Origin of the sequence: Streptomyces sp. NPDC028722 (assembly GCF_040637655.1) — a bacterium.
GTDB lineage: Bacteria > Actinomycetota > Actinomycetes > Streptomycetales > Streptomycetaceae > Streptomyces.
In genome coordinates this window covers 1-115,343 of sequence record NZ_JBEZWU010000008.1, presented here as the reverse complement: position 1 = coordinate 115,343, position 115,343 = coordinate 1, and the positions used below count along the sequence as shown (strand labels likewise).

Genomic DNA, 115,343 nt, shown 5'->3' with positions numbered 1-115,343 from the left:
CGAGCGCCGACAGCACCGCCGTCACGGCGAGAGCGGACACGAACGTGCGGAGGGAAGGTCGTTCGCCGGGATGCGTGGGCGCGGTCATCGGTCCGGTCTGGTCCTCGCGGCAGATGCGGGCAGTGGGGCTGGGAGTGTGCGGTCGAAAGGCGTACGGCTGGTGAGTGGTGACACCGGTGGTGAACTGGCGGTCACTATACGAGAATTCGTGATCGAAACAGAAAGGTTCCTTGTCCGTTCCAGGAACTGGACGGTCACAGACGTGTGTTCACCGTGAACTGCGATGCGTTCGGGGGTACACGGGCAGGGGTGGGTCGGCCGGGGGAGATCCGCACATCTATACGATGGCGCCTGAAACGGACGCAGGACGGACAAACGCCTCGCCCCGCCGGACCGCCGGGAGCGAGGTGAAAGGGGCGATGGAGATGACGGGGGAAGCGAAGGCGATGGGCTGCCGTGCCTCATGACCACTGAACCGCACGCCGGGCTGTCCCGCTCACCGCTCGTGCGGCTCGCCCGGTTCACCGGGCGCACCCTGCGGGGCGAGTGGCAGGCCATCGTCGTCGATCCCGTGCGGCAGTTCGTGCGGCGCGGACTGTCCGGGCTGCTGCTGGCGTTCGTCGCCGCGGTCGGAGTCGTCTTCTTCCACGACATCGCCCAGCATCCCACCGGAGCGGTGTGGGTGCGGCGGCTCGGCGGCGTCCAGGCCGACCTGCCGCTGTGGCTGTCCCTGCTGCGCACCCCCGTGTCGCTGTACGTCCCCGCCCTCGATCTGCCGGTGTGGGCGGGCATCACCCAGCTGTTCCTCGCCTTCGCCTGGGCCGAACTGACCCTCGGCCGGGCCCGTACCCTGGCGATCGCCTACGCCACCACCCTGGCCGGCACCCTCACCGCCCGCCTGATGATCGCGCTGGGCCCCGGCTGGTGGGGGTTCGGACTGCCGCCCGAGGCCGGGCATGTCCTCGACACCGGGCCCTCCGCGGCCGTCGTGGGCCTGTTCACCTATCTCGCGGTGATCCGGCGCGCGCCCGTGGTGTTCACGATGACCGGCGGCTCGATGGTGTGGGAGTCCGTCGCCGTGCCCAACCTGGCCGGCCGCGAGCACCTGATCGCGGTGGGCGGGGCGATCGTCCTCGGGCTCCTGCACGGCCGCGGCGAGCGGCTGCGCGCCGTCGTACGGTCGCTGGCCGCCCACGCGGCGAACCGCTCACCCGTCCCCCGGCCCCTGACGGCCCCTGCTCCCACCGGGCCCCTGACGGCCCCTGGTCTCACCCGGCCCCCGACGGCGCCCGCTCCCACCCTGATCCCCACACCCACACCCGCACCCGCGCCCGCACCCGCACCCGCCCCCAGCCCCGCTCCCGCGCCGATCCGCACCGTGCCGGCCGCCGCGTCCCCGCCCGTCCCCGCCGACCGCCCCGGAACGACCCGGTCGAAGGTCCCGGCGCCGTGCGTCGACCGCTAGGACCACCGGCTGCTGTACTGGTGACGTGGTGACATGGTGACCACCCCCGGCGGGGCCGGGCCGGCGCGCACGTGTGGCGCCGGCCACCCCGTCGATGTGATGGTTTTCGCACCGCGACCCGTGCGGACACCCCCTAGGGTGGCCGCGAGACACGGCAGGCGTGGCCGACACCAGGGTGTTCGTCGCCGGCAGGCAGCTGAAGGGAATCCAGGATGTTCCGCAAGGTGCTGGTCGCCAACCGTGGCGAGATCGCGATCCGCGCGTTCCGGGCGGGCTACGAACTGGGCGCGCGCACCGTCGCCGTCTTCCCGCACGAGGACCGCAACTCACTGCACCGGCTGAAGGCCGACGAGGCGTACGAGATCGGGGAGCCGGGGCATCCCGTACGGGCCTACCTCTCCGTGGAGGAGATCGTGGCCGCCGCGCGCCGGGCCGGTGCCGACGCCGTCTACCCCGGATACGGCTTCCTGTCCGAGAATCCCGAACTGGCCCGCGCCTGCGAGGAAGCGGGCATCACGTTCGTCGGCCCGGACGCGGCCACGCTGGAGCTGACCGGCAACAAGGCCCGCGCGGTCGCTGCCGCCCGCGCCGCCGGAGTGCCCGTGCTCGGCTCCTCCGCGCCCTCCAACGACGTGGACGAACTGGTGCGCGCCGCCGACGAGATCGGCTTCCCCGTCTTCGTCAAGGCGGTCGCGGGCGGCGGCGGGCGCGGCATGCGCCGCGTCGCGGAGCCGGCCCAGCTGCGCGAGTCCATCGAGGCCGCCTCCCGCGAGGCCGCCTCCGCGTTCGGCGACCCGACCGTCTTCCTGGAGAAGGCCGTCGTCGACCCGCGCCACATCGAGGTGCAGATCCTCGCCGACGGCGAGGGCAACGTCATCCACCTGTACGAGCGGGACTGCTCGGTGCAGCGCCGCCACCAGAAGGTCATCGAGCTGGCCCCCGCCCCCAACCTGGACCCGGACCTGCGCGACCGGATCTGCGCCGACGCCGTCCGCTTCGCCGGCGAGATCGGCTACCGCAACGCCGGCACCGTGGAGTTCCTCCTCGACCGCGACGGCAACCACGTCTTCATCGAGATGAACCCGCGCATCCAGGTCGAGCACACCGTGACCGAGGAGGTCACCGACGTCGACCTGGTCCAGGCCCAGCTCCGGATCGCCGCCGGCGAGACCCTGGCCGACCTCGGCCTCTCCCAGGACACCGTCACCCTGCGCGGCGCCGCCCTCCAGTGCCGTATCACCACCGAGGACCCCGCCAACGGCTTCCGCCCGGACACCGGCCGGATCAGCGCCTACCGTTCGCCGGGCGGCTCCGGCATCCGGCTCGACGGCGGCACCACCCACGCCGGCACGGAGATCAGCGCACACTTCGACTCGATGCTGGTCAAGCTCACCTGCCGGGGCCGGGACTTCCAGGCCGCGATCGGCCGGGCCCGGCGCGCGGTCGCCGAGTTCCGCATCCGGGGCGTGGCCACCAACATCCCCTTCCTCCAGGCCGTCCTGGACGACCCCGACTTCCGGGCGGGCCGGGTCACCACCTCCTTCATCGAGGAGCGCCCGCACCTCCTGACGTCCCGCTCCTCCGCGGACCGCGGCACCAAGCTGCTCACCTACCTCGCCGACGTCACCGTCAACAAGCCGCACGGCGCCCGCCCCGACGTGCTCGACCCGCTGACCAAGCTGCCGCCGCTGCCCGCGGGCGAGCCGCCCGCCGGATCGCGGCAGCGCCTGGTGGAACTCGGCCCCGAGGGCTTCGCCCGGCACCTGCGCCGGTCGCCGACGATCGGCGTCACCGACACCACCTTCCGCGACGCCCACCAGTCCCTGCTCGCCACCCGGGTGCGCACCAAGGACCTCCTCGCCGTCGCCCCGGTCGTCGCCCGCACCCTGCCCGAGCTGCTCTCCCTGGAGTGCTGGGGCGGCGCCACCTACGACGTCGCGCTGCGCTTCCTCGCCGAGGACCCCTGGGAGCGGCTGGCCGCCCTGCGCGAGGCCGTCCCCAACATCTGCCTCCAGATGCTGCTGCGCGGCCGGAACACCGTCGGCTACACCCCGTACCCGACCGAGGTCACCGACGCCTTTGTGCAGGAGGCCGCCGCCACCGGCATCGACATCTTCCGCATCTTCGACGCCCTCAACGACGTCGGCCAGATGCGGCCCGCCATCGACGCCGTGCGGGAGACGGGCACGGCTATCGCCGAGGTCGCGCTCTGCTACACCGCCGACCTCAACGACCCGGCCGAGCGGCTCTACACCCTCGACTACTACCTGCGCCTCGCCGAGCAGATCGTCGGCGCCGGCGCCCATGTCCTGGCGATCAAGGACATGGCCGGCCTGCTGCGCGCCCCGGCCGCCGCCAAGCTGGTCTCGGCGCTGCGCCGCGAGTTCGACCTGCCGGTGCACCTGCACACCCACGACACCGCCGGCGGCCAGCTCGCCACCTACCTCGCCGCGATCCAGGCGGGCGCCGACGCGGTGGACGGTGCGGTGGCCTCCATGGCGGGTACGACCTCGCAGCCGTCGCTGTCCGCGATCGTCGCCGCCACCGACCACTCCGAGCGGCCCACCGGCCTGGACCTCCAGGCCGTCGGCGACCTGGAACCGTACTGGGAGAGCGTCCGGAAGATCTACGCCCCGTTCGAGGCGGGCCTCGCCTCCCCGACCGGCCGCGTCTACCACCACGAGATCCCCGGCGGCCAGCTGTCCAACCTGCGCACCCAGGCCGTCGCCCTCGGTCTCGGCGACCGCTTCGAGGACATCGAAGCGATGTACGCCGCCGCCGACCGCATCCTCGGCCGGCTGGTCAAGGTCACCCCGTCCTCCAAGGTCGTCGGCGACCTGGCCCTGCACCTGGTCGGCGCCGGCGTCTCCCCGGACGCCTTCGAGGCGACTCCCGACCGGTTCGACATCCCCGACTCGGTGATCGGGTTCCTCCGCGGCGAGCTGGGCACCCCGCCCGGCGGCTGGCCGGAGCCGTTCCGCACCAAGGCGCTCCAGGGCCGGGCCGCGGCCAAGCCCGTCCCCGAGCTGTCCGCCGAGGACCGCGACGGGCTGGCCAAGGACCGCCGGGCCACCCTCAACCGGCTGCTGTTCCCCGGCCCGGCCCGGGAGTTCGACACGCACCGGCAGACCTTCGGGGACACCGGCGTGCTGGACAGCAAGGCGTTCTTCTACGGCCTGCGCCCGGGCAAGGAGTACGCCGTCGACCTGGAGCCCGGCGTCCGGCTGCTGATCGAGCTCCAGGCGATCGGCGAGGCCGACGAGCGCGGTCTGCGGACCGTGATGTCCACGCTCAACGGCCAGCTGCGGCCCATCCAGGTCCGTGACCGGGCCGCCGCCTCCGACCTTCCCGTGACGGAGAAGGCCGACCGCGGCGATCCCGGCCATGTCGCGGCGCCCTTCGCCGGAGTGGTGACCCTCGCGGTCACCGAGGGCGACGAGGTGGCGGCCGGTGCCACGATCGCCACCATCGAGGCGATGAAGATGGAGGCCACGATCACCGCCCCCAAGGCGGGCCGGGTGTCGCGTCTGGCCATCAACCGCATCCAGCAGGTCGAGGGCGGCGACCTCCTCGCCGAACTGACCTGACCTGACCCGACCCGGCCCGCCCCGGCGCCGCCCCGGCACCGGGGCGGGTGCCGTTCGCCGGTTACCGGTGGTCGACGAGGTGGCGCAGGCGGGCGAGGAGCAGATTGGGGTCGCGCCGGGTGACGTACGCGCCGCTGGGCACGTACACGGTCCGGCCGCGCACCGCGACGGCGGTCGGGTTGGACAGCCCGTCCTGTGCGGTGAGCGCGGTCGTCACGGTGCCGTCCGGGCCGACCAGGACGACCCTGCTGCCGTCGTTCAGCGCGGCCAGCGCGCTCCTGCCCTGCCCGGGGAAGGCGAAGTCGTCGATGCCGTCGAGTCCGGTGGCGGGTGTCTCGACCGGTCCGGCGGAGCCGTCCGGGCCGACGGGGAAGCGCAGCAGCGTGCCCCGGTCGGTGTTGGACACCCACACGGCGCCGCGGTGCACCTTGATGCCGTTGGCGCCGAAGCCCGAGGCCGGTGGCGCGGAGAGCGGGGTGAGTGCCGTGTCCGACGCCCAGTCCGTGGCCGTACCGCCGGTCTGCGGGACGCTCCAGACGGTGCCGTGCACCGAGTCGGCCGCGTACAGCGTGCCCCGGCGTTCGTCGAGGGCCAGCCCGTTGGGCAGCCCGTCGGCGGGCAGCGCCGCGATCCGCTGCGGCGCGCCACCGGTGGGGGAGAGGCGCCAGATGCCGGTGGCGCTGGTGCCGGTGGCGTAGTTGACGTACAGCGTGCCGTCGTGGGCCCGGGCGATGCCGGTGACGGCGGCGTCGTGCACGAGCGGCGTGGCCGGGTCCGCGACGGCGGGCAGGGTCGCGAGGATCCGGGTCTGCCCGTCGGGGGTGACGCGGGCGATCTGCCGGGCGAGGGCGAGGGTCAGGTCGGCTGAGCCGTCGGGCTCCAGGACGATGTTCTCGGGCGTCTGCCGGGCGGCCGGGTCGAAGTGGGCGACGACGCGCGCGGCGGTGACGACCGGGTCGGTGCCGGGAGCGGGCGCCGCGGCGACCAGGCCGAGCGCGAGCACGGCCGTGGCGGTACCGGCCAGGCGGGGGAGCGGGGGCATGTGACCTCTTTTCGGTCGGCGCGCGGGGCGCCGGCGTGCGGGGTCACACCACCATGAGGGGGCGCGGGCGGCCCGTGACAGGAGCCGGGGCCGGGACGTCGCCCACGCGGCCCACCGCCCGGTACCGGACGCGGCGCGCCCGGGTGACGGCCGGCCGGGTCAGTCCCAGAGGGGGTAGGTCACGACCCGCTGGAAGCCCTCCGGGAGGGCGCCGGTGTAAGTCAGGCTCATCCGGGTGTAGTGCTGGACGCCGGGGTTCTTCTTCCAGGGCTGGGGGCCGTCCAGCCGCACGAGCACCGGATAGCGGTGGAACGTGCCGGCCGCGCAGTACGGCTTGCAGTCGTTGAGCAGGTTCACGCCCGCCGCGGTCGCGGCCCGGCCGCTCCACCGGGTCCAGTGCAGTCCGGTGAGCCGGCTGTTGCCGTCGCCGCAGGCCAGGATGAAGTCGGCGGGGCGGACGGTGCGGTGCCACAGGCAGTCGACGAGGACCGGCCGCGGCTGCGCGGCCGGCCGGTGGACGGTGGACGGCGGACTCGCCGAGGCCGTCGTCATGGCCGCCGTCAGCAGGACGCCTGCCCCGAGGGTGACCGTCGTTCCCACCAGTGATCCGCGCATGGCCGCTCCCACCCGTCGTGCTGTGTCCGACCGCGTGCCCTCGACGCTACGACCGTCCCGCCGTTTGCACCAGTCCCGCAGGTGGGGGCGGGTGCCGGTGGTGTTCCGGCGCCCGCCCCCATGAACCGGACACATCAAGCGATGATGCGTCGCGTACGCCCGTCAGCCCGCGTCAGGCGCGACCGGCAGGTCAGGCACGTCAGGCCCTCAGCAGGCGCCCTCGTCCTGCCAGGGACCCCACTCCGAGGCGCCGGGCACCTCGTTCTGGGTCCACCACTTGGCCTTCCAATTGTGCTTGTTGTACGAGACCTCGTTGCCGGTCGTGTAGGTGGCCGTCGCGCTCCAGGTGGTCTTGCAGGAGGTCGGGGTGGGGGTGGGTGTCGGGGTGGGCGTGGGGGTCGGGGTGGTGCTCGGCGGTGTGGCGCCGGCGAACTTCACCGAGTACTTGGCGAAGTCCCAGGAATTCTGGGCCACGCTGGAGCAGGTCCCGGACGTACGGCCGCCGTTGTCGGCCGGGGAGCACTGCCGGTCGCGGTTCAGCGACCAGAACGTGAACCGGTCCATGTTGTGGCTGGTGGCGTAGTCCAGCACGGTCTGGAAGTCGGCCTGGCTGAAGTACTCGCCGGTGTCGCTGCGGCCGTTCATGCCCGAGAAGCCCTCGTGGGCGTAGGCGGTCGCCTGGTCCCAGCCGAAGGTGGACTGGAGAACGGAGTTGAAGTTGGTGAGCGCGCTGGTCTGGCTCGCCGCCCCGTTGAAGCCGCCGTCGAACGGCATGATGGAGAAGTTGTTCGGGGTGAAGCCCTGCGACTTGGCCTCCAGCAGCATCTGCTTGCCGAACCAGCCGGTGCCGTCCGCGGTGCCGGCGGTGGTCACGGAGACGTACAGCCCCGGGTTGTTCTGCTGGAGGATCTTGGCGGCGCCGATCTCGTTCTTGATCGCCGCGGTGTTCTCGTACTCCGGCTCCTCCAGGTCGAAGTCGATGGCGTGCAGGCCGTACTTGGTGATGACCTGCTGGTAGGCCGCCGCCGTGGAGGCCGCGTCCGCGCAGGCCTGGCCGAGCTTGGTGCCGCCGTAACCGCCGATGGAGACGGAGACGTCACCGCCCTTGGCGCGGATGGTGTTGATCACCGACTGTACGGCCGTGTCCGAGGAGACGGACGACGTGCCGCCCCAAGTGGGCGAGCAGCCGCCACCGTTGGGGGCGAGAATGAAGGCCAGCTGGAAGGCCTTCAGGCCGGTGGCGTCCATGATGGCGGCCGGGTCCGGCGGCTCGTTGTCCGTCGGCATCAGGTAGGGGGCGGCGGCGTACCAGCGGTTGCTGAGCGCGGTCGTCGCGCCCGAGGCGCTGCCGGCGACCAGTGCGGTGCTGCCGGCGGCGGCGAGCGTGACGGCTGCCGCCGCGCCCAGACATGCCCGAAGACGTCTCATGCGTGCCTCCAGAGGGTGGGGACCCGGGAACGGGGAGCCCCACCCTCTGGGAGTAGTCGCGGCCACGTCAATAAGTTGGACTAGACCAACTTGCTCTTTGGACTAGACCATACGTTCTCTTTACCTTCCGTCGACCAGTCGCACCGTGAACCCGCGGTCGAGCGGCAGCCTCGCCGTGATGACGGTCGTGACCCGACCGCCCGCGTCGTACGACCAGGCCTCGCGCGGCAGTTGACGCCCGTCGAGCAGAATCCGCGCGGGTGCCGTGTCGCCGTGCACGCTGAACCGGTACGACCGGGCGGCCACCTTGCCCGCGTAGTCACCCCTGCTCGCCCCGACCGTCACGGAGGTGCCCCGGGCGTCCCCGCGCACCGACACCCGCTGGGTGGCCGCGGAACCCTTGGCGAAGGCGCGGGTCACGCCGTCGTCCTCGTACAGCGTGTAGTGGCTGGTGCCGTGCGCGGCCGGGTAGAGGTCCCAGTCCAGCTCGTGCCGGTCGCGGGTCTGCCAGCTCGTCGTCCCCTTGGGCCACATGGGCACGATCGCGCCCTCGCGCACGAACAGCGGGAGGGTGTCCAGGGGGGCGTGGTAGCCGTCGAGCGTGGTCGGGCCCCGGTAGGTGCGGCCGGTCCAGTAGTCGGTCCAGGTGCCCTTCGGCAGGTAGATCCCGTCGCGGGTGTCGGAGTTCTCGTAGACCGGGGCGACGAGGAAGTCCGGGCCGGACAGGAACTCGTACGCCGCCTGCGCGCCGAGCGTGCCGGGGTCGTCCGGGTACTCAAGCCACAGCGGGCGTACCGGGCCCACACCCGTCCGCGCCGCCTGGGCGGACAGGGTGTACATGTACGGCAGCAGCCGCTCCTTCAGCTGGAGATAGGCGCGGTTGACGGAGGTGTACGGCTCACCGTCGCGCCAGGGCTGCTGGTCGGCGGGCTTGCCGGTGGTGATGTCGGTGGCCCAGCCGTCCATCGTCATGACGGCCGGCAGGAACGCCTTCCACTGGAGGTCGCGGGTGTACATGGTGGGGTCGTGGCGGTAGATGCTGCCCACGTCACCGGTGTTGTAGGCGATGCCGGACAGGGTCGCCCCGGCGTACGTCGGGATCTGCCAGCGGATGTAGTCCCAGGACAGCTTCTGGTCGCCGCTCCACAGCACCCCGCAGCGCTGGGCGCCCGCCCAGGACACCGGCAGCCACACGAAGCCGCGGGCGTCGCTGTTGTCCTCGATCCCCCGCTTGGCCGCGTCGCAGGCGTCCAGCGCGAACCGGTAGCCGTTGCCCACCCAGGCCACGTCCAGCTTGGCCACCCGCTGGCCGGCCCGGACCTGGTCGGCGAGTTTCCCGATGCCGTCCTGGGTCCACAGGCCGAGCTGGGCGTGGTGGTCCCGGAGGCCCTTCCCGGTCCGCTCCAGGTCCTCGTACCCGCAGCCGTACCCGTCGTTGACCAGCATCCAGCCGAGCGGCATCCCGTTCGCGGTGTAGCCGTCGGCGGTCTTCAGCGCGTCCAGGGTGTGCCGCTCACCCCGGTTGGCGTTGTGCAGGTAGCAGTCCGAGTCGCCCGGCTCCAGGCCGTACACCGGTGGCATGAAGGGCTTGCCCACCAGCGACGTGTACGCGCCGATGACCTGGCGGGCGTCGCCGAGGAAGTAGTAGGCGTCCAGGCGCCGTTCCTGGTGGCCCGTGGTGACCGGCGAGCCGAAGGTGTACACGCCCGGTGCGAAGGTGTTGCGGAAGACGCCGTAGCCCGCGCTGGAGAGGTAGAACGGCTGGGAGTTGTTGTAACCGCCCTCGTTCCAGTCGAAGCTGTTCGCCACGTGGATGGTCCGCCCGCGGTGCGAGAAACCGCCGTTCTGCTCGCCGCCGCCGAAGAACTGCTCCTCCGCGCCGCGGACCAGGCTCTGCCGCATCCCGCCGGTCGACCAGCGCAGCGGCTTGTCCTCCTGCCAGATCCGGGTGCGGTTGTCGGGCCGGTACAGCCCGAACCGCAACGGCTTCTTGTACACGCGCAGCACCGCCTGCGGGGACCGGATGCCGTAGTAGTCGCCCGCGTCGAAGGACGAGGTGTGCCGCTGCCGGGCCGGCTGCCCGCGCACGATGGCGGTGCCGGCCGGGTCGCTGAGCGAGCCCGACGGATCCGCCTGAAGGCGCAGCCGGCCACCCGTCAGGAAATCGGCGCGGGCCGTGAGCCGCCCGGCCCCGATGGTGTAGCGCCCCTCGCCGCCCGAGAAGGAGGTGAGGTCGCCGGCGTCCGCCGTGGCCGGCAGATAGGCGGTGCCCGTGAAGGAGTTGTCGTGGACGTCGTACGGCACCACCACGACGTGGTACGTCCCCGACGCCCGCGGGATCACCGTGGCCTCGGGGTCGGCGGTGCCCGCGCCGGACGCCACCTGCCTGCCGTGGTCGTCGTAGACGTACAGGTCGAAGTCGTCCGAGGGGTGGTCCCAGCCGACCGACAGCGGAACACCGCCCTCGGGGTTGTCGTCCCAGTAGCCGTCCGGCACCGAGACGGTCAGGTCGAAGCGGTCGCACACCTTGCTCTCGGGGTCGTCGGCGGCGCCGGGGCATTTCTCGGGCCCGGCGCCGGTGCCCTTGGCGTAGACCGGGCTCCGCCAGGTGACGCTGCTGTGGCCCGGGTCCAGCACCGCGCCGGACGCGGTGGCGGTGGCGTGGGCGGGGGCCGGAACGGCCAGCGCGGTCCCGGCCAGGACGGCCGCCAGTCCCAGCGGTATCCAGGCCGGCCACGGCACACGGTGTCGGAGTCTTCGCACGGCGGAACAGCTCCCCTCGCACCTTCGCGGACTGACTGTTCTTACGCGGTGTTGCTCGGAAACGCTCGGAACAAGCGCAGATCGAGCAACTTCACGCACGCAGCGTCGGTGTAGCTACAGGTTCATGTCAATACCGCGGTGCCGCGCCGCCCTCCGTGGCCCACCATCCGTCGCCCTGGGCACCCTTGACAGACCGCGGGCTTTTTCGTCAGGTTTGAGCCAGGTCCTACGGTGCGGGATCCCGGCCGGGGAACGGGCGATCTGACGTGGGGATCAACGACGTGGGGATCAACGACGTGGAGATCACCGTCCACAGACCCGGTGACCTGACGCCCGGCCTGCGCGGGGCCTGGCACCGGGCGATGGACGAGTCACCCGAGTACGCCAACCCGTTCCTGGCCCCCGAATTCGCCGCCGGGGTCGGCCGGTTCCGGCCCGGTGTACGCGTGGCGGTGCTGCGGGAGAGGGGGGAACCGGTCGGCTTCCTCCCGTACGAGCGGGGGCCGTTGGGCACCGGCCGGGCCGTCGGACTCGGACTGTCCGACTGCCAGGCCCTCGTGCACCGGCCCGGAGTCACCTGGAACGTGCGGCAACTGCTGCGGGCCTGCGGACTCAGCATCTTCGAGTTCGACCATCTCGTCCGGGAACAGACCCCGTTCGAGCCCCACGTCACCGGCACCTTCGCCTCACCGGTGATCGATGTGAAACCCGGCGACGGCACCTACGCGCAGTGGCTGCGCGGGGCGTACCCCGGGCTGGCCAGGACGACGCTGAAGAAGGAACGCCGGCTCGGCCGGGACGTCGGCGAGGTGCGGTTCGTCTTCGACGAACGCGACCCGGAGGCGCTGCGCACCCTCATGCGGTGGAAGTCCGCGCAGTACCGGAGAACCGGCCGCATGGACCGGTTCTCCCGGCCGTGGATCGTCGGCCTGGTGGACCACCTCTTCCGCGTCCGCGAGGAGCACTTCACGGGGGTGCTGTCCGTGCTGTACGCGGGCGGCCGGCCGGTCGCCGCCCACTTCGGACCCCGGTCGGGCACCGTACTGGCCGCCTGGTTCACCGCCTACGACCCCGGACTCCCCGCCTACTCGCCCGGGTTGATGATGCACCTGCGCACCGCCGAGGCCGCCGCCCGGCACGGGGTGAGCCTGGTGGACCTGGGGCGCGGCGACAAGGAGTACAAGAACTGGCTCAAGACCCGCGAACTCCGGGTCGGCGAGGGCTTCGCGGCCCGCCCCCACCCCGTCGCACTGGCCCGACGCCTGTGGCGACGCCCGGTACGCGGCCTGCGCAACACGGTGCTGGCCCACCCGGGCCTCCGCGAACCGGCCGACCGCCTGCTGAGAACGGCCGGCACGTTGCGCACGCACACGCGCCGACCCGCCACTACGGCCACCGGAACGGGCCCCGGGCCCGGCTGAGCGGGCCATGGGCCGGCCTGAGCCACGGGCCACGGGCCACGGTACGGGCACGCCTGCTCGCCACCGGGCCGGTCAGGGGGACCGGCGACGGCGGGGACCGGCCGTCGGCAACGTCGGCCGATCGGCCCGGACCTGCGGGTACGGCCCGGACTTGCCGGTACGGAAGGGTGCGGGCGGCGTCGCGAGGGCACAGCCGCGAGGCGCGGGGCGCGGCCACGCCGTCATGCGGCCGGATTCCCCCGCGCGGGTATGTCCCCCACCTGTCACGCGGAGGCGCCCGGCGCGCCGTCACGCGGACGGTGCGGCGATGCGCAGGGTCGTCGTCGGGGGTGGGGTCGTGGTGTCCGTGGCGCCGGTGATGTCCGTCCACCAGTCGGCGCCGTCCTCGGCATAGCGCAGCAGCACACCCTCGCGGATCGCCCAGGGGCAGACGACGGCCCGGGGCAGACCCATCAGCTTCAGCGCCGTGTGCCCGACGACCGCCCCGGCCAGGCTCTGCGCGGCGCGCGGCGCGGAGATGCCGGGCAGCTGGGCCCGCTCGGCGGTGGGCAGGGCGGCGAGCGTGCGCACCGCCTCGCGCAGGTCCCGGCAGGCCAGCTCACGCTCGACGAACGGGCCGTATCGCCCGGGCGCGGCCCCGCACAGCCGCGCCAGCTGCTGGAACGTACGGGAGGTGACGACAGCGGTGCGTGGCCCCTCCCAGCGGATCCGCGAGGCGACGTCCCGCAGCTCGTGGCGGATCCGGCGGCGCAGCTCCTTCAGCTCACCCGGCCCCGGCGGGTCCTGGACGCCCAGGTGCTCGCGGGTCAGCCGGCTCGCGCCGAGCGGCAGGGACGCGGCGAAGTCGGGCAGCCGTCCCCTGCCGAACGCCACCTCCAGCGAACCGCCGCCGATGTCGAGCAGCGCGAGCGGGCCCGCCTTCCAGCCGAGCCAGCGGCGGGCCGCCAGGAAGGTCAGCTCGGCCTCGGTCTCACCCGGCATCGTGCACATGCGGATGCCGGTACCGGAGGCCACCCGTTGCAGGACGTCCGCCCGGTTCGGAGCGTTGCGCACCACGGTGGTCGCGAAGGCCAGCGGGCCCGCGGCACGCCACGTGCGAGCCGTGGCGCCCGCCGCGGCCACCGCCTTCACCAGATGTTCCACGGCCTCGTCGGCAATGGTGCCGTCCGCGCCGGCGTGCTCGCACAGCCTCAGCTTCCACTTGACGGTGTGCACCGGCAGCGGAACACCGCCTTCCACGTCTGCGATCACCAATCGCACCGTGTTCGACCCCGCATCCACCACGCTCACCCGCATGGCCGGGGAGTACCCGTTCAAGCGCCGGTCATCCGTCCCCACGGGGGGCGTGCCGGTGCACAGGGACCGCGGCGCGTGCCTCGGGAACGCCGCACGCGGCCGTCCGACACGCACGACGAGCACGGCCCCGGCCCAGCGCGCACCCGGTCCGCGGCAGCACGCGCACGCACCCCACGACCGCCTCAATTCGGGCCCCGCGCAACCGACGCCCCGGTGCGGGCGGCCGTCCTCCTGGGCGACACGCCCGGTTCCGTCGTCCGCCGTGCCGGGCACGGCTCCGCCCGGCACCCCGGAGGCGGCCGCGCTATGAACACCCATGCGGCTCCCCGCGCGGCTGACGCCTGACCCACGCCGTGGTCGCGGACGGCGGAGGGGCCCCGCACGCGTGCCCGGTGATCGCGGCGCGGTAGTTGAAGGATGTGGCGTCCGAAGGCTTGTAACCCGCTTGACTCACCACTTAAATCAAAACATGAACTAAGCCGTGGGGTCAGCCGCTTGACCCCCGAGCCGTCTGGAGCCGCCGCATGAGACTGAGATCCCTGGGCATCGCCCTGTCCGCCATGGCAGCGCTGATCGCCCTTCCCGCCACGCACCCCTCGGCCGCCGCGGCCGAAACCCCCCTGTCCGAGGGGAGGACGGCCACCGCGTCGTCCGAGGAGAACAACGGCACCACCGCCGCGCTGGGCGTCGACGGCGACACCGGGACCCGCTGGTCCTCGGCCGCCGGGGACGACCAGTGGTTGCGGGTCGACCTGGGCGGCACCGCCACCGTCACCCGGGTGGTCCTGAACTGGGAGGCCGCCTACGGCAAGGACTACAAGGTCCAGATTTCCGGCGACGGGAGCAGCTGGACGGACCTGAAGTCCGTCACCGGCTCCGACGGCGGCGTCGACACGCTCGACGTGTCCGGGCAGGGCCGCTACGTGCGCATGCTCGGCGTCCACCGGGCCACCTCGTACGGCTACTCCCTCTGGGAGTTCCAGGTGTTCGGCAGCACGAGCGGCGGCGGGACCGGCTGCGGCACCGCCAACGCCGCCCAGGGCAGGACGGCCACCGCCTCCTCCACCGAGAACGCCGGCACGCCCGCCTCCGCCGCCTTCGACGGCAGCACCACCACCCGCTGGTCCAGCCAGGCGGCCGACCCGCAGTGGCTCCAGGTCGACCTCGGCTCCGTCCAGGACCTGTGCAAGGTCGACCTGAACTGGGAGGCCGCCTACGGCAAGGACTTCCAGATCCAGGCGTCCGCCGACGGGCAGAGCTGGAGCACCCTGAAGACCGTCACCGGCGCCACCGGCGGCACGGCCTCGTACGATGTCAGCGGCTCGGGCCGGTACGTCCGGATCCTCGGCACGGCGCGCGGCACCGGCTACGGCTACTCCCTGTGGGAGGTCGCCGTGCACACCGGCTCCACCGGCGTCCCGCCGGTCCAGGGCGGCGGCGACCTCGGCCCGAACGTCATCGTCGTCGACCCCTCCACCCCCAACCTCCAGCAGAAGTTCGACGACGTCTTCGCCAAGCAGGAGTCGGCCCAGTTCGGCACCGGCCGCTACCAGTTCCTGCTCAAGCCCGGCACGTACAACGGGATCAACGCCCAGATCGGCTTCTACACCTCGATCTCCGGGCTCGGGCTGAACCCCGACGACACCCAGATCAACGGTGACGTCACCGTGGACGCGGGCTGGTTCAACGGCAACGCCACCCAGAACTTCTGGCGATCGGCGGAGAACCTCGCCATCAAGCCGTCGAACGGCACCGACCGCTGGGCCGTCGCCCAGGCCGCGCCCTTCCGCCGCATCCACGTCCAGGGCGGCCTCAACCTCGCCCCGAACGGCTACGGCTGGGCCTCCGGCGGCTACATCGCGGACTCCAAGGTCGACGGTACGGTGGGCCCGTACTCCCAGCAGCAGTGGTACACCCGCGACAGCTCGGTCGGCGGCTGGAGCAACGGCGTGTGGAACATGACGTTCTCCGGCGTCCAGGGCGCCCCGGCCACCGACTTCGACAACGGCCCGTACACCACGCTGGACACCACCCCGGTCTCCCGGGAGAAGCCCTTCCTGTACCTCGACGGCTCCGCCTACAAGGTGTTCGTGCCGGCCAAGCGCACCGGTGCCCGGGGCGTCTCCTGGCCGGCCAACGCCGGTACGTCGCTCCCGCTCGACCAGTTCTACGTCGTCAAGCCGGGCGCCACGGCCGCCACCATCAACGCGGCCCTCGCCCAGGGCCTCAACCTGCTGTTCACACCCGGCGTCTACCACCTCGACCAGACCCTCGACGTCACCCGCCCCAACACGGTCGTCCTCGGACTCGGTCTCGCCACCCTGGTCCCGGACAACGGCGTCGACGCGATGCACGTCGCCGACGTCGACGGCGTCAGGCTCGCCGGATTCCTGATCGACGCCGGTGCGGTCAACTCCGACACGCTCCTGCGGATCGGCACGCCCGGCTCCACCGCCGACCACTCCGCCAACCCCACCACCATGCAGGACGTGTTCGTCCGCATCGGCGGTGCCGGACCCGGCCTCGCCACCAACTCGGTCGTGGTGAACAGCAACAACGTCATCATCGACCACACCTGGCTCTGGCGCGCCGACCACGGCAGCGGCGTCGGCTGGGACACCAACCGCGCCGACTACGGCCTGCGCGTGAACGGCAACGACGTCCTCGCCACCGGCCTGTTCGTCGAGCACTTCAACAAGTACGACGTCTACTGGTCCGGAGAACGCGGCCGGACCATCTTCTTCCAGAACGAGAAGGCGTACGACGCCCCGAACGCCGCCGCCGTCACCCACGACGGCATCACCGGCTACGCGGCCTACAAGGTCGCCGACACCGTCACCACCCACGAGGCCTGGGGGCTGGGCAGTTACTGCAACTACACGGCCGATCCGTCGATCGTCCAGGCCCACGGCTTCCAGGTGCCCACCACCTCCGGCATCCGGATGCACGACCTGCTGGTGATCTCCCTCGGCGGAAAGGGGCAGTACGCCCACGTCGTCAACAGCACCGGCGCACCCACCTCGGGGACCAGTACCGTCCCGTCCAAGGTGACGTCCTTCCCGTAGGCCGTCCCGCGTCCCGGGCGGAGGCCGCGCCCCGCCCGGGACGCCCGTCAGCCGTGGAACAGCGACTCGTGCGGATTCCGGCGGAACTCCTGCCGGTACAGGGAGGCGAAGCGGCCCGGGTGGTGAAAACCCCAGCGGGCCGCTATCGACGTGACCGTGGCCCCGGCGCCGGGGTCGGCGTCCAGCAGGTCCCGGTGGGCGTGCGCGAGCCGCACCCGGCGCAGATGGGCGAGCGGCGTCGTGTCCAGATGCCGGCGGAAGGCGTACTGGAGCGCGCGCACCGTCACATGGGCCGCGGCGGCGATGTCGGCGACCGTGACGGGCCGGTCGGCGTGGTCGTCGATGTAGGCGAGCGCGCGGCGCAGCATCGCCGGGTGCGCGTCGTGGCGATCGGCGGCGGTCGGCTCCTCCAGTGCCGTGCTGGGGAACGTGGCCAGGACGCTCGCCGCGAGGTGCTGGGCGGCCGTGGCGGCGATCAGCGGCTGGTCCGCGATCTGGGGGTCGGACAGCACATGGTCGCGCAGATGTGCGATCGTAGCGCTCAGGTGCCGGGCCGCCGCGGCCGAGCGCGGCCGGTGACCGGTCAGCCGTACCGGGGGAGAGCCGGCCGGGCCCGCGGCCACCTGGGCGAGCAGCTCCGGGTCCAGCATGGTGATGTTGTAGCGGGCGTTGCAGATCCGCCCCGTGTACGGCAGGTCCGGCGGCGCGAACAGCACCACGTCACCGGGTCCGAAGGCGTCCTCGACCCCCTGGAAGCCGTGGTCCCGCACGGTTCCCTCGTGCAGCACGCACAGGCAGATCCGGCCCAGCGGGGACACCGAGTAGCTCATCTCGAAGTCCAGCGCGAGTTCGTCGACGCTCACCGAGGACAGGGCGGCGCGGTGGATCCGGGCGTGGTGGGAACCGGGGGTACCGCTGGCGATGCGCATCCTGGCGTAGGCCCGACTGAGGAAATCCTCTGTCACGTCCAGGTCGTCGCTGTCGAAAGTGAGCGATTCCATTCCGCCCAGATGCCCCTGAATGCCCTCCCTATGTACCCACTGACCAGCTACTTTTCGTTTTCTGTACCGCGTCGCGCAAGGTTGTTCGCCTGGCGGCTGTTTGAGAGGGGGGCTGCTGCGCAGGGTGATCGCATGATCGGATGTGACGAGGAGACGAACCAGCTCGACGCGCTCCGGGAGGAGGTCGCCCAGCTGCGCCGGGCCCTCGTCTCGCACGCGCTGGTCGACCAGGCGATCGGCGTGGTCATCGCCCGCGCCGGTCTGCGCCCGCAACAGGGCTGGGACGTGCTGAAGCACGTGTCGCAGCACACCAACACCAAGATGCGGGAGGTGGCACGCTGCCTGGTGGAGTGGCCGTCCTCCGGCCGCCTGCCGGACGCGATCCGCCGGGCGCTGCCCGCCGCCGTGCGGCACGTCCGGGCCGCCGCCGAAGGGCCGGGCGAGGAACGCGGGGTACGCGGTCCCGCGCAGGCCTGAGCGGGCGTACGACGGTCAGGCGGCGGCCCGGCGCAGACCCTCCCACGCGCGCCCGCGCAGGTCCGCGTCCCGCAGCACGTCCACGGCCGTGCAGGCCAGCGCCTCCACCACCGCCGGCAGGACACGGCGGGCCCGCTCAGACGCCGCCGCCTCGGCGAACTCCGGTGTGTGGTCCGAGCCGTCGGCGCCCATGACCGCGACGAACGGATGGATGGCGGGCACCCGGCCGCTGACGTTGCCGATGTCGGAAGAGCCCAGGTAGACGCCGGGAGCGGGCGGGGTGAGGGTGATCCCGGCGCGGTCCAGATGTCCGGCGAACCGCTCGGACAGCACCGTGCTGTCCCGGAAGTGCTCGTACCGTACGCTCGCGCGTTCCACCGTGACGGTCGTGCCGGTCGCCAGCGCCACCCCCTCCGCGGCCGTGCGCAGTTGTGCCGCCAGGTCGTCCAGGGCGGCGGTGGTGAGCGCGCGCAGTCCGAAGCGCCCCTCGGCGAACTCGGGGACGATGTTCGTGGCCGTGCCACCGTGCGTGACGATGCCCTGGACGTGGGACCCCTCCGGCAGCCGCCGGCCGAGCGCCGAGACCACGTTGAACAGTTCGATCAGCGCCGCGAGCGCGTCGATCCCCTCCGTCGGGTTGCCCGTGGGATGCGCCGCCCGGCCCTGGAAGGCCACCAGGTACTGCTCCTGAGCGGTCAGCGGGGCCCGCGCCCAGTCGTACACCCCGGGGTGGAACATCAGGGCGGCGTCCACCTCGTCGAAGACCCCGGCCTCCACCTCCAGGGCCTTGCCGCCCCCGCCCTCCTCGGCCGGCGTGCCCACCGCGAGCACCGTGCCCCCGTCGCCGCCCAGCACCGCGTCCGTGACCAGGGCCGCCCCGAGGCCGGCCGCCGCGATCAGGTTGTGCCCGCAGGCGTGTCCCAGCCCGGGCAGGGCGTCGTACTCCAGGGGGAACGCCACCACCGGCCGGCTCCGGCCCGAGCGCGCGGTGAACGCGGTCGGCAGGCCCGCGGTCTCCCGTCGCACCTCGAACCCCGCGCGTTCCAGCTCGCCCGAGAGCAGCGCCGCCGCCCGGTGCTCGGCGAACGCGGTCTCCGGGTCCGCGTGCAGGGCCGACGCCACGGCCCACAGCGCGTCCGCGCGCCGCGCGACCTCCTCCTGGACCCGGTGGTACAGCGACACAAATCCTCCTCCGGCTCGGCGGGGTGTACTCCGTGCCGGAGCCGGGTTCCACCGAACGGCCGCCTGACACCGGGCCGGTGGGTTTGGGGCTTGGCGGCGGGTGCAACACGGTGGATGCGGCACCGACCAGCTCAGGAGGACAGCCATGGATCACTCGCGCGTACCCGTCCTGGAAGCTCTACAGGAGTTCCGGCGACGCGGAGACGTGGTGTTCGGGCCACCCGGGCACAGGCAGGGCCGTGGGGCCGACCCCCGCGTGGCCGAGATCCTCGGCATCGACGTCTTCCGCTCCGACGTGCTGACCCTCAACGGCCTGGACGACCGCCGCCAGTCCCAGGGCGTGCTGGAGCAGGCACAGGAACTGATGGCGGACGCGGTCGGCGCTGAACACGCCTTCTTCTCCACCTCCGGCAGCTCCCTGTCCATCAAGACCGCCATGCTGGCGGTCGCCGGACCCGGGGAGAAGCTGCTCCTGTCCCGCAACGCCCACAAGTCGGTCATCGCCGCGGTCATCATCAACGGGGTGGAGCCCATCTGGGTCCACCCCAAGTTCGACGCCGAACGGCACCTGGCCCACCCGCCGGAGGCCGACGACGTCCGCAACCGGCTGCGCGAGCACCCGGACGCCAAGGGCATGCTGCTCATCACCCCCACCGACTGGGGCACCTGCGCCGACATCCGCGCGGTGGCCGACGCCTGCCACGCGTCCGACGTGCCCCTCATCGTCGACGAGGCCTGGGGCGCCCATCTGCCCTTCCATCCGGACCTGCCCGTGTGGGGCATGGACGCGGACGCCGACCTGGTCGTCACCAGCGTCCACAAGATGGGCGGCGCCATCGAGCAGAGTTCGGTGTTCCACCTCCAGCACGACCGGATCTCGCCCACCGTGCTCAAGCAGCGCGAGGACCTGCTCGGCACCACCAGCGCCTCCAGCCTCGTCTACGCCACCCTCGACGGCTGGCGGCGGCAGATGGTCGAACAGGGACGCGAGCTGCTCGGCAACGCCCGCCACCGCGCCGAGCGCGTCCGCGCCGAGCTGCGCGAGATGCCCGGGCTGCGAGTGATGGGCGGGGAGATCATCGAGGAGGGGCTGGCGGCCGAGTACGACCCCCTGAAGATCGTCGTCGACGTACGGGAGCTGGGCATCAGCGGCATGCAGGGGGCCGAATGGCTGCGCGCCAATTGCCACGTCGACGTGGGCGGTTCGGACAGCTGCCGCATCAGCGCCTCCATCACCCACTCCGACGACGACGAGACCGAGAAGGTGCTCCTGGACGCCGTGAGCTCGCTGGTCGAGCACGCCGACTCCATCGAGCGGCAGCCCGCCGTGCACCTGCCCGCACCCCACGTCCTGGAACTGGAACAGGCGGTCCTGCCCCGCGACGCGTTCTTCGGCCCGGCCGAACAGGTGCCCGCCGAGCAGGCCGTGGGCCGGATCGCCGCCGAGATGATCAGCCCCTACCCGCCGGGCGTGCCGGTCGTGGCGCCGGGCGAGGTGATCACCTCGGACGTCCTCGACTACCTGCGCAGCGGAGTCGCCCACGGCTTCCTCATCTCCGACGCGGCGGACCCGACCCTGGAGACCGTGCGGGTCGCGGCACGCCCCTGACCCGCCGGCCCCCGGTCCCGTACCGGCCCGTCCCGGACTGCGGGAACCGCCCGCGGCGCCTAGGGTGGCGTACGCGGGCGGAGCGGTGCGCGCCCGTACGGGGCCAGGAAGCCCGCTCCGCCGGTGAACGCGTCATCGGCGGACAGGCGCATGGCCCCGCTGACGGTCCCCGGGTCCGGACCGGCGTCCGGCGGGCCCGCCGTCCCGGCAACTCGACAAGAGACGGCCCGACTTCACCCCCCGACCGGAGATCTTCGCGATCGCCGGTTTCGGACGCCCCGGCCCGGGGACCCCGGTCCCGGGCCGCCGCGACCGCTTCCCCTGACCTTTTTCCTGCCGGCACCTGCTGCCGGCCGCATCCCCGGCCCCGACCAGCGCGCACCGGACACCCACCCGCCCGACCGCGGCGGGCCCGTCCGTGACCAGTGAAGGAATTGGTGTTGATGAGCGAGACGAACCCCTTGAAGCGAGCGGCGGACAAGGTGGCCGACGCCCTCCAGAGCGGCCCCGCGGGCCCGGAGGACGGCATCCCCGGCAAGCCGGCTCCCGAGTCACCGTCGGTCGCCGAACCGACCGAACCCCGCGAGCCGCTGCCCCCCAAGCCCGATCAGGACGGCCCCGCCACCGTCTCGCCCACCGGGCAGCCCACCGGCGCCGACCAGGCGCGGACCGCCCAGAGCGGCAGCTACCTGACCAACGCCCAGGGCACCCGGCTGCCCGACACCGACCACTCGCTCAAGGCGGGCCCCCGCGGCCCGGTGCTCCTCCAGGACCACCACCTGCGCGAGAAGGTCATGCACTTCGACCACGAGCGCATCCCCGAGCGCGTGGTCCACGCCCGCGGCGCCGGCGCGCACGGCGTGTTCCGCAGCTACGGCACCGCGGCCAACGTGACCAAGGCGGCATTCCTCGCCGAGGACGTCGAGACCCCGGTGTTCGTCCGCTTCTCCACCGTGCTCGGCTCCCGGGGCTCGGCGGACACCGTCCGTGACACCCGCGGCTTCGCGACGAAGTTCTACACCAGCGAGGGCGTCTTCGACCTGGTCGGCAACAACATCCCGGTGTTCTTCATCCAGGACGCGATCAAGTTCCCGGACGTCATCCACGCCGGCAAGCCGCACCCCGACCGGGAGATCCCGCAGGCCCAGAGCGCCCACGACACCTTCTGGGACTTCGTCACCCTGCACACCGAGGCCACCCATCACACCCTGTGGAACATGTCCGACCGGGGCATCCCCCGCTCGTACCGCACGATGGAGGGCTTCGGCGTCCACACCTTCCGCCTGGTCAACGCCGCCGGCGAGACGACCCTGGTGAAGTTCCACTGGAAGCCGAAGCTGGGCGTGCACTCCCTGGTGTGGGAGGAGGCGCAGATCGCGAGCGGCGTCGACCCCGACTTCCACCGCCGCGACCTCTACGACGCCATCGAGGCGGGCGCCCACCCCGAGTGGGAGTTCGGCATCCAGACCTTCCCCGACACCCCCGACCAGACCTTCGAGGGCATCGACCTGCTCGACCCGACGAACATCGTGCCCGAGGAGCTCGCCCCCGTGCAGCCGATCGGGCTGCTCACGCTCAACCGCAACCCGACGAATTTCTTCGCCGAGACCGAACAGGTCGCCTTCCACGTCGGCCACCTCGTCCCCGGCATCGACGTCACCGACGACCCGCTGCTCGCCGGCCGCCTCTTCTCCTACCTCGACACCCAGATCACCCGCCTGGGCGGCCCCAACTTCCCGCAGCTCCCGATCAACCGGCCGCACGCCCCCGTCAACGACATGCTGCGCGACGGCTTCCACCAGACGGCCGTGCACCGGGGGGTCGCCCCCTACCGGCCCAACTCCCTCGACGGCGGCTGCCCCTTCACCGCGGGCGCGGACATGGGCGCGTACGTCGAGACGCCCGTACGGGTCCCGCAGGCGACCAAGGTCCGCGAGGCCCCCGAGTCCTTCAGCGACCACTTCAGCCAGCCCCGCCGATTCTGGCTCAGCATGAGCCCGGTCGAGCGCGAGCACATCATCGGCGCCTACACCTTCGAACTCGCCAAGTGTTACGAACAGGCCATCCGGGAAAGGGCGTTGCAGACCCTGGCGAACATCGACCCGGAGCTGTGCGCGGGCGTCGCCGCCGGCCTCGGGCTGCCCGCCCCCGAGCCCACCGTGCCCCTGGCCGATGTCGAGCCCAGCCCCGCCCTCTCCCAGGTGGGCCGGACCTGGCCCGCCGACGGCCGGATCATCGGCATCATCACCGGCCCCGACGGCGACCTCGACGGCGTCCGCGCCGTACGCCAGGAGGTGCTGGACGGCGGCATGGTCCCGCTGGTCGTCGCGCCGGCCGGCGGCATCCTCGGCGACGGCGACGACGCCGTGACCGTCCAGCGGACCTACGCCACGGCCCGCTCCGTCGAGTTCGACGCCCTCCTCGTGGCGGGCACGCCCGGAGTCGGCGCCGACGCCTACGGCGCCCGCGACGCCAAGGCGGGCCGGCCCACAGTCCAGCAGGCCACCCCCGACCCCCGGGTCGGACTGCTGCTGGCGGAGGCGTACCGGCACGGCAAGGCCATCGGCGCCACCAGCGGCGGGGAGAGCGCGCTGGAAGCGGTCGGCATCCCGCTCGACGCGCCCGGTGTCGTCACCGGCGACACCGCCGGCAACGTACTCCAGCAGCTCAACGGGCTGCTCGGCGCCCACCGGGTCTGGGAACGCTTCCCGTCCGCCGCCTGACCGGCCGCCGGCCCCTCGCGTGACCACGGCCCGGCCGCGGGTCACGCGAGGGGCCGCACGCGGCGACATCCCCGGCACCGCCGGACGCCGCGACGGTGCCGGTCACTCCTGCGTGCCGTCCTCAGTGGTGCGGCACAGCAACAGGCAGATGTCGTCGTCGTGCTCGGAGTCGTGCAGCATCGGCTTCAGCACCGAGTCGGCCGCCGCGTCCAGATCCTCCAGCTCCAGCGCGCCGAGCGCGCCCATCGCCCGGGCCAGCCGGTCGATGCCCGCGTCGATCCCCGCGGACCGCCGCTCCACCAGACCGTCCGTGTACAGCGCGAGGGTGGACCCCGTCGGCAGGTCGAGGGTGTACTCCTCGTACTCGTACGGCATCGGCACCCCGAGCATGATCCCGGGCCGGGCGTCCAGTACCCGCACCTCGCCCCCGGGACCGCGCGCGACCGCGGGAGGGTGCCCGGCCGCCGCCCACACCACCCCGGGCTCGCCCGGAGAGAACCGGGCGATCGCACACGTCGCGTACAGCTCCGGCTCCTGATGGCGCAGCATCCGGTGCAGCAGGGTCAGGATCCGCGCCGGGCCGTTGCCCTCGACGGCGTAGGCGCGCAGCGCGGTGCGCAGCTGGCCCATGATGACCGCCGCGCGCAGCCCGTGGCCCGTGACGTCGCCTATCACCGTCAGCACACTGCCGTCGGGCTGGGGGAACGCGTCGTACCAGTCACCGCCGATGTTCAGCCCGTGCGTCGCCGGCAGATAACGGGCGGCCAGCGCGAGCCCCGGGGTGTCGGGCAGCTCGGTGAGCTGGGCCCGCTGGAGGGCCTCGGCGACGTCCCGGTGCTGCTCGTAGGCATGGGCGTTGTCCAGGGCGATGCCCGCGCGCCGGGCCAGTTCCAGCAGCATCACGGTGGTGTCCGCGTCGAAGCGGTCGCCCGGCGCGGCCAGCGTCAGCACGCCCCGCACGGTGCGCGCGCCGAGCGGCAGGCACAGCAGCGGCCGGTCCGGGGACAGCGCCGAGGCCGGCAGGTCGTCCACGCCGGGCAGCCCCCCGGGATGGGTGCCCGCGTGCTGCGGACGGCCGGTACGGGCCGCGGTCACCGTGGCCGCCGCCCGCGCGCCCGGCGGAGCCCCCTCGTCGTCCACGAGCCAGATGTCGACGCGCCGGGCGTACTCCGGTACCAGCAGACCGGGCAGCCGGCGCAGGATGTCCTCGTGGTCCAGAGAGGCGTTCAGGACCGCGCTGGCATCGGCCAGGAAGGTCAGCAGCCGGCGGGCGTTCTCCGCCTCCGCGCGCGCCGCCCGCTCGGCCTCGAGGTGCTCACGCTGCGCCAGCGCCGCGGCCTCCAGCTCGGCGTGCAGTGCCAGGACACCCTGGTTGGTCTGGTGCAGTTCCTCCCGGTGGAACCGGACCAGCTCCTCCGTCTCGTCCAGGTGCGCCAGCAGGCCGGCGGCGGCCTCGTCGGCGTCCAGCAGCGCCTCGGCGAGCCCGGCGTCACCCGGCCCGGGCAGCGGCCCGGCCACGGGCGCGGGACAGGCGAGGGTGTGCTGCCAGGGCTCCGGCCCGTCGAGCACGACCCGCAGCACCCCGTCCGACCCGTCCGGCCCGACGGACTCGGCGGTCACCGTCAGCTCCGTACACCCCTCACCAAGACTGCGGCGCAGCCGGCTGCCGAGCGCGGCCAGGAAGCGCGCGCGGTCGGGCGAGGGCACGCCGACGTCCGCCGTGAGCCGCGCCAGCAGGGCGCGGACGCGGGCCGCGTCGGCGGCCGAGGCGATGGTCCAGGAGTCAGAGGCGGCTGTCATGAGGTCTGGTCCGGCGGTCGGGGGCCAGTACGGCCACACTGGTGTCGTCGCGTGCGGGACGGGCCGGGCTGCCCGCTTCACGCAGGATCGCCCCGGCCACCACCGACGGGTCGTGGGCGAGCAGCCCGGGATCCTCCGGCGGCGCCCAGCGGCTGGGCAGCCCGTCACTGTGCATCACGAGGAGACTGTCCCGGCGCCACGGCAGCCGGCGCACGGGGACCTGCGCCGGGAAGTACGCCCCGACGATCCCCGGATGAGCGACGTGCGACGTCCAGCCGTCCCCGGCACGCACCCGGGCGGAGACGTTCCCGACACCGGCGACGGACAGTTCCGCCCGGTCCGTGTCCACCTGCGCCACCGTCACCGCCGCGCCCCGGGTGCGCCGCAGCGCCACGTGCAGCCGGCGCAGGATCTCCGCCGGCGGAAGATGCGCGGCGCGGCGCAGTTCCGCCACCGCCGCCGTGGACGCGTGAGCGGCCTTCGGGCCGTGCCCGAGACCGTCGGCGAGCAGCAGGGTCACCAGGCCGCCGGAGCGCGCCCAGCCCCAGGCGTCACCGCACTGCTCCGCCTGGGCGAGCGCGGTCGTGATCCCGCCCGCCGGCAGCGGCGCCTCCGCGCTCCCGCGCGCACGGGGCTCGGGGTCGATCCGGGCCGTCGCCACCGTCCCACGGCCCGGCAGGCTGTACAGATGGAACGCGTTCGCGCTGCGCAGGCAGCTGCCCAGGCCCGCGCCGAGCGAATTGGCGGCGGTGGAGTAGCCGTCCCGCAGAGCCGTGTCGGCGTCCGCGAAGCCCGGCCCGTGATCGAGCGAGAACACCTGGACCGACGTGCCCGCGCCGGCCGGCGGCGCCACGAGGTTCACCACCATCCGGCCCCCGCCCGCGTGCCGGAGCAGATTGGTGGCCAGCTCGGTGGCGACCAGCTCCGCGGCGGCGGTGCGCGGCGCGGCGAGACCGGCCTCCGCGCACGCCTCCTGGGCCGCTGTCCGGGCGTCCCGGACCCGCGTGGAGTCGTGCACCGGGACCTCCCACACCCGGCTCATCCCAGCACCGGACGCGACCCGGGAACCTGGACCACCCAGGCGACGGCCGTGACGGTCGTGCCCCGGCCGGGTTCGGTGTCGACGTCGAACTCGTGCACCAGCCGCTTCGCTCCGCTCAGTCCGAGCCCCAGCCCGCCACCGGAGGTGTAGCCGTCGGTCATGGCCAGCTCCAGGTCGCGGATGCCGGGACCGCTGTCGATGAACCGCATCCGCAGCCCCCGGCTGCGGCCGTTGTCCAGCGGCGTGATCTCCACCCGCCCGCCCCCGCCGTGCACCAGCGTGTTACGGGCCAGCTCGCTCGCCGCCGTGACCAGCTTGGTCTGCTGCACCAGACCGAAACCGAGCTGCGCCGCGCACTGCCGCACCTCCTGCCGGACCCAGGCCAGATCCGCGTCCGAGCCGATGGGCAGACTCGTCGCGGGCGCCTGGCCGGACACCTGCATCAGCTCCCCCTCTGGGACAGCAGTTCCATGGCACGGTCGACATCCAGGGCGGTGACCAGCCCGGGCAGCGTCAGCCCCAGCTCGACCAGGGTGATCGCCACCGCGGGCCGCATGCCGGCGAGCACCGTACGGGCCGCCAGGAGCCGGGCCGTGGAGGCGATCTCGGCCAGCACCCGGCCGAGGAACGAGTCGACGATGTCCACGCCGGAGATGTCGAGCACCACGCCGGTCGCGCGGCTCGTGGCGATGCGGCTGGTGATGTCGTGCTGGAGCTGTTCGGCCATGCCGTCGTGCAGCTCGCCCTGGAGGGAGACGAGCAGGACGTCGCCCAGGGCCAGCACCGGGACCTGGGGGGAGTGACGGGGACTGGGCTGGTTCACCGGGCGCTCGCACCCGCGTCCGAACGGGACACCTCTATGCCCTGCCGGCCCAGCGCGTAGGCCAGCGCGTCGGCCAGCGAGGCCCGGGTGAGCACCGAACCCAGGTCGATGCCGAGCTGCACGATGGTCTGCGCGATCGCCGGGCGGATCCCGGAGACGATGCACTCGGCACCCATCAGGCGTGCCGCGGCGACCGTCTTCATCAGGTGCTGCGCGACGAGCGAGTCGACGGTCGGCACCCCGGTGATGTCGAGGATGGCGTACCGGGCGCGCTGGTCGACGATGGCCTCCAGCAGCGACTCCATCACCACCTGGCTGCGCGCGCTGTCCAGCGTCCCGATCAGCGGTACGGCGACCGTGCCCTCCCACAACTTGATGACCGGAGTGGCCACTTCGAGCAACTGCTGCCGCTGCCGCTCGATCAGCTCCGCGTTCGCGTCCAGCGCCGTCTCCATCACTACCAGGCGAAGCGTCCCCATCAGCAGGGTCAGCGCCAGCACACTCTCCTGGACGTGCGGGGTGGCGGGGTCGGTGAACTCCTCGCGCAGCAGCTCGACCGCGGGTGCGCGCAGCACGGCGACCTCGTCGGCGATCTGCGCCGGGGTCGATCCGGTACGCGTCCGGGTGTGGGTCATCCGGCCCAACTGGTCGCGCACCGACGCGTACCCGGGCGCCTCGATGTCCTCCAGCCGGCCGCTGACGGCCACCTCGGACAGCGCGTCCACCACGGCCTTGCACGCCTCGACCGCTTCGTCGCGGGAGACGGTGAAGACCGAGCGGAACAAGGGGGCGTCGGCCCAGCGCTGGGCGATCTGCTCCCTGCGCCGTTCCAGGAAGGCGCTCACCACCTGTGGCGCCGATTCGGCCACGTCCTGCTCCGGCACTCTCATCCTCTCCTCTCGCACAGCCAGGTGCCGACGCCGGTCGGCCGGCTCCCCGAGCCGATCATTGCCGACCGCCAACCGTAGCCCTCCGTGTCCGGCCTGGCCAAACCTCCGGGCGGCCACGGGGCCACGCCTCTCTTCGGCACCGGCAGCGGCGGTTCCGGGACGTCGTTCCGGCCGCCGCCACGCCGTCGCTCAGTGCGCCGGCGCTCGTTCCCCCTGCCCCGGGCCCGGCCGGGAAGCGGAGCGGTGACCGGGGCGTGCCCTGGCGCGCGACAGCGCCGGCCGGCGGTCGGCAGGGGCGGCTGCGGTCGGGCCGGCTGCCGGCCCCCGGCTCACCCCGGTGTGTTTCCCGCGCATGTCGACACGGCTCCTTCGGTGTGGTCGAGCGGTGCCGGCCCGTCGGTGTTGCCGCCGGGCCGGTGTCGGGAGCCGCATACCCCGAAACCCGCCGGACTCTCCTGGCTGTTGCCGACGTCACCCATGTGTGCGACCGGCTCCGGCCGACCGGGCGGGACCGGCACGGAGGAACGGGACAACTCGGCGGGCACCGCCCGGGCCGGTGCCCGCCGTCAGTCACGCGTCGGCGCCGCCGCCTCCCGGACAGGGCCGCGGCGACGCCGGCTGCGGTCCGGGTGCCGGGGCCGCCTCGGGCTGTCGTACGGGGGCCGCCTCCGACTGTCGTACGGGGGCGGCCTCCGGCTGTCGTAGGGGGGCCGCCTCCGGCTGTCGTACAGGGGCCGCTTCCGGTTGCGGCAGCGGCATCGTCCGCGGGCGCCGGGCCGGGCGGCGGCGCAGCAGCAGCCGTCTCGCCGGGCGCTCCACCCCCTCGTACAGCGCCCAGGACAGGGCGAGCGCCACGCTGAACGCGGCCGTCGTGACGGCCAGGCCGGTCAGGACGCCGAAGCGTGGCTTCGTACCCAGCACGCTCGTGGCGGCCCGCAGCACCAGCAGGTGGATCATGTAGAAGGCGAACGACAGCTCCCCGAGCCGCACCATCCGCCGGTGCCGCCACAGGGACGGCAGCCCGCGCAGGTCCGCGACGGCCGCCGCGGGGATCAGCAGGGCGAATCCGGCGATGGTGCACACGGTGGCGGAATAGCCGGGTGGGACCTGCGGGACGAGGAAGTAGCCGATCACCGCGAGGGCGAGCGACGCCTCCAGCCCCGGCCCGCGCCAGCGGTCGAGCAGCACCAGCCGCGCGGTGACCGCGCCGAGCACGAACTCGGGCAGCCGCGCGGCGGGGAAGGAGTAGACCGACCGGTCCCACCAGTGGTGCGCCTCGGCCCACGCCAGCACCAGGACCGCGGCCACCGACAGCCCGCCCAGCGCGGTCGAGCCGCGTGCGCCGAGCCGGCGCAGCAGCAGGATCAGCGCCGGGAAGGCGGCGTAGAAGAACGCCTCACAGGCCAGGGACCAGCTGACCGGGTTCAGGGTCTGCCACCACGGGCGCCACCAGGAATGCAGCAGCAGCGCGTTGGCGAGGGTCTGGTGCGCCGTCGGCCGTGCCTGGTGCGTCAGCGTGTATGCCATGACCAGCGCGACGGCGAGGGTGACCAGGTGCACCGGGTAGATACGGGCGATGCGCCGCCGCCAGAAGGCGAAGACGCGGTCGCCGGGCCGCGCCGACCAGGTCAGCACGAATCCGGACAGCAGGAAGAAGAACGACACTCCGGTGGCGCCGGCGTCGAACCCCCAGGACACCAGACGGCCACCGGTACCGCCGAAGTAGCCGAAGTTGTGCACGTGCAGTCCGAACACCAGCAGCGCCGCCATCCAGCGCAGTCCGGTGAGCGACGGCAGGGAGGGCTGGGCGGCCGGGGAGGAGAGCCGGGCGGCCGGGTCGTCGCTTCTGGCGGGCGGCGTCCGGGGCGTCCGGGTCGTCGCCGTGGTCATCACATCACCTGCCGCAGGGAATTCGCGTGGGGCATGAAGGGGACCTTTGCCCGTCCACCCCGGGCCCATCACGCCGTGTGCCGAACTTCACACGGCTGCCGAACGACAGACCACCGCGCGGGCCACGCCCGACGGGACCGGCTGCACCCACCCGAGTGGGACCACCCACGGCGACGCCGGCCGCCGCCTGCCGTGGGGCCGTCCGCCGTCCGCCGCGAAGCCGTCCGCCGTGGGGCCGGACGTTCGCCGTGGGTACGCGTCGCGGGGTCGGATGCCCGCCGTGGGGTCGGCCACTCACGGTGGTGTCGGATGCCGTCCGCCGCGGGGGCGGGCACCCGCCGCGCGGTCGGAGGCCCCCCGAGGGGGCGGGCACGCGCCGCGGGTTCGGAGGCCCACCATCGGGTCGGACGCCCGCCGTGGGGTCGGGCGGGGTTCACCTCGGTGACGGGAGCGCGCCCCGGTGCCGGGTGCCCCGGGCACCCTCTGGCCGTCCCCGTGTCAGCCGCCCGGTCGTTCCACCCGGGCGGCGGCCGTCCCGGACCGGCGCCGGGCCTCGCGGGCGGCCCGGTCGGCCTGCCGGGCCCGCTCCCGCGCCTCCTGTTCACCGGCCCGCGCCCGCCGCTGCTCCTCCTCGGCATGCCGCAGCCGCCCGCGCAGCTCACGGACCCGCTCCTCCGCCTCGGTCACCCGGACGCCGGCCTCCCGCGCCGCCCGCGCGGCGGCCCCGGCCTCATCCTCCCGTGCGCGCAGTTCCCGCTCGGCCTCGCGGGCCTGCTCGCGGGCCTCGGCGAGGCGCCGGCGGTGTTCCGCGTCGCGTGCGCGCTCCTTGTCCCGCGCACGGTTCTCGTCCTTGTCCCGGGCACGGGCCCTGCTCTTGTCCGGCGTACGGTCCTCGGACCGGGCGGGCTTCTGCGGGCCGGCCGCCGGGGGAGCGGGCCGGCGGCGGAGGAGGGCCTCGTCGGCCGCCGGGAAACCGGCCGTCGCACTGAGCGGCCTCACCAGCCGGCCCGCCGCCCAGTCACGCGCGGCCCCGGGGTCGGCCAGTACGGCGTGCAGCGTCTCCTCGACCGCCCGCTGGACGTCCTCACCGACGGGATGCCCGGCCTGCGCGGCCAGTTGCCGGGCCTGCCGGCCCAGCGCGCCGATCACCTCGTTCTGCCGAGGGGCCAGCCGGCGCAGCCGCGGCCCGTCCAGTTCCCGGTGCGCGCGGCGCAGCTCTTCACCGAGGCCGAGCAGCGACCGGACCTCCTCCGGCTGCCGGCGGACCAGCAGATTGCTGATCCAGGCGGCCCGGCTCGGCCGCCGCAGCGCACCGACCGCCTTGGCGAGGCCCTGGTCACCGGCCGTACGGGCGTCCCGGGCGCGGCGGTCGCGGGCGGCGACGAACTCCTCCGGGCGCAGCCCGTACAACTCGTCGGCGACGGCGTCCAGGTCCACCAGCGTCCTCCTGACGGCCGGCCCCTGCCGGTGTGCGTACGGCCGGGTCCGATTTTCTCACTCCGGGGGGCTCGTGCGCCTCGTGTAGTGGTTCGCGGGAGGGACGCGCAGCACGACTGCCGCGACCGCGAGCCCCGCCTTGCGGCACCGGACCACCACCCCTTACGGCCTCCCTTCGGCAGCCGACCGCCTCCCTTCGGCAGCCGACCGCCTCCCTTCGGCAGCCTTCCGTGGACCGTCGGCCGACGGCGCCGGTGCGGCCGGCCCGGCAGGGTGACCGTATGCAGAGGACCGAGGGGATCGAACGCGCGCAGTTCCTGGCCGTCATGGCGTCCGCGGGACTGGCCGCGGCGGCGCTGCCGGCGGGCCGGGCCCGGGCCGCGCAGGGCGGACTGCGGCACCGAGGGGTCGTCTACACCGTGGGGGAGGGGGAGACACCGGGAACGGCCTTCAGCACGGCCCGGATGCGGGAGGACATCCGGGTCATCCGTGACGAGCTGCACGCCGACACGGTCGACGTGACCGGTGACGGTGTCGAACGGCTCACGGCCACCGCCGTCGAGGCGGCCGAACGAGGGCTGCGGATCTGGCTCCAGCCGACCCTCGGCGACGCCCCGGAGCGGGACATCCTGGAACACCTCGCCGAGACCGGCCGGTTCGCCGAGCGGCTGCGCCGCCAGGGTGCCGCCGTGGACCTCAGCGTGGGCTGCGAGTTCTGGTTGTTCGTGCCCGGCATCGTCCCCGGCGACACCGTCCTGGACCGCATCCGTAACCTGCTGGACGGCACGCTGGACCCCGTCGAGATGCAACGCCGCCTGGACCGCTTCACGGCGAAGGCCGCCGCGGTCGGCCGCTCCGTCTTCGGCGGCCGGCTCAGCTACGCCGCCGCGCAGGAAGACCGGGTGGACTGGGGCCTGTTCGACATCGTGGGCATCGACTACTACTCGTACTTCCCTCATCGGGCGGACCACGTGAAGGAGTTGAGCCGCTATCTGCGGTGGGGAAAGCCGCTGGCCATCACCGAGTTCGGCACCTGTGCCTACGTCGGGGCGCCCCGGACCGCGGGCATGGGCTGGGACGTCGTCGACTACGACAAGGAACCCGAGGAGATCAAGGGCGACCTGGTACGCAGCGAGCGCACCCAGGCGGCCTGGCTCCTGCGACTCCTCGACGTCTTCTCCTCGATGGGCCTGTACGCGGCGATGGCCTTCGAGTTCGTGACTCCCGACGCCCCGCACCGTCCGGGCGACCCGCGCCACGACCTCGACATGGCGAGCTACGCCGTGACCAAGACCCTCAAGGACCGGCCGGACGACCCCGCTTCCGACTGGCACTGGGAACCGAAGGAGGCCTTCCACGCCCTGGCCCGCCGCTACCGGTCCGCGCGAACCACCTGCCGGCACACCCACTGAGCCCGCCCGGACCGGTCCGGACGGGTGCGGACGGGTGCGCGGATCCGCCCGTCCGCACCCGGGGCCCCGGGAGGGCCGCGCGAGTACGCGGGCTCCCCCCTTCGGAGGACCCTCCGGCAGACCGCGGGGCCGGCGCGGTGCGAACGGCCCCATGATGCGGGCATGCCCACCCCGCCCGCCACCCCGCGCCCCGCCGGGCGTGGCCAGGTGCGCGCACGGGGAGAGGCGGAAGCGGACGCGTATGGCCGGGAGGAAACGCTCCGGCGCCGGTACACGGCCAGAATTGCATCGTTCGTTTCCTTGAATCCCTCGTGTTTATGCCGGTAGGTTCAGCGCCATGACCGCCTCCCCGGCCCCGACCACCGCCGGACAACTCCGCGGTGCCGGCCTGCGTGTGACGGCGGCCCGCGTCGCGCTGCTCGAGACCGTCCGGGACGGTGATCACCTCGGCGTCGAGGCGATCGCCTCCGGAGTCCGCGAGCGCGTGGGCCACATCTCCCTGCAAGCCGTCTACGAGGCTCTCCACGCGCTGACCGCAGCGGGCCTGGTACGCCGGATCGAACCGGCCGGCCATCCGGCCCGTTTCGAGGGACGCGTGGGTGACAACCACCACCACATCGTGTGCCGGTCGTGCGGCGCCGTCGCCGACGTCGACTGCGCCGTCGGCGACGCGCCCTGCCTGACCGCCTCGGACGACCGGGGCTTCGCCATCGACGAGGCCGAGGTCGTGTACTGGGGCACCTGCCCCGACTGTTCCACTCGCCGTAGTTCCTGAGCACCACGTTCCGCACAGTTCGGAAGGATTGCCATGACCGAGAACCACGACGCGATCGTCACAGACGCGAAGGCGGACGGAGCGGGCGGCGGTTGCCCCGTCGCCCATGACCGTGCCCTGCACCCGACCCAGGGCGGAGGCAACCGTCAGTGGTGGCCGGAGCGGCTCAACCTGAAGATCCTTGCCAAGAACCCGGCCGTGGCGAACCCGCTCGGTGAGGACTTCGATTACGCCGAGGCCTTCCGGGGTCTGGACCTTCCGGCCGTGAAGCGGGACATCGAGGAGGTGCTCACCACCTCCCAGGACTGGTGGCCGGCCGACTTCGGCCACTACGGCCCCCTGATGGTCCGTATGGCGTGGCACAGTGCGGGCACCTACCGCATCAGCGACGGCCGCGGCGGTGCCGGCGCCGGCCAGCAGCGTTTCGCCCCGCTGAACAGCTGGCCCGACAACGTCAACCTGGACAAGGCCCGCCGCCTGCTGTGGCCGGTGAAGAAGAAGTACGGTCAGCGGATCTCGTGGGCCGACCTGCTGATCCTCACCGGCAACGTGGCCCTGGAGTCCATGGGCTTCGAGACCTTCGGCTTCGGCGGCGGCCGTGAGGACGTGTGGGAGCCGGAGGAGGACGTCTACTGGGGTCCCGAGACCACCTGGCTGGACGACAAGCGCTACACCGGCGACCGTGAGCTGGAGAACCCGCTCGGCGCCGTCCAGATGGGTCTCATCTACGTCAACCCCGAGGGCCCGAACGGCAATCCGGACCCGCTCGCCGCGGCCCGCGACATCCGTGAGACGTTCGCCCGGATGGCGATGAACGACGAGGAGACCGTCGCCCTGATCGCCGGTGGCCACACCTTCGGCAAGACCCACGGCGCCGGCCCCGCCGACCACGTCGGTCCCGACATCGAGGCCGCCGGTTTCGAGGAGCAGGGCCTGGGCTGGCGGAACAGCTACGGCACCGGCAAGGGCGCCGACACCATCACCTCCGGCCTGGAGGTCACCTGGACCGCCACGCCGACCCGGTGGAGCAACGGCTTCTTCGACAACCTCTTCGGCTACGAGTGGGAGCTGACCGAGTCCCCGGCCGGCGCCAAGCAGTGGCGCCCCAAGGACGGCGCGGGCGAGGGCACGGTCCCGGCCGCCCACGACCCGTCGAAGAAGATCGCCCCGGCGATGCTCACCACCGACCTCGCGCTGCGCTTCGACCCGGTCTACGAGCCCATCTCCCGCCGCTTCCACGAGAACCCGCAGGAGTTCGCGGACGCCTTCGCCCGCGCCTGGTACAAGCTCACCCACCGCGACATGGGCCCGAAGGCGCTGTACCTCGGCCCGGAGGTCCCGCAGGAGACCCTGCTGTGGCAGGACCCGCTGCCGGAGCGTGAGGGCGAGCTGATCGACGACGCGGACATCGAGACCCTGAAGACCAAGCTGCTCGACTCGGGCCTCAGCGTGTCCCAGCTGGTCACCACCGCGTGGGTGTCCGCGTCGACGTTCCGCGCCAGTGACAAGCGCGGTGGCGCCAACGGCGCCCGTATCCGGCTGGCCCCGCAGAGCGGCTGGGAGGTCAACGAGCCGGACCAGCTCGCCCAGGTGCTGCGCACCCTCGAGGGCGTCCAGCAGGAGTTCAACGCCTCCTCCGGCACCAGGAAGGTCTCCCTGGCCGACCTCATCGTCCTCGGCGGTGTCGCCGCCGTGGAGAAGGCCGCCAAGGAAGGCGGCTTCCAGGTGCGGGTGCCCTTCACCCCGGGCCGCGTGGACGCCACCGAGGAGCACACCGACACCGAGTCCTTCGAGGCGCTGGAGCCGACCGCGGACGGCTTCCGCAACTACCTCGGCAAGGGCAACCGCCTGCCGGCCGAGTTCCTGCTGCTCGACAAGGCGAACCTGCTGAACCTCAGCGCCCCCGAGCTGACCGTCCTCGTCGGCGGCCTGCGCGTCCTCGGCGCCAACCACCAGCAGTCGCAGCTCGGCGTCCTCACCCACACGCCCGGCGCCCTCACCAACGACTTCTTCGTCAACCTGCTCGACCTGGGGACGACGTGGAAGGCGACCTCCGAGGACCAGACCACGTTCGAGGGCCGTGACGCGAGCACGGGCGAGCTGAAGTGGGCCGGCAGCCGCGCCGACCTCGTCTTCGGCTCCAACTCCGAACTGCGTGCCCTCGCCGAGGTCTACGCGAGCGACGACGCGAAGGAGAAGTTCGTCAAGGACTTCGTCGCCGCCTGGGACAAGGTCATGAACGCGGACCGGTTCGACCTGGTCTAGCCCGCCGGCCTTCCGGCCCTTCGACCGGCGCGTCCGGGTCCGCCCCACGGGGCGGACCCGGACGTCTTTCCGCTGTCGGACCGCGGCTGTCGGGTCGCCGCTCTCGGGCCGCCGGGCCGCGGCTGTCGGGTCGCTGCTCTCGCGCCGCCGGGTCGCCGTCGCCGGGCCGCGGCTCTCGGGTCGCCGCTGTCGCGGCGCCATTCTCGCGCCGCCGCTGCCGGGCCGTCAGCGCCCGAGCGCCGCCGCGGCCGTCACCTCTGCCGGTCGGTGGGGGAGGGGCTGTCGGCGGGTGCGGGCGTCCTCTCGGTGGCGGCCCAGGCGGCGAGCAGCTGGATCTTGTCGTGATCGGAAGTGTGGGGCGGGGCGCTGTAGGCGGTGAGGGTCAGACCCGGCTGGGCGGGCAGTTCCATGGCGTCGAAGTCGAGGGTGATCTCGCCGACGGCGGGGTGGCGGAAGGACTTGCGGCCGGTGCGGTGCAGGCGGACATCGTGCTTGGCCCAGGCGGTGCGGAACGTGTCGCTGCGGGTGACCAGTTCGCCGATCAGGCCGGTCAGGCCGCTGTCGCCGGGGGCGCGGCCGGCTTCGGTGCGCAGCAGGGACACGGTGGTGTTCACGGCCTCCTCCCAGCGGGGGAAGAACTCGCGTCCGGCCGGGTCGAGGAACTGGAACCGGGCCATGTTGACCGGCTCCCGGGCCGCGCCGGCGTGGAGCGCGCTGTACAGGGCGCGGCCGAGGGGGTTGGTGGCGAGGACGTCCAGGCGGCCGTTGCGGATGAAGGCCGGGCAGTCGCTCATGGAGTTCAGGACGCGCAGCACGCTGTCGGACAGCGGCCCGCGCGGGCGCCGGGTGCGGCGGTGGGGGCGTTTGGCGGCGGCGCGGGCGAGGTCGTGGAGGTGGGCGCGTTCGGCGTCGTCGAGCTGGAGGGCGTCCGCGACGGAGTCGAGGACCTCCTCGGACGCGCCGGCCAGATGGCCGCGCTCCAGGCGTATGTAGTAGTCGATGCTGACGCCGGCGAGCAGGGCGACTTCCTCACGGCGCAGGCCGGGCACGCGCCGGTTGCCGCCGAAGGCGGGCAGCCCCGCCTGCTGCGGGGTGATCTTGGCCCGGCGGGAGGCCAGGAACGCGCGGATGTCACTCTCGGTACTCACGTTTCCCAGGCTAAGCCGGACGGCGCGCCCGTGGGGGGCCCTGTCGGTACCTGTAACGGCAGACCCTTCCCCACGCCTCCGGCCTGCGGTTTCGTCGATCCCGGTGTCGGCTGGGGCGGCCCGGGGGCCTGACGGTTCCCGCCTCCGGTCGGTGCCGGACGACCGGCCCGGCCACACAGTGGCGCAAAGGGCCGCCCGCCCTTCGATCGAGGAGTTGTTCATGCCGAAGCAGTCCGCACCCCGGGAACTCGCGACGATCGCACCCAAGCTGGTCGAGGTCACCGACGACGTGTTGTTCGGTGACGTCTGGGAGCGTCCCGGTCTCTCTCCGCGTGACCGCAGTCTGGTCACGGTGAGTGTGCTGGCCGCCCTCTACCGCGGCGAGCAGCTCGGCTACCACCTCGGCGTCGCGCTGGACAACGGGCTGCGCGTCGAGGAGCTGTCCGAGGCCATCACCCACCTGGCCTTCTACGCGGGCTGGCCCAACGCCATGACCGCCATCACCCGGCTCAAGAAGATCGCCGACGAGCGCGCCGCCACCTGAACCGTGCCCCCACCCCGTGATCGTGAAAGAAGACAAGGAAGACAAGGAAGACAAGGAAGACAAGGAAGACACCATGGAATTCGTCAAGCAGCAGGCCACGGTCAAGGCGCCGGTCGACCGGTTCACCGGCGACGTCTGGTTCGACGTCATCCACGCCGGCCAGGAGCCGTCCCGGATGCGCGTCAACCTGGTCCGCTTCTCCCCGGGCGCCCGCACGAACTGGCACTCCCATGTGCTGGGCCAGACCTTGCACGTGGTCTCCGGCGTCGCCTTGATCGGCACCCGCGACGGCACCGTCCTCACGGCCCACCCCGGCCAGACGGTCACCTGCCCCCCGAACGAGGAACACTGGCACGGCGCCACCCCCGACCGCTTCATGGAGCACATCGCCCTGTGGGAGAGGAAGGGTGACGGGGGCGAGGAAACCACCTGGCTGGAGCCGGTCACCGACGAGCGGTACTCGGCGGCCTCGGCCGGGCCCGGCAACCGATCGTAAGCCGTAGATTCACATTCCTGAATAAGGATCACGTACGCGACTCTTGACGCGCGCATCGACTCGTCCCTAGCGTCGGGAACTCCCAGAGGGAAAGCGCTTTCCGGCAGCCTCCACCATGACACGACCGGCCGTCGGCTTCACCCCTCCGGACACCCGCATCCGCACAGCCGAGCCAGAACCGCTAGGAGACAAGCCGATGCAACTCACCTCCGCCCTCGCGTGCGCCGGTCTGCTCGCCGGCACGCTCGTCGCGCTGTCCGGCACCACCGCCCAGGCCGCCATGACCCGTTACGAAGCCGAGAGTTCTCCCGCGGTGTGCACCGGCACCGTCGACTCCGACTGGGCCGGATTCTCCGGCAGCGGCTTCTGCAACGGGACCAACGCGTCGGGCGCGTACGCCCAGTTCACGGTGAACGCCGCCGACGCGGGCACCGCGACTCTCGGTGTCCGCTTCGCCAACGGAACGGCCGCCGCCCGGTCCGCGACCGTCGCGGTCAACGGGGCGGCGGTCACCACGGTGTCGTTCGAGACCACCGGGGCCTGGAACACCTGGGCGACCAAGACGCTCACGGTGCCGGTCAAGGCCGGTGTCAACACGATCCGCCTCAGCCCCACCGGCGCCGACGGTCTGCCCAACCTCGACCACCTCGACGCCGACGTGTCGGCGGCGGCGACCGGCACCGTGCTCTACGTGTCACCGAGCGGCAGCGACAGCGCGGCCGGCACGGAGTCGGCCCCGACCACGCTCACCTCCGCCCTCAGCCGCGTCACGCCCGGCGGCACGATCTACCTGCGCGGAGGGACGTACACCCCGTCCGCCACGGTCACCATCCCGGCCGGCAAGGACGGCACCCCCGCCGCCCGCACGACCCTGTCGGCCTACCCGGGCGAGAAGCCCGTACTGAACTTCGCGGCGCAGAGCGAGAGTCCCGCCAACCGGGGCATCCAGCTGAACGCCTCCTACTGGCGGCTGTACGGCCTGACCGTCGAACACGCCGGGGACAACGGGATCTTCGTCGGCGGCAGCAACAACGTCGTCGAGCGTGTGGTGACCGCCTACAACCGCGACACCGGCCTGCAACTGGGCCGCACCGCCTCCACCACCCCCAACTCCCAGTGGCCGTCGAACAACCTGATCGTCAGTTCCGAGTCGCACGACAACGCGGACTCCGACGGTGAGGACGCCGACGGCTTCGCCGCGAAGCTGACCACCGGCACCGGGAACGTCTTCCGTTACGACGTCTCGCACAACAACATCGATGACGGCTGGGACCTGTTCACCAAGACGGACACCGGCGCCATCGGCCCGGTGACCATCGAGTACTCCCTGTCCTACGGCAATGGCACCCTGAGTGACGGCACGGTCAACGCCAACGGCGACCGCAACGGCTACAAGCTGGGCGGCGACGGCATCGCGGTGAACCACGTGGTGCGGCACGACATCGCCTACAAGAACGGCCACCACGGTTTCACCTACAACAGCAACCCCGGCACGATGACGGTGTCCGGCAACGTCGGCATCGACAACGCCCAGCGCAACTTCTCGTTCGACGCGGGCACTTCGGTGTTCCGCACCGACACGTCGTGCCGCTTCGCCGTCAGCGGCTCGAACGACAAGACCGTCGGTGACGCCGACAGCTCCGACCAGTTCTGGACCGGCACCAACGGCTCCCGCTGCTCCGCGTACGCGGGCGCGCTCGGCTGGTCCTTCGCCTCGGACGGCCACCTCGTGGTGACGTTCGGCGGCAACGTCGTGACGCCGTAACCGGCGCACGGCGGTCGGTGAAACGCGGGACGCCGCCCCGGGCGGCGTCCCGCTCCCGGTCCGCGGGGACGGGCTCCCGGTGGACCGGGCGGAACCCGCACGGTCTGCCGGGAACCCGCCGGGAGCGGGCGGGCCGGGGCGAGTGCCCCGGCCCGCCCCTTTCTCAGGACTCCGCCGGCGCCTCGGGGCTGCCGTAGGGGCGGGTGATGATCTCCATGCCGTGTCCGGCCGGATCGTGGAAGTACAGGCCCCGGCCGCCCCAGTGGTGGTTGATCTCGCCCGGCTGCTTCCCGTGCGGGTCGGCGTAGTAGGTGATCCCGGCCTGCCGGATACGGGCGAAGGCCGCGTCGAACTCCTCCTCGGAGACGAGGAAGGCGTAGTGCTGCATGACTATCGACTCCGCCGGGACGGTGGCGAAGTCCAGGGTGACCCCGTTGCTCGTGGACAGGGGAACGAACGGGCCCCACTCGGCCCCGGCCTCCAAGCCCAGGATGCGGGCCAGGAACGCGGCCGACTCCCGCTTGTCCCGGGCGTGGACGATGGTGTGGTTCAACTCGACTGACATGGGTGGAATGCCTCCGCAAGGCAAACTCACGGGCACCTCCATGCCTCACCCGGCCGGTGACCGGCACGCGATGCCGTAAGACGATCCTAACGGCCTCCACCGGACGGCCCAACGGGCTTATGAGCCATGGTCGGCACCTCAGCCGGTGCCCCCTGCGCCGGGAGCACCTCCCCGGTCAGCGGCATCTGCCGCGCCGCCCCGGACTCGGAGCAACCGTCACAGACGGTGACGGCCATCCCGGAGGGAAGCCGGTTTCCCAGTACCGCAAGTAACATGATGACCTTGTTCCGGGTGTACCAGTCAGTCAACTTTGCGCCGTCCTCGGACGCGCCCCTGCCCGGAGATGTCGATGTCTACTGCCAACGACGCGTTGGAAAACGCGCGCTTCACCTACGAGCAGCACATGCAGACGTGCCGCCAGTGCCATGCCGACGCCGCTCTCTGCGCGGTGGCGAAGCATCTGCTGCGGCTCTACAACCTCGCCCGCCGGGACCGGCTGCGCGCCACCGGGCAGCACACCCCGACCGTCTGACCGGCAGGAAGCGCTTTTCACCCGCCGCAACGAGGGAACCCGGGTCGCCTGTCCCGTCCGCCCGAGACACAGGAGGCCACTGTGACGGACCAGCACGGTGACCGGCCCGATCCGGTCACTCAGCACCCCCGCCCCGACTTCCCCGACCAGGACCAGCCGCACCCCGGCTGGACCGGCCCCATGGACCCGCCGCCCGACCACGGCGAGGACTCCTACCACGGCACCGGCCGTCTCGAGGGCCTCAAGACCGTGATCACGGGTGGGGACTCCGGCATCGGACGCGCGGTGGCGCTCGCCTTCGCCCGCGAGGGGGCCGACGTGCTGTTCACACATCTGGACGCGGAGGAGGAGGACGCCCGCGAGACGTCCCGGCTGGTGGAGGACGCGGGGCGCAAGGCGGTCGCCGTGTCCTGCGACATCCGCGAGGAGGACAACTGCCGCTCGCTGGTCGAGCGGGCGGTCGGCGAGTTCGGCCGTATCGACGTCCTCGTGAACAACGCCGCCTACCAGATGGCCCAGTCGGACGGCATCGAGGCGATCAGCACCGAGCAGTTCGACCGGGTGATGCGGACCAACCTGTACGGGATGTTCTGGCTCACCAAGTTCGCCCTCCCGCACATCCCGGCCGGCGGCTGTGTCATCAACACCACGTCCGTGCAGGCGTACCAGCCCAGCCCGCACCTGCTGGACTACGCCATGACCAAGGGCGCGATCGTCACCTTCACCCAGGGCCTGGCGCAGATGCTCGCCGAGCGCGGCATCCGGGTCAACGCGGTCGCGCCGGGACCGGTGTGGACCCCGCTCATCCCCGCCACCATGCCGGACACGGCGGAGTTCGGGAAGCAGAGTCCGCTCGGCCGCCCCGCCCAGCCCGCCGAACTGGCCCCCGCCTACGTGTATCTGGCCTCGCCCCAGGCGAGCTACATCACCGCGGAGATCCTGAACGCGACGGGCGGCACCCCGCTGCCCTGACCCGGCGCACGCGCCGCCGCCGGGAAGGGTCAGCCGGCCCGGAACGGCGGCTCGGCCAGGAGCTCCAGCAGCCACCGGGCGCTCTGCGCCGGTCCCGGCCCGGCACCGGACGCGCCGGGGAACATCCGGCCCCAGGCCGCCGACCGGCTCAGCACGCTCAGCCGCCAGGCGAGCGCCGCCGCCCGCCGCAGCTGCGCCGCGGTACGGCCGGGGCCCGTCCAGGGCTCCAGATACGCGTCGAGCAGCCGGGGCAGCACGTGCGGGCCGTAGCGGTCGCGGGCCCGTTCGGCGGTGACGCGCAGACTACAGAACGGGTGGGAGACGGCGGCGTCACCCCAGTCGAAGAAGGTGTAGCGGCCCGGGGCCGGCCGGAACACCTGCCCGTCGTGCAGGTCCGCGTGGTCGAGGCTGTCCGCGACGCCCAGCGAGGCGAGTTCGGCGCACCAGTCCGCGAGGCGCGGCCGCAGCTCCTCCAGCCGGGCGCGGTCGTCCGGGCCCAGCACACGGTCCCCGGCGAGCAGGCGGTCGAACACCACCGGCAGCCCGGGAGTCCGGGCTGCCGGCACGCCCAGCCGCTCAAGGGCGTGCGCGTGCGGGACCAGCGCGTGCTGCATGTGCGCGTACTGGCCCAGCAGTTCCTCCCAGGCGCGCGGACCGACCGGCTCCCGGGCGAGCACGGTCCGGAACAGGTCGCCGCCGTCGGGCAGCAGCGACCAGCCGCGCGCGGCGTCGACGGCCAGGGGCCGCAGCACGTGCTCCGGCACCCAGCGGGCCAGGGCGGCGGTCAGCGGGCCCTCGAACGCGCCGGCCGGCGGGCTCGCCTTGAACCAGACCGCCGTCCGCCCCGCGACGGGCACCCGGATCAGCACGGACCAGGGCCGCAACCGCACGTCGAGCCCGCCGGCGGCCCGCAGACCGTGCGCGGTGAGCCCCTCGGCCATCCAGCCGAGCGCCTCGGCACGCCAGGTCTCCTGCTCCCAGGGCGTCACCGCGTCCGGGTACTGCCCGCGGTCGACGACGGTCGTGGCATCCTCTCGCATCGCCCCATCCCATCACCGCCACCGGCGGCCCGGCCAGCGGTTTTGCCGCACACCGGCGTCCGGGGACGACTCCCCTCGCGGTACTGAGGCCGAGACCCCCGGGTCAGCGCACCGGGAAGCCGAACGCGTAGCCCTGCTGCTTCAGCCACGGCAGCAGGGTGCCCAGCGCGGCCACCGTCTGGGAGCGGTCGCCGCCCGCGTCGTGGAAGAGGATCGTGGGGCCGTTCGCCAGTTCCCTCTTGACGGTGGCCACGACGGCGTCCGTGCCCGGCCGCTCGAAGTCCTTGGAGTCGACGTTCCAGCCGAGCGGACGCATCCCGTGCGAGGCCGCCAGTTTCCGGCTGTACGGGGTGAAGGCGCCGCCCGGAGCCCGGTAGTACATCGGGCGCACCCCGCCGGACGCCTTGGTGATCTGCCGCTCGGCGTCCACGATCTGCTGTGACTGGTAGGCCGGGGGCTTGGTGTCCATGGTGGTGTCGTGCGACACCGTGTGGTCGCACAGTCGGTGCCCGGCGGCCACCACCTGCCGGACCAGATCCGGGTGGGCCTCGGCCTGGGTGCCGACCATGCAGAACGTCGCCTTCACGCCGTTGTCCCGCAGCACCTGGAGCACCCGCGGGGTCCAGACCGGGTCCGGACCGTCGTCGATGGTGATGTTCACGGCGTGCTCACCGCGGTCCGAGGCATGAGCGATGACGGCGGACACGGGCGCCGCCGCGGGCGCGGTGGACGGGGCCGGGGCACCCCGCCCGGCCGAGCCGCCACCGCTCTGCCCGGCCTGCGCGCTCCACACCGAGGTGGCGGCGGCCGCCACCGTCACCCCCAGCGCCGCCGCGACCATCCGGCCGTACCATCCCCGCCCGCCGTGCCGCGCCATTCCGTCCGCCCCCTGCCGTGTCGATGACTCCCGTCGCCACGCCGACGGGTTCCGTGCACCTGGCAGGACGGCCGCGGACGATCACGGGATCCCTCTGTTACTGATCACGGACAATTCCGGGGCGCTTTGGCGACAGTCTCTCCCTGTGCGGGGCCGGAAACCGCCGAGTCGGCCCGTCCGGACTGTTGTGGTGCACCTGATCGCGCCCACGCCGGCCCCACGCCGGCCGGACGCCGGCCCGGCTGTGTCACCGTCCGTCCAGCGCGGCCCGTACGATCGCCGCCGCCGCCTTGCCCGCCGCCAGGACCGGCGCGGTGCTGCGCGCGGAGCGGCCGAGCATGAAGGCGCCCTCCAGCAGGGCGATGACCGAGGAGGCCGTCTCCCGGGCGGCCGGCCCGGGGATGCCGCCGTCCGCGTAGTAGGCGGCGAGGCGGCCGGTCCAGCTGTCGAAGACCTCCCAACTGGCCCGCCGCAGGGCCTCGTCGGTGCTCGCGACCTCCAGCGCGACGGTCGCGACGGGGCACGGGTCGGCGAAGTCCAGCTCGGCGAGGGTGCCGGCGGCCGCGGTGAAGGCGTCGGCGGTGGCCGCGACCCGGTCCTCGTACGGAGTCATCAGCGCCGTGATGAGGTCCAGATAGACGGCGCCCGAGGTACGGATCACCTCCTCGCCCAACTGGGCTTTGCCGCCGGGGAAGAAGTGATAGATCGACCCGAAGGGCGCACCGGCGGCGGTGGCGATCTGCTTCATGCCGGTGCCGGTGTACCCCGTGCGCCGGAACAGCTCGGTGCCGGCGTTCAGGATCCGCTGCCGGGTCCCCTGGGTGCTCGTACCCCTGTCATCGCTCACGGCCGAAACCTCCGGGAAGCCGTTGTCACCGTCGGACGATCGGCCCTATTGTGCACTAGAACGATCTATCCAATGACAGTGGCAGAGGCGCATGGCGTCGGCAGCCAACCGGGTCGGAGGCACGGGCATGCCGGAGATCGAACTGAGCGCGGGAACCATCGACTACGAGGACACGGGAGGCGGCGGCCCGGTGGTGGTCCTGGTCCCCGGCCTCGGCTTCGACGAGTCGGTCTGGACCGACGTCGTCACCGGACTGAGCCCCGGCTTCCGGGTCCTGATCCCCGTCCTGCCGACCGGCAGCCACCGGCGCCCCATGCGCCCCGGCGCGGACCTCTCCGCTCACGGCGTGGCCGGCCTGCTGGCCGAGTTCATGGACCGTCTGGACCTGCGCGACGTCACCCTCGTGCAGAACGACACCGGGACGGCCCAACTCCTGCTCGGGGTACGGGACGAGCGCATCGCCCGGCTGGTCCTCACCTCCTGCGAGACCCTCGACAACTACCCGCCCGGCATCCAGGGCCGGCTGCTGACCGTGGCCTGCCGGATCCCCGGTGCGCTGTTCCTGCTCATCCAGTCCTTCCGCTTCCCCTTCCTCGCCCGCATGGAGACCTCGCTCGGCGGGATGGCGAGGACACGGCTGCCGAAGGAACTGATCGCCCGCTGGTACCGACCGCTGCTGACGAATCGTCACATCCGGCGGGACTTCGCCAGGTTCCTGCGCAGCACACGCCGGGACTGCTATCTGGAAGCGGCCCGGAACTTGCCCGCGTTCACCCGCCCGGTCCTGGTCGTCTGGGGCGCCGAGGACCGCATGATGCCGCCCGAGACCGGCCGCCGGCTCGCCCGACTGCTCCCGAACGCCCGCTACGTGGAGATCCCGGACGCCCGCACCTTGGTCCAACTGGACAACCCCGGCGCCCTCGTCACCGAGATCAGCGACTTCGTCGAGGCGCACCCGCTGCCCGGCGAACACTGAGCACGGACCGCACGCCGGGCGCGCCCGGGTGGGGAAAACTACCGGAGCCGGGTAGAGGCAGCCCCCCGCCCGTCCCGGTGACTGGCAGGCTGTTCCGGCCGGGCGGGCGTGCGCAGACTCGGCGCATGACGATTTCCACCGACGCATCCCCCGAGTCCGCGGCGCCCGCCGTCCGATCCGGTACGCCCGGCTCCGCGGCCGGCAGTGACTACGCCCGACTGTCCCGGCGCATCGCCGAGGCGGGCCTGTTCGAGCGGCGCCCCGGCTACTACACGGCACGCCTCGGTACGGTGATCGCGCTGCTGGCGGCCGGCTGGGGAACGTTCCTCGCGCTCGGCGACAGCTGGTGGCAGCTGGCCGTGGCCGCCTTCCTCGCCCTCGTGTTCGGACAGGTCGCTCTCGCGGCCCACGACCTGGCCCACCGTCAGGTCTTCCGGCGGCGCCGGCCGAGCGAGACCTGGGGCCGGCTCTTCGGCAACCTCGGGATCGGGATGAGCTACGGCTGGTGGATGAACAAGCACACCCGCCACCACGCCCACCCCAACCACGAGGAACTCGACCCCGACGTCGCCCCCGACATCCTCGTGTGGTCCACCGGGCAGGCCCGCTCCAGTCGCGGCGCGACCCGCCTCATCGCCGGACACCAGGCGCTGCTGTTCCTCCCGCTGCTCACCCTGGAGGGCCTCAACCTGCATATCTCGAGCGTGCGGGCGCTGCGCTCGCCGGCCGTGAAGAACCGCCTGCTGGAGGGGACCCTGCTCGTCCTGCACATCGCGGGATACCTGGCCGCGCTGTTCCTGGTGCTCAGCCCCGGCAAGGCGGTGGCGTTCCTCGCCGTGCACCAGGCCCTCTTCGGTGTCTACCTCGGCTGCACCTTCGCCCCCAACCACAAGGGCATGCCCACCTTCACCGGTGACGAACAGCCCGACTTCCTGCGCCGTCAGGTCCTCACCTCCCGCAACGTGCGCGGCGGCCGGGTCACCGACGTACTGCTCGGCGGGCTCAACCACCAGATCGAGCACCACCTGTTCCCGAGCATGCCCACGCCCCATCTGCGGCTGGCCCGGCCCCTCGTCCGCGCGTACTGCGCGGAGGTCGGGGTGCCCTACCACGAGACCGGGCTGATCCGGTCCTACCGCGAGGCCCTCACCCATCTGCACCGGGTGGGGGAACCGATCAGGCGACAGCGCCGGGCGTCCTGACGCCCGGCGGGCGCGTGACCGCGGTGGCCGGCGGTTCCGCGGTGGCCGCGGGGCCGGCCGGGCGGTTCCGCCGTCGCCCCCGCGCCGCTCAGACGCGGACCAGCGGCGTGTCGACCAGATGCTCGGCCAGGAACCACGCCTGGAGTTCGCCGGTCCGGATGACCTGAGAGACGAGCAGGTCGTTGGTGCCGTCGTCGCCCAGCTCGGCGGTGCGCGCCGCGGCGTCGTGCGCGTCGATGAGGATGGACTCGTGGGCCTCCAGGAGCCGGGACAGCATCACCGGCACCTCCTCCACGCCGTCCGGCGGCCGGGGGATCGTCGTGATCTCGGCGACGTGCCGGGGATCGCCCACGGCGACACCGCCCAGCGTCTGCACCCGCTCCGCGAGGGTGTCGACCAGTTCGAGCTGTTCCCCGGCGTGCTTGTCCAGCACCAGGTGCAGTTGGTAGAAGGTCGCGCCGCGCATCAGCCAGTGGTGCTTCTTGTAGAGGCCGTAGAGGATCTGGGTGTCGGCCAGGACCCGGTTCAGGCGCTGGCAGGAGTACATCCGCGCCTCGTAGGACAGACCGACCGGGAACTGCTTCACGGTCCCGAACTCCTGGATCACCTCGCCCTTCTGGTGCAGCCACGGCTGGCTGCCGCTCGCGTGGTGGGTGCTGCTGGTCATGATCCGCCTCCGGTGGTGCCGTGCTGTGCGTACGGTGAAGACGCTAGGCACGGGTACGGCGACGGCTTGCCCGCGCGCGCATGCACCGATGCCCGCCGGCGCACCGCTCACGACGCCTCCCGCGCCGGGACCTTCGTCGTGACGACGCCGGACGCGGCGGTTCCCCCCTGGGGGCGTGGGGGACGAGCCCGCCGGTTTCCCCCAGGCGGGCACGTGCGACGAGCCCGCCGGTGAACGCGTACCTGACGCGCCCACCCTCCCGGACGGGCACGCGCAGGACACGGCCGGAGCGTCCAGAGGCAAGCGCGACCGCGTGCCCCCCGTAGCGTTCCACGCCTGACCGGCCCCACTACCCGATCTCCCCGGCGCCGCCATCCGTGACCCGCGTTCCGAAGAGGACTTCACCGGTCGCGGCGGCCCGGCCCCGGTCAGGATCCGCACACCCATTCACCGACAGGGAGTCTCCCGTGTCCACTGCCGACAAGCCCACCGTAGTCCTGGTCCACGGCGCCTTCGCCGACGCGTCCAGCTTCGCCGGCGTCATCCCCGAACTGCTCGCCCGCGGCCTCGACGTGGTCGCCCCGGCCGTGCCCAACCGCAGCCTGACCGGGGACGCCGCCTACATCGCCTCACTCGTCCGCCAGATCCCGGGACCCGTGATCCTGGTCGGGCACTCCTACGGCGGCGCCGTCATCACCGTCGCCGGGGTCGAGGACAACGTCACCGCCCTGGTCTACCTGGCCGGCTACGCCCTGGAGAAGGGCGAGAGCCTGGGCGAACTCCAGGGCCGCTTCCCGGACTCGGACCTCGCCTCCGCCCTCGTCCAGACCCCCGTCCCGGCCGACGGATCCACCGGCACCGACATCGACGTCTCCGTACTGCCCGACAGGTTCCCGGCCATCTTCGCCGCCGACGTCGACCCCAGTCTCGCCGCCGTCCTCGCCGTCTCCCAGCGCCCGCTGGCCGCGCGGGCGTTCGGCGAGGCGGCCCCGGCGGCGGCCTGGCAGACCAAGCCGTCCTGGGGCCTGGTGGCCACCGCCGACCACACCATCAACCCGGACGTCGAGCGCTACGGCTACGAGCGGGCCGGCATGACCACGGTCGAGGTCGACTCCTCCCACCTGGTCATGCTGTCCCACCCGCAGCGCGTCGCCGACCTGATCGAGGACGTCGTCCGGGCCACCTCCCGCTGACGGCCGCCGCGCCCTCCCCGTTCCCACCCCCACCGCTTCAGGAAGCAACCGATGAACCCACCGATCTCCCGCCGCGCCACGACCGTCTCCGAGCCGGCCGACGCACCGGCCACCGCGCACCCGCAGCCGGCCGGACCCACCGTCGTCCTGGTCCACGGCGCCTTCGCCGACGGCTCCAGCTGGAGCGCCGTCATCGAACGACTCCAGCGTGAGGGGCACCGCGTGCTGGCCCCGGCCCTGCCGCTGCGCGGCCTGGCGAGCGACGCCGCCTACATCCGCGCCGTCCTCGACGGCGTCGAGGGGCCGATCGTGCTCGTGGGCCACTCCTACGGCGGGGCGGTCATCAGCCACGCCGCCGCCGGTGCGCCCCAGGTCGAGGCGCTGGTGTACATCGCGGCCTTCGTCCCCGACATCGGGGAGAGCGCGCTCGGTCTCACCGGGAAGTTCCCCGGCAGCACCCTCGGCGAGGCCACCACGGCGCAGTCCTACCCGCTGCCCGGAGGTGGTGAGGGCGAGGAACTCGTCATCCGCAAGGACGTGTTCCGGCAGCAGTTCGCGGCCGGTGTCCCCGTCACCACCGCCCAGGTCATGGCGGTGGGACAGCGCCCGATCGCCTTGGCCGCCCTCCAGGAGGAGGCCACCGCGGCGGCGTGGCGGGACATCCCCAGCTGGTGCCTGGTCGCCACCGAGGACCGCAACATCCCGCCGGCCGCCGAGGAGTGGATGGCCCGCCGCGCGGACGCCCACACCGTCACCGTCCAGGCACCGCACGCCGTCGCTGTGAGCGACCCCGCCCCCGTCACCGACCTCATCCTGCGCGCGGTGCACGCGGTCCGCTCCGGGCACTGAGCCCCCGGACCGGTGCAACGGCCACCGGGCCACCGCCCACCGGCCGCCCCCCTCCGGGCCCCGGACGCCGCACGGCGTCCGGGGCCCGGACGGCCGTAAAGGCACCCCCGGGGAAAGGTGGAGGGCGCACGGGGACGCGGTACGCGGTACGCGGTACGCGGTACGGACAGCATTCCGTGGATCTAGCGGATTCACGTGATGTGGGCGCCCACCCTCCCTTGACACGGTGTGCGGACAGCACACACACCGAAGGGCGGACATCATGTCGCCACACTCACTGGCACCGGCACCGGCACCGGGGGACCGACTTCCGGGCACGCTCTACGCCACCGATGCGATACCCCTCCACCTCAGAAGGGCCTACTGGCGCGAGGCCCTGTCCCGTACGTTCGCCGAGCTCGACATCACCGTCCCCGACGGCCAGTGCGAGGGAACACTCCGCACCTGCCGGCTGGGCCACGTCCGCGTCGCCACGGTGGACAGCGGCCCCATGCGGGTACGGCGGACCCCGGCGCCGGCCGCGTCGGGCCCGGAGGAGCACCTCGTCGTCACCCTCCTGGTGCGGGGCACCGCGAGGATCGGGCAGGACGAGCGCACGGCCGAACTGGGTCCCGGGGACATCGTCATCTGCGACATGGCCCGCCCCCTGCGGGCGAACTTCACCACCCCCTTCCAGACCAAGTCGCTGGTGTTCCCGCGGCGGCTGCCGGACCTGGGCGAAGCCGGCCTGCGCCGGATCACCGCGCGGCCCGTCCACCCCGGGACACCGCTCGGCACCCTGCTGCTTCCGCTGCTCACCACGCTCGTGGACACGGCGGAGACCTACCCGCGGGCCCTGGGGGACGCCCAGGCCCGCCACGTCCTCGACCTCCTGGGAGTACTGGCCGCCGACCGGCTCGGCCAGGAACCCGCCGGGACGCCCGACGCCGCCCGGGTGCTGCTGCCCCGGATCCGCTCCTTCATCGACGACCATCTCGCCGACCCGGACCTGACCCCGGACGTCATCGCCCGGGCCCACCACATCTCCGTCCGCTACCTGCACCGGCTGTTCCAGGCCGAGGACGTCACCGTCAGCCGGTGGATCCAGCGCCGCCGGCTCCAGCGGTGCCGGCGCGAACTGGGCCGCCGCGAGGCGGTCTGCCACACCATTGCGGCCGTGGCCCACCGCTGGGGTTTCACCAGCGCCGCCCACTTCAGCCGCGTCTTCCGCGCCGCCTATGGGATGACCCCCGCCGAGTGGCGCGACGCGGCGGCCCACACGCCCCCGACGACCCGGGGTGTCCTCCCGCGGACGCCGCCCCCGCCGTACCGGCACATCCTTCCGTCCCCGCGGCCCGTCCTCACCGGCGAGACGGACCGGACGGCGGCCTGAGCCACCCGACGGCACCCGCACCGGCCTTCTGACGTTGTCCGCCGCCCCTCGCCCCGCCCGGACCTGCGGGGCGCTGTCCGCCGTCCGCACCACGCCCCACGGTCGGCCGGCTGTTCCCGTCCGGCCCCGGGCCCCCGTGGAGCCGTCCGCCGTACGCTCTCGCCGAGTACACCAACCGCTCCCCGTGCGGACCGGCCCGCCGTACGGCCCCCGTTCCCCGCCCGACGTGCGCAAACCCGTCTTTCCTTGTCATAGTGTCCCCGGCGCGTCGTCCGCCCGGGCCGGAGCCGTGGCTCCGGTACCGGCAGCCGGCGCGCCGGAGCGGAGTCACCGCTCGCGGGGCGCCCCCGGCTTCGGCGGTGGGCGCGGAACACGGAGAGGCGGAAGTGACGGCGGCAGACGGATCGCTGTCCCGGGACGGTCTGCGCGGCCGCGAGGCCGAGCAGGAGAGAGTGCGGTCCCTGATCGCGGCGGTGGCCGGGACGGGAAGCGGCGCGCTGGTCCTGATCGAGGGCGAGGCGGGCATCGGGAAGACCGCGCTGCTCGCCGAGGCCGTCACCCGTGCCCGCGCCGCCGGATTCGCGGCCGGTGTCGGGAAGGCCGACGAACTCCACCACATCGCGCCCCTGTCGTCGCTGGCGGCGAGCTTGCTGCACGGCGACCGGCCGCTGCTGCCCGGTGACGCCTTCGCCGACCTCGCCGGCAGCCACGACCAGCGGATCTGGCTGGTGGAACGGCTCGCCGAGGCCATCGAGTCCAGAGCCCGCGGCGGCCCGGTGCTGATCGCCCTGGACGACATCCAGTGGGCCGACCCGCTGAGCCGTTTCGCCCTGCAACACCTGCCGGCGCGCCTGCGGACCTCGCCCGTCCTGTGGGCGCTGACCAGGCGCCAGGGGCCCGGCGGGCCGCCGGAGGAGATCGCCACGGCCGCGCGCGAGGCACTCACCACGGTCACGGTCGCCCTGGGCCCGCTGTCCGGCGCGGCCATCGGGCAACTCGCCGGAGACGTCCTGGGCGCGGCCGTCGACGACCGGGTGCGGCAGCTGCTCGAAGGCGCCGGCGGCAACCCGTTCCTCGCCGTCGAGATGCTCACGGGCCTGCGCGCCACCGGCCCCTCGGGCGAGCCCGTGCCCGAGGGCCTCGTCGTGGGCGTGCGCGGCAGACTCGCCTCCCTGCGGTCCGCCACCCTGCGCTTCCTCCAGATGGGGTCCGTACTGGGCCGCGGCTTCACCTTCCAGGCCGCCGCCGCCCTGTGCGGCAGCCCGCCCGCCGCGTTGCTCGAAGCCCTCCAGGAGGCGGTCCACGCCGGACTGCTGGACGACGAGGGCGACCAACTGGTTTTCCGGCACGACCTGCTGCGCCAGGCGGTCTACGTCGACATCCCGCCCTCGGCCCGCAAGGCGCTGCACCGGGAGGCGGCCGGACATCTCGTCGCCGCCGGCCACCGGCCGATCGACGCCGTCTCGCACATCCTCAGAAGCGCTCAGCCCGGCGACGAGGAAGCGGCCGCGCTGCTGCGCCGGGCCGCCGACGAAGTCCTGCCGGTCATCCCGGGGCTGGCGGCCGACCTCATGACGCACGCGCTGGACCTGGTGCCGCCGCCGCGCCCGTCGGGATTCGCGCTGGGGGAGCGGGCGATCGTCTGTCTGACCCGCGCGGGCCGGGCCCGGGAGGCGCTGGCCGTCGCGGACCGGCTGCTGGCCTGCCGGCCGCCCCTCGACGCCTTCGGCCGGATCCAGGCGGCCCTCGGCGGGGCCCTGTGGAACCTGGACCTCGCTGACGAGCTGCGCCGCCGTACCGAGGCCGTCCTGGCCGTCGGCGGTACCGCCCCCGAGGTCGTGGCACGGCTGGAGGCGCTGCGGGCGCTGGCCCTGTCCCGGGGGGAGGATCTGGCCGCGGCGCGCACGGCGGGGGAGGGCGCCCTGCGTGACGCCATCGCGGCCCAGGACCGGGAGGCCCATGTGCTGGCCCTGTCCGCGCTCGGCGAGATCGCGCAGAACGCCGGGGAGAACGCCCTCGCGCTGAAACGGTTTGCCGCGCTCAACGCCGTCGACGGCGCCTACCTGCCCGAGGAGATCGTCGCGCATCTGCACCTGGACGACTTCGCATGCGGCGAACAGCTGCTGCTGCGGGCGGCGGACGACGCGGGCCCGCCCCGGCCGGCGATGCTCCAGTGGGCGCAGGCGCAGTACCACCTGGGACTGGGCCGGCTCGACGACGCGGAGACCGCCTTCGTCACGATGGAACGCCTGGAGGACGACGTGCAGGCGGTCGTCCAGCAGGTCAACGCGCGGGTGGTCCGCTCCCGGATCGCCCTGCTGCGCGGCGACCGGGACACCGCGCGCCACCACCTGGCCGCCGCGCGGGAGAGACGGGAGAGGAGACCGAACCCCGGGAACACCGCCGCGGTCCACTTCCTGGAAGCCGTGCACGCCGACGCCGACGGGGACGTCGCAGCGGCCGTGGAGGCGATCCGGCGGGTGCAGCGGGTGGGTCCGTTCATGCGCTGGCGGCTGCTGCGCGACTGGGTCGACGCGGCGGTACGCATGGCACTGCGCGGCGCCGAACACACCCTCGCCGAGGACCTGGCCGCGCAGGCCGCGGCACACGCCGCACAGAACCCGGCGGTGCCCACCGCCACCGGTGTCGCGGCGCACGCCATGGGTCTGGTCCGCAACGACCTCGGCCTGCTGGAACACGCGGTGACGCTGCTCCGGGCGAGCCCCCGCCCGCTCGTCCGTGCCGCCGCGTGCGCCGACCTCGGACAGGCCCTGCTGGCGGCGGGCCGCGAGACCGAGGCGGTGACCGTCCTGACCCGGGCCCACGGCCTGTACACCGAGACGGGCGCCCACGCCCCGGCGGCGGCGCTGCTGCGGCTGCTGGAGCGCGCGGGGGCCGGCGGCCGCCGTAGACAGGCCGCGCCACATCCGGTGCAGGGCTGGGAGGCGCTCACGGCCTCGGAGAAGAAGGTCGCGCGTCTCATCGCGGAGGGCCACACAAACCGGTCGGCCGCGGAGACACTCGTGGTCTCCCCGCACACGATCAACACCCATCTCACGTCCGTCTTCCGCAAGCTGGCGGTCAACTCGCGGGTACAGCTGGCCAACGTGGTGGCGGCCCTGGGTGAGAAGTGAACGCCGGGGTTGGTACGTTCACGCGAGGCGCAGCGCGCCCGACGGCGCTTGGCTGGTCCATATAACCCAGCCGGAGGCCACCGCCATGCACGGACCCACCGCCGTACCGCCGACCGTCGTGCTCGTGCACGGGGCGTTCACCGACGCCTCGTGCTGGAGCGGGGTCATCGGCCACCTGCGGGCCGCCGGGCTGGCCGTGGCCGCCCCGGTGAACCCGCTGCGCGGGCTGACGCACGACGCCGCCTGCCTCCAGGCCCTCCTGGACCGGACGGTCGGGCCGGTCGTCCTGGTCGGCCACGGCTACGGCGGCGCGGTCATCACCCAGGCCGCCGCCTGCGACGGCGTGCTGGCGCTGTGCTACGTCGCGGCGTTCGGCCTCGACGTGGGAGAGTGCGTCCAGGACGTGCTGTGCCGCTTCGCCCCCACGGTGATGGCGGACGCCACCGTCACCGTCGCGGACCGCGACGGGCTGCGCATCCGGGCGGAGCGGTTCGCGCAGGTGTACGGCGAAGACCTCCCGCCCCGTGCCGCACGCCTGCTCGCCACCGCTCAACCTCCCCTCGCGGAGAATGCGTTGACCGAGCGGTCCGGCCGTCCCGGCTGGGCCTGGACCCCGTCCTGGTACGCCGTCGCCACCGCCGACCGGATGCTCAACCCCTCCGCCCAGCGGTTCATGGCCCAGCGCATGACGGCCACCGAACACGTGCTGGACGCCTCGCACGCCGTCGTGCTGTCCCAGCCGGAGGCCGTGGCGGCGATGATCCAGGAGGCCGTCGCCCAGGGCATGGCCCGCGACGACGATCACCGCCCCGCCCCGGCCGGGTGAACCGCCCGCGTCCGCCGGTGGCCTACCATGACACGGTCGCCGGGAGGCGGGACGGCATACACCGCAGGTACCCCCATGACCGGCACGCCGCGCCGCCACACCTACCCCGGGAAACGAACCACCATGATCTCCCCCGCCGTACCGCTGACCCGGCGCATGTCCCGGCTTCTCATAACCGCCGTGCTGGTCCTGGCCGGCGGCGGCTGCGCCGGCCGGGCCGCGGACCCGTCCGCCGGCGGCGAGGTCACCTCGATCACCGCGCTCGACTACTACACCGACAGCACCGAACACGCCCAGTGGAGCCGGCGGCTCGACGACTGCGGCAGGACGGCGGGCGTCACCGTCAGACACCGCAGCGTCCCGCTGCCCTCGGTGGTCCCCACGGTCCTGCGGCAGGGGGCGGCGCGGACGCTGCCCGACCTGCTGATGCTGGACAACCCCGACGTGCAGCAGATCGCCGCGACCGGCGCGCTGACGCCGCTGGACCGGTACGGCATCGACACCGGCGGCTTCTTCCCGGGCATCACGGCGGCCGGCAGCTACCGGGGCACGGTGTACGGACTGGCGCCCACCGTCAGCACGACCGCCCTGTTCTACAACAAGGACATGCTCCGCGAGGCGGGTGTCGCCGTACCCAGGACCTGGGACGAGCTGAGGACGGCCGCGGCCAGGCTGACCCGCCCCGGCCGGTACGGCATGGCGGTCTCCGCCAACGCCACCGCCGAGGGCACCTGGCAGCTGCTGCCGTTCCTGTGGTCCAACGGCGCCGACGAGCGGCGGCTGGACTCCCCGCAGGCCGCGCAGGCGCTCCAGTTCTGGGCCGACCTCGTCAGGAGCCGCTCCATGTCGAGGTCGGTCCTCAACTGGACGCAGGCCGACGTCCACGACCAGTTCGTCGCCGGCCGGGCCGCCATGATGGTCAACGGGCCCTGGCGGATCGCCGCCATGAACCGGACGGAGAAGCTGCACTGGGGCGTCGTCCCCGTCCCCGTGCGCACGGCGGGGCAGACCCTGGTGACACCGCTGGGCGGGGAGATGTGGACGGTACCGCGCAGCGGTTCCCCGGCCCGGCAGAAGAAGGCCGCCCGGGTGCTCGCCTGTCTGACCGACGACGCGCACATGCTCGCCCTGGCCCGGCAGAACTTCACCGTGCCCGCCCGGACCCGGGTGGCCGACCGGTACGCCGCGCAGGTGCCGTCGATGGCCGCGTTCGTGCACAGCGCCCGAGCCGCCCGCTCCCGTACCGGCCGGCTCGGCGTCCGCTGGCCCCGGGCGGCGACCGGGATCTACACCGCGATCCAGTCGGCGCTGACCGGCGAGGAGACCCCGCGGGAAGCCCTCCGGCAGGGGCAGCGCATCGCGACCGCGCCCTGAGGACGCCGGGGCGCCGGTCAGGGCGGGACGGGCGGGTGGGTCAGGGGCGGATCCAGCCGGCGTCCGCGGCGGACAGCCGGTGGACCGTGACGGACGTGGCCGCCAGCAGTGCCAGCGCCAGGCCCAGGGTCAGGACCAGGTGGCCGTGGCGCAGCAGCAGGGCCCCGGTCAGGGCACCGGCGAACATGGCGAGGACGGACAGGAGCCGGCGGCCGGGCCGGGGGGCCTCGCCGCCGGCCGGTGTGGAGTCCGCGGCCAGCCCGGTCAGCGTCAGGGTCAGCACGGTGGTGGTGAGGTCCGGGACGCCCAGCCGCCGGGCCACGGCGTTCTGGAGCCCCATCGCGAGCCCCAGGAACACGATGAGCGCGTACTGGACGCCGGTGGTGACCCGGCCGTCCGCGGACGCGGCGACGATGACGGCCACCGCCACGAGCACCGTCTGGGTGCCGGTGGCCGCCCGCAGCAGATGCCCCCGGTGCGCCGCGAACCGGGTGCCGAGCCGGCCTCCGGTGAGCGCGCCGAGCAGGAAGGAGGCGATGGCGGTGAGGGAGGCGAGCGCCGACAGGTTCGCCGCACCGCCGAGAGCGAAGCCCAGGAAGACGACGTTGCCGGTCATGTTGGCGACGAAGACGTGGTCGAGCGCCAGATAGCTGACGGCGTCGACCAGCCCGGTGACCAGAGTCAGGGTGAGCAGCAGTGGGGCCAGCGGCCCGTGCCGGTCACCGGCGGGCGGTACGAGCGTACGCGCGGCGTCAGTCAGCAGCTTGCGCATGGGGGACTCCTCGGGTCGGGGTCGGGGCGCGGTGCAGGACCGCCCGGGTGAGCAGGCCACTGGTCGGGCCGATCACCAGCGCCGGGAGGACGATCCACACCGGCCAGGGAGCGAGCCCGGACGCGTGGTCGAGGGACCAGCGGCCGGGCCCGGTGAGGGCGAGCGCGGCGCAGGCGGCGACGAGGACGAGCGGGTACTCGTAGCCGTCGTTCTGCACCCACAGGCCGTGGACGCGTTTGACGGTGCCCGCGACCGTCATCACGCCCATGGCGGCCATCGCCGCCAGGGGCGTGAGCAGCCCGGCGGCCAGGAACAGGCCGGCCCCGACCTGGCTGGTCCCGGCGACGACGGCGGTGAGCCGGCCGCCTCGGAACCCGTCGTGGCGGAATTCCTCGGTCCCGCCCGCCAGACCGTGGCCGCCGAGGTGGAAACTCACCTTCTGCACCCCGTGCCCGGCGATGAGCAGCCCCACCACCAGCCGGAGCACCAGCAGTCCCGTGTTCATCTTCTCCTGCCTGTTCCTGACGTGTCGGTGGTGCGGGTCAGCCGGCCGCGTGGGCGCCGATGACGGCCTGGGCGTAGACGATGCCGAGTCCGTAGGCGCCGCCGTGCTCCTTCACGACGTCCGTCACGGCCGCGTAGGTCTCCGTGCGGGCCCAGTCGCGCTGGAGCTCCAGCAGCACCTGCACCCAGGTGACCGGGACGGCGCCGGCCTGGACCACGCGCTGCACGGCGTGCTCGTGGGCCTGCGGGCTGACGCCGCCGGAGGCGTCGGTGACGACGTAGACCTCGTAGCCCTGGGCCAGCGCGGACAGGGTCGGCAGCACCACGCAGACCTCCGTCCACAGACCGGCGATGACGAGCTTGGGCCGGCCGGTGGCCCGGACGGCCTCGACGAAGGCGGCGTCCTCCCAGGCGTTCATGCTGGTGCGGTCGATGATCTCCTGGTCGGGGAAGACGTCCGCGAGCTGGGGGAGGATGGGGCCGGAGAAGGACTCGGCGGCCACGGTGCTCAGCACGACCGGGACGTCGAACGCCTTCGCGGACCTGGCCAGGCCCAGGGTGGCGTTGATGATGGCGGTACGGTCACCGCTGCCGGTGCCGAAGAACATCTGCGGCTGGTGGTCCACGAACAGCACGGCGCAGTTGTCCGGCGTGAGCAGGTCCGGGCTGGGAGCGGGCGTGACCTTGGAGATGTCGACCATGAGGGTGGGCCTTTCCGGCAGGGGACGGCACGGACCGCTGTCCGTGCCGGGGAGGGCGCCGTCCGGATGGACGACGCCGGCGGGGGGACCCGGAAGGGGCGGCTCGGGAGCCTGGCCCCTTCCGGGAGTTCAGAGGACGAAGCAGGGGTCGGAGGACAGGTCCGTGGTGTCCGCGACCAGGCCGCGCGTGACGCGCCACGCCCGGTGCTGTTCCGACGCGGCGACGGCCTCGCCGACCAGCTGGGCCTGGCGGGCACCGGCCGCGCCGGGCCGGGAGGCCTGGTAGCCGCCGTAATGGGCGACCGGGCTCCAGCCGGGGCTGACGGGCGGCAGTTCCTCGTCCAGCCCCTCGTACTCGCCGGTGGCGTACACGATCCGGCCGCCGGTGACCGTGAGGAGCGACTCGATGTGGGGGATGTCCGGCTCGGGCACGGCGAAGTAGTCCTCGGACAGCACCGCGAGGTCGGCGTAACAGCCCGGGCGCAGCACGCCCTTGACCTCTTCCTCGCCGGTCAGCGCGGCCCCGGCGCGGGTGAACATCTCCAGCGCGGTCGTGCGGTCGACCCGGTTCGCCGGCGGGCGCAGCGGCAGGTCACCGAGGCTGCGCCCGCTGACCAGCCAGTGCAGGGCGACCCACGGGTTGTAGGTGGAGACCCGGGTGGCGTCCGTGCCGGCGGCCACCGTCAGACCGCGTTCCAGCATGGCCCGGACCGGCGGGGCGTCGGCGGCGGCTCCGGGACCGTAGCGGCGCAGGAACGCCTCGCCCTGGAAGGACAGCCTGTTCTGCACGGACACCGCCCCGCCCAGGGCGGCGATGCGGTCCAGGCTCGCCGGGGACACGGTCTCCGCGTGGTCGAACAGCCACCGGTTGCCGCCCGGGAAGAGCCCCTCGGCGGCGAGTTTCTCGAAGACGGCGAGGTCGCGGCGGATCGTCTCGTCGTACGTGGCGTGCAGCCGGAAACCCCACCCGTGCTCCAGGAGAAGACGCACCGCCTTCTCGAACTCCGTCTCGTAGTCGGAGGCGAGTTCCGGGCGGGGCTGGGCGAAGTTCTCGAAGTCGGCCGCCGCCCAGGTCAGGTTCTCCCCGGCACCGTTCAGCCGCAGCCACGCGTCACCCTCCCCGGGACGGACCGAGTCCGTCCAGCGGGTCAGGTCGGCCAGCTCCTGCCCGGCCGTCTGCGGGAAGAGGTGGTAGGCGATCCGCAGCGACAGCTGCCCGGCCTCGGCGAGTTCGACGACGGTGGCGTAGTTCTCGGGGAAGCTCTGGAAACCGCCCGCCGCGTCGATGGCCGACGTCAGCCCGAACCGGTTCAGTTCCCGCAGGAAGTGCCGGGTGGAGGTCTTCCGGTCCGCGTCCGGGAGGACGGGCGCCTTCGCCAGGGTGGAGTACAGCACCAGGGCGCTGGGCGCGGCCAGCAGCATGCCCGTGGGTTCTCCGTCCCGGCCGCGCACGATCTGGCCGCCCCGGGGGTCGGGCGTGTCCCTGCCGTACCCGGCGGCCTTGAGCGCCGCCCGGTTCAGTACGGCCGCCTGGTACAGGTGCAGGACGAAAACGGGGGTGTCGGGGGCCGCCGCGTTCAGCTCCGCCACGGTCGGCAGCCGGCGCTCGGCGAACTGCTCGGCCGACCAGCCGCCCACCACCCGCACCCACTGCCCCTTGGGCGTGCGCGCCGCCTGCTCCCGCAGCATCCGCAGCCCCTGGCGCAACGTCGGGACACCGTCCCAGCGCAGCTCCAGGACGTAGTTCAGGCCGCCGCGGATCACATGCAGATGAGCGTCGTTGAGCCCCGGTACCACCCGCCGGCCGAGCGCGTCGACCACCCTCGTGGCCGCCCCGACGTGCGGGGCGACGTCGTGGTCGTCCCCGACGACCGTGATGACACCGTCCCGCACGGCGATCGCCTCGGCCCGCGGCCGGCCACGGTCGCCGGTGTGGACCTTCGCGTTGCGGACGACCAGGTCCGCGGCATCCTCGGTGGCCTGCGGAACCAGCCCGCCGACCGGCATCGATGGCACCCGGAATCCCCCTCCTGAACTAGCGGCATGCGCGCGTCACGGCATGTCACGGCACGGACCGGCCGACGCGTCGTGTCCCCGCACGTCAGCGCGGTCGCGTCGGCCTCGCCCTCACGCTAGGCACCGCCGGCGCGGCGCCCTTCCTCTGCGCGTACCTCCACTGGTCTCCCCGTGCACGCAGCCCGGTCGGCCCGGGTGACCACGACGACGAGGGCCGCGCACAGCAGGCCGGCGACGAGCGCGGGCGCCGGCGCGAAGGCGGCCGCCGGCACCGCGACGGCGACGGCGGGGAACGCGAACCGCTCGACACCGCCCCGCCGGTGGGGGCGTACGTGCACGGCCCACACCGTGAACAGGAACACCGCCACCGGCACGGTGACCGCGGCACGCGCGGCCAGGGGCACCGCGCCGCCGTGACGCTGGGTCAGCACGGCGTACGCGGCCAGGCCGGCCCCCTCGGCCGCGGCCGCGGCGAAGACCGGGAGGTGGCCGTACGCCCAGACGAACCTCCTGCGCGCCGCCCGGTGCGTCGTGGCGAGGATCGTGTGGGCGGGCCGGGCGAAGTACAGCCACCACATGGCGAAGACCATGAGCAGGCCGCCCGCCGCCAGCAGGTACAGCGCGCCGGGGTCGCGGTGCCGGCCGAGCGCGTCACGGACCGCGCCGGCGGCGGCGGCCACGGACTCGCCGAGAACGATGAGGACGAACGACTCGTAGCGCTCCGCGATGTGACGCGGATGCCACGGGGTGGTCCCCGCCGACTGCGCCCACACCGGGACCGCCAGCTCACATGCGATCATCACGAGGATCGCCGGCAACCGCGTCTGCGCCGGGAGGAACAGCAGCCCGATCCATCCCAGTTGGCAGAGCGTCACCCCGGCGGCGAAGCGCAGCGCGGTCCGGCGCCGGGCCGGGTCCGACCGTGCGGCCCGCAGCCACAGGGCGGCCAGGGTCGTCCGCAGGACCGCGTACCCCAGGGTGATGATCCGCAGGTCACCGTCCTGGAAGGCCTGGGCCACCCCGGCCGCCAGTACGAGCGAACCGGTGATCTGCGCGAGCACGGTCAGCCGGTACGGCACGTCGTCCGGGTCGTAGGCGGAGGCGAACCAGGTCAGGTTCATCCACGCCCACCAGATCGTGAAGAAGACCAGCGCGAAACGCAGGGCACCGGAACCGGCGTGCCCGCCGGCCACCGCGGCGCTCAGGCCCCGGGAGGCCTCCGCCACGGCGATGACGAAGCACAGGTCGAAGAGGAGCTCCAGGGACGTGGCCGTCCGGTGCGGTTCCCCGGGATCACGGCCCCGCATGGTCCCTCCGGGACGCAGCCGCCCCACGACGCCGCGCGGTGAACGCCCTGTGGAACGGCGGCCCATGACACCGGGAACGACCGCGCCGGTCCGTTCGCCCACTGTTCTTCCTCTCCTCGCGCCCGTCGGCCCGGGCAGCCGTTGCGAGCGTGGAGGGGTCCGGGCGGCCGGCTGTGCCCGCCGGCGCACCAGAAGTTGTCCCTGCGCGCACACCGCTTGCCGGGCGGCTCGGGCGGCTCCGACGGGGCGCGGGAGGCGGGAGGCCGCTGGGGCGGACCGGGCTCCGGTGGTCCCGTCCGGGAGCCGACCTGGCGTGACGCCGCCCGCGATGGTGAACAGCCCCCCCGGGCCCCGGTCCGGGGGCGGGGTGCCCTTACCTGCCGGGGCGAACAGCGGTGCCATCCGACGGACGTCGCCGGGACGGTGCCCTGACCCGCCGAGGCGAACGGAGCGGTGCCCGGGGGACGCCGCGTACGCCCCCGGTGTCCCCGCTCCGCGCAGTGGTCCGGCGCCGCCGCGGCAGGCGGTCACGGTGGCCCGGGGCCCGCCGTACGGCACGATGGCGCCATGGTGCACGTCGCGCTGTTCCACTCGGTCCTCGGTCTGCGCCCGGCCGACCTGCTCGCCGCCGAGCGGCTGCGCCGTGCCGGGCACGAGGTCGTCACGCCCGACCTCTTCGGCGGCGAGACCGCGGCCACCCTCGGCCAGGGGTTCCGGCTGCTCGACCGGGTCGGCTGGGCAACGGTGGCCCGGCGCGCCCGGCAGTCCCTCGCCGGCATGCCGGACGACACGGTGCTCGCCGGTGTCTCCATGGGCGCAGGCGTGGTCGGCGAGGTCTGGCCCGAACGTCCCGCTGCCGCCGGCGTCCTTCTCCTGCACGCCACCGCCGACCTTCCGGCGTCCGCCCGGCCGGGTCTCCGGGTACAGCTGCACGCCGCCGAACCGGACGACTTCGCACCGTCCGAGCAAGTCGCCGCACTGTCCCGGGCGGCCCAGGAGAGGGGCGTCGACCTGAAGATCTTCCGCTACCCCGGCGCCGGCCACTGCTACACCGACCCCGGCCTCCCCGACCACGACCCGGCCGCGGCCGAGCTGACCTGGCGCCGGGTCCTGGACTTCCTCGCCCGCAGGCCCACTCCCTAGGGTCTTTCGTTGGGATCGGGCCGGATCGGGGAGCGGCATCCGGTGCCGTGCGTCGGAAGGCGGAGGAGGGCGTCATGGCGACCGACGACGCCTTGCCGGCCGGCACCGAGCGCGACTGTTCGCCTCCTATGCGTGCATAACCGGCACACGTGCGCCGAGTATCACCCCCCAGGGGTCTGCATGATGATGTGGAATCTTGCATACTCTTCCTATGTCCAAGGTCCTCACTTCCCTTCCGGTCGGCGAGCGCGTCGGCATTGCCTTCTCCGGCGGTCTCGACACGTCGGTCGCCGTCGCATGGATGCGCGACAAGGGCGCCATCCCGTGCACCTACACCGCCGACATCGGCCAGTACGACGAGCCCGACATCGCCTCGGTGCCCGGCCGTGCGACCAGCTACGGCGCCGAGGTGGCCCGCCTGGTCGACTGTCGGGCGGCCCTCGTCGAGGAGGGCCTGGCCGCTCTGGCCTGCGGCGCGTTCCACATCCGCTCGGGCGGGCGCGTCTACTTCAACACCACGCCCCTCGGCCGCGCCGTCACCGGCACCCTGCTGGTGCGGGCCATGCTCGAGGACGACGTGCAGATCTGGGGCGACGGCTCCACCTTCAAGGGCAACGACATCGAGCGGTTCTACCGCTACGGTCTGCTCGCCAACCCGCACCTGCGGATCTACAAGCCCTGGCTGGACTCCGGCTTCGTGACCGAGCTGGGCGGCCGCAAGGAGATGTCCGAGTGGCTGCTCGCGCACGGGTTGCCGTACCGCGACAGCACGGAGAAGGCGTACTCCACCGACGCCAACATCTGGGGCGCCACCCACGAGGCGAAGACCCTGGAGCACCTGGACACCGGCATCGAGACCGTCGAGCCGATCATGGGTGTCCGGCACTGGGACCCCGAGGTCGAGATCGCCCCCGAGGACGTGACCATCGGCTTCGACCAGGGCCGCCCGGTGACCGTCAACGGCAAGGAGTTCGCCTCGCCGGTCGAACTGGTCATGGAGGTCAACGCCATCGGAGGCCGCCACGGCCTCGGCATGTCGGACCAGATCGAGAACCGGATCATCGAGGCCAAGAGCCGCGGCATCTACGAGGCGCCCGGCATGGCCCTGCTGCACATCGCCTACGAGCGCCTGGTCAACGCGATCCACAACGAGGACACCGTCGCCCAGTACCACAACGAGGGCCGCCGCCTCGGCCGGCTGCTCTACGAGGGCCGCTGGCTGGACCCGCAGGCGCTGATGGTGCGTGAGTCGCTGCAACGCTGGGTCGGCGCCGCCGTCACCGGCGAGGTGACCCTGCGGCTGCGGCGCGGCGAGGACTACTCGCTCCTCGACACCACAGGCCCGGCGTTCAGCTACCACCCGGACAAGCTGTCCATGGAGCGCACCGAGGACTCCGCGTTCGGCCCCTCCGACCGCATCGGCCAGCTCACCATGCGCAACCTCGACATCGCCGACTCCCGCGCGCGCCTGGAGCAGTACGCGGGACTCGGCCTGATCGGCGCCGGTCATCCCGCCATCGGCGCCGCCCAGGCGGCCGCGACCGGCCTGATCGGCAGCATGCCGGAGGGTGGCGCCGAGGTCATCGCCTCCCGGGGCGAGGCCGCCGCCGGTGACGAGATGCTGGACCGCGCCGCGATGGAGTCGGGCGCCGACTGACCGGCCGCCGATCGCACACCCCCGCGCAGCGGGCCCCGGCGGTGCCGCACCGCCGGGGCCCGCTGCCGTCCGCCCGCCGGAACCGTGCCCGACAGAACCGGGAGCCCGGCCGGTACGGGGCCGGGCCGCCGCGGACTGCCCGGCCGCCGTACCGCCGTGAACGCGCACCGGACGCGGGTCCTTCCCCCCACTCCGGTGCCACCCACGCGCTGCCTGCATCCCGTTCTAGCGCCCCCCCACGCCCCGTTTGCCTCGCCCTCCGGCGCCGCCCAAGCGCTGCCTTTCGCCCCGCCGCGCGCCGCGCACACCCCGTCCGCCCCCACCCGCGCGCGTCCTTCCGCTCCGCTCCCGCACCGCGCGCACGCCGCGTACGCGCCGCTCACAAGGTCTGTCGCACCGACGGCGATCCCGCGCCACCGTGGCGCAAAATAGTCAGGTCCATGATCGGTGGACTGTGATAGACATGGAAGCCACAAGGCGGGGCTCACTCACACACGTCACCAGGCGGTACGCCGCCACCGCACGCCAGTGCACACATCCCCCGGGACCGGGCCGCGTACCGCAACGACCCCACGTCACCGTCGTATCGGCCGGGCCGGGACAGGCCGGGCCGCGGACCCGGGCACCACGCCAGCCCCGTCCACCTCTCAAGGGAGCGCCGTGCCAGCACACCAGACGCCCACTGCCGCACCACGGGTACGTGAGGTCATGGCTGCTGGCACCAGACGCCGCCGGACGCCACCCCGGAGGCCGTGACCCGCAGGCCGCCGTGCCCGGCACCCGCCGGCCGGCACGCGCCTCGTCACGAACCGGACGCCTCTCACGCAGTACTCGTCGTGGATCCCCTTGGGTGGTGTGCACATGCAGAACAATTCCGGTCCCAGCGGCGTGTCCCTGCACCGCTTCGGTCCGCCGGGCGAGGCGGGAGACCCGGCCCACCGCGCCCGCCTCGTCTGCTTCCCGCACGCCGGGGGAGGGGCGACGGCCTACGCCTCCTGGCGGCGCGCACTACCCGACCGGATCGACCTCTACGCCCATGTCCCGCCCGGACGGGAGGCGCGCGGGCGGGAGGCCCTGCTGGACTCCGTGCCCGACCTCGTCGCGGACGTCCTGCCGGACGTCCTGACGCTCCCGCAGCCACTGGTCCTGGCCGGACACAGCTTCGGTGCGTGCCTGGCCTACGCGTTGACGCTCCGGCTGACCGAACTGGGGCGCCCGCCGGCCCACCTCGTCGTGCTGGCGGCCGGAGCACCCGGACCGGCGACACCCCGGGCCCCCGGGGACGACCACGAGATCGAGCTGCTCTGGAAGCGTCTCGGCGCGAACCCCGCGGGGCTCGACCGCCCCGCGTTCCGGGAGCGGTTCTTCCCCGTGCTGCGCGCGGACCTCACCGCGCACGCCTCCTTCCGCCCGCCGCTCGACGGACCACACCTGACCACACCCGTCACCGCGCTGTACGGGGACGAGGATCCCGACGTGACGGCCGACGTGGCGGCCACCTGGCGCGCGCTGTGCGCCGGCCCCTTCCGGCTCGCGGCGGTACCGGGCGGGCACTTCTTCCCGCAGAACTCGCCGACCGCGACGATCGGCGCGCTCGCCCGCGCGCTCGATGCCTAGTTCGGTCGTCCGGGGAATGGCCCGGTTTATCCACCCGGGCCGCACGCAATGCAGAGAAGTCCCCCTTGAGTGTTCGATTGACGACGGATAAGCTGCGGAGGTCGAGGATTCACGGTATTCGCACAGGGGGAACATGTGGCGATAGCACCCGACAAACCGGGGACCCTGCACCAGTTTTTCGAGGAAAGCGTCCGAAGAGCTCCCGATAATATCGCTCTGGAGTACGAGGGCGAATGCATCAGCTACGGCGAACTGAACCGCAGAGCCAACAAGCTGGCGCACTACCTGCGCGACACCGCCGGAGTCGTCCCGGACGACCGGGTGGCCATTCTCGTACGGCATCCGCCGAGCGTGGTCATCGGCATGCTCGCCGCACTCAAGGCCGGTGGTGCCTATGTCGCGCTGGACCCGGACAACCCGCCGGCCGTGACGCACCGCATCATCGAGAACACGGCGCCCCGGGCGCTGCTCGTCGAGTCCTCCGCCGCGGCCGGTGCCGCGTTCTTCAGCGGCGCGCTCTTCGTGACGGACGTGATGAGCGCCACCCTCGACACCCCGGACACCGATCCGGAGCCGCTGTCGACGCCCACGGACCTCGCCTATGTGATCCACACCTCGGGCACCACAGGGGCACCCAAGGCGACAGCGGTCGAGCACCACGCCATCGTCAAGACGCTGACCTGGCGCAACTCCTACTACGGGTTCGGCCCGGACGACACGACGCTCGCCATGCCGCGGCCCTCGTTCGACAGCTCCGTGGCCGACACCTTCTGTGCCCTCACCTCCGGAGCGCGACTCCTGCTGCCCGCCCGGGACCGCATCACGGACCGGCGCTACCTCACCGGCCTGATGGAGCGGCGGGAGGTCTCGCACTTCCTCATCACCCCGGCGCTCTACAGCCGTCTCCTCGCCGGCATGGACGCACAATCGACCAAGGCGCTGCGAAGTATCACGATCGCCGGGGAATGGTTCACCTCCAGCCTGGTCCGTGACCATTTCTCCAGACTTCCCGACGTGAAACTCCTCAATGAATACGGCCCCTCCGAGAATTCCGTGTGCTCCACGGTCCACTCCCTCGGCGCCTCGGATCCGCACGTGCTCATCGGGAAGCCCATCGACCACACCGAGGCTTTCGTGGTGGGCGAGGACGGCGAACCGGTGGAACCAGGCGGCACGGGCGAGCTGTATCTTGCCGGGGCCCGTCTGGCCCGGGGATATCTCGGTAATCCGGAACTGACCGAGGGAAGCTTCTTCGTGCCCTCGTCGCCGTATTTCGGCGGAAAGCGGGTCTACCGGACCGGTGACATCGTCCGGGTGCACGAGGACGGCAATCTCCAGTTCGTGGAGCGCCGGGACCAGCAGGTGAAGATCCGGGGCCGGCGCGTCGACCTGGGTGACGTGGCCGAGACCCTCACGAAGGACGACTCGGTCGACCATGTCGTCCTCCTGCGCCGCGACGTCACCTCCGCGACGCCCCGTCTGGTCGCCTTCGTCGTCGGTCCCACGGCGAGCGACGTCGAACGGCTCCGGGCGGCGGCGCAGGAGAGCCTGCCGGACTACATGGTCCCGTCGGCGATCATCCCGATCGACACCGTGCCCGTCACCGCGCACGGCAAGGTGGACGAAGCGGCCCTCGCCGCGCTGTACTCCGACGCGACCTCCCCGGCGGGCCCGGCGCCCCAGCCGGCGTCACCGGTCGAGTCCGCACTCCTCGGGATCTGGCGGAAGATCTTCGCACCCCTCGGAGTGGGCCTGGACGACGACTTCTTCGAACTCGGCGGCGACTCCCTCAGCGTGATGGACCTGGTCGCCGACGTGGAGGAGAGCCTCGGGGTCCAGCTGGACAACTCGGATCCCTACACGGGCAGAACCATTCGGAGCCTGGCTCTCATGATCGAGAACCGGCAGAGCAGCGAGGTGGGTAAACCTTGAGCGGACAGGGCGGTACTGATTCCATGGTCACGGAGTTCACGGGCGTCGACCACGACGTGGTCATCGCGGGCGGTGGCCTGGCCGGGCTCTGCCTCGCCAAGCAGCTCAAGGACGCCTATCCCTCGCTCAGCGTCCTGGTGTGCGAGCGCGAGCGTTCCCCCATTCCGCTGTCCGCGTTCAAGGTCGGCGAATCGACGGTCGAGGTGGGCGCGCACTACTTCGCCGCGGTCGTCGGCATCCGGGACTACCTCGAGGAACACCAGCTGGAGAAGCTGGGGCTGCGCTACTTCTACGGCGACCGCCCCGACTTCCACCTGGAGTCCGAGTTCGGCGTCAACCGGTTCCTGCCGGCGAAGTCCTACCAGCTGAACCGGGGCTCCCTGGAGGAGCACCTGCGGGTGGTGGCGGCCGGCGCCGGGGCCGAACTCACCCAGGGCGTACGCGTCCTGGACATCGAGCTGGGCGAGCAGGACGCACCGCACCGGGTGACGTTCCAGAGCGACGACGAGGACAACCCGGAGACGACCACCGTCACCTGCCGCTGGGTCGTTGACGCCACCGGCCGGCACCGGCTCCTCCAGCGCAAGCTCGGGCTCACCAAGCGGTATCCCAAGCCGCACAACTCCGTCTGGTTCCGGCTCGAAGGACGCCTGGACACCGACGAGCTGGTGGCGCCGGACAAGACGGCCTGGCACGACCGCGCGGACGAACCCCGGTGGCATTCCACCAACCACTTCATGTTCGAGGGCGGCTGGGTGTGGGCCATCCCGCTGGCCCCGGACCACACCAGCGTCGGCATCGTCGTGAGCGACGAACTCCATCCGGTCACCAAGTACAACCGGATCGAGAAGGCCATCGACTTCGTGGTCGACCGCGTCCCCGGCTTCGACCCGGCCATCCGCGAACTGCCGGTGCTCGACTTCCGGGTCCTGAAGAACTACAGCCACTCCTCCCACCAGGTCTTCTCCCAGGACCGCTGGGCGTGCGTCGGCGACGCCGCGGTCTTCGCGGACCCCTACTACTCGGTGGGCTCGAACCTGATCGGCTACGCCAACGGATTCGTCACCGAGATGATCGGCCGGGACCGGGCGGGGTCCTTCCAGGCGGACTTCGTCCGCTACGCCAACCGGTGGTTCCTGTCCCTGGCCGAGGGACTCACCCAGAACATCCAGGGCTCGTACGCCTTCCACGACAACCCGGTGATCATGTCCCTGAAGACGATCTGGGACTACTACGTGGGGTGGGCGTTCTCCGACCCGCAGTTCTACGGCAAGACGTACCTGGACGAGTCCGCGAGTACGACACTCAGCGCGCTCGGCGCCCCCGTGGTGGCGACCCAGGGTGCCGTCATGAACCTGCTCAAGGCCTGGTCGGGCAGCTACCGGGGTGTCTTCGAGTTCGACTACATCGACTACTTCGACGACCTGCCGACCCTCGCCCGCCTCTTCGTGCAGAACCTGCCCGCCGACGACGACGAGACCCCGGCCTTCGGCCAGGTGCTGGTGAGCATCCGCGACGGCATCGACCGCATCGAGGAACTGGCCCACGTCCTGTTCTACCTGGCCCTGGAGGACACGCTGCCCGAGCACCTCGACACCGTCCGCTCCCGCGGCTGGCTGAACGTCTCGGCACTGAGCCTGGACCCGGACCGCTGGGAGAAGGACGGCCTGTTCACACCGAAGAGCCGGCCCCGGCTGGACGAGGTCAAGAAGCTCGACGAGGAACTGCGCCGGCTGTACCGGGTCTCGTCGCCCGTCCAGCAGTAGGCCGCCGGACACCGAGCAGCGGGTTCACCTCCCCGAGGTGAACCCGCTGTTCTCATGCGGTGCACAGGGGGCACGCCGCCCGCCGCTCACGGACACGGGTGCCGGCGATCCGGACCCTGACCCGGACCGTGGCACCCGTACCGCGGGCATCCGTCAGTGGCCGCCGGGCGCCGCCGCCGACACCGGACCGGCCGAGGAGCGCGGGTCGGCGTCCGCCGCCGGCAGACGGCGGCACAGCATCAGCAGCGGCTGCGTCAGCAGCGTGGTCGCGATCGCCATCAGCACGAACACGGTGTAGAGCGGCCCGCTCAACAGCCCCGCCTCAAGACCGGCGTTGAGAGCGATCAGCTCCGTGAGACCACGGGTGCTGAGCAGCACCCCGATCGTCAGCGACGTACGGTTGTCCAGCCGGCAGGCACGCGCCGCCAGCGCCCCGGAACCCACCTTGGCGACGACGGCGAGCACCGTGACCACCGCCAGCACGGCCACCGCGGTGCCGCCCAGCGCGCCGACGGCGACACTGCGGCCCGACACCACGAAGAAGAACGGCAGCAGCAGCGAGCCCACGCTGTCCAGCGAGCGCACCAGCTCCGGGTCCAGGGTGCCGTCCGGCTCCCGCGGTGTGACCACCCCGGCGAGCAGCGCCCCGAAGATGACGTGCAGGCCGAGCGCGCTGGTCGCCCACGCGGCCGTGAAAGCGAACCCGATCAGCAGCGCCAGCCGGGGCTGCGCGGAGACACCGGGGAAACGGTGGAACCGCTTCAGGAGCAGCCGCGCGGGCCAGACCATGACGGCGACGAAGACCACGAGCAGGAGCAGGCGTACCGGCAGGGACATCCCGGATCCGCCGCCCTTGCCCTGCATGAGGGTGCCGAGCAGGACCGTCCAGCCGACGATGTCGATCAGGCCGGCGGCCGACACGGCGATGACGCCGGGAACCGTCCCGGCCAGCCCGTTCTCCCGCACGACGACGACCAGCACCGGTACGGCCGTGATCGACAGCGCGACGGCCAGGAAGAGGACCGAACTCGCCGACATGTGGTGCGGGACGCCCAGCTTCTCCAGCGTGCCGTGGAACAGCAGCGTGGCGCCCGCGCCCACCGCCATCGGTACGGCGAACGCCGCGGCGGCGACCGTCAGTGTGGTCCGCGACCTGCCGCGCAACAGGCTCAGGTCGAGTTCGTACCCGACGACGTACAGGAACAGCACCAGCGAGACCTGGCTCAGCCCGGTCAGCATCGGCGCTATGGCCTGCGGAAACAGCGTGTCCCCGACGGAATCGGGGAGTTGGGACAGCAGGCTGGGGCCGAGGGCGATGCCGGCGATCAGCTGGCCCACGATGGTGGGCTGGCCGCATCTGCGGGACACCCACCCGCCCGCGTGGGCGGCCAGCAGGATCACCGCCGACGCTCCTATGAGATGGGTGACGGCCAGGTCAGGACTCACGGATTTCCCCCGTTGTCGGCGCCGTGCGGCACGGATGCGGCAGGCGCGGTGATGCCGTCCGGGAACGGTTCCCGGGGCTGGGCGAAGCAACTCAGTGCCTGGTCGAGGCCCTGGCGCAGTGCTTGGGCCGTGCGCTGCCCGGCCCCCTGCGGGTCCGCCTCCAGCCGCAGCAGCCGCCGACCGGTCCGGGGCGCCGCGAGCAGGGTCACGCTCAGCGGCACCCGGCCGGCCGGCGGGGCGACGGCCTCCGAGGCGACCAGCACCATGGGCAGGCCGTGGGCCGGGGCCGCCGTGCGGACCGCCCGGTCCACCGCCACGACCAGGTCGGCGGGGGTGGTCGCGACGGCCACGTCCACCGGGCAGCGGACACGCGCCGCCGCCCGCTGCACCTGAAGCTCGCCCGGTCCGTCGCAGCCGGCGGTCAGCAGCGCCACCGCGGAGGTCAGTACCACGAGTTCCTCGGCCGCCCGCCCGCCACTGACGCGGGCCAGGGCCCGTACGGCGTTCTCCGACAGGGCGAGGTCGGTCGTGGTGCGCGCCGGTCCACCGGTGGCACCGGCCGCCGGGGCGGGCAGTCCGGCCAGCGGCGCGCCGGGGTCGTCCAGGACGGCCCACAGGACCTCCCGCAGTTGCTCGCCGATGCGCGCGGCGCTGTGCGCCGTGAACCGGTCGAGGCGGTGGCCGACCCGGATCTCCGCGGGCCGGGCGGTGCCCGGCTCCGGCAGCTGGAAACCGAACGACAGGTCGAAGTCACCGACCTGCGGCGGCTCGTCCAGATGCCGGGCCGTCCGCCGGCCGGTGCCCTCGCCGGCCGTGACGGCCGGCGACATCACCGTCTCCACCAGCACGTCGAACAGCGGGTTGCGGCCCGCCGTCCGCGGCAGCGCGAGATCCTCCACGATCCGGTCGAACGGGTACTCCTCGTGCTCCTGGACGTCCAGGGCCGTCCGGCGGACCCGGTCCAGCAGGGCGGTGAAGGAGTCCGCCGGGTCCAGCGCGGTGCGCAGGACGACCGTGTTGGCGAACAGGCCGACCTCCTCCGCCAGTCCGGGCGCCGAACGGCCGGCCACCACCGTGCCGAGCGGCAGGTCCGCGAGGCCCGTCAGCCGGTGCAGCAGCACGCGGGCGGCCGCCACGCACACCATGAACGGCGTGGCCGAGGCCCGTACGGCCACCGCGCGCAGCCGGCCGGTCAGTTCCTCGTCCAGCAGCACCCGGGCCTGCCCGCCCGCGCTGTCGCGGACGGCGCCCGGCGTGTGGTCGGCGGGCAGCGGGGGGAGCGGCGGGAGATCGCCGAGCGTCCGCCGCCAGTACGCCGAGTGCGCCGCCCCGTTCCGCGCGGCCAGCCGGTCCGCCAGCGCCCGCGTGTGCGCACGGTAGCCCGGCAGCGGGGGCAGCGCGACGGCCCGTCCCGCCTCGGCGGCGCCGGCCGCCGTGAGCAGATCGCGCAGCAGCACGGTGTACGACCAGCCGTCGTTCACGCAGTGGTGGACGTTGAACAGCAGCACGGGCCGGTGGCCCTCGGCGCTCAGGTACCTCAGCCGGAACAGCGGGCCCGTGGCCAGGTCGAAGCGCCACCTGGCCTCCTCGTCCCGCGCCCGGGCGAGGGCGGCCTCGAAGTACTCGGGCGCGACCGGCTGGACCAGCGGAGCGGGGTCCAGGTCACCGGCGTCGTGCACGACCTGCCGCAGTTCCGCGCCCGAACCGTCCGAGGGCAGGTCGAAGGTGGTGCGCAGCGACTCGTGCCGGGCCACCACCGCGCGCAGCCCGGCGCGCAGCGCCTCCCCGGACAGGGGACGGTCCAGCTCGTACGCCTCCACCATGTTGTGGGCACGCCACTCGCCCTCGTCCAGCGCCTCCAGCAGCCACATGCGCCGCTGCGCGTTGCTCGCCTCGATCGTGGCCGGCAGCGGTTCCGCGGGCGCCGCCGGCACAGGAGCGGCGGCGGGCGCGGTGGCCTGCGCGGTGGCGGCCGGCCGTGCCTCGTCCAGGCCCTTCCGTACGGCCTCGGCCAGCGCCCCGGGGGTCCGCGCGGTGAAGATCTGCCGTACGGCGACCCCGCACTCCGGTTCCGCGGCGCACAGGGCGCTGACCAGCTGGGCGGCGGTGAGACTGTGGCCGCCGGCCTCGAAGAAGTCCTCGTCGGCGGAGCGGGGCGGCTGCCCGAACACGCTCTCCCAGGCGTCGGCGACCGTCCGGGAGGCGTCGTCGTACGTCGCCCAGACCTCCGTGGCCCGGGGATCGGGCGAGGCCGCGAGCGCGGTCCGGTCGATCTTGCCGTGCGGTGTGCGGGGGAGTGCGGGCAACTGGGTGAGGAGGCGGGGCACCATGTGCGCGGGCAGTCCCTCGGCCAGCCGGGAGCGTACGACGGCCGGTTCGACCGCGGTGTCGGCCGTGTACCAGGCGGCCAGCGTCACCGAGTCTGCCCCGGCCGACCGGGGCAGCACCACCGCCTCCCGCACCCCGGCCAGCCGCACCAGCGCCTGCTCCACCTCGCCCGGCTCCACCCGCTGGCCGTGCAGCTGGACCTGGCTGTCGATCCGGCCCAGGAAGTCCAGCGTGCCGTCGGCGTTCCAGCGGGCGAGGTCGCCCGTGCGGAAGCTGTGACCGGCGTCGCCGGCCGGGCACGGGACGAAGCGCTCCGCCGTGGCCTCCGGCGCGTCGAGATAGCCGGCCGCCACACCGGGGCCGGCGACATAGATCTCCCCGGGGACGCCGACGGGCGCCGGCATGCCCCACTCCGTCACCAGCAGCACGCCGAAGCCCGGGGAGGGGGAGCCGATGGGCACCGACATCAGCTCGGCGGCCCGGTCGCCGGGGCACACGTACGACGCGCACTCCACGGTCGCCTCGCACGGGCCGTAGAGGTTGACCAGCGTGCCGATGCGCAGCCGGCCTGCGGTGCGGGCCATCAGTCCGCGCGGCACGGCGTCACCGCCGAGGATCAGGTGGGACAGGGGCAGCCCGGCCGTCGGCGGGAGGGCCTCCAGCATGGCCGACAGCAGGCCCGGAACGCAGTTGAGAAGACTGACCCGTTCGGCCCGGACGCGCTCCCAGAAGGTGACCGGGTCCAGTTCGTCGGGTGCTCCCATGGCGATCAGGGTGCCGCCGACGCCGAGCGTCACGAAGATCTGGTACGCCGTGGCGTCCGAGGTGAGCGCGGACAGCAGGGCGGTACGGACGCCGACGTCGATGCCGAGCTGCGCCGCGGAGGTGACCACCTTGTGGCGCAGTTGGTCGTGCCGGATGCTCACCGGGCGCGGCAGCCCGGTGGACCCCGAGGTGAAGAACACCACGGCCTCGTCGCCGGGCCGTACCCGCGGTGCGGGTGGCGGGGCGGCCGCGACGTCCGGCAGGTCACCGAGGACCCGGACCGAGGGCACGGCCGGCAGGGCGCAGTCGGCGGGCGGCCGGTCACCGATCAGGAGCTTGGCCTCGCTCAGCCGCAGGAGATGGCTGATGCGCTGTTCCGGATGGCCGGGGTCGACGGGCACATAGGCGGCGCCCGCCCGCAGGACGGCCAGCACGGCCACGACCAGGCCCGCGCCGCGCGGCAGCAGTACGGCGACCCGGTCGCCGGGACCGACCCCGTGCTCGGCGCGCAGTTCACCGGCCAGGAGCGCCGCCCGCCGCATCAGATCGTCGTACGTCAGACGGGTGGCGCCGTCGACGACGGCGGTCCGGTCCCCGCTCCGCGCGGCCGTCGCGTCGACCAGGTCGAGGAGCGACAGGGCGGGGAAGGCGGCCGGCAGCGGCAGTCCGCTCCAGCGCTCCAGCTCGGCGCGCTGGTCCGCGCCGAGCACATCCACCTGCCCGGCGGGGCGCCGCGGATCGCGACCGAGGTCGGTCAGCGCGGCGGCGACGCACCGGGGCAGCCCGGCCGCGGCCACCGGCATCCGCCCGTGCGCGGACACGGCCTCCACGCGCAGGGTGCCGTCCTCCTCGAGCCGCCCGCGCACCTCGACCCCGGCGCGCGCGGGCCCGGCGGACTCCCCCGACGCCTGCCACCGTACGGCGAGTTGGGACAGGGCGTCGCTCTCCGCCGCACCCGCCGCCTCGAGTTGCGCGGCCAGCGCGCCACGGTGCCGCCAGGCGAACGGGGTCGCGGCGAGCAGGTCGGCGTGGGCGGAGGTGAGGAACTCGGTCATCGGCGTCGTCGGGCCGAGCGGTGTCCGCAGGGCGAGTTCGGCGTCCGGGTCGGCCGGTGAGGCACAGAGCACGGCCAGGTCCCCGGCCGCTCCGAAGGCGGTCAGGCACAGCCGTGTGGCGGCGAGCAGCAGCAGGTGCAGGCCGACCGGGTCGTCGCCCGCGATGCGCCGCAGCGCCGCGGCCGGCCCGGCCGGCACGAACGCGGCCTCCGGTACCGGCGCCGTCGCGCCGCCCGGCTCCAGCAGGGGTTCCCGCCGGATGCCCTGGAGCATCGCGAGCCAGTGGGCGCGCACCGCCGCGGAGTCTTTTTCCGCCGTGTGGCCGGAAACAGCGGTCCCGGGCGAGGAGTGCGTCGGTCCAGGGGTAGGGTCGGGGCCTTTCGGCAACGGTGGCTCCTCGGCTTGGAAAGGACAGGGGAAGATGCGTGTCAGGAAATCGAACCGGTAACCACGCGGGGGCGCGAGAATGCCCGAAGATGCTTCGGTGGTTTGGTTATCCGCAGGGTTGCGGGGAATGCGCGGGACGTGAAGTGACGCGGCTCACATTGCGGGTTGCTGGGTCGAAGTGTCTGGTGAGACTAGGCTTCGACCCAGTCTTTTCCGGCGACGCGGGGATCGAGAGTCGGTGGACGGAATCGGGGGAAGGGGGCTCTCCGTGGCGTTGTCGGAACGCCGATCGAGGATATCCAGAGCACCCCGAATTTCCTCGCATTTTAGCCCGGAAAAGGTTTGCCCCCGTCCGGACCGTTATGTGTCCGATATCTCTCCCGAGGGTCCGTCCGTCCCGAATAGAGCCTGAGCACAGAAAAGGAAAGCACACCTCATGAACCTCAGAGGAGCTCTTCCGGTCGCGGAACTCCCGCTGCGAGCCGACGACCGCATGCCCTGTCTGGAACTGACGGACGCGGAGCACACCGCCCTGCGGGACCTGGCGGAGGCGGCGCTGGAGCGCGGTCACGAACAGCCGATCGACCGACGACTCGACGAACTCGCCCTGCTCGCCCACGAGATACCTCTGCGCATCCGGTCCCATCTTGTCAACTTCCGCCTCACCGGGCGTCCCTACGGCGGTCTGGTCCTCGCCAACCTGCCCGTGTCCGAGGCTCTGGCCGGGCCGACCCCCACCGACTACGTCCACGAACCGGTCAGCGAGGAGGCCGAACGGGCCACCGCCCTGCTGCTCCTGATCGGCTCGCTGCTCGGCGACCCGGTCTCCTTCGTGACCCAGCAGCGGGGCCGACTGGTGCTCGACCTGTTCCCGATCAAGGGGCATGAGGGGGAACAGCTCGGCTCCAGCTCCACCACCACCCTGGAGTGGCACAACGAGGACGCCTTCCACCCGCTGCGCGCCGACTGGATCCTGCTGGCGGGGATCCGCAACCACGACCGGGTGCCGACCACCTTCGCCACCGTCCAGGACATCGAACTGGAGGACCGGGTGCGGGAGGTGCTCTTCCAGGAGCGCTTCGTCATCCTGCCGGACGAGTCGCACACCGCCGCCTTCAACAGCAGGACCACCGGTGTGGACGAGGAGAGCTGGGTCGCCGAGGCGTTCCGCGACATCGCCGACCGGCAGACGGCACCGCGCCGGACGGCGGTCCTCTCCGGTGACCGCGAGGCTCCCTACATCTGCATCGATCCGGCCTTCATGCCACGGTCCCTGGACGCTGAGGCGCTGGAGGCGCTCGACGCGGTGACCGCGGCCATCGACGCCGGGCTGCGGGACGTCGTGATCGGCCCCGGTGAGCTGCTCATCGTGGACAACAAGCGGGCCGTCCACGGGCGGCGGCCGTTCGCCGCGCGCTACGACGGCACCGACCGCTGGCTGCGCCGCATCAACGTGCTCGCCGACCTGCGCAAGGCCGGCGGACGGCGCTTCGCGCCGCACCGCCGAGCCCTGGTCTGACCGGTCGTCACGGTGGCGGCCCGCGACCACGGGCCGCCACGTGGACCGGGCGACCCGGTCCACGGCCCCCCGGACGGGCCGGGAGGTCAGAAGTCGTAGGTCGTCGCGCCCCATACGTCCTCCTCCGCCTCCGGCAGGCTGCGGGCCGCGCCCACCGGCGTCCGCGGTTCGCTCACCACGGCGGACACCAGCTCCACCAGGTCGTCCGCGAAGCCGGCCGCCTCGTCCTCCGTCACCAGCTGCCGGTCGTAGGTGAGATCCAGGTGCAGCAGATCACCGCGGACACTCGCGTACAGCCACAGATCGCTGTCGGCGGGCAGCGCGTCGGCCAGGACGTCCTCGACCTGCCAGGACGGGCCGCCGACCGTCGCGTTCTCCCAGCTGACGCCCAGGTCGAGCAGGACGCTGCGACCGGGCCGCGCACCGATGCCGAGGCGCTCGACCAGGGCGTCGAAGGGCAGCCGGGCGTGCTCGTACGCCTCCACGACGCGCGCCCCCACATGCTCCAGCAGCTCGCATAGCCCGTCCTGCGGCCCGAACTCCAGCCGTAGCGGCACCGCGTTGGCGAAGTAGCCGACCAGCGCGTCGGCGGCCGGGCCGTGCCGCAGGCTCGCGGGGAAGCCCAGCACCAGATCCGTCGCCCCGGTCGCCCGGTGGAGCAGAGCGGTGAACGCGGTCACCACGACCGCGTACGGCGTCGCCGGGGAGCCCTGCACCGACTCGGCCGGGAGCGTACGCCGCGCGAGTCCGGCGAGCCCCCGGCGCCTGCCCCGGCGTGCGGCGTCCACCGGGTCGGGGGCGGGCCGCACCCCCGCCAGCCGCTCCCGCCAGAACGCCTCCTGCCGCGCGGCCTCCCGCGAGCCGAGCCAGGCCTGCTCCTCGGCGGCCCAGTCGCGGTACTGGTAGCGGGGCACGGGCCGCCGGTCACCGCCGTGCCGCTCCACCGCGTCGTACGCGGCGAACAGGTCGTCGAGCAGCACGTTCACGCTGGCGCCGTCGTAGATCAGATGGTGGGCGCTGACCGTGAGCAGGTCGCCGCCGGCCGGCCCCTTGATCAGGCACACCTCGAACAGCGGGGCCCGCTCCAGGTCGAAGGTCACGGCACGGGCCCGGCGCAGGGCCTCGCGGACGGCCGGCCCGTCGGGGTCGGCGCCCGGCAGCTCGGTCACGCGCAGCGGCACGCCCCCGGGGAGCCGGTCCAGCACCGTCAGCCCGGCGGTCGCCCCGGAGGGCAGCACCTGCGCCCGCAGCAGTTCCTGGCGCTCGACGACGGCCGTGAGCGCCGCGCGCAGCGTGTCGGGGGACAAGGAGCGGCCCGTGCGGACGAGGTCCGCGATGATGAACCGGTCCGCGTGGGTACGGCGCGAGGTCAGCCAGACCCTGCGCTGTGCCCGGGACAGCGGGAAGGCGCCCTCGTCGGCCGGGCGCGCGGTCACCGCGGGCTCCGGCGTACGGTCCGGCGCGCGGTCCGGGAGGACCTCCGCGAGCCGGCGTACCGTCGGGCGGGCGAACACCGTGCTGACCGCCACGCCCAGTTCCTTGGCGATGCGCGCCGCGGTGAGGCTGTGGCCGCCCAGCGCGAACAGGTCGGCGTCCAGCTGGTCCACGGGGTGGCCCAGCACCGCCGACCACACGCCGGCCACACGGAGCTGGCCCTCGGTCAGTTCCGTCTCCGCCGCCGCGCCGGCGCCCTCCCCGGGCTCGGGCGGGGCGGGCAGCGCGGAGCGGTCCAGCTTGCCGATGGAGGTGACCGGAAGCGCCGGTACGGTCACGTAGGCGTCGGGGACCATGTGGGCGGGCAGCCGGGCGGCGAGGTACGCCCGCAGCCGGGCGGGCTCGCCGTCGCCCACGACGTAGGCGACGAGGCGGTGGGAGCCGTCCCCGGCGGTGCCCGGCACCGCCACGACGGCCGCGCCGCGTACACCGGGCGCTCCGGCCAGCGTCTCGGTGACCTCCCCGGGCTCCACCCGGTGGCCGCGGATCTGTACCTGGTCGTCGATGCGGCCCAGGCAGAGGAGACTCCCGTCGGGCAGCCACCGTCCCAGGTCGCCGGTGCGGTACATCCGCTGCCCGGCGCGCACCGGGTTCGCCACGAACCGTTCACCGGTCCCGCGCTCGTTGCCGAGGTAGCCGCGCGCCAGCCCGATGCCGCCGATGCAGATCTCTCCCAGGGCGCCGAACGGCACCAGTTCGCCGTGCTCGTCGAGCAGGTCCACCGTCTTGTTGGGGAACGGCCTGCCCACGGGCGGCTCTCCGCCGCCGGCCCGCACCCGGACGAGGGTGGTGGCGACACTGTCCTCCGAGGGGCCGTACTCGTTGAACAACTCGGCGTCCGGCAGCAGCTGGTGATGCCGGTCCGCCAGGGCCGCGGTGAGCCGCTCGCCGCCCAGGACGACCTGGCGCAGCGAGGGCAGCCGGTCCCCGGCGTAGTCCAGGATCAGCTGGTACAGGCTGGGCACGGTCTGCACATGGGTCACGTTCTCGCGCCGGATGGCGGCCGCGACCTCGTCGGGGTCGATGAGCTGCTCCCGCTCCAGGACCACCAGGGGCGCGCCGGAGCAGAGAGCGGACAGCACGTCGGAGATGCCCGCGTCGGCGTGCACCGGGTCGACCTGGAGGACGCGGGAGTGCGGGCCGAGGCCGTAGTAGTCGATGCGGTACCGGACCGTGTTGAGGATGCCCAGGTGCTCGACCATGACGCCCTTGGGGGAGCCGGTGGAGCCGGAGGTGTAGACGACGTACGCCAGGTCCTCGGGGCCCGCCGCGCGGAACCGCTGCCCGGTCGGCCCGGCGGCGGTGTCCCGGCCGAGGACCACGACGGGCTGCGGCGCCCCGGCCAGCGTCTCGGCCCGGACGGGGTCGGCGAGCACCGCTGTGGCCCCGCTGTCGGACAGCAGTTCCCGCACCCGGAGTTCGGGCTGTTCCGGGTCCAGCGGCAGGAAGGCGGAACCGGTCTTGAGGATGGCGAGGAGGGACACCAGCATCCACTCGGTGCGCGCGCACAGCAGAGCGACGACCCGCTCGGGCCCGGTCGGTGCCGTCGCGGCGAGCCGCGCGGCCAGCCGGTCGGCCATGCCGTCCAGTTCGTCGTAACGGTAGGCGCGGTCACCGCAGATGACGGCGGTGGCCCCGGGCCGCGCGTCGACCTGTTCGGCGAACAGGTCGAGGACGGTGCGCTTGGCGGGGAGTTCCTGGTGCGGCCCGGTGCCGAGCGCGAGCAGGTCGTCGCGCCGGCCCGCCGGCAGGACGGGGAGGAGAGCCACCGGGGCGTCGGGTGCGGCGCACAACTCCGCGGCCAGTCCGGCGAGTCGGCCCGCTGTGCGCCGGGCGTCGCGGGCGTCGGCGGTGTCGCTGCGCACGGTCACGGCGATGCGTCCCGCGTCCGGGTCCAGCCGGCCGGTGAGGACGGCGTGCCGGCCGATTCCGTCCGCCGTGAAGGCGGCGCCGGACGACTCCGCGCGGCCGACGGCGGCGTCGACGGCCCGCTGCTCGGCGCGCAGGCAGGCGCGGAAGCCGGCGTCCGGGTCGAGGGGCGTGCCCAGGCGTACCTCACCGCCGGGCAGTACGGCCCGGACGGAGGCGGTCGTGTCCGGGGTCAGCCGGTGCAGCAGGACGCGCAGCAGCGCGGGGACCGCCGTCGGTACCTCCGCGCCCACCGAGGCGCACAGCGCGCGCAGCGCGGCACTGGTCTCGTCGTCGAGCGCGACGGTCACCCGCGCTCGGCCATCGGCAACGGTCATCAGGATCTCCTCTGCCAGGGGCGCCTCGGCCGGGAACGCGGACGGGGTACGCCGATTACGGCACTGCCGGTGGCAGCGGGGGACGGCCGGTGGGGTGGCCCGCACCCCCGGGCCACCAGGACGGTCACTCGGGCGGGCGTAGGGGCGGGGACGGCGTGACCGGCCGGGAGCGGGCCGTGGGCCCGGTGCCGTGCAACCACCCGGACGGTGGCGTGGGTTCGGCGGCGGGGACGGCGTGCGGCGCACACCGGCGGGAGTGGACGCGCCGGTGCCGCTCGGCGGGACCCGGCTGTCCTGTCGCCGCCCCGGCCGGTGCGGCGCACGCGGGAGCCGCACTCCGGGCGGTGACCGCCCGCGGGGCGTGCGGTTTCCGTGTGTACGGGGGCCGAGTCAGCAAGGACCCGCCGGCACCGTGGGCGCCGACGAGCGGGAGCGTACGTCCGGGCGGGAGGCGCTCGCCGCGGAGGCGCTCACCGGGCCGGCGGGCACGGTCTCGGGCCCGGCGCCGCGCCGGGGGTGCGCGGGCCGGTGCGGCGACACGACGCGGACGCCGCGCTCCGCCCCGGACGGGCGAGCGGCAGACGTCCCGCCGGCCTCCGCGCGTCGAGGCCTTCGGGGGCGGGCGTCCGGCTCCCGGTGGAGCCGTCGTCCCGGACCGGTGGAGAGAATGCCTCGAATGCGGGCGTCATGGACGTGCGGTCCTTTCGTCATTCCTGCGGGTGGTCGGCCCGCGCGGGACGAGGGAACGAAGGCGAGAGCCCGGGATTCCGCGCTCCCTGCCCATCGTGGGGCGAAGCTCGTGACCTTCTCCGTCCGAGCGTGCCATAGTGACGAGTGTCAGCCAAGCTTTTTCGGGGAAAATCTGACGAGGAGTCGCGGGGTCGAACTGGGGCTGTGTCAAGATCCGTTCCGCTGCTATGCTCGTCGTCCGAACGCCTGGCGATACGGGAGGGGGCAAACGCGGAAAATCCGACATGCGGGGCAGTGTGGTATGTCGAGTTCGCCGGCACTCGTGAGTGTAATACCGAAGCTGTGGTGATGGCCGGGACACAGACGGACTGTATACCCGATGTGCCGGTCTTAGCGCACCTGACCTGCGAGGACACCAGCTCTTTCGAGGCTCGGGACGCGCGGGGCGACGAAAAGGGAAAGCCCTCACCGGGGTGCCCGAGAGGCAATAGAGCGGCTCTTGTTCGACTTTCCCGGTGTCATTCCCGGAAGCTGGACATGAACTCCCGCAGAACTCCTCTCCGGAAATTCGGCGAGGAAAAGAGAAGCGAGACGCCCGTCTCCGCGTACGGATGGATATCTCGTTTCTCGACGACCTTCTCCGGGAACTGTCCCGCGGTTCCCGCTCCGGTGCTCCGGGTCCGTCGGGCCGCGGCGCCCGGCCGGTGAAACGGCGCGCTTCCGCGCGGCGCGCCTCACAAGGCGGCCCCCGTTCCGCCCGCCGGAATCCCCGGCACGTAAACACCCTGTCCGATTCCGTGTGCCAGGCACAAGACCCTTCCGAGCCTCGGAGAAGGCCGCGGCCACGCGGGCCTGCGAGGCGAAACCCGCGCCGTGCGGGGCCCGGCCCCGACCCCCTTGAGGACCCGTCATGAGCTTCGAAAACGCACCCCGCCCCACCGCGGCACCGACTCCGACTCCCCTGCGGGCCAGGCTCACCGGAGCCGGGCACAGCGGACGCGGCGAACTCACCGAGGAGCTGACGCCCGCCGCGCGCGAGGGCCTGCGCCGGGTGGCCGGAGAACGCCCCCTGGAGGAACTCGTCGTCCTCACCGCCGCCGCCGCGCTGGTCCTGCGCGCGGCAGAGGACGCGCCCGAACCCGTGCTCGCCGTGGCCGGGCCACGGGGCATCACCGCCTGCGCCGTCACCACCCCCGAGGACGCGCCCCTGCGCGACCTGGTCCTCGCCGTCGACACCGCGCTGCGGGGCGCGGACACCGTGGCCACCGACGACCCCGGCCTGCCTTTCTCCCTCCTCGTGCGATCCGACCGGCTGTCGCCCGCGCCGCACACCGGCACCGCCCTCGTGGTGAGCCTGCGCGAGGCACCCGAAGGCGGCCGCACGCTGCACGCCGCCTTCGACACCGGCCGCCTGGACGCCTGGTGGGCCGCGGTCGTGCTCCGCTCCCTGGTGACCGTGCTGGCCGCCTTCACCGAGCCCGGCACCGCCTGCGCCGCCGTCGAGCCGACGGCGCCCGAGGACAGTGCCGAGGTGTCCCGCTGGGAACGCGCCGGGTTCGCGCCGGAGCCCACGCCGGGCACCCTGCTCGGGCCGTTCATGGACCGGGTGCGCGAGACACCGGACGCCGTCGCCGTGGTGGACGGCGACCAGCACGTCACCTACGCCGAACTGGCGGCCCGCACCGAGGCGGTGGCCCGCCGGCTCGCCGCGGCCGGAGTGCGGCCCGGCGACCGGGTGGCGACCGCGCTGCCCAAGAGCCCGAACGCCGTGGCCGTCGTCCTCGGCGTCCTGCGCGCCGCCGCCGCCTACGTACCACTGGACCCCCGACTCCCCGCCGAACGCCTCCGGTTCGTCCTCGACGACGCCGCCTGCGCGGCCGTGGTCACCGACGACACCGGGCTGCTCGCCACGAGCCCGGTGCCCGTGCTGACGGCCGACGCGCTCGCCGGGACGGCGGAGACCGCCGTACAGGGACCGGTCCTGCCCGCCCTCCCCGGTCCGGACGACCCCGCCTACGTCATCTACACCTCCGGCTCCACGGGCACCCCCAAGGGCGTCGCGATCCGGCACTCCGCCATCGCCGGATACCTGTCCTGGAAGCGGCGCTACCACGAACTGGACGCCGACACCCGGCTCGTCCAGGTGCCCTCGTTCTCCTTCGACAGCTCCGTCTCCGACCTGTTCTCCGTCCTCGGCGCCGGCGGCACCCTGCTGCTCCTGCCCGAGGCCGACCGGCTGGTGCCGCAGCGCGTCGGGGACCTGGTGAGCAGCCACCGCGCCACGCACATCACCCTGGTGCCGTCGCTGTACCGCGTCCTGCTCGACGCCCTGGCCGCGCCGGGCTCGCTGCGCCTGGTCACCGTGGCCGGCGAGGCGTGCCCCGCCGAACTCGTCGCCCGCCACTTCCGGCAACTGCCCGGCGTCCGGCTGGTCAACGAGTACGGCCCGACGGAGAACTCGGTCGGCGCGACCGCCTACGACTGCGACGAGCAGCCCCGGCACGGATTCCCCGTGGGCCGGCCCATCGACACCACCGTCCTGGAGGTGCTCGACGAGCGGGGCCGCCGGCTGCCGCCCGGCTTCCCCGGAGAGATCCACCTGGCCGGACCCGCCCTGGCCGACGGCTACGTGAACGACCCCGACCTCACCAAGCGCCTCTTCACCGAGGCGGCCGAGCTGCCCGGCGGCCGGCGCTACCGCACGGGGGACCGGGGCTGGTGGACGCCCGCCGGGGTGGAGTTCCTCGGCCGTGGCGACAGCCAGGTCAAGATCCGCGGCCACCGTGTCGAACTCGGCGACGTGGAAGCGGGACTGTGCTCCGTGCCCGGCGTGGCCTCCGCCGCCGCCCTGGCCGCCCCCGGGGCCGACGGCTCGCTGGTCCTCGTCGCCTTCCTGACCGGCGACGCCGACCCGGACGACGTCCGCGCGAGGGCGCGCCGCGTCCTGCCCGGCCACATGGTGCCCAGCCGGGTCGAGCGGCTGGAGAACATGCCGCTGACCCGCAACGGCAAGGTGGACCGGGCCGCCCTGGCGGACCGGGCCGGGGACCTGCTGCGGGCCGCCGCCGCGCACGAGGCACCGGCGTCCCCCGCGCCGACGCCCGGGGAGCCCGCCGGCGGCGGCCTCACCGCCCAGGTCACCGAACTCTTCGCCGAGGTGCTCGGTGTGTCCTCGGTGGGCCCGGAGGACGACTTCTTCGAGCTGGGCGGGCACAGCCTCGCCGCCGCGCTCCTCGTCATCGAGCTGGAGAACCGGCTCGGCGTGCAGGTGGAGCTGGACGACTTCTTCGACGAGCCCACGGTGGCCGGCGTGTGCCGCGCGGCCGCGGCGCCCCGGGCGTGACGCCGGGGCCGGGCGCGCGGGCGCCCGGCCCCCCGCCTCAGCCGATGAGCCGGGCACCGACGGAACGCCGCAGACCGCGCGACTTGCGCAGGTCGTGGGTGACGTTGACACGCTTGAGCCAGCGGTCCGTGCCGTCGTAGCGCGCGGTGAAGGAGCTGCGGCCGTGCACGACCCGGTGGTTGTTGAGGAAGACGAACGTGCCGGCGTCCAGCGCGCGGGGACGGGTGCTGCGGGTCAGCAGCTCGTGCGCCGCGGCGAACGCCCGTACGGCCTCGGGATCGTCTTCCGGCGCCGACATGTGCGTGGCGTCGAAGCACAGCAGGGGATCGGTCCGGGAACCGAACAGCACCGGCACCCGGCCGAGACCGTTGATCAGCCGCGAGATGTTGTCGAAGATCCGCTGATCCTCCGGCGTGCGGACCGTGTTGTTGTGCGGCAGGTGCGAGTCGTCGGAGATGATCTGGAAACGGCTGTCGAAGAGGACGTCGAGCACGTCCGCCGGCAGGGTGGTGAAGTCGGCCTCCGCCACCACCACGGGTATCCGCTCCGGATTGCGCAGCGCGGCCAGGATGATGTAGTCCGCCCGGTAGGGGTGGAAGGCGTCCTCCGTGTGCAGGGTGAGCGCCGTCCTGCTGCCCGTGCCGAGCAGCAGGGTCTCGTACTCCTTGATGGGGAAGACGTCGTTGACCAGGTGGCCGTCCTGCTGGGTCGACCAGCCGAACGGCTCACCGAGCAGCGAGGCGTACAGCAGCAGCAAGATCTCCTCGGGCAGTTCGCGGTGGACGCGCTGCTCGTCGCGCCAGTGCGCCGGGGTGGGACCGATCCGGTCGTCGTCCACCAGGTGCCCGCTGACGGCGCAGTACCCGTCCGCCCGGTCCAGCTGGAAGGCGCGCAGGAACCTGCGCACCCGCTCCGGCAGCCGGGCGGCCAGCAACGGCAGGTCCTGGAGGAGGCTCTCGCTGTCCGCCGAGGGGTGCTCCGCGGCCAGTTCCAGGGCCAGCCGGTCGGTCTCGGCGGCCTCCTCGGGCGTCAGCCGCAGCTCGGTCGGCGCGGGCACGGACGTGGGCGCGGGCGTCGCCGCGGGTGTGGGCGTCGTGGTCATGGGTGTCTCCTGTTCGCTCGGATGAGGTCGGGGCCGGGTCAGCCGTCGAAGCGGAAGCCCTGGAAGGCCGGGGCGGGCGGACCGCTCGGCGGCGTCGCCGGCTCTCCGGTCCCGGACTCCCCGGCGAGACGGCCGAGTTCGGCCAGGACACGGCCGGCGATCTGCTCGGCCGTGTCCCGGGCGTAGCGCCCGGTGTCGTACTGGAGGCACAGCCGCAGCCCCCGCTCCTGTTCGACGAACTGGAACGACAGCTCGAACATGCCCCGCCGTTGCAGGAAGGGGCCGCCGCGCAGCGCGATGCCCCGTGGCCCGGCGGGGCCGGTGTCGATGCGCGGGAACAGGGCGACCCACACGTCGAAGAAGGGGCCGCGCCCCGGCGGCCGGGGCGGGTCCAGGGCCGCCACCAGCTCGTCGAAGGCGACCTCGCTGTGGTCGAGGGCGTCCGCCGTCCGCGCCGCCACATGGCGCACCAGGCCGGCCGGGTCGTCCCGGCCGGTCAGGTCCAGCCGCAGCGGGACCGTCGCGACGTGGAAACCCACGGCGCCGTCCAGGCCGAGCGGGGAGCGGCGGTCCACGGGCGTGCCCAGACAGATGTCGTCGGTACGGGTGAGACCGCCCAGGCCGCTCGCCACGGCGGCGGCGAGCGGCGCGAAGGGACCGGCGTGCGCGGCCGCGGCCAGCGCCCGGAGGCGGGATGTGACCCGGGGTTCGATGTCCAGGGACACCGTGTCCGTCACCGCGCCGGCCGGCTCGCTCCGGGGACGGTCCACGGGCAGGAGCAGCGGGGCTGGCGGGGGAGTGAGCAGGTCCCGCCAGTGCGCGAGCGACTCCTCCCGGGGGCGCGGGGCCGGGCGCGGCCCGGGGGCCGGCACCGGCGGCGGGGCGCCGTCCTGCCGGTAGGCGGCCGCCAGTTCGGCCGCCAGGACGGTCAGGGACCGGCCGTCGCACACCAGGTGATCGGCCGTGAACAGCAGCGACCAGGCGCCGTCCGGCCGCAGGAACAGCGTCGAGCGGAAGAGCGGTCCCTCCGTCAGGTCGAAGGGGACCTCGACACGGTCGTGGACGAGCGCCTCGAACTCCTCCTCGGTGAGGGACCCGCCGCGCAGGTCCACCACGTCGAGCGGGGCGGTCCGGTCGGTGACGACGGCCCGGACGGCGCCCAGCCGCTCCACGAAGACGGTCCGCAGCGCCGGATGGCGGGCGGGCAGGGTGGCGACGGCCGAGGCGAGGCGGTCGACGTCCAGCTCCCCCTCGCCCCGCAGCAGACACGGCACGGTGTACGCACCGGCGCCGGCGTGCTCGTTCTGGCGCGCCAGCCACAGCCAGCGCACGGACTCCGGCACGTCGCCGTCGCGCGCCGGCCGGGACTCCGGCACGTCGTCGTCGCGCGCCGGCCGGGACTCCGGCGCGGCCGGCGGAACGCCCCCGGGTCCGGGGCCGGCCGCCCCGCCGCGCGCCCCGGCCAGCCGGGCGGCCAGCAGCTTGGGGGTGGCGCACTCGAGGATGTCGCGCACCCGGACCGGAAGCCCGACGGCCTCCTCGACGGACACGGCGAGGGCCAGCGCCGACAGACTGTGTCCGCCGGCGAGGTAGAAGTCCGTGTCGTCGGTCACGTACTCCAGCTCGAGTGCCCGCGCGAACAGCCGGCACAGATCCTGGGTGAGGTCAGTCATGATTCCACTCCGTGACGGCAGAACTCTGCGGAAAAAAACCCTGCACAAACACTCCAGATCTTGTCAATAACCTTCCGGCTGGCGGAGATTGCTGTCATTGCCCTCGTATCTCTGTCGGGTTAGGGTGGCGAGCGGAAGGCGCCGGCAAATGTTCAGCGCGTCATGTCACCTTCTGGTGAAGGGGGATTGCCTTGCTCAAGTCCCAGCGGCTTGCGGTATTGCCCATCGACTCCTACGACCTGGAAACGGAGCTGGCCCTCGTGGACCAGCACGACGCCGGAGGCGAGTACGACGCCTTCACCTTCGGTTCGTGGTCGGCCCATGTGCTGGCCAACGGCAGCGGCGTCGAGTCCGACACCGCGTTCCGCCCGCACGGCGACCGCCTGACCCTCACCGATCTGGGCAGGAAACTGCCGGGCATCATGTCCCTGGTGACCGAGCACTTCCCGCTGGACCGACTCCAGTGGGTGCGTATCTTCAGCCTCGCCGACGGAATTCTTGCCCCGCACGTGGACTTTCTGGAATTCACCGAACCCGGCACCCGGGTGCAGATTCCGCTGCGTACCGGCGAGGAATCCCTGCATTCCGAGAACGATCTCGTCTACCACCTCCGTCGTGGTGAGGTCTGGAAGATACACACCACCGACCCGCATTCGGCACGCAGCAGCGCGGGACCCGCCCGGCTCTCCCTCTGTCTCGACTTCGCCGGCGCCGCCGAGCCGGTCGAGATCCGTGACGACGTCCCGGCGGCGCGGCCGGTGCGCGTCCTCGACCTCCCCGAGGTGACCGACGCCGACGTCGAGGAACTCATCGGCTCCGGTCCGCGACTGACCCGGGAGACCATGCGTGCCTCCTTCCGCCGGTTCGCCGCGCTCCACTTCGAGCGGCGGGCGCACGCGACGGCGGCCTTCGACTGGTTCGCCGAGGCCGCACGGCGCACCGGCGACGAGGTCATGGTCGCCAAGGCGGAGGCGTTCCGCACGTACTGCATCGACAAGCGCGGCTACCGGGAGACGTTCGCCTGGTGAGGGACCACGGCGAGCTGCGCGGCCCCCGGCCCGGGCAGGGCCCTGCGGTCCAGCTTGCCGTTGGCCGAGTACGGCAGCTCGTCCGTCACCCACCAGCGCACCGGCACCATGTAGTCCGGCAGCACGGCGAGCAGCGCGCGGCGCAGCTCCTGCGCCGGCGGCGGATCGCCGGTCAGCGCCGCGTGCAGCTCCGTGCCACCGTCGGCCCGCGCCACCCCGAACACCGCCGCGTCCTTGACCCCGGGCAGCGCGGTGAGCCGGGACTCCGGCTCCCGGGGCTCCACCGCGTTGCCACGGATCTTGATCAGGTCGTCGATCCGCCCGAGGAGCCCGAGCGTCCCGTCGGCCCGCCAGACACCCCGGTCCCGGGTGCGGTACAGCCGGGCCCCGGGCAGGAAGGGGTCCTCCACGAAGACGGTCCGGGTGAGTTCCGGGTCCGTGTAACCGCGGGCCACCCCCACCCCGCCGATGTACACCTCGCCGACCTCCCCGTCGGGTACCGGGGTCCCCTCCTCGTCCAGGATGCGGATGTAGGTGTTCCACACCAGTGATCCGACCGGCGGACGGGGTTCCAGGTTCCCCCGCTCCGCGCTCATCGAATGGCTCGTCACCATGTGGTTCTCGGCGGGCCCATAGTGGTTGTGCAGGGTGACCTCGGGACGCCGGGTGAGCAGCCCCTCCAGCGCCGGCGTGACCCGGACCGTCTCGCCCGCGCTGATGATGTGCCGCAGCGCCGGGGCGTGTTCGAGGGTGGTGGGCAGCGACATGAGGATGTCGATCAGGGACTGCGGGAAGTCCACCACCTCGATCCCCTCGCCGATGACGTACTCGACCAGGTCACGAGGGTCACGCCGTACGTCCGGGTGCGGGACGTACAGGCAGCCGCCGGAGGCCAGGGTGTAGAAGATCTCCTGGACGGAGACGTCGAAGGTGAGCGGCGCGCACTGCAACACCCTGCGCTCCCGGCCGAGACCCGACCCGTTCGCCTGCCAGGCCGCCAGGTTGGCCAGGCACCGGTGCGTCTGCACGATGCCCTTCGGCGCGCCTGTCGAGCCGGAGCTGAAGATGACGTAGGCGGCGTCCTCGGAAGCGATCCGGGGGCGTGCCGGCGGCGGGCCCGGATACTCCGCGAGCAGCCGGGCCGGCGTGGTCGCCGCCGCGTCCGGGACCGCCGCGGCCGCGCCCGGCGCCCCCTCGTCCAGGACCGTGAGCCGGGCGCTGCTCGAGCGCAGGATCTGCTCGATCCGCTCGCGCGGATAGGTCATGTCCACGGGCAGATAGGCCGCACCCGCCCGCAGGGTCCCGAGCACCACCGCGGTGAAGTCCACGCCCGCCCGCGCGGCGATCAGCACGGTGTCGCCGTGGCCGACCCCGAACGTGCCGGCCAGGTGGGCGGCCACGGTGTCCGCGAGCCGGTCCAGTTGCGCGTACGACACCGGGTCCCGGCCCTGTTCGCACACCGCCCAGGCGTCCGGGCGGGCCGCCGTCTCCCGGTCGACGAGGTCCAGGACCGTCCGGGCGCCGATGTTCACGACCGGCCCGCGGTGCTCGGGATGCCGGTTGCCGCCGGGCGGGTCCCGGGGGTCGGTGGGCTGGGGCACGGGGTCACACCTCCTGTGCGGGCCACGGCGCCCGCGAGACCGATTCGGGCAGGAACGAGTAGGGGTCCTGCGGGTCGTGCGCGGTCGCCTCGATCACGAGCCGGTGTCCCGCCCCCGCCTCCCGGGCCAGTTCCTCCAGCAGCTCCACCATCACGAGATCCTGGAGCGCCAGCCCGGTCGAGTCGTAGACGGTGCGCCGGTCACGGAGTTCCGCCTGCCGCGCGGGGTCCGTCAGCAGTTCCGTGAGCGAGGGGCCGATCTCCTCCGGACGCAGCCGCTGGCACTCGCCCTCCGCCATCGCCTGCTCCCGGTGGTCGGGGACGACGACGGCGTCGCGCAGGAGTTCCAGGGGCAGTTCGGTCTTGCCGGGCATGTCCGAGCCGACCGCGTTGATGTGCACCCAGGGCCGCAGCGACGTGCCCTGGAGCACCGGACCCTGGTCGGGGGCGACGGAGGTCGCCGTGCACAGGATGTCGGCGCGCTCCTCCACCTCCGCCGGCTCGGCCACCCGGACCAGCCCGTCGGGCATCCGCGCCCGGGCCGCGAAGCTGCTCTCCGCCCGGATGTCGGTGTCGCACACCAGGACCTCGGTGAGCGGGAACGCCCGGGCGAGGGCGTGCAACTGCGTCACCGCCTGGGCGCCGCAGCCGATGAGCCCCAGGACGCTGCTGTCGGGCCGGGCCAGCGCCCGGGAGGCCAGCGCGGACGCGGCCCCCGTCCGTATCGCCGTCGCGAACGTGCCGTCCACGATCGCGCGCAGGTGCCCGGAATCGACGTCGAAGGCGAGCAGGGTGGACAGGATGGTGGGGAGCTGGTTCTTGACGGGGTTGTGCGGGTTGTAGCCCACCAGCTTCATGGAGACGGTCGCGCCGTGGCGGACCGCCGGCATCCATTCGAGCAGCCCCAGCCTGGGGGTGGTGAGCAGGAATCCGTCGCGCGTCTTCATCTCGGCGCGAGCGGGTCCGCTATAGGTGAGTACCTCGGTGAGCCGTTCGATGGCCAGGTCGTACAGCCGGCCGAGGCCGACCTCGCTGACGACCGTGGCGACCGCCGGGGCATCGACGATATGGGTGGTGTCCGGTTTCACGTCACTCTCCTGATCCGGTTCGTGTTCCGCTGCCGGAGGGTTGGGGTGTGTTCAGGTACGGGGTGTGTCGGGGGTCCGGCCGTGCCAGGAGTCCCACAGGGCCGCGTAGGCCCCGCCGGCGGCGACCAGTTCGTCGTGGCCGCCCCGCTCCGTGACCCGGCCGTCCTCCATGACGAGGACGGTGTCGGCGTCGTGCGCGGTGTGCAGCCGGTGGGCGATGGCGATGACGGTACGGCCGCGCAGCACGGCCGCCAGGGAACGCTCCAGGTGCCGGGCCGCCCGGGGATCGAGCAGCGAGGTGGCCTCGTCCAGCACCAGCGTGTGCGGGTCGGCCAGGACCAGCCGGGCGAGTGCCAGCTGCTGGGCCCGGGCGGGGGAGACCTCGTGGCCACCCGGGCCGATCCCGGTGTCGAGCCCCCCGGGCAGCCCGCGCACCCAGTCGCCGGCGTCGACCGCGTCCAGCGCGGCCGTCACCTGCTCGTCCGTCGCGTCCGGCACCGGCAGCGTCACGTTGTCGCGGACCGTGCCGAGGAACACGTGGTGTTCCTGGGTGACCAGCGCGACATGCCGGCGCAGCTCCTCCAGGGGCAGTTCGGCCACCGGCACGTCGCCGATGCTGACCGTCCCGCTGCGCGGCGGGTGGACGCCCGCGAGGATACGGCCGAGTGTCGACTTGCCCGCGCCGGACGGCCCGACGACGGCGACCCGCTCACCGGGCCGCACCCGCAGGGTGACGTCGCGGACGACGTCGTGGCCCTCGCGGTAGGCGTAACTGACCTCGTGCGCCGCCACGTCGCGGCCCTCCGGACGGCGGCCCGTGCCGGTGTCCCCGGCCGGGGTGGCGCCCACCCCGACGAGGCGGGCCAGCGAGGCGTCGCCGACCTGGAGTTCGTCCAGCCAGCCGAGCAGTTCGTCCAGCGGATCGATCACCGCGCGGGTGTACAGCGTCGCCGCGGTGACCTCCCCGAGGCTCACCCATCCGTGGATGTGGAAGAGCCCGCCGCACAGCAGGGTGGACGCCACCGGCAGGACGTAACCGAAGTCCATCAGCGGGAACCACACGCTGCGCAGGAAGAGCGTGCGGTGCTCGGCGGCGTTGGACCGCAGGACGTCCTCGTCCGTACGGCGGATCCGCCGCTCGGCCAGGCCCAGCGCCTCGACCGTACGGGCACCCGTCACGGTCTCGGCCAGCCCCTGCGTCAGCTCCGAGTAACCGGCCGCCTCCGCCAGATAAGCCGTCCGCGCACGCTTCAGGTACCAGCGCGTCGACCCGGCGATCAGGGGTACGGCCACCAGGCACGGCAGCGCCATCAGCGGGCTGGTCACCAGCAGCGCGACAAAGGTGAGCAGCACGGACAGGCCCGCCACGAGGATGGACGGGGCGCCCATGCGCACGGCTCTGGACAGCGAGTCCACGTCCCGGGTGCCGCGGGTGAGCAGATCACCGGTGCCCGCCTTCTCCACGGCGGACAGGGGCAGCGACAGCACCCGCTGGACGAAGCCCTCGCGGATGTCCGCGAGCACCTGCTCGCCGAGCCGGGCACCGAGCAGCCGGGCCGTCCTGGTGAACACGCCCTGGAGCAGCAGCAGTCCGGCGATCACCGCGACGATGACGTCCACCCGGGTGGTGGAGACGTCCTGCTGCACCTGTTCCACGAGACGGCCGAGCAGCGCGGGGACGACCAGCCCGCACGCGGTGGCGAGCACGAACCAGGTGACCGTCCGGGCGAGCAGGCCGGCGCGGCCCCTGACCAGTTCTCGGACGTGGCGGCGCACCGCGGGTGCGTCGGCGACCGGAAGACTCACAGCGCACTCCTTCGCGGGATGCCGGCGGACCGGTGCGGGGCGCGGCCGGTCATGTTCCCTCCCGCAGGACGGCGGTGGCGTACTGGGGGTTGCGGGCCACGAGGTCGCGGTGCGCGCCGGTGCCGACCACCTTGCCGTCGACGACGAAGGCCACCTCGTCGGCCTGGTCCAGCAGCAGCGGGCTGGAACTCATCACCACGGTGGTCCGCCCCGCGCGGGCCCGCCGCAGCCGCCGGGCGACGCCCGCCTCGGTGAGGGCGTCCACCGCGCTGGTCGGGTCGACCAGGACGAGCACGGGGGTCCCGGACGCGACGGCCCGGGCCAGCCGCAGCCGCTGGCGCTGTCCGCCCGAGAGCGTGCTGCCCTGCTCCGTGAGGACGCTGCCGAGCCCGTCGGGCAGCGCGTCCACGATGTCCTCGGCGCCGGCGGTGTGCAGCGCGGCGGCCAGTTCCTCGTCCGTGCGGCCGGCGGCGAGTTCGTCGCGGAGCACTCCCGAGAACAGCGTGTCGCTGTTGCGCACCACCAGGATGTGCCGGCGCACCTGTTCGACCGGCAGGGTGTCCAGCGGCACCCCGCCCAGGGTCACCACGCCCTCGCGGTAGCGGCCGAGCCGCTCCGCGATCTCGGCGTTCTCCTCCGGGGTGGCGGACACGACGGCGGTGAGCCTGCCGTGGCGCGCCGTCAGCCCGGTGGCGGTGTCGACGAGATCGGGTGTCTCCGGAAGGACGGCGGGTGCCGTGCCCGTGGTGGGGTCGGGTGCGACGGCGAGCACCCGTACCACGCGCCCGGCGGCCACGTTGGCACCGACGATCACCTGCACGGCCGAGGTCACGGTGCGCATGGGCAGCATCAGGAACGCCGCGTAGCCGTAGGCGGCCACCAGGTCGCCGGGGGAGATGTCACCCGCGAGGGCGAGCCGGGCGCCGGCCCACACCACGGCCACCACCAGCACCCCGGGCAGCAGCACCTCGGCGGCGGGCAGCACCGACTCCACCTCGGCGACCTCGACACCGGCCTGCCGCAGCCGCTGGGAGTCCGCGCGGTAGCGCCCCCAGAAGGCCTGTTCGCCGCCGATGCCGCGCAGCACCCGCAGTCCGGCCACGATGTCCGAGGCCCGCCGGGTCAGTTCGCCCTCCAGCTCGCGGTACCGCCCGACACGCCGGTGCAGGGGACGCAGCAGCGGGCCCGTGCCCGCCAGCAGGACGGGCACCCCGAGCAGCACCAGCAGCCCCAGGGGCAGCGAGGTGGACAGCAGCACGACGGCCACCACGACGATGGTGACCGCGCTGCCGGCGCCGCGGGCCACCGCGCCGGGCAGCGCCCCGATCCGCGAGATGTCGGCGGTGCCGACGGTCACCATGTCGCCGTCGGCGACGCGCTCGCGCAGCCCGCCGCCCAGAGAGACCGCCTGCCGGACCACGAGACGGACCGTCAGGTAGTTCGCCTTCAGTCGTCCGACGGTGTCGCACCGGTGCCGCAGCACGCTGCCCGCGGTGGTCACCAGGGCGAGCCCGAGGACCACTCCGGTCCAGGTGAGGAGACCCCCGGTGTCCTTGTCGCCGATCGCGTCGATGGCCCCGCCGACGGCCAGCGGGGTGAGCCCCATGCCGGCCATCCACAGGCAGCCCCAGAACACCCCGAGTGTCGCCGTACCGGCCTGCCGGCGCAGCAGCCAGAGCAGATAGCGCCGGGGCGACCGGAGATCGGGTTCTCCGGTGTCGGGCAGTGGGTCGTTCCTCGGCAACGCGTTTCCTTCTGACGTGTCTCGGTGGGCTCGGGGACCAGGGTGCGGGCCGGCCGGGAAGCGGGCGGGAGACGGGCGGCGGGCTAGTCCCTCACGCCCGTACGGGCCCTCTCACCGAGGCGGCGGAGCGCGCCCACGACCTCGTCGGGGCGGTCGAGGTGGTAGAGGTGCCCGCCGTCGAAGCGGCGCACGCCGGCCGGCGCGGCCGACCAGGCGCTCCACTGCCCGGCGTGCTCGTCCGTGACGCCGAGGTCGTCCCTGCCCCGCCAGGCGTGGACCGGGCAGGGCAGTACGGCGTCCGCGGCCGGCGGGCGGTACTGGTCGCACAGGGTGAGGTCGGCGCGCAGGGGGCGGGCGACGATGGGGACCAGCTTCTCGCTGGCGGCCACGTAGTCCGGTACGGCGCCGTGCTCGGCCAGCTCGGCCACCAGCTCGCCGTCGCTCATCGCCGCCGCTCCGGTCGGCGCCCCCTGGGCGTCCGGCGCACGGCAGGCGGAGGCCACGAACCCGGCGGGCCACGACCCGTACCCGGTACCGAGGGCACGCGCCAGCTCGTACCCGAGCAGGGCGCCCATGCTGTGCCCGAACACGAGGTAGGGCAGGTCGAGCCGGGCGGCCAGCACCGGGACCAGCTCCCGGAGCACCTCCTCCGCGCGCGTCGCCGGCTCCTCGCGCCACCGGTTCTCCCGCCCCGGCAGCTGTACGGCGACCACGGCGATCCCGGGGTCGGCCAGCTCCTGCCACTGTCGGAACTGGAAGGCCCCCGAGCCCGCGTGCGGCAGGCACACCAGGAGCAGCCGGGCCGTGGCCGGCGGCTGCCACTCGACGAGCCAGCGCCGCTCGCCCGCGCTCACCGCACCGCCCCGCGCGGGTCCAGGGCGTCGGCGAGGTCGTCCGCCAGGTCCCGGCACACCAGCCGCAGTTGCTCCTCCGCGTAGAAGTGGCCGCTGGCGTAACGGCGTACGGTGGCCGCCTCCCGTGTCTCGCCGGCCCAGGCCTCCAGGCCCGGCAGCGCGACCCGGTCGTCCCGCTCGCCCGCGAAGACCGAGAGGGGACACGCCAGCCGGGGCGCCGGCCGCGGGACGTACCCCTCCAGCCAGGCGAGGTCGGCCCGCAGCACGGGGAGCAGGATCTCCAGGAGCTGCGGGTCGGCGAGCGCCTGGGCCGGTGATCCGCCCAGGGCCGCCATCCAGGCGAGCAGTTCCGCCTCGGGCAGCCGGGACAGCGTAGGCCGGGGCCGCCCGGAGCCGGGGTGTTCCATTCCCGAGACGGCGAGCAGGGCGGGGCCCGTCGGCCGGTCGTCGGCGGACAGCGCGCGGGCCACCTCGAAGGCGACGAGGGCGCCCATGCTGTGCCCGAACAGGGCGTAGGGCCGCGAGCCGTGCGCCGCGACATCGGCGCCGATGGCGTCCGCGAGCCGGGCGGGGTCCACGCACGGCGGTTCGGTGATCCGCTGCTCGCGTCCCGGGAGCTGGACGGCCACCACCTCGATCCCGTCCGGCAGGGCCGCGGGCCACGGCCGGTAGGCCGAGGCCGCCCCGCCAGCGTGCGGGAAGCAGTACAGGACGGCGGGTGCCTCGGGCCGTGGCCGGGGGCGCACCAGTTCCCGCGCGGGCAGCGGGCGTGCGGTGGTGGGGGAGGGCTTCATCGCGGCGCGTTCCCGGCGGCCTCAGGAGCGCGGCTCGGCGGCCGGCCACACGCGTTCGGCCTGCCGGTACAGCAGCTCCGAGCCGACCGAGCGCCGCCGGCACAGTTCCTCCAGCAGGCCGCTCTGGCGCACCGGTTCGGACTCGGCGTCGAACTCGGAGCCGGTGAGGTGCTTCAGCCAGGGTTCGAGGCCCATGGCGTACGCGTACACGTGCCGGGCGCCGACCTGCTGGGCCAGCCGGTCCGCCATGGCGGCGTCCGAGCCCTTCAGCCGCCGCGACTGGTTCTGCTCGCGGGTCAGCTTGGCCTCCATCAGCGGGCCGTAGAGCCAGCTCAGGGAGGCGCCGACGCACTCGAGTCCGACGAACAGCGCGTCGACCTCGCCGACGATGTCGCGCACCCGGTCGTAGAGGGCGGGCTCGATCGGCGTGATGTCGGTGGCGAACATGAAGGAACGGCCGAGCGCGCGTACCAGCGGCACCATCTTGGTGCGGATGTCGAGGTCGGCGTGCTCCCCGATGAAGGGCAGGCCCACGACGTCGAGTCCCTCGGCGGCCCGGTGGGTGTCCAGCTCGCCCAGCTCCACCACCCGGCGGAAACCCAGGGCCTCCAGCATCACCTTCAGGCTGGGGTCCTGGAGCGTGCCGCCGGAGGCGCGGGGGACCACGATCGTGCCGATGCGGGTGCGCAGCTGGAGAAGTGTCTCCAGCGAGAAGTGGTCCGAGTGGAAGTGGCTGATCACCACGGCGTCGATGTGGTGGGGCAGGTCCGCGAGGGCGAAGTGCTCGTGTCCGTCGTCGGAGTAGCCGACCAGCGGGTCGAGCAGGACGCAGCCCTCCGAGGTCTCCACCAGGACCGTCGCGTGCCCGAAGTAGCGCATGCGGACCTGGCCGTCGGGGACGCGGTCCGGGGTGCGGGGGGCCTCGTCGTGGAAGAGCGCGTCGAAGCCGGCCGCCCCGGCGGCGTCCAGGCCCAGCCGCTCGGCCAGTTCCCGGGTGTCCACCGGCTGGAGACGGGCGGCGAACACGTCGTCCCACACCGCGGCGGAGAACGGGACGCCGATGTCGAGGCGCTCGGGCGAGGGCAGCACGGGGCTGCCGTACACGAAGGGCTGGTCGCGCGGGGGGACGGCGGTCAGCGACAGGGTCTGGCCGTGCTCCTCGAACGCGGGGGAGCGGTACAGCAGCGACTCGAAGAAGCGGAAGGAGGGGTGGTTCGCGGTGTCGTAGACCAACTCGACGCAGCCGCGCAGCGATTCGGGGACCTCGGGGTACAGGGACTCCAGGGGGCCGCCGGTGGCCCGCTCGGCCAGCAGGGCCCGCAGGCGGTCGATGTCGTCCGCGAGGGTGAGGCGCGCCGCCGCGTCCCGCAGGGTCGTGTCGAGCAGTGCCTGCACCTCGTCGGTGCCCGCGCCGACCGGGTTGAGGAACGGTCCGCCGTAACGGGACGGGTCCGCCAGGGCGTTGCGGTGCAGCGCCGGGGACATCACGTAGTTGCGGAGGATGGGAAGCAGTCTCTCGCGCAGGTTCAGTGCCCCGGTGTGCGGTGCCAGGAGGTAGGGCCAGGCGTACCAGCGGTGCAGCAACGGCTGCGCGACGACGGAGGCACGAAGATGGCGTTTCTGGATGACGGGCACGCTGCGTTCCCTTGCGAGTCGAGGCCGGTGGTCAACGGGGGTCGGCTCTGGTGGTGTCTTCGAAATCCGTATTCGCCCCCGTGGCGAATGGGCGGCACAGGCCTCGGACGAAAAATTCTTACTGCGCCACCGGACAGGTGGGCCGGCATGCTCCCCCGTTTCCCCGCGAGGCTTTCGATCCGAGCGTTCGGGGCTGTATTTCCGCCCTTTATCGCCGCAGGATTTCGCGCTGTAGTGCTGGGACTTAGCTTTCGACTGTAGTCATGATCCTCAAGGGCCTGCCACCGATTGCACATGTGACGTGCGTCACATGGCGACGTCGCGTGTGTGCGTGATTGACTGGCAAGAAGTTGCAGGTGGTCATGCGGTGAAGCTCTCTTCACTCCTTCCTTTCCTGGAGAGCGCGTGACCCGAAATCCTCTTCTTGAGGCCGGCGCGCGGGGAACCCGCTGCATGACCGGTCATGAAGTGCACCTTGACACGAGGTGCAGGCCTACGTGAAACTCTGCGACCTGTTGCAGGGGGAACGAGAGGGATATGTCGGACGGTACGGAGCCTCGTGGCATTGCGTTGGTTTCTGGCGCCTCGTCCGGATTCGGTGCGCGCATCGCGCAGGTGTTGTCTGCAAGAGGATACGCAGTCATTGCCCTCGCCCGCCGCGCCGAACGGCTCAAAACGCTCGCCGAAGAGGATCCATATCGAGCCATTCTCCCTGTGGTCGCCGACGTGCGGGACCCGGGCTCCCTGAGCAGAGCCCTCGACGAGCTACCGGCCGGATACCGCGATATTTCGGTGCTTGTGAACAACGCGGGCCTGTCGAAGGGCTTCGGTCCGCTCCAGCAGGGCGGCTCGCAACATTGGCGTGAAATGATCGATACAAACGTCACAGGTGTGCTGAATCTGACCGAAATCGTGCTGCCCCGGCTCGTCGCGCGTGGCGACGGACACGTGGTCAACGTCGGATCCATCGCCGCCGAGTACCCCTACCTGGGCGGCAACGTCTACGCCGCCACGAAGGCGTTCGTGCACCAGCTCTCCCTCAACATGCGCGTCGACCTCCAGGGCACCGGGGTGCGGGTCAGCTGCGTCGCGCCCGGCATGGCGAGGACGGAGTTCGCCCAGGTCCGCTACGAGGGGGACGAGACGCGCGCGGCGGCCCTCTACGCCGATGTCACCCCTCTCACGGCCGACGACGTGGCCCAGGGCATCGCCTGGTGCCTGGACCGGCCGCCGCACGTCAACGTCAACATGATCGAGCTGATGCCCGTCGACCAGCCCTTCGGACTCGGCTTCGGGGGGAACCGGAACGGCGGCCCGGGCGCCTGCGCCGAACCCGATGCTTCGTGATCCGCGGGCCGGTGCCCCCGGCCGGCCCGGACCCGGCGGGACCGGGGTCGACGCCCGGCCACGGCCGGCGGACCAGGAGGTGTCGGTACGGCGGGCGCGCCCCGGGGACGCCGGGGAGCTGGCCAGGATCTCCGCGCCGTTCGCGGCCGCGGACCGGCTGCTCAGACGCTCGCCGGACACCTTCGCGCGGCACATCGACGAATTCCTCGTGGCGGTCCGGGAAACGGCGGTCCACGGAGCGGCGCTCCGCGAGAACACCCTCGCGGGCTGTATGGGATTACTGCCGGTGCCGCAATGCCTGGTCATTTACAACCTCTGCGTCCCGCCGGAGTTCCAGGGCAGAGGAATCGGCCGGACCCTGCTGCGTCACGCCGTCCGACGGGCGGCCGACAGCGGGTGCACCGCCATTCTCGCGGCCTCGAAACACGGGGGCGCCTGGTTCATGCGACAGGGCTTCCAAGAAGTCGACCCGGACAGCGCCCCGGAAGAGTGGCGGCGTCTGTCCCCCGCCGGCCGCAAGTCGTCTCTTTATTGTCTGCGACTCGATGACCGGTAACACTGGGGCCATTGCTTCAGGATGATCAGGGAGTGGAAAATTGATTGTCTGCGGACTCAAGCTCACGCACGACGGAGCGGTGGCCCTGCTCGACGACGACCGCCTCGTTTTCAGCGTCGAGATGGAAAAGATAGGGAACGGCCTGCGGTACAGCACCGTCTCCGACCTCAGCCAGATCCCCGGAATTCTCGAGGATTTCGGCTACAAGCCCCAGGACGTCGACGAATGGGTCGTCGACGGCTGGGACGGTGACGTCTCGGGCGTGGTTTCCCTGCTGAGTTCCTCGGTCCCCGTGGAACTCGCCGTCGGTCCCTACCGGGAATCCGCGGCCTGCCCCGACCTGGCCGCGCCGGGGGCGTCCGGTGAGTTCCCGATGGACGGCCGCACCTACCCCTACACGAGCTACGCGCACGCCGCCGGACACCTGGCGAGCGCCTACTGCTCCAGCCCCTTCGCCCGCCGGGGCGAGCCGTCCTTCGTCCTCGTCTGGGACGGCGGACTCTTCCCCCGGCTGTACTGGGCCGACCCCGACACCGGCGTGGAGAACCTCGGCGAACTCTTCCCGCTGCTCGGGCACGCCTACGCCATCGCCGGCCACCACTTCGGCCCGTTCCGCCGCGAGGTCCAGTCACCGACGGTGGACGACCTCTCGGTGGCCGGCAAACTGATGGCGTACATCGCGCTCGGACAGCCGCACGAGGACGTACTGACCGCGCTGCGCGAGGAGTTCCACCGGGTCTTCGAGAGCGACCTGCCGGAGTCCGTGGAGTACCGCCGGACGGTCGGCGGCTACGGCAGCCTCTTCGAACCGTCGGTGCCCCCCGTCCACCGGTTCTTCCAGGCCGTACGCGACCGGGTGGAACCCCGGGGGATCGCCGACGAGGACGTCCTGGCGAGCGTCCACACCTTCTTCCAGGAACTCCTCCTGGAGCGCATCACCCAGAAGGTCCGCGCGGCGCGCGGACCCGGTCCGTTCAACCTGTGCTTCGCCGGCGGCTGCGCCCTGAACATCAAGTGGAACAACGCGCTGCGCGCCCTCCCGGAGTTCGCCGACGTCTGGGTCCCGCCGTTCCCCAACGACTCCGGATCGGCGATCGGCGCCGCCGTGCTCGGCAGGGCCCGGCACGAGGGACTGCGCCCCGTCGACTGGCACGTACGGCTGGGACCGGCCCTCCAGCCCAGCCCGCAGACACCCGACGGCTGGACCGCGACGCCGTGCACCCCCGCCGAACTCGCCCGCGAACTCCACGAGTCGGGCATGCCCGTGGTCGTCCTCCAGGGGCGCGCCGAACTGGGACCGCGGGCCCTCGGGGGCCGCAGCATCCTGGCCGCGCCGACCCGGGCGGCGATGAAGGACGAACTGAACCGGGTCAAGGACCGCGAGCCCTACCGCCCGGTCGCCCCTATCTGCCTCGTCGAGGAGGCCCCGGCGGTGTTCGCCCCCGGCACCCCCGACCCCTACATGCTGTTCGAGCACGAAGTGCGCCCCGAATGGCTCGACAGGGTTCCGGCGGTCGTCCACCTCGACGGCACGGCACGGCTCCAGACCGTCTCCCGGGACGACGACCCGTTCCTGGCGGAGGTGCTGACCGCCTACCACCGGCTCAGCGGTGTCCCCGTCCTGTGCAACACCAGCGCCAACCTCAACGGACACGGCTTCTTCCCGGACGTCGCCTCCGCCATGGCATGGGGCAGGGTGGACCGGATCTGGAGCGACGGGGTGCTCCACCACCGCAGGGACGCCTGATCCGGTACCCGTCCGTGGCCGGCACGGCGGCCGGGCGCGCGGAGCGCGAGGCGCTCCGCGCGGTGGGGGCACTCGTCGGCGCCCTGCCGGTGATCAGATCCCTCCACGGCGGTGCCGTGGTCGTCGTCGCGGGGCGGGCCGTGCTCGCCCCCGGCGTCCTCGGCGAGGCGTTCGCCCAGGACCTGGCGTTCCTGCGGTACAGCGGGGCCCGGCCGGTCGTCGTGCACGACGCCGGCCCCGAGCCGGTCCGGCGGGCCCCGGACGAGGACGAGGGCACCGCGCTGCGCACGGTGGCCGCGGGCCTGGTGCAGCGGCGCCTCGTCGGCCTCGTCAACGCCCACGGCCCGCTGGCCGTCGGCATCACGGGCGAGGACGGCCACACGCTCACCCGCACGGCCTCCGGAGACCTCGTGGCCGACCCCGGGGTTCTGCGCACACTGCTCGACGACGGCCGTATCCCCGTGGTCGCCGCCGTGGCACACGGTGAGCACGGCCCCCATCCCGCCGACGTGGTGACGACGGCCCGCCTGCTCGCGGCCCACCTGGCCGCCCGGCGACTCGTGCTGCCCCGGGACGCTGAGGGAGCCGATGCGGCCGGGGCGAGACTCCTCGACCCGTCCGCACCTCACGCACTCCTGCGCACGCTGTACGAACTGGAGACACCGCCGGACGAGGCCCAGGAGGGCGCGCCTCCGGATCCGGGTGCCCGGAGGGTGCGGTGGGCCGGCCGGCCGTGGACGGAGCCCGTGAGTGACGCCCGCGAACCCCGGTACCCGTCCTGACCGGCGGGCCGTCCGACCTGCCCGGGGCGCACCGGCGGCGCCGGTGGCCGCCGCCGACGAGCCGCGGCCACCGGCGCGAGCGGGATGCGTCACCCTGCCCGTCCCGCACCCGCCGCCGGAAGCCGGAAGGGGGTAGCGCTTACGTCCCGCGCGGCGCGGCCCGGCCCGGCGGAAAACGACCCCCGCCCCGCCCCCGGCCGCCGCGACGGCTCGCCGCGCCCGCAAGGGGCACCGGCATGCGGCGTCACCCCGGCCGGCACGGCCGTGTACGGCGCCGATCCACGCCGGACGGCCCCGGCAGGCCGTCTCCTGCACGCGTTTCCGCGGCCGACCGCGGCCCGTCCCGGCGTGCCGTCCCGCGCCCCGCTCCCACCGGCCGCCCGTTCACCCCGGCATGCCGTGCCCGTCCTCGGCTCTTCCTGGACGGGACACCCGGTGGCCGGGAGGGGTAGAAGTGGAGTGTCGGCCGGAACAGTGAGGTGAGCGCTCCATGGACCTTGTGCTTGGTGCCACGGGGGCCGGGGTAGGTCGCGGGACCCTTCCCGGCGCGTCCCCCTGGCCGCTCTAGGTCCCGTACCGCATCGTTGATGCGGCTGCTGACCTGCGGGAAGACCGTGTCACCCGACTGCGCGGTGAGGCGGGCGCACCGGTGAGGCCGGCAGGCGGAAGGAGCGAGTGGGATGACAGAAGCGCAGCGGCGCCCGGAGCAGGCGGACCGTCCGGAGGGCGGTGCGGCGGATCCCAGCGGGCTGATGGATCTGCTGGGCGTCGCCGCGGTGCTGCTGGAGGCCGACGGCAAGATCGACATGTGGAGCCCGCAGGCGGAGGAACTGTTCGGCTACACCCGCAGCGAGGCGGTCGGGCAGTACGCGGCGCTGCTGCTGATCCATCCCGAGAACCAGGACGCGGCGGTCACCCTGTTCGCCGACGTGATGGCGACGGGCCGGGGCTGGGCGGGAGCGTTCCCGGTCCGGCACAAGGACGGCAGCTCCCGGATGGTCGAGTTCCGCAACATGCGGCTGACGGACAACCTCGGCGACCACTACGCCCTGGGACTGGCCACCGACCGCACCACCCTGCGGCAGGTGGAACGCAATCTGGCCCTGTCCACCCGGCTCGTCACCCAGGCCCCGATCGGCCTGGCCGTACTGGACAACGACCTGCGGTACCTGGCCGTCAACCCGGCGCTGGTGGCCATGCACGGCGTCCCCGAGGGCGGCCACATCGGGCGGGACTTCCGCGAGGTCCTGTCCGGCGCGCCGTTCCTGGAAGCGGAGGGCGTGATGCGGCAGGTCCTCGCCTCCGGCGACCCCGTGGTGGACCAGCAGGTGGTGGGGCGCACCACCGCCGACCCGGAGCGCGATCACGCCTGGGCGGTGTCGGTGTACCGGCTGGAGGATCACCACGGGCACGTACTGGGCATCGCCACCATGGTCGTCGACGTCACCGACCGCTACGAGGCGGCCCGGAAGGTGGACCAGGCCCAGCAGCGCCTGCGTCTCGTGGCCAACGGCTCGTCCCGGATCGGCACCACCCTGGAGGTGGAGCGGACCGCGCGGGAACTGGCCGACGTCGTCGTGCCCGACCTGGCCGACATGGTCGCGGTGGACCTGCTGGACTCCGTCCTCCAGACGGGCCGTCCGGACGTCGGTGAGGGCCCCGCGCTGTTCCGCGCCCTGGCGGTGAAGACGGCCTACCCCACCGACGCCGCCGACGCCATCGTCCCACCCGGCCGTCTCACCACCTACCACGCGGACCACCCTGCGGCCCACTGCATCCGCACCCGCCGCCCGCACCTGATCACCCACCTGGAGGATCACGACCGGATCGCTTCCGGCCCCGAGGCCGCCCGCCTGCTGGCCCGGGCCGGGGTGCACTCCGACATGGCCGTCCCGCTCATCGCCCGCGGACAGGTCATCGGCGTGATGGGCCTGGCCCGCGCCCGCAACCCCCAGGCGTTCGACGACGACGATCTGGCGCTCGCCTGCGAGCTGGCCTCCTCCGCCGCGCTGAGCATCGACAACGCCGTCCTGCACCAGCACATCCGCAGCGCCGCCGAGACCCTCCAGCGCAGCCTGCTGCCCCGGCTCTCGCCCCGCCATCCCGGCCTGGACGTCGCCGCCCGGTACCGGCCGGCGCAGGCCTTCAGCGAGGTCGGCGGCGACTGGTACGACGTGATTCCCCTCGACGGCGACCGGACCGCGCTCGCGGTGGGCGACGTCATGGGCAGCGGCATCCCGGCGGCCACCGCCATGGGGCGCCTGCGCACCGCCACCTCCACCCTCGCCGACCTCGACCTGGACCCGGCCCGGATCCTCACCCACCTCGACAAGATCACTCACGGTCTGGACCCGTACATCGCCACCTGCGTCTACGCGGTCTACGATCCCCACCGGGCCCTGCTGCACGTGGCCTCCGCCGGCCACCTGCCCCCGGTGCTGGTGCGCGCCGGCAGGCCGCCGGAACTCCTCGACCTGCCCACCGGCATCCCGCTGGGAGTCGGCGGCGTCCCCTTCGAGACCACCACGCTCGCTCTGGAGCCCGGCGACCAGCTGGTCCTCTACACCGACGGGCTGGTCGAGACCCGCGACGACCCCATCGACGAACGGCTGGCGGACCTCCTGCGCCTCCTGTCACCGCGCGACCGCTCCACGGAGGACACCTGCGACCGGCTCCTGCGGGAGCTGCGCCACCCCGCCGGCCACGACGACGTCGCCCTCCTCATCGCCCGCGCCCAGCCCCTGTCGGCCCGGTGACGGCCGCGGCGCCGGACCATCCGTCCACGCCCTGACGTCACCCGGCCGCCCCTCAGCCGGGGAAGCGCCCCGTGGAGCGCAGCCGCCAGCGGCGTTCGGCGTAGGCGAGGTCGTCCCGCCACAGCCGCCCCGCCGCCGCCCGCACCAGCGGACGCAGCAGAGGCGCCGCCCGGCGGGCGACGGCGAAACCCGGCCGGTCGGAGGCGGCCATGACGGCCTCGACGACCGCCGTACGCGGCCGGCCCCGCTCGTCCCGCCCGAGGGGCGTGGCATGGGTCTCGACCACGGAGCCCTGCCCCTCGCCCTCGGTGATGCGCATGACGACCGTGCGCGGTCCGGGGGCCGTGAACACGGCACGCACCGGTACGACGAGGCGTCCGGCCACCTTGAAGGAGACGTCGACGGTGAAGGCGTCCTCGGTGCCCGGGCCGTCGGGTGATCCGACCACCGACAGGTCGACGAACGAGTACGGGTGGAACCACGCGCCGTGCCACGGGTCCAGGCGGTTGGCCACGACGTCCTCGGTCTCGCACACGCCCGTCCCGGTGTAGACGGCCGTCAGCGCACGCGCCCGCTCGGGCCTCGGCGCGACGATCGGCGCGTCCAGCGGCGCCTCACCGCCCGCCTCGTCCAGCCGCACCCACACCAGGACGCCGTCGTCGTGCACCGGCAGGGGATCCCAGCCCCCGAACGGGCCACCGTCCAGGGCGAGCCCGTGCCAGTGGCAGACCAGGGTGCCGCAGCGCACGGGACTGTCCCGCAACGGTGCGCCGAGGTGCGGGCAGATACCGGGGCCGCCCACCGGGCGGCCGTCGGCGCCGCGCCAGACGACCACCTCCCGACCCGCCACCGTCCGCGCGAGCGGGCGGTCGGCACGCAGGTCGCCGGAGGCACCGAGCACGTACCAGTTGCCGGACGGACGGGCCCGGGCCCGCTTCAGCGCCTGTGCGATCACCGCGGGCCGCGCCTCCCGCCAGGTGGGCCGCTGTCGCTCCCACGGCACCGGGCGCCGCCGCAGCGACAACGGCAGCCGGCCGCGCCGGCCGGGGGGAACGGGGTTCACGCGACCTCCTCCGCGACCGGCGGGCACGAGGCGGCGCGCACGGCGGTGGGCAGCGGGCGCGGCGGGGCGGGACGCCCCGGCCGGCGCCGCGCGGCCAGCCGGGCGGCGACCACCCGGACGAGCCCGTCGGCGGCGACCGCGGCCCGGCGCCGGTGCCCGACCGCCGCGCGGCGGTGCAGCACCGCGTACCCGTCCCGGGCGACCGCGTCCAGGATGCCGCCGTACAGGACGAAGGCGGTGCGGATGCACGGACGGGACACCGGGTCCAGCATCGCCAGGCCCGGCGCCGCCTCCCGGTAGACACCGCGCGTCAGCGCCTCGAACTCACGCAGCACGCCCGTGATGCGGCGGTCGTGCCGCCCGGTGTCCCGGCTCCACCGCAGCAGCTCCCGGCCGACTCCGTGAGCGGCGAGCAGATCGGCGGGCAGATAGACGCGCCCCCGGTCCAGGTCCTCTCCCACGTCGCGCAGGAAGTTGCTCAGCTGGAAGGCTACGCCCAGGGCGGCGGCGTACGGCGCGGCCTCCTCGCGCGGGACGACCGTCCCCAGCACCGGCAGCATCTGCAATCCGATCACCGCGGCCGAGCCGTGCATGTAACCGCGCAGCTCGGCGTAGGTGGCGTAGTCCGTCACCACCAGGTCCGCGCCCATGGCCGACATGAAGTCCCGGAAATGGACGTGTTCGATGCCGTAACGGCGTGCGGTGTCGGCGAGCGCCAGGACCACCGGTTCGCGGCTGTGCCCGTCGCGCAGTCCCTCGTCCAGGCTCCGCCGCAGTTCCCCCAGCACCTCGCCGCGCCGTCCGGTGTCCACGCCCGGATCGAGGGAGTCGACGATGTCGTCCGCCCAGCGGGCGAAGCCGTACAGGGCGTGCACGGCGGGCCGGCGTTCGACCGGCAGCAGCCGGGTGGCGAGGAAGTACGTCTTGCCGTGCCGCGCGTTGAGCGCACGGCAGTGGCGGTACGCCGCGCGCAGCGCCGGAGCGCCGATCCCCGCCGCGTCCAGTTCACGGTCCGTCATACGGTGCTCTCCTCCACGGGCTTCGGCGTGGTCCGCTGCCGGGTGGGCGCGGTGCGCGGCAGGCCGGTGATCCGCGCGGCGGCGAGCTTCCCCGACACCAGCACGGTCGGCACGCCGACGCCCGGCGTCGTACCGCAGCCGGCCAGGACGGCGTTCTCGGTGCCCCGCACCAGGTTGCGCGGCCGGAACGGGCCGGTCTGGGCGAAGGTGTGGGCCGCCGAGAAGGGCGTCCCGGCGGCGTGGCCCGCGGCCCGCCAGGTGGCCGGGGTGACGAGGCACTCCTCCTCGACGGCGGCCTCGATGCCGTCCAGGCCGCGCCGCTCCAGCTCCCGCAGGAGTGTCCGCCGGTAGCGGGGGCCGAGTTCGCCCCACGCGACGGCATCCGGTCCGATGTCGGTGTTGGGGCACGGCGCGAGGATGTAGTGCAGGTGCCGGCCCGGGGGAGCGAGCCCGGGATCGGTGGCGGTGGGCCGGGTGATGAGCAGGGAGGGATCGCTCATCAGCCGCCCGGTGCGGGTGAGTTCGTCGAACGTGGTGCGCCACGCCGCGCCGAAGGAGAGGGTGTGGTGGGCCAGTTGCGGCCAGGTGCGGCCCGTTCCCAGGTGCAGCACCACGGCGGACGGTGAGTGGCGCAGGCGCAGCGGCCGGCGGGGGCGGCGGCCGAGGAGCCGGTAGGTGACCGGGAGGTCCGGGGTGAGGACCACGCTGTCGCAGGGAATGCGTCCCTGGTCGGTGACGACGGCGGTGACACGCGCCCCCGAGCGTTCCAGCCGGATCACCTCCTGCCCGTAGCGCAGGCCGGCGCCCGCGTCGGCGGCGGCGTCCGCCATGGCCCGCGGCAGCGCGTGCATGCCGCCCCGGGGGAAGTACACGCCGGCGACGGTGTCCATGTAGGCGATGACGGCGTACGCGGCCAATGCGCGGGCGGGCGGCACACCCGCGTACAGGGCCTGGAAGGAGAACACCCGGCGCAGCCGTTCGTCGGCGAGGAAACGCCCGATCCGGGCATCCAGCCGGCCGAAGCCGCCGAGCGCGGCCAGCCGGGCCAGGTCGGGGGTCAGCAGGTTCAGCGGGGAGTCGAAGTTGGCGTCGATGAAGCGGCGCATCTGCGCCCGGTACAGCTTCTCCAGCCAGTCGCGCAGCCGCCGGTAACCCGCCGCCTCCCGGGGGCCGGCGAACCGTTCCACCTCCGCCGCCATCGCCTCAGCGCCGGTGTGCACGTCGAGCGTGCTGCCGTCCGCGAAGCGGGCCCGGTAGGCCGGGTGCAGGGGAATCAGGTCGACCCGCCGGTACAGGCTGTCACCGACGGCCGCGAAGGCATCCTCGGCGAGGTCGGGCATGGTCAGCACGGTCGGTCCGGTGTCGAACCGGTAACCGCCCAGGTCCAGGCGTCCGGCCCGGCCGCCGGGCAGCGGGTCCCGCTCGACGACGGTGACGCGGCGTCCGGCGCCCAGCAGATGAAGTGCGGCCGACAGCCCGGCCAGACCGGCTCCCACGACCACGACGTGATCGCTGCGCCCGGGCAGCGTACGCGTCATCGTCCGCACTCCTTCGCACCCGAACCGGCCAGGAACGCCGGCACGGACACGCCCACGTCGTCCCCGGAACACGGACCGCTGCCACCGGGCGGCCCGGACTCCGGCCCGCCGGATGCCGGCACGTCGCCCACGGCCGGCCGAGGAGCCCTGCCGTCTGCCGACGGCCGCCCGCTGTCCCCGGCAGCCCGTCCGCGCTCCCCGGTAGCCGGCCCGCCCTCCCCTGGACCGGGTCCCGCGTCCGCGCGCGGCGCCGGTCGCTCGTGGTCCGCGGATTCCGGTCCGTCAGGCGCGGACCCCGGCCCGTCCCCCGTGGGGGCCGGTCCGTCGCCCGCGGCGGCGAGGAGGTGGCGGAGCCGGATGCCGGGCTCGTGTACGAGGCGGGCCTCGTCGAGGTGGTGGAGGCTCTGGGCGACCAGACGGCCGATCCTGTCCTCCACCGCCGCCCGGGCGCCCGTGCCGGTGAGCACCTCCCGTACCCGGTCCAGGTCCGGCCCCGTCAGGCCCGCGTTGCCCAGCGCGCGGCGCAGGACGGTCAGCGCGGAGTGATCGCCGCAGGTCTCGGCGCGGACCCGGGCCAGAGCGACCAGGTACGTCGGTTTGCCCTCGCGGATGTCACCGCCGCAGGGTTTCCCGGTCCGCCGGGGGTCACCGAAGACGTCGTCCAGGTCGTCCCGCAGCTGGAACGCCATGCCGGCACAGCGGCCGGCCGAGCGCAGCGCGCGCGTCGTGGCGTCGTCCGCGTCCGCGAGCGCGGCACCCAGGGCCAGGGGCCGCTCGACGGAGTACCGGGCGCTCTTGAGGCAGGCCGCCCGCAGGGCCCGGGACAGCGAGTACGCACCCGTGATCTGCCCCTGGACGTCGAGATACTGACCGGCCACCATCTCCGTGCGCATGTCACTCCACAGACGGCGCACGGCGGACGCCCGCACCGGGTCGAGCGGTGTCTCGGCGACCAGGTCGTCCGACCAGGCGAGCGCCAGATCACCGGCCAGCAGCCCGGCCGCCTCCCCGAAACGGCCCACGCGCCGGGGCGAGGCCGAACCGGCGTACTGGGCGCTCAGCTCGGCGTGCAGCGCCGGCCGGCCCCGGCGCCGGACCGAGCCGTCCATCACGTCGTCGTGGACCAGGGCGCAGGTCTGGAGGAGTTCGAGCGCGGCGCCGATCCGCAGGGCCGACGCCGTGAGTGCCTCCCCGGTGCCGCCGCAGGCACGCAGTGACCACCACAGCAGCTGTGAGCGGGCCCGTTTGCCCCCGGTCCGGGTGAACCGCACGACCCTCCCGGCCAGTTCCTCGGCGAACAGGACGTCCATGGCGCGGGCGCGGGCGACCCGGTCGGCCAGGAAGTGGTCCAGCACCCGGGCCACGGCGGCGGGCACGTCCGCGTCGGCCACGTCCGCGTCCCCCGTGCCCGGTGGGATCGCGCCCCGGGCCTCACCGGTTGCGCCGTCCGGGCGCACCCGGACGGGGGAACCCGACAGCGGCACCGGGCGCGGGGCGGGTGGCGGTGCGGCCGCATGGTGTTCCTTCGCCTGTGTGGGGCGCATCCCGGTTCCTCTCGTCCTGGTCACAGAGCAGTTCGTCACCACGTCTTCGGCGTGTGGGCCGGTCGCGGATGCGGTACGGGCCGAGGCGCGACGGACCGCTTGTGACGATGCCTTCCACATCCCTCACGCACCGTGGCCGACGCGTGTCGCATACGAGTGACCCGCATCCGTTCGGGCACATGGGCGGGAACAGGAGCAGGGTGCGCGACACGCACCGGGACCCACAGCACGGAAGGAGCCGTCGTGCCGGAGACGGAGGTGGCCGTCATCGGGGCGGGAGCCGCCGGCCTGTCCCTGGCCCACCGCCTGGCCGGGCCCGCGCCGGGACTGCGCACGCCGTCCGTGGTCCTCGTCGACGCGCCGCCCGGCCCGCTGCGCGCACCCCGCCGCACCTGGTGTTTCTGGGAGGCGGGCCGTGGGCGCTTCGACGCCGCGGTGACGGCCTCCTGGCAGCACCTGCGGGTACGGCCACCGGCGGGGCCCCCGTCCGAAGGGGACCTCGGGCCGCTGCGCTACAAGATGATCCGCTCCGACGACTTCGAGGACCTGGTCGGCGGGGACCTGGCGCGCAGCCCCCACGTACGGCGCCTGGAGGCCACCGTCGAGACGGTGGAGGACGTGCCCGGCGGCGCCCGCGTCCGGCTGAGGAACCCCGACGGCACCCCAGGGGTCCTCGACGCCCGCTGGGTGTTCGACTCCCGGCCGCTCGGCAGCCTGCCCGCCGCCCGCACCACACTCCTCCAGCACTTCCACGGCTGGTTCGTCCGCACCGCCGGGCCGGTCTTCGACCCCGCCACCGCCGACCTGATGGACTTCCGCACCCCCCAGCCCGCCGACGGCCTGTCGTTCGGTTACGTGCTGCCCACCGGACCGCACGAGGCGCTCGTGGAGTACACCGAGTTCTCACCGCGGCCCCTGACCGACAGCGGGTACGAGGCGGCGGTACGGCACTACACGCACGACGTCCTGGGACTCGGCGACCTTGAGATCCTCGCCACCGAGACCGGGGTCATCCCGATGACGGATGCCCCGATGCCGCGTCAGGTCGGCGCGTCCGTCTTCCGTATCGGCGCCGCCGGCGGCGCCACCCGCCCGGCCACCGGCTACACCTTCTCCGGCCTGCAACGCCAGACCGCGGCCGTCGCCGCCGCCCTGCGCCGGGGACGCCGGCCGGTGCCGCCCCCGGCCCACTCCGCCCGCTCGCGTGCCATGGACGCCGTACTGCTGCGCGCCCTGGCGAGCGGCCGGGTCGACGGCCCCGCCCTGTTCTGCGGGCTGTTCCGGCACGTGCCCACGCCCACGCTCCTGCGGTTCCTCGACGGACGCACCCGTCTGCGCGAGGACCTGACCATCGGCCTGCGCACCCCGGTCGGCCCGATGCTGCGCTCGGCGCTGGAACTGCCGGGCCTGCCCCGCCGCCCCTTCGACTGACCCGCCCGCCCCGCGCCCCCTCGCCTTCCGACCGATCCCGCCGCCCCTGGAGACCGCATGACCCTGCTGCGTGACGCGGACCTCGCCGCCGCGTTCGACCACGCCGCCCGCAGCTACGACACGCTGGTGGCCGCCAACCCCGGCTACCACGCCCACCTGAGGCGCTCGGTACGCCGTCTGGGCCTGCCCGGACACGGCGCGGGCCTGCGTCTGCTGGACCTCGGCTGCGGCACCGGCGCCTCGACGGCCGCGCTCCGTTCCGTGCTGCCGGCCGCGCACATCACCGCCGTCGACGCCTCCGCGGGCATGCTGGACCGGGCGGCCGCCAAGCCCTGGGCGAACGAGGTGACCTTCGTGCGGGCACCGGTGGAAGGTCTGGCCGAGGCCGGGGTGAGCGGGCCGTTCGACGCGGTCTTCGCCGCCTACCTCTTCCGCAACGTCTCCGATCCCGACGCCGTCCTCACCACCGCCCGCGACCTGCTGGCGCCCGGCGGCCGGTTCGGCGTGCACGAGTACACCCTGAGCGGCCGGCGTGCCGACCGTGCCGTGTGGACGCTCGTGTGCCGGGGTCTGGTGCAGCCCACGGCGTCCGCGCTCGGCGACGGCGAGCTGTACCGCCATCTGTGGCGCAGCGTCGTGGAGTTCGACACCGCCGACCGTTTCGCCGGCCGGGTCCGCGCGGCGGGCTTCGAGCACGTCCGGGCCCTTCCCCTGCCGGGCTGGCAGACGGGCATCACCCACACCATCGTCGCCCGCCGCCCGGAGACCGCCCACGGCCCGGGGACCTCCCACCGTTCCGAGACCGCCCGCCGTCCGGAGGCCGCCCACGGCCCGGAGGCCCCCCGCCGTCCCGAGACCTCCCCCGGCCCGCAGACCTCCCACCGTCCGGAGACCTCGCGATGACCGGAGCCAGGCACCCGGACGGCGCCCGCCGCGGCCGGGACCGGCGGGCCCGGTTGCTGCCGGCACCCCCCGGCGCGCGACGCGTGGACGGCGTCCGCCCCACCACGGCCGTCATCGGCGGCGGCATCGCCGGTCTCGCCGCCGCCACGGCGCTCGCCGAGCGCGGCGTCGGCGTGACGCTGTACGAGAGCCGGCCCTACCTCGGCGGACGGGTCGGCGGCTGGCCGACCACCCTCCGGGACGGCACGCCGGTGACCATGAGCCGCGGCTTCCACGCCTTCTTCCGCCAGTACTACAACCTGCGCGGGCTGCTCCGCCGTACCGACCCCGGCCTGCGGCGGCTGACCGGCCTGCCGGACTACCCGTTGCTGCACGCCGGCGGGCTGCGGGACAGCTTCCGCCACGTCCCGCGCACCCCGCCGTGGAGCGCGCTGGGCTTCGTCGCGCTCAGCCCGTCCTTCGCCCTGCGGGACCTGGGGGACATGGACCCGGTCGCGGCCCTGCCGCTGCTCGACGTACGCGTCCCCGGCATCTACAACCGGCTCGACCGCACCAGCGCCCACGACTTCCTGCACGCCGTCCGCTTCCCCGAGAAGGCCCGTCACCTGGCGTTCGAGGTGTTCTCGCGGAGCTTCTTCGCCGACCCCCGGCACCTCTCGGCGGCCGAGATGGCACTGATGTTCCACATCTACTTCCTCGGTTCCGCCGAGGGCCTGCTGTTCGACGTGCCGCGCGCGCCCTTTCCCACCGCCCTGTGGCATCCGCTGGCCGGTTACCTGGAGGGGCACGGCGCCGAGGTGCGCACCGGCGCGGCCGTCGAACACCTCGCGCCCGCACGGGACGGTGGCTTCCTGGTCACCACCGACCGGGACGAGCGGCACCACGACAGCGCCGTCCTGGCCCTGGACGGCGCGGGCCTGCGCTCCCTCGTGGCCCGGTCGGACCGGCTGGGCGACGCGCCGTGGCGCGAGCGGGTCGCCCGGCTGCGCAACGCCCCGCCGTTCCTGGTCACCCGGCTGTGGCTGGACCGGCCCGTGGCGCCCGGCCGGCCCGGATTCCTCGGGACGAGCGGCTTCGCGACCCTGGACAACATCAGCGTCCTGGAGCGGTGGGAGGACGAGGCCGCCCGCTGGGCCGCGCGCACCGGAGGATCCGTGGTCGAACTGCACGCCTACGCGGTACCGCCCACGGCGCCCCGGGACGTCGAGGAGAAGCGCCTGGTCGAACAGCTGCACCGCGTCTACCCCGAGACGCGTGCGGCCACGATCGTCGACGTCCGCCACGAATGGCGCGAGGACTGCCCCCTGTTCCCGGTGGGCGGCTACCGCGACCGGCCGACCGTCCGCACCCCGGACCCGCGACTCGTGGTGGCGGGCGACCTGGTCCGCACCGGCCTGCCGGTGGCGCTGATGGAACGGGCCGCGACGACCGGCTTCCTGGCCGCGAACGCGCTGCTGGAGCGGTGGGGTGTGCGGGGCCAGACCCTGTGGACGGTGCCGGACCGCGGCCGGAGCGCCGTACTGCGGGGCCTGGCCGGGTGGACCGGGAACGGTGCACGTCACAGACGCGACCGCCGGCCGGGAGCGGGCTCGCCGCACCCGGCCGGAGAGTGACAGGATGGCGGGATGCAGTGGGAGTCAGGGACGGTCGTACGGGTCACCCGGCACCGTCGTGTCTTCGAGGTCACGGTCCGCGGAGAGATGGACTACGACGAGTGCGACCTGCTCGGCGCCGCCTGGGACGAGGCCGACGACTGCGCGCTGCCGGCCACTGTGGTGGATCTCACCGGCCTGACCTTCGGTGACAGCCAGCTGCTCCGCTCCCTCCTCGACGCGCGCCGGCGCCACGAGGCGGACGGCCGCGCGTTCGTCCTCCTCGGACCGCTCCAGGCCAGTGTCGACCGCCTGCTCACCATCAGCGGCACCCGCGAGTACTTCACCCTCACCGACTCCCGTGAGGCGGCACTGCGCACCACGGACGGCTGACGGTCCCTCGGATCCGCCTCCCGGAACATCATGACCGCCGGACAGGCATGAGCGGCCTACGACCGGGTAGCCGGGCCCCATCAACAAGTCGTCCGGTACGGGCGGCGTGCGTACCCGGGAGGGGAACACCTTGACGGCAGTGAGCGTGGCGAAGACGGACAGGCGTGCGACGACCCATGCGGTCGGGCTGCCGGAGGTCGCGGATCCCACGGCTGTGGCTCCTCGGGATGCGCGGGAGTTGTCGAAGGTGTTCTTCGATCAGCTGGCGGTGCT

Annotated in this window: 81 protein-coding genes and 2 pseudogenes (1 of these 83 running past the window's edge); 41 read left to right on the top strand and 42 right to left on the bottom strand. The window is 73.4% G+C overall.

Annotated features, from left to right (window positions below; all coding sequences use genetic code 11):
- Nucleotides 1-88 carry the beginning of an ATP-binding protein gene (locus tag AB0F03_RS15300; protein ID WP_361991085.1) on the bottom strand. 1,640 nt of this gene lie to the left of the window's left edge, so the window shows 88 of its 1,728 coding nt (coding positions 1-88); the start codon lies at nt 86-88; the stop codon falls past the left edge of the window.
- A gap of 375 nt (nt 89-463) precedes the next feature.
- Between AB0F03_RS15300 and AB0F03_RS15295 the strand changes: the two genes are divergently transcribed.
- Together AB0F03_RS15295 and AB0F03_RS15290 are read left to right on the top strand one after the other, a co-directional pair.
- Nucleotides 464-1,465 (top strand): hypothetical protein, encoded by a 1,002-nt coding sequence (locus AB0F03_RS15295; protein WP_361991082.1) that lies wholly within the window; start codon nt 464-466, stop codon nt 1,463-1,465.
- 212 nt (nt 1,466-1,677) lie between these two features.
- Nucleotides 1,678-5,052 carry a pyruvate carboxylase gene (locus AB0F03_RS15290; RefSeq protein ID WP_361991079.1) on the top strand — a complete coding sequence of 1,125 codons (3,375 nt, stop codon included), beginning with the start codon at nt 1,678-1,680 and terminating at the stop codon, nt 5,050-5,052.
- A 61-nt stretch (nt 5,053-5,113) separates the two neighbouring features.
- On the opposite strand, the gene AB0F03_RS15285 is transcribed toward AB0F03_RS15290, so the two are convergent.
- The 4 genes and pseudogenes from AB0F03_RS15285 to AB0F03_RS15270 all read right to left on the bottom strand — a co-directional run.
- Nucleotides 5,114-6,094, bottom strand: coding sequence for a hypothetical protein (locus AB0F03_RS15285; protein WP_361991076.1), 981 nt, complete (start codon nt 6,092-6,094; stop codon nt 5,114-5,116).
- Between the two features lie 159 nt (nt 6,095-6,253).
- Nucleotides 6,254-6,709, bottom strand: a complete 456-nt coding sequence (locus AB0F03_RS15280) for a hypothetical protein (RefSeq protein ID WP_361991073.1) — start codon at nt 6,707-6,709, stop codon at nt 6,254-6,256.
- Between the two features lie 207 nt (nt 6,710-6,916).
- Nucleotides 6,917-8,137 (bottom strand): carbohydrate-binding protein, encoded by a 1,221-nt coding sequence (locus AB0F03_RS15275; RefSeq protein WP_361991070.1) that lies wholly within the window; start codon nt 8,135-8,137, stop codon nt 6,917-6,919.
- Nucleotides 8,138-8,359: 222 nt separating this feature from the next.
- Nucleotides 8,360-10,396, bottom strand: a pseudogene (locus tag AB0F03_RS15270) (TIM-barrel domain-containing protein); the annotation flags it as partial.
- An 800-nt stretch (nt 10,397-11,196) separates the two neighbouring features.
- Between AB0F03_RS15270 and AB0F03_RS15265 the strand changes: the two are divergent.
- Nucleotides 11,197-12,321, top strand: coding sequence for a GNAT family N-acetyltransferase (locus AB0F03_RS15265; RefSeq protein WP_361991502.1), 1,125 nt, complete (start codon nt 11,197-11,199; stop codon nt 12,319-12,321).
- Between the two features lie 288 nt (nt 12,322-12,609).
- Here AB0F03_RS15265 and AB0F03_RS15260 read toward each other — a convergent pair whose 3' ends face one another.
- Entirely contained in the window at nt 12,610-13,617 is a 1,008-nt protein-coding gene (locus tag AB0F03_RS15260) for a Ppx/GppA family phosphatase (RefSeq protein WP_361991499.1), read from the bottom strand.
- A gap of 524 nt (nt 13,618-14,141) precedes the next feature.
- On the opposite strand from AB0F03_RS15260, the gene AB0F03_RS15255 reads away from it, so the two are divergent.
- Nucleotides 14,142-16,682, top strand: coding sequence for a discoidin domain-containing protein (locus tag AB0F03_RS15255; protein ID WP_361991067.1), 2,541 nt, complete (start codon nt 14,142-14,144; stop codon nt 16,680-16,682).
- A 47-nt stretch (nt 16,683-16,729) separates the two neighbouring features.
- Here AB0F03_RS15255 and AB0F03_RS15250 read toward each other — a convergent pair whose 3' ends face one another.
- Nucleotides 16,730-17,683, bottom strand: coding sequence for a helix-turn-helix transcriptional regulator (locus tag AB0F03_RS15250; RefSeq protein WP_361991064.1), 954 nt, complete (start codon nt 17,681-17,683; stop codon nt 16,730-16,732).
- A 132-nt stretch (nt 17,684-17,815) separates the two neighbouring features.
- Between AB0F03_RS15250 and AB0F03_RS15245 the strand changes: the two genes are divergently transcribed.
- On the top strand, nt 17,816-18,160 hold the full coding sequence (locus AB0F03_RS15245) for an ANTAR domain-containing protein (RefSeq protein ID WP_361991061.1): 345 nt from the start codon (nt 17,816-17,818) through the stop codon (nt 18,158-18,160).
- Between the two features lie 15 nt (nt 18,161-18,175).
- On the opposite strand, the gene AB0F03_RS15240 is transcribed toward AB0F03_RS15245, so the two are convergent.
- Nucleotides 18,176-19,342: an amidohydrolase gene (locus AB0F03_RS15240; RefSeq protein WP_361991058.1), complete on the bottom strand. Its 1,167-nt coding sequence runs from the start codon at nt 19,340-19,342 to the stop codon at nt 18,176-18,178.
- A gap of 145 nt (nt 19,343-19,487) precedes the next feature.
- Between AB0F03_RS15240 and AB0F03_RS15235 the strand changes: the two genes are divergently transcribed.
- Both AB0F03_RS15235 and AB0F03_RS15230 read left to right on the top strand, forming a co-directional pair.
- Nucleotides 19,488-20,951, top strand: a complete 1,464-nt coding sequence (locus AB0F03_RS15235; RefSeq protein ID WP_361991055.1) for an aminotransferase class I/II-fold pyridoxal phosphate-dependent enzyme — start codon at nt 19,488-19,490, stop codon at nt 20,949-20,951.
- Between the two features lie 443 nt (nt 20,952-21,394).
- On the top strand, nt 21,395-23,674 hold the full coding sequence (locus AB0F03_RS15230; protein WP_361991053.1) for a catalase: 2,280 nt from the start codon (nt 21,395-21,397) through the stop codon (nt 23,672-23,674).
- A gap of 102 nt (nt 23,675-23,776) precedes the next feature.
- Here the strand turns inward: AB0F03_RS15230 and AB0F03_RS15225 are convergent, their stop codons facing one another.
- The 7 genes from AB0F03_RS15225 to AB0F03_RS15195 form a co-directional block, all read right to left on the bottom strand.
- On the bottom strand, nt 23,777-25,474 hold the full coding sequence (locus AB0F03_RS15225) for a SpoIIE family protein phosphatase (protein ID WP_361991050.1): 1,698 nt from the start codon (nt 25,472-25,474) through the stop codon (nt 23,777-23,779).
- Complete coding sequence (locus tag AB0F03_RS15220; RefSeq protein WP_361991048.1) at nt 25,458-26,516, bottom strand: ATP-binding SpoIIE family protein phosphatase; 1,059 nt, start codon at nt 26,514-26,516, stop codon at nt 25,458-25,460. The genes AB0F03_RS15225 and AB0F03_RS15220 overlap by 17 nt, the downstream gene beginning before the upstream one ends.
- Nucleotides 26,513-26,959: an anti-sigma regulatory factor gene (locus tag AB0F03_RS15215; RefSeq protein WP_361991045.1), complete on the bottom strand. Its 447-nt coding sequence runs from the start codon at nt 26,957-26,959 to the stop codon at nt 26,513-26,515. The genes AB0F03_RS15220 and AB0F03_RS15215 overlap by 4 nt, the downstream gene beginning before the upstream one ends.
- A complete protein-coding gene (locus tag AB0F03_RS15210) occupies nt 26,959-27,339 on the bottom strand; it encodes an STAS domain-containing protein (RefSeq protein WP_361991043.1) in 381 nt (126 codons plus the stop codon). Before AB0F03_RS15210 ends, AB0F03_RS15215 begins: the two co-directional genes overlap by 1 nt.
- The gene (locus AB0F03_RS15205; RefSeq protein WP_361991040.1) at nt 27,336-28,229 is read right to left on the bottom strand and encodes an STAS domain-containing protein; all 894 of its coding nucleotides are present in this window, start codon (nt 28,227-28,229) and stop codon (nt 27,336-27,338) included. The genes AB0F03_RS15210 and AB0F03_RS15205 overlap by 4 nt, the downstream gene beginning before the upstream one ends.
- A 570-nt stretch (nt 28,230-28,799) precedes the next feature.
- The gene (locus AB0F03_RS15200; protein ID WP_361991037.1) at nt 28,800-30,119 is read right to left on the bottom strand and encodes an acyltransferase family protein; all 1,320 of its coding nucleotides are present in this window, start codon (nt 30,117-30,119) and stop codon (nt 28,800-28,802) included.
- Nucleotides 30,120-30,617: 498 nt separating this feature from the next.
- Nucleotides 30,618-31,556: a hypothetical protein gene (locus AB0F03_RS15195; RefSeq protein ID WP_361991034.1), complete on the bottom strand. Its 939-nt coding sequence runs from the start codon at nt 31,554-31,556 to the stop codon at nt 30,618-30,620.
- 281 nt (nt 31,557-31,837) lie between these two features.
- Between AB0F03_RS15195 and AB0F03_RS15190 the strand changes: the two genes are divergently transcribed.
- The 3 genes from AB0F03_RS15190 to katG all read left to right on the top strand — a co-directional run bounded on the left by AB0F03_RS15190 (nt 31,838) and on the right by katG (nt 36,008).
- On the top strand, nt 31,838-32,968 hold the full coding sequence (locus AB0F03_RS15190; protein WP_361991031.1) for an abortive phage infection protein: 1,131 nt from the start codon (nt 31,838-31,840) through the stop codon (nt 32,966-32,968).
- A gap of 337 nt (nt 32,969-33,305) precedes the next feature.
- The gene (locus AB0F03_RS15185) at nt 33,306-33,743 is read left to right on the top strand and encodes a Fur family transcriptional regulator (RefSeq protein WP_361991029.1); all 438 of its coding nucleotides are present in this window, start codon (nt 33,306-33,308) and stop codon (nt 33,741-33,743) included.
- Nucleotides 33,744-33,776: 33 nt separating this feature from the next.
- Entirely contained in the window at nt 33,777-36,008 is a 2,232-nt protein-coding gene (katG, locus tag AB0F03_RS15180) for a catalase/peroxidase HPI (protein WP_361991026.1), read from the top strand.
- 251 nt (nt 36,009-36,259) lie between these two features.
- Here katG and AB0F03_RS15175 read toward each other — a convergent pair whose 3' ends face one another.
- Nucleotides 36,260-37,156, bottom strand: a complete 897-nt coding sequence (locus tag AB0F03_RS15175; protein ID WP_361991023.1) for a helix-turn-helix transcriptional regulator — start codon at nt 37,154-37,156, stop codon at nt 36,260-36,262.
- A 220-nt stretch (nt 37,157-37,376) separates the two neighbouring features.
- Here AB0F03_RS15175 and AB0F03_RS15170 point away from each other — a divergent pair, with 220 nt between their 5' ends.
- The 3 genes from AB0F03_RS15170 to AB0F03_RS15160 all read left to right on the top strand — a co-directional run bounded on the left by AB0F03_RS15170 (nt 37,377) and on the right by AB0F03_RS15160 (nt 39,961).
- The gene (locus AB0F03_RS15170) at nt 37,377-37,700 is read left to right on the top strand and encodes a carboxymuconolactone decarboxylase family protein (RefSeq protein ID WP_361991020.1); all 324 of its coding nucleotides are present in this window, start codon (nt 37,377-37,379) and stop codon (nt 37,698-37,700) included.
- Between the two features lie 73 nt (nt 37,701-37,773).
- A complete protein-coding gene (locus AB0F03_RS15165) occupies nt 37,774-38,196 on the top strand; it encodes a cupin domain-containing protein (RefSeq protein WP_361991017.1) in 423 nt (140 codons plus the stop codon).
- A gap of 196 nt (nt 38,197-38,392) precedes the next feature.
- The gene (locus AB0F03_RS15160; RefSeq protein WP_361991014.1) at nt 38,393-39,961 is read left to right on the top strand and encodes a carbohydrate-binding protein; all 1,569 of its coding nucleotides are present in this window, start codon (nt 38,393-38,395) and stop codon (nt 39,959-39,961) included.
- Between the two features lie 163 nt (nt 39,962-40,124).
- Here the strand turns inward: AB0F03_RS15160 and AB0F03_RS15155 are convergent, their stop codons facing one another.
- On the bottom strand, nt 40,125-40,526 hold the full coding sequence (locus tag AB0F03_RS15155) for a VOC family protein (RefSeq protein WP_361991011.1): 402 nt from the start codon (nt 40,524-40,526) through the stop codon (nt 40,125-40,127).
- A 349-nt stretch (nt 40,527-40,875) separates the two neighbouring features.
- On the opposite strand from AB0F03_RS15155, the gene AB0F03_RS15150 reads away from it, so the two are divergent.
- Together AB0F03_RS15150 and AB0F03_RS15145 are read left to right on the top strand one after the other, a co-directional pair.
- Nucleotides 40,876-41,058: a hypothetical protein gene (locus AB0F03_RS15150; protein ID WP_361991008.1), complete on the top strand. Its 183-nt coding sequence runs from the start codon at nt 40,876-40,878 to the stop codon at nt 41,056-41,058.
- Nucleotides 41,059-41,139: 81 nt separating this feature from the next.
- On the top strand, nt 41,140-42,030 hold the full coding sequence (locus AB0F03_RS15145) for an SDR family oxidoreductase (RefSeq protein WP_361991006.1): 891 nt from the start codon (nt 41,140-41,142) through the stop codon (nt 42,028-42,030).
- Nucleotides 42,031-42,059: 29 nt separating this feature from the next.
- On the opposite strand, the gene AB0F03_RS15140 is transcribed toward AB0F03_RS15145, so the two are convergent.
- The 3 genes from AB0F03_RS15140 to AB0F03_RS15130 form a co-directional block, all read right to left on the bottom strand.
- Nucleotides 42,060-43,070 (bottom strand): phosphotransferase, encoded by a 1,011-nt coding sequence (locus AB0F03_RS15140; protein ID WP_361991003.1) that lies wholly within the window; start codon nt 43,068-43,070, stop codon nt 42,060-42,062.
- Nucleotides 43,071-43,173: 103 nt separating this feature from the next.
- Entirely contained in the window at nt 43,174-43,947 is a 774-nt protein-coding gene (locus AB0F03_RS15135) for a polysaccharide deacetylase family protein (RefSeq protein WP_361991000.1), read from the bottom strand.
- A 247-nt stretch (nt 43,948-44,194) separates the two neighbouring features.
- Nucleotides 44,195-44,794: a TetR/AcrR family transcriptional regulator gene (locus tag AB0F03_RS15130; protein WP_361990997.1), complete on the bottom strand. Its 600-nt coding sequence runs from the start codon at nt 44,792-44,794 to the stop codon at nt 44,195-44,197.
- Nucleotides 44,795-44,921: 127 nt separating this feature from the next.
- Here AB0F03_RS15130 and AB0F03_RS15125 point away from each other — a divergent pair, with 127 nt between their 5' ends.
- A complete protein-coding gene (locus AB0F03_RS15125; RefSeq protein WP_361990994.1) occupies nt 44,922-45,770 on the top strand; it encodes an alpha/beta hydrolase in 849 nt (282 codons plus the stop codon).
- Between the two features lie 125 nt (nt 45,771-45,895).
- Nucleotides 45,896-46,972 (top strand): acyl-CoA desaturase, encoded by a 1,077-nt coding sequence (locus tag AB0F03_RS15120; RefSeq protein WP_361990991.1) that lies wholly within the window; start codon nt 45,896-45,898, stop codon nt 46,970-46,972.
- An 88-nt stretch (nt 46,973-47,060) separates the two neighbouring features.
- Here the strand turns inward: AB0F03_RS15120 and AB0F03_RS15115 are convergent, their stop codons facing one another.
- Complete coding sequence (locus tag AB0F03_RS15115; RefSeq protein ID WP_361990989.1) at nt 47,061-47,639, bottom strand: DNA starvation/stationary phase protection protein; 579 nt, start codon at nt 47,637-47,639, stop codon at nt 47,061-47,063.
- A gap of 467 nt (nt 47,640-48,106) precedes the next feature.
- Between AB0F03_RS15115 and AB0F03_RS15110 the strand changes: the two genes are divergently transcribed.
- The 6 genes from AB0F03_RS15110 (at nt 48,107) to AB0F03_RS15085 (ending at nt 56,387) form a co-directional block, all read left to right on the top strand.
- Nucleotides 48,107-48,832 carry an alpha/beta hydrolase gene (locus AB0F03_RS15110; protein WP_361990986.1) on the top strand — a complete coding sequence of 242 codons (726 nt, stop codon included), beginning with the start codon at nt 48,107-48,109 and terminating at the stop codon, nt 48,830-48,832.
- A 51-nt stretch (nt 48,833-48,883) separates the two neighbouring features.
- Nucleotides 48,884-49,681 carry an alpha/beta hydrolase gene (locus AB0F03_RS15105; protein WP_361990984.1) on the top strand — a complete coding sequence of 266 codons (798 nt, stop codon included), beginning with the start codon at nt 48,884-48,886 and terminating at the stop codon, nt 49,679-49,681.
- 262 nt (nt 49,682-49,943) lie between these two features.
- Nucleotides 49,944-51,053 (top strand): helix-turn-helix domain-containing protein, encoded by a 1,110-nt coding sequence (locus AB0F03_RS15100; protein ID WP_361990981.1) that lies wholly within the window; start codon nt 49,944-49,946, stop codon nt 51,051-51,053.
- A 386-nt stretch (nt 51,054-51,439) separates the two neighbouring features.
- On the top strand, nt 51,440-54,187 hold the full coding sequence (locus AB0F03_RS15095) for an AAA family ATPase (protein ID WP_361990979.1): 2,748 nt from the start codon (nt 51,440-51,442) through the stop codon (nt 54,185-54,187).
- 85 nt (nt 54,188-54,272) lie between these two features.
- Nucleotides 54,273-55,013 carry an alpha/beta hydrolase gene (locus tag AB0F03_RS15090; RefSeq protein WP_361990976.1) on the top strand — a complete coding sequence of 247 codons (741 nt, stop codon included), beginning with the start codon at nt 54,273-54,275 and terminating at the stop codon, nt 55,011-55,013.
- Nucleotides 55,014-55,088: 75 nt separating this feature from the next.
- The gene (locus AB0F03_RS15085; protein WP_361990973.1) at nt 55,089-56,387 is read left to right on the top strand and encodes an extracellular solute-binding protein; all 1,299 of its coding nucleotides are present in this window, start codon (nt 55,089-55,091) and stop codon (nt 56,385-56,387) included.
- 40 nt (nt 56,388-56,427) lie between these two features.
- Here the strand turns inward: AB0F03_RS15085 and AB0F03_RS15080 are convergent, their stop codons facing one another.
- The 5 genes from AB0F03_RS15080 to AB0F03_RS15060 form a co-directional block, all read right to left on the bottom strand.
- Nucleotides 56,428-57,159 carry a YoaK family protein gene (locus AB0F03_RS15080; protein ID WP_361990970.1) on the bottom strand — a complete coding sequence of 244 codons (732 nt, stop codon included), beginning with the start codon at nt 57,157-57,159 and terminating at the stop codon, nt 56,428-56,430.
- Nucleotides 57,140-57,664 (bottom strand): DoxX family protein, encoded by a 525-nt coding sequence (locus AB0F03_RS15075; protein ID WP_361990967.1) that lies wholly within the window; start codon nt 57,662-57,664, stop codon nt 57,140-57,142. Before AB0F03_RS15075 ends, AB0F03_RS15080 begins: the two co-directional genes overlap by 20 nt.
- A 37-nt stretch (nt 57,665-57,701) precedes the next feature.
- Nucleotides 57,702-58,364 (bottom strand): hydrolase, encoded by a 663-nt coding sequence (locus AB0F03_RS15070; protein ID WP_361990965.1) that lies wholly within the window; start codon nt 58,362-58,364, stop codon nt 57,702-57,704.
- Between the two features lie 129 nt (nt 58,365-58,493).
- Complete coding sequence (locus tag AB0F03_RS15065; protein WP_361991496.1) at nt 58,494-60,371, bottom strand: amidohydrolase; 1,878 nt, start codon at nt 60,369-60,371, stop codon at nt 58,494-58,496.
- A gap of 125 nt (nt 60,372-60,496) precedes the next feature.
- Nucleotides 60,497-61,687: a low temperature requirement protein A gene (locus tag AB0F03_RS15060; protein WP_361990962.1), complete on the bottom strand. Its 1,191-nt coding sequence runs from the start codon at nt 61,685-61,687 to the stop codon at nt 60,497-60,499.
- 567 nt (nt 61,688-62,254) lie between these two features.
- Between AB0F03_RS15060 and AB0F03_RS15055 the strand changes: the two genes are divergently transcribed.
- The 5 genes from AB0F03_RS15055 (at nt 62,255) to AB0F03_RS15035 (ending at nt 69,802) form a co-directional block, all read left to right on the top strand.
- Entirely contained in the window at nt 62,255-62,830 is a 576-nt protein-coding gene (locus AB0F03_RS15055) for a dienelactone hydrolase family protein (RefSeq protein ID WP_361990959.1), read from the top strand.
- A gap of 211 nt (nt 62,831-63,041) precedes the next feature.
- Entirely contained in the window at nt 63,042-64,487 is a 1,446-nt protein-coding gene (gene argG, locus AB0F03_RS15050) for an argininosuccinate synthase (protein WP_361990956.1), read from the top strand.
- Between the two features lie 861 nt (nt 64,488-65,348).
- Nucleotides 65,349-66,104, top strand: coding sequence for an alpha/beta fold hydrolase (locus AB0F03_RS15045; RefSeq protein ID WP_361990954.1), 756 nt, complete (start codon nt 65,349-65,351; stop codon nt 66,102-66,104).
- A gap of 135 nt (nt 66,105-66,239) precedes the next feature.
- Nucleotides 66,240-68,036 carry a non-ribosomal peptide synthetase gene (locus AB0F03_RS15040; RefSeq protein ID WP_361990951.1) on the top strand — a complete coding sequence of 599 codons (1,797 nt, stop codon included), beginning with the start codon at nt 66,240-66,242 and terminating at the stop codon, nt 68,034-68,036.
- Complete coding sequence (locus AB0F03_RS15035) at nt 68,033-69,802, top strand: NAD(P)/FAD-dependent oxidoreductase (RefSeq protein ID WP_361990948.1); 1,770 nt, start codon at nt 68,033-68,035, stop codon at nt 69,800-69,802. Before AB0F03_RS15040 ends, AB0F03_RS15035 begins: the two co-directional genes overlap by 4 nt.
- A gap of 153 nt (nt 69,803-69,955) precedes the next feature.
- Here AB0F03_RS15035 and AB0F03_RS15030 read toward each other — a convergent pair whose 3' ends face one another.
- Nucleotides 69,956-71,248, bottom strand: a complete 1,293-nt coding sequence (locus tag AB0F03_RS15030) for a cation:proton antiporter (protein WP_361990945.1) — start codon at nt 71,246-71,248, stop codon at nt 69,956-69,958.
- Nucleotides 71,245-75,690: an amino acid adenylation domain-containing protein gene (locus AB0F03_RS15025; protein WP_361990942.1), complete on the bottom strand. Its 4,446-nt coding sequence runs from the start codon at nt 75,688-75,690 to the stop codon at nt 71,245-71,247. Before AB0F03_RS15025 ends, AB0F03_RS15030 begins: the two co-directional genes overlap by 4 nt.
- A gap of 529 nt (nt 75,691-76,219) precedes the next feature.
- Between AB0F03_RS15025 and gntD (AB0F03_RS15020) the strand changes: the two genes are divergently transcribed.
- On the top strand, nt 76,220-77,302 hold the full coding sequence (gene gntD, locus AB0F03_RS15020) for a guanitoxin biosynthesis L-enduracididine beta-hydroxylase GntD (protein ID WP_361990940.1): 1,083 nt from the start codon (nt 76,220-76,222) through the stop codon (nt 77,300-77,302).
- 86 nt (nt 77,303-77,388) lie between these two features.
- Here the strand turns inward: gntD (AB0F03_RS15020) and AB0F03_RS15015 are convergent, their stop codons facing one another.
- The gene (locus AB0F03_RS15015) at nt 77,389-81,042 is read right to left on the bottom strand and encodes an amino acid adenylation domain-containing protein (protein WP_361990937.1); all 3,654 of its coding nucleotides are present in this window, start codon (nt 81,040-81,042) and stop codon (nt 77,389-77,391) included.
- A gap of 1,600 nt (nt 81,043-82,642) precedes the next feature.
- On the opposite strand from AB0F03_RS15015, the gene AB0F03_RS15010 reads away from it, so the two are divergent.
- A complete protein-coding gene (locus AB0F03_RS15010) occupies nt 82,643-85,075 on the top strand; it encodes a non-ribosomal peptide synthetase (RefSeq protein ID WP_361990934.1) in 2,433 nt (810 codons plus the stop codon).
- A gap of 37 nt (nt 85,076-85,112) precedes the next feature.
- Here the strand turns inward: AB0F03_RS15010 and gntD (AB0F03_RS15005) are convergent, their stop codons facing one another.
- Both gntD (AB0F03_RS15005) and AB0F03_RS15000 read right to left on the bottom strand, forming a co-directional pair.
- The gene (gene gntD, locus AB0F03_RS15005) at nt 85,113-86,177 is read right to left on the bottom strand and encodes a guanitoxin biosynthesis L-enduracididine beta-hydroxylase GntD (RefSeq protein ID WP_361990931.1); all 1,065 of its coding nucleotides are present in this window, start codon (nt 86,175-86,177) and stop codon (nt 85,113-85,115) included.
- Nucleotides 86,178-86,215: 38 nt separating this feature from the next.
- On the bottom strand, nt 86,216-87,850 hold the full coding sequence (locus tag AB0F03_RS15000) for a condensation domain-containing protein (RefSeq protein WP_361990928.1): 1,635 nt from the start codon (nt 87,848-87,850) through the stop codon (nt 86,216-86,218).
- 191 nt (nt 87,851-88,041) lie between these two features.
- Between AB0F03_RS15000 and AB0F03_RS14995 the strand changes: the two genes are divergently transcribed.
- Entirely contained in the window at nt 88,042-88,878 is an 837-nt protein-coding gene (locus AB0F03_RS14995) for a putative nonproteinogenic amino acid hydroxylase (protein WP_361990925.1), read from the top strand.
- On the opposite strand, the gene AB0F03_RS14990 is transcribed toward AB0F03_RS14995, so the two are convergent.
- From AB0F03_RS14990 to AB0F03_RS14960, 7 genes are all read right to left on the bottom strand, one after another.
- Nucleotides 88,854-90,479 carry an amino acid adenylation domain-containing protein gene (locus tag AB0F03_RS14990; protein ID WP_361990922.1) on the bottom strand — a complete coding sequence of 542 codons (1,626 nt, stop codon included), beginning with the start codon at nt 90,477-90,479 and terminating at the stop codon, nt 88,854-88,856. The two genes, AB0F03_RS14995 and AB0F03_RS14990, sit on opposite strands and share 25 nt — an antisense overlap.
- A 4-nt stretch (nt 90,480-90,483) precedes the next feature.
- Complete coding sequence (locus AB0F03_RS14985; protein WP_361990920.1) at nt 90,484-91,566, bottom strand: ornithine cyclodeaminase family protein; 1,083 nt, start codon at nt 91,564-91,566, stop codon at nt 90,484-90,486.
- Between the two features lie 51 nt (nt 91,567-91,617).
- Nucleotides 91,618-93,372 carry an ABC transporter ATP-binding protein gene (locus tag AB0F03_RS14980; RefSeq protein ID WP_361990918.1) on the bottom strand — a complete coding sequence of 585 codons (1,755 nt, stop codon included), beginning with the start codon at nt 93,370-93,372 and terminating at the stop codon, nt 91,618-91,620.
- A 49-nt stretch (nt 93,373-93,421) separates the two neighbouring features.
- On the bottom strand, nt 93,422-95,116 hold the full coding sequence (locus AB0F03_RS14975) for an ABC transporter ATP-binding protein (protein ID WP_361990915.1): 1,695 nt from the start codon (nt 95,114-95,116) through the stop codon (nt 93,422-93,424).
- 83 nt (nt 95,117-95,199) lie between these two features.
- On the bottom strand, nt 95,200-95,970 hold the full coding sequence (locus tag AB0F03_RS14970) for an alpha/beta fold hydrolase (RefSeq protein WP_361990912.1): 771 nt from the start codon (nt 95,968-95,970) through the stop codon (nt 95,200-95,202).
- On the bottom strand, nt 95,967-96,764 hold the full coding sequence (locus AB0F03_RS14965) for an alpha/beta fold hydrolase (RefSeq protein ID WP_361990909.1): 798 nt from the start codon (nt 96,762-96,764) through the stop codon (nt 95,967-95,969). The genes AB0F03_RS14970 and AB0F03_RS14965 overlap by 4 nt, the downstream gene beginning before the upstream one ends.
- 21 nt (nt 96,765-96,785) lie before the next feature.
- The gene (locus AB0F03_RS14960) at nt 96,786-98,399 is read right to left on the bottom strand and encodes an MBL fold metallo-hydrolase (RefSeq protein WP_361990907.1); all 1,614 of its coding nucleotides are present in this window, start codon (nt 98,397-98,399) and stop codon (nt 96,786-96,788) included.
- A 537-nt stretch (nt 98,400-98,936) separates the two neighbouring features.
- Here AB0F03_RS14960 and AB0F03_RS14955 point away from each other — a divergent pair.
- The 5 genes from AB0F03_RS14955 (at nt 98,937) to AB0F03_RS14935 (ending at nt 105,587) form a co-directional block, all read left to right on the top strand.
- Nucleotides 98,937-99,746: an SDR family NAD(P)-dependent oxidoreductase gene (locus AB0F03_RS14955; protein WP_361990904.1), complete on the top strand. Its 810-nt coding sequence runs from the start codon at nt 98,937-98,939 to the stop codon at nt 99,744-99,746.
- The gene (locus AB0F03_RS14950; protein WP_361990901.1) at nt 99,736-100,302 is read left to right on the top strand and encodes a GNAT family N-acetyltransferase; all 567 of its coding nucleotides are present in this window, start codon (nt 99,736-99,738) and stop codon (nt 100,300-100,302) included. The genes AB0F03_RS14955 and AB0F03_RS14950 overlap by 11 nt, the downstream gene beginning before the upstream one ends.
- 40 nt (nt 100,303-100,342) lie before the next feature.
- Nucleotides 100,343-102,049, top strand: a complete 1,707-nt coding sequence (locus AB0F03_RS14945) for a carbamoyltransferase N-terminal domain-containing protein (RefSeq protein WP_361990898.1) — start codon at nt 100,343-100,345, stop codon at nt 102,047-102,049.
- 14 nt (nt 102,050-102,063) lie between these two features.
- A complete protein-coding gene (locus AB0F03_RS14940; protein WP_361990895.1) occupies nt 102,064-102,831 on the top strand; it encodes a hypothetical protein in 768 nt (255 codons plus the stop codon).
- Nucleotides 102,832-103,511: 680 nt separating this feature from the next.
- A complete protein-coding gene (locus AB0F03_RS14935) occupies nt 103,512-105,587 on the top strand; it encodes a SpoIIE family protein phosphatase (protein WP_361990892.1) in 2,076 nt (691 codons plus the stop codon).
- 52 nt (nt 105,588-105,639) lie between these two features.
- Here AB0F03_RS14935 and AB0F03_RS14930 read toward each other — a convergent pair whose 3' ends face one another.
- The 4 genes from AB0F03_RS14930 to AB0F03_RS14915 are packed head-to-tail and all read right to left on the bottom strand — an operon-like array spanning nt 105,640 to nt 110,751.
- Nucleotides 105,640-106,650, bottom strand: coding sequence for a DUF5914 domain-containing protein (locus AB0F03_RS14930; protein WP_361990889.1), 1,011 nt, complete (start codon nt 106,648-106,650; stop codon nt 105,640-105,642).
- Nucleotides 106,647-107,669, bottom strand: a complete 1,023-nt coding sequence (locus tag AB0F03_RS14925; protein WP_361990886.1) for a phytoene/squalene synthase family protein — start codon at nt 107,667-107,669, stop codon at nt 106,647-106,649. The genes AB0F03_RS14930 and AB0F03_RS14925 overlap by 4 nt, the downstream gene beginning before the upstream one ends.
- A complete protein-coding gene (locus tag AB0F03_RS14920) occupies nt 107,666-109,207 on the bottom strand; it encodes a phytoene desaturase (protein WP_361990883.1) in 1,542 nt (513 codons plus the stop codon). Before AB0F03_RS14920 ends, AB0F03_RS14925 begins: the two co-directional genes overlap by 4 nt.
- Complete coding sequence (locus tag AB0F03_RS14915) at nt 109,204-110,751, bottom strand: polyprenyl synthetase family protein (protein WP_361990880.1); 1,548 nt, start codon at nt 110,749-110,751, stop codon at nt 109,204-109,206. Before AB0F03_RS14915 ends, AB0F03_RS14920 begins: the two co-directional genes overlap by 4 nt.
- Before the next feature lie 243 nt (nt 110,752-110,994).
- Here AB0F03_RS14915 and AB0F03_RS14910 point away from each other — a divergent pair, with 243 nt between their 5' ends.
- The 5 genes and pseudogenes from AB0F03_RS14910 to AB0F03_RS14890 all read left to right on the top strand — a co-directional run.
- Nucleotides 110,995-112,182 carry a lycopene cyclase family protein gene (locus AB0F03_RS14910; protein WP_361990877.1) on the top strand — a complete coding sequence of 396 codons (1,188 nt, stop codon included), beginning with the start codon at nt 110,995-110,997 and terminating at the stop codon, nt 112,180-112,182.
- Nucleotides 112,183-112,239: 57 nt separating this feature from the next.
- Nucleotides 112,240-113,085 carry a methyltransferase domain-containing protein gene (locus AB0F03_RS14905; protein WP_361990874.1) on the top strand — a complete coding sequence of 282 codons (846 nt, stop codon included), beginning with the start codon at nt 112,240-112,242 and terminating at the stop codon, nt 113,083-113,085.
- Complete coding sequence (locus AB0F03_RS14900) at nt 113,082-114,698, top strand: FAD-dependent oxidoreductase (protein WP_361990871.1); 1,617 nt, start codon at nt 113,082-113,084, stop codon at nt 114,696-114,698. Before AB0F03_RS14905 ends, AB0F03_RS14900 begins: the two co-directional genes overlap by 4 nt.
- A gap of 12 nt (nt 114,699-114,710) precedes the next feature.
- Nucleotides 114,711-115,070 (top strand): STAS domain-containing protein, encoded by a 360-nt coding sequence (locus AB0F03_RS14895; protein ID WP_361990868.1) that lies wholly within the window; start codon nt 114,711-114,713, stop codon nt 115,068-115,070.
- A gap of 130 nt (nt 115,071-115,200) precedes the next feature.
- A pseudogene (locus tag AB0F03_RS14890) lies at nt 115,201-115,343 on the top strand (RNA polymerase sigma factor SigF); the annotation flags it as partial.

Bases quoted from the DNA above. Each gene is read 5' to 3' on its own strand.
- AB0F03_RS15115 (WP_361990989.1), bottom strand. From the start codon at position 47,639: ATGACCAGCAGCACCCACCACGCGAGCGGCAGCCAGCCGTGGCTGCAC.
- AB0F03_RS15100 (WP_361990981.1), top strand. From the start codon at position 49,944: ATGTCGCCACACTCACTGGCACCGGCACCGGCACCGGGGGACCGACTT.
- AB0F03_RS15080 (WP_361990970.1), bottom strand. From the start codon at position 57,159: ATGCGCAAGCTGCTGACTGACGCCGCGCGTACGCTCGTACCGCCCGCC.
- AB0F03_RS15140 (WP_361991003.1), bottom strand. From the start codon at position 43,070: ATGCGAGAGGATGCCACGACCGTCGTCGACCGCGGGCAGTACCCGGAC.
- AB0F03_RS15170 (WP_361991020.1), top strand. From the start codon at position 37,377: ATGCCGAAGCAGTCCGCACCCCGGGAACTCGCGACGATCGCACCCAAG.
- AB0F03_RS14950 (WP_361990901.1), top strand. From the start codon at position 99,736: ATGCTTCGTGATCCGCGGGCCGGTGCCCCCGGCCGGCCCGGACCCGGC.
- AB0F03_RS15230 (WP_361991053.1), top strand. From the start codon at position 21,395: ATGAGCGAGACGAACCCCTTGAAGCGAGCGGCGGACAAGGTGGCCGAC.
- AB0F03_RS15245 (WP_361991061.1), top strand. From the start codon at position 17,816: ATGATCGGATGTGACGAGGAGACGAACCAGCTCGACGCGCTCCGGGAG.
- AB0F03_RS15280 (WP_361991073.1), bottom strand. From the start codon at position 6,709: ATGCGCGGATCACTGGTGGGAACGACGGTCACCCTCGGGGCAGGCGTC.
- AB0F03_RS15150 (WP_361991008.1), top strand. From the start codon at position 40,876: ATGTCTACTGCCAACGACGCGTTGGAAAACGCGCGCTTCACCTACGAG.
- AB0F03_RS15155 (WP_361991011.1), bottom strand. From the start codon at position 40,526: ATGTCAGTCGAGTTGAACCACACCATCGTCCACGCCCGGGACAAGCGG.
- AB0F03_RS15085 (WP_361990973.1), top strand. From the start codon at position 55,089: ATGACCGGCACGCCGCGCCGCCACACCTACCCCGGGAAACGAACCACC.
- AB0F03_RS14915 (WP_361990880.1), bottom strand. From the start codon at position 110,751: ATGCGCCCCACACAGGCGAAGGAACACCATGCGGCCGCACCGCCACCC.
- AB0F03_RS15205 (WP_361991040.1), bottom strand. From the start codon at position 28,229: ATGAGAGTGCCGGAGCAGGACGTGGCCGAATCGGCGCCACAGGTGGTG.
- AB0F03_RS15060 (WP_361990962.1), bottom strand. From the start codon at position 61,687: ATGCGGGGCCGTGATCCCGGGGAACCGCACCGGACGGCCACGTCCCTG.
- AB0F03_RS15285 (WP_361991076.1), bottom strand. From the start codon at position 6,094: ATGCCCCCGCTCCCCCGCCTGGCCGGTACCGCCACGGCCGTGCTCGCG.
- AB0F03_RS15190 (WP_361991031.1), top strand. From the start codon at position 31,838: ATGCAGAGGACCGAGGGGATCGAACGCGCGCAGTTCCTGGCCGTCATG.
- AB0F03_RS14895 (WP_361990868.1), top strand. From the start codon at position 114,711: ATGCAGTGGGAGTCAGGGACGGTCGTACGGGTCACCCGGCACCGTCGT.
- AB0F03_RS15055 (WP_361990959.1), top strand. From the start codon at position 62,255: ATGGTGCACGTCGCGCTGTTCCACTCGGTCCTCGGTCTGCGCCCGGCC.
- AB0F03_RS15200 (WP_361991037.1), bottom strand. From the start codon at position 30,119: ATGACCACGGCGACGACCCGGACGCCCCGGACGCCGCCCGCCAGAAGC.
- argG (WP_361990956.1), top strand. From the start codon at position 63,042: ATGTCCAAGGTCCTCACTTCCCTTCCGGTCGGCGAGCGCGTCGGCATT.
- AB0F03_RS14935 (WP_361990892.1), top strand. From the start codon at position 103,512: ATGACAGAAGCGCAGCGGCGCCCGGAGCAGGCGGACCGTCCGGAGGGC.
- AB0F03_RS15010 (WP_361990934.1), top strand. From the start codon at position 82,643: ATGAGCTTCGAAAACGCACCCCGCCCCACCGCGGCACCGACTCCGACT.
- gntD (WP_361990940.1), top strand. From the start codon at position 76,220: ATGAACCTCAGAGGAGCTCTTCCGGTCGCGGAACTCCCGCTGCGAGCC.
- AB0F03_RS14955 (WP_361990904.1), top strand. From the start codon at position 98,937: ATGTCGGACGGTACGGAGCCTCGTGGCATTGCGTTGGTTTCTGGCGCC.
- katG (WP_361991026.1), top strand. From the start codon at position 33,777: ATGACCGAGAACCACGACGCGATCGTCACAGACGCGAAGGCGGACGGA.
- AB0F03_RS15160 (WP_361991014.1), top strand. From the start codon at position 38,393: ATGCAACTCACCTCCGCCCTCGCGTGCGCCGGTCTGCTCGCCGGCACG.
- AB0F03_RS15045 (WP_361990954.1), top strand. From the start codon at position 65,349: ATGCAGAACAATTCCGGTCCCAGCGGCGTGTCCCTGCACCGCTTCGGT.
- AB0F03_RS15295 (WP_361991082.1), top strand. From the start codon at position 464: ATGACCACTGAACCGCACGCCGGGCTGTCCCGCTCACCGCTCGTGCGG.
- AB0F03_RS15065 (WP_361991496.1), bottom strand. From the start codon at position 60,371: ATGCCGGTCGGCGGGCTGGTTCCGCAGGCCACCGAGGATGCCGCGGAC.
- AB0F03_RS15070 (WP_361990965.1), bottom strand. From the start codon at position 58,364: ATGGTCGACATCTCCAAGGTCACGCCCGCTCCCAGCCCGGACCTGCTC.
- AB0F03_RS15105 (WP_361990984.1), top strand. From the start codon at position 48,884: ATGAACCCACCGATCTCCCGCCGCGCCACGACCGTCTCCGAGCCGGCC.
- AB0F03_RS15255 (WP_361991067.1), top strand. From the start codon at position 14,142: ATGAGACTGAGATCCCTGGGCATCGCCCTGTCCGCCATGGCAGCGCTG.
- AB0F03_RS15225 (WP_361991050.1), bottom strand. From the start codon at position 25,474: ATGACAGCCGCCTCTGACTCCTGGACCATCGCCTCGGCCGCCGACGCG.
- AB0F03_RS14920 (WP_361990883.1), bottom strand. From the start codon at position 109,207: ATGACGCGTACGCTGCCCGGGCGCAGCGATCACGTCGTGGTCGTGGGA.
- AB0F03_RS14965 (WP_361990909.1), bottom strand. From the start codon at position 96,764: ATGAAGCCCTCCCCCACCACCGCACGCCCGCTGCCCGCGCGGGAACTG.
- AB0F03_RS15220 (WP_361991048.1), bottom strand. From the start codon at position 26,516: ATGAGCCGGGTGTGGGAGGTCCCGGTGCACGACTCCACGCGGGTCCGG.
- AB0F03_RS15015 (WP_361990937.1), bottom strand. From the start codon at position 81,042: ATGACCGTTGCCGATGGCCGAGCGCGGGTGACCGTCGCGCTCGACGAC.
- AB0F03_RS15165 (WP_361991017.1), top strand. From the start codon at position 37,774: ATGGAATTCGTCAAGCAGCAGGCCACGGTCAAGGCGCCGGTCGACCGG.
- AB0F03_RS15275 (WP_361991070.1), bottom strand. From the start codon at position 8,137: ATGAGACGTCTTCGGGCATGTCTGGGCGCGGCGGCAGCCGTCACGCTC.
- AB0F03_RS15235 (WP_361991055.1), top strand. From the start codon at position 19,488: ATGGATCACTCGCGCGTACCCGTCCTGGAAGCTCTACAGGAGTTCCGG.
- gntD (WP_361990931.1), bottom strand. From the start codon at position 86,177: ATGACCACGACGCCCACACCCGCGGCGACGCCCGCGCCCACGTCCGTG.
- AB0F03_RS15250 (WP_361991064.1), bottom strand. From the start codon at position 17,683: ATGGAATCGCTCACTTTCGACAGCGACGACCTGGACGTGACAGAGGAT.
- AB0F03_RS15090 (WP_361990976.1), top strand. From the start codon at position 54,273: ATGCACGGACCCACCGCCGTACCGCCGACCGTCGTGCTCGTGCACGGG.
- AB0F03_RS15125 (WP_361990994.1), top strand. From the start codon at position 44,922: ATGCCGGAGATCGAACTGAGCGCGGGAACCATCGACTACGAGGACACG.
- AB0F03_RS15000 (WP_361990928.1), bottom strand. From the start codon at position 87,850: ATGACTGACCTCACCCAGGATCTGTGCCGGCTGTTCGCGCGGGCACTC.
- AB0F03_RS14900 (WP_361990871.1), top strand. From the start codon at position 113,082: ATGACCGGAGCCAGGCACCCGGACGGCGCCCGCCGCGGCCGGGACCGG.
- AB0F03_RS15135 (WP_361991000.1), bottom strand. From the start codon at position 43,947: ATGGCGCGGCACGGCGGGCGGGGATGGTACGGCCGGATGGTCGCGGCG.
- AB0F03_RS14905 (WP_361990874.1), top strand. From the start codon at position 112,240: ATGACCCTGCTGCGTGACGCGGACCTCGCCGCCGCGTTCGACCACGCC.
- AB0F03_RS15290 (WP_361991079.1), top strand. From the start codon at position 1,678: ATGTTCCGCAAGGTGCTGGTCGCCAACCGTGGCGAGATCGCGATCCGC.
- AB0F03_RS14925 (WP_361990886.1), bottom strand. From the start codon at position 107,669: ATGACGGACCGTGAACTGGACGCGGCGGGGATCGGCGCTCCGGCGCTG.
- AB0F03_RS15260 (WP_361991499.1), bottom strand. From the start codon at position 13,617: ATGCGGGTGAGCGTGGTGGATGCGGGGTCGAACACGGTGCGATTGGTG.
- AB0F03_RS15075 (WP_361990967.1), bottom strand. From the start codon at position 57,664: ATGAACACGGGACTGCTGGTGCTCCGGCTGGTGGTGGGGCTGCTCATC.
- AB0F03_RS15185 (WP_361991029.1), top strand. From the start codon at position 33,306: ATGACCGCCTCCCCGGCCCCGACCACCGCCGGACAACTCCGCGGTGCC.
- AB0F03_RS15120 (WP_361990991.1), top strand. From the start codon at position 45,896: ATGACGATTTCCACCGACGCATCCCCCGAGTCCGCGGCGCCCGCCGTC.
- AB0F03_RS15215 (WP_361991045.1), bottom strand. From the start codon at position 26,959: ATGCAGGTGTCCGGCCAGGCGCCCGCGACGAGTCTGCCCATCGGCTCG.